The organism is Rhizobium sp. BK212 (assembly GCF_014197475.1).
Taxonomy (GTDB): Bacteria; Pseudomonadota; Alphaproteobacteria; order Rhizobiales; family Rhizobiaceae; genus Rhizobium; species Rhizobium anhuiense.
The window spans coordinates 113,444-227,347 of sequence record NZ_JACIFS010000008.1 but is presented as its reverse complement, the minus strand read 5'-3'; the positions used below and the strand labels follow the sequence as shown (position 1 = coordinate 227,347).

The following is a 113,904-nucleotide window of genomic DNA, read 5'->3' as shown; positions in this document are numbered from 1 at the left end:
TCAGCAGTTCATTCCGTAAGACCTAGGGATGACATTTCAACAATGGCGAGACGATGCGCCAGTATACGAGAAAATGGCATGTGGTAGCGGAGTCGCTCCACGCCGCCGTCTCACCAAAAGGAGATGAGTATGACCCATTCTGCAGCCCCCGAGAGGGACAATAGTACTGAACCACTGGCCAAAGGTCGGGCTCTGCGGCTGCACGCCTATGGCGGCGCTGACAGCTTGAAAGTTGATACGGTTCATGCTCCCGGGCCGGGGCCGGATCAGGTCCTGGTCCAGGTCAAAGCCGCTGGCATCAACGGAATGGATTGGAAAGTCCGCGAAGGCTATCTGCGTGAAAGGTTCAATTTAGTATTGCCCGCCACTCTTGGCATCGAAATGTCGGGCGTCGTGCTCAAGGTCGGATCGAACGTCAAAGACGTGAGTGTGGGAGAAAGGGTCATGGCTGCGCTCGGTGGCCTCGGCGCCTATGCCGACCATTTGATTATAAACGCCGAAAACCTCATAAAGACACCTCCAAACCTGCCAGACATTGACGCAGCAGCGCTGCCGGTGGCGGCGATGACGGCATGGCAAGTCCTCCAGGTCCCTGAATTCGAGCTTCAAGGAAAACGGGTGCTCATCCACGGCGCAGCCGGTGGGGTAGGCAGCTTTGCTGTTCAATTCGCCAAGGCGGCAGGAGCGACCGTCTATGCCACAGCCTCGACAAAGAGCGTGACCCATGTCCAGGCCCTCGGTGCTGATGAGGTGATCGATTACCAAAAGCAGAAGTTCGAGCTTGTTGCGAACAACATCGATTTCGTTGTCGATCTCGTCGGCGGTCCCGTCGTGGACAAGTCGTGGGCTATCCTATCGGACAATGGTATCCTGGTGAGTATCGCTGCAACCGACGTGGTTGCGCGGTCACCGGAAGGCCGTCGGGGCGTTTGGTTCTCGGTCAAGCCTGACACGGCTCGATTGGCCAGCATCGCCCAACAAGTCGCCGACGGCTTCCTACGATCGGTGATCGCCGAAGTCGTTGCCTTCGAGGACCTGATCGAGGCCATCGAGCGCAACCGTACCGGTCACGCGCCCGGAAAAACTGTTGCAGACTTCACGCGCTGATTATTCGGCTGAAAGCTGTCGGCCACGCCCCTTTCCTCCCATAAACGGCCATTGACCAATGGCCTGCGATGTGCGCCTCTCAATGCTTGCACAAGGAAAATCCCATGCTCAAGTTTCTGCTCGCCCTCTCGATGGGTGTTTTTTGCGTATCGCCGCTTCAGGCCGGCGACATCACTCCCGTCACCAAGAGCTGCGAGCCGGGGGCAAAACAAGCGCAATGCCAGCGATGGGTCACGGATATCAAGAAAGCCGTCGAGCTGGCCTATAAAGGCGACCACGGGGCGCAGGTCACCGTTGCCTTCTGCCTGTCCACCGGTTGCCATGGTGCTGTCGCCATCGACAAGGTCGCCTCCTGCAGCTGGCATCTGGTCATCGCCAATTCCGGTTCGACGACCGTGCTCGACAGTTCAAACACCAGGAACACCTGCCGGCCGATGACGGCGGCCCAGAAGGACGAAGCCCGGGCGCTGGCGAGCGATCTCGTCCAGAAGATCTACAAGCGGCCCCTGGTCAAGACCGACCAGATGTAATCTGCCCGGGGCCCGGCTCGCGGCGCAACGCCTGCGTGAAAATAAATCTCATTGCTCTCCCGGTTTTCGCCGCTATTCTCCAGCCAAAGAAAATCGGGAGGACCATGATGATCCTGCACTGCGTATTCCTGCGGCTGAAGACGGCGATGACGGCCGACGACAAACAATCGCTGTTCGACGCGATCGTCGCCCTGAAACAGGTCATTCCCGGCATATTGGATATCAAATACGGGCCGAACGTTTCGCCCGAGGGGCTGCATGGCGGCTTCGTCGACGGTTTTGCCGTGACCTTCGAAAGCGCCGAAGCCCGCGACGCTTATCTCATCCACCCCGAACATGTGGCTGTGGGCGAGCGCATCGTCTCCTCGACGGACGGAGGCCTTGCCGGCATCCTGGTCTTCGACCTCAATCAGTGAAGACTGCGGGGTCAAACCCCGCAGTGCCTCAACTGATCAGCTCGATTTCGCCATGGCGGCGGCGAGCTGGTCGACATTGTATTTGAACATCTTTTCATAGGTCGGCGCCGGTCCCTTGGCGTCGGAGAGCGATTCGACATAGAGCTCGCCGCCGGGCTCGGCGCCGGTTGCCTTGGCGACCTGCTTGACCAGGCGCGGATCGTTGGAATTCTCGAAGAAATAGGCCTTCACGCGCTCGCTCTTGATCTGCTCGATCAGCTTGGCGACGTCGGCGGCCGAGGCCTCGCTTTCCGTGGACAGACCGAGCGGGGCAAGGAAGCTGACATTGTATTCGCGGCCGAAGTAACCGAAGGCATCGTGGCTGGTCAGAACCTTGCGGCGGTCGGCGGCGACCTTGTCGAATTTCGCATGGGCGTAGGCGTTCAATCCATCCAGCGTCTTGGTGTAGTTCTCGGCATTGGCCTTGAAGGCGCTCGCATCGGCCGGATCGGCCGCCGACAGCACCTTTTCGATATTGGCGACCCAGATCTTGACGTTGACCGGGCTGTTCCAGACATGCGGATCGGTGATCTCCGCGCCGTCCTCTTCCATGGTGCGGGTGGCAATGCCTTCGGAGACGGTGACCGGCTTGCCCTTGTAGCCCGAGGCGGTGATCAGCCGGTCCATCCAGCCTTCCAGCCCCTCGCCGCTGACGAAGGTCACCTGAGCCGCGTTCAAATTCTTCGCATCGGCCGGCGACGGCTCGAATTCATGGGGGTCGCCGTTCGGCCCGACGAGGCTCGTCACCTTTACATGCTCGCCGCCGACCTGTTTGACGACGTCGGCAAGCACCGTGAAGGACGCCACAACCTTCAGTGTTTCGGCGGAGGCGGGCATGGCCGACAGCGCCATCAAAACGGGGATTGCTGCGGAGAGAAGCAGTCTTTTCGGGTTCATCGAAGTCTCCTTGGGATCAGCCCTTCAAATGCGGGCGGGGAAAGAAGCGCCGGGCCAGGCCGGAGGGCGCGAAAAAAATCGAAAAGCCGTAGAGGATCGCCGCCGTCATGATGATCGTCGGGCCGGAGGCGAGTTCGAGATGGTAGGAGGCGATCAGGCCGAGATAGCCGGATGCGGCGGCACTTCCGGCCGCAATCGCCATCATCACCGCCAGGCTGCGCGACCAGAGCTGGGCGATGGCTGCCGGCAGCATCATCAGGCCGACCGCCATCAGCGTGCCGAGCGCCTGGAAGCTGGCGACGAGGTTCAGCACCACGAGCAGCAGGAAGAGCACATGATAGACCGGCCCGCGCCCGCCGACGGCGCGCAGGAATCCCGGATCGAAGCATTCGGCCACCAGCGGCCGGTAGATGAAGGCGAGGATGATGAGGGTCAGCGAGGTGATCGCGCCGATCAGATAAAGGGCCGACGCATCGATCGCCAGGATGGTGCCGAAGAGCACATGCAGGAGATCGATATTCGAGCCGCGCAACGAGACGATCAGCACGCCGAGCGCCAGCGACGCGAGATAGAAGCTGGCAAAGCTCGCATCCTCCTGCAGCACGGTCATCCGACTGACGGCGCCGGACAGCAGCGCCACCGACAGGCCGGCGATCAGGCCGCCGAGGCCCATCGCCGTCAGCGACAAGGAGCCGGCAACGAGGTAACCGATCGCCGCTCCCGGCAGCACGGCATGGCTCATCGCGTCGCCCATCAGGCTCATGCGCCGCAGCATCAGGAAGACGCCGATCGGGCCGGAGCCGAGCCCGAGGCAGAGGCAGGCGACGAGGGCGCGGCGCATGAAGCCGAAATCGGCAAAGGGCGCGAGGAAGAGATCGTAAGCCGTCATGCCGCCGGCGCCTGTTCGGGATCGCAGGCAGCGGCATCCTCATCCCAGCGCTCGGCCATGGCGCGCGCCTTCAACAGATTGGCCGATGACATGACCTCAGTGGTCGGACCCCAGCCGACCAGCTCGCGGGCGAGCAGCAGGGTTTGCGGGAAATGCGTGCGGACGAGTTCGAAATCGTGCAACACGGCGATCACCGTGCGGCCCTCGCCATGCCAGCGGGTGACGATATCGACGAGGTCCCTGGTGGTGCGGGCATCGATTGCGGTAAACGGCTCGTCGAGCAGGATGATGCCGGCATCCTGCAGCAGCAGCCGGGCAAAGAGCACGCGCTGGAACTGGCCGGCCGAGAGCGACCCGACATGGCGCCGGCCGAAACCTTCGAGGCCAACGGCGGCGAGCGCCTCGCCTGCCCTTTTCATCTCGCCGGGCGCGATGCGGCCAAAGGCTCCCACCTTCTTCCAAGCGCCGAGCATGACGGTGTCGATCACCGAGATCGGAAAGCGCCGGTCGATCTCGGCCGCCTGCGGGAGATAACCGAATTCCGCCCGCCCCAACCGATGCTCGACCCTGCCCTCGGCCGGGCGAAGCTCACCCATGATCGCCTTCAGCAACGTCGACTTGCCCGCCCCGTTCGGCCCGGCGATCGCCGTCAGGCTGCCGGAGGCGAAGGCGCCGGAGACGTGGTGGACGGCGGGGTGTCTGTTGTAGGCGACGGTCAGATTCTCCAGACGGATCAGCGGCGTCATGGCAGCAGAACCGCCCAGTGGATCGCCAGCCAGAGCACGGCAAGGACCAGCGTGATGCCGATGACCCTAGAAAATGCCGACTGTCCCAGCAGGCTGATGGAGGGGCGGTCGGGGCTCGGGGGCATGGCGCATCCTACAATGTAATAACATTACGGTTATGTTATAACAATTGCGGCAGGATTTAGGCGGGGCCTGGAGGAGAATGATTTTAGGCCGGTCGATCGCAAGCGCCATACGCGACCGACGAAGTCTTTAGGTCAGATGAAGTATGGTTGACTTTCTCACGCCCGACCAGCGATCTGAGGTCATGTCGCGCATCAGAGGGGAGGACACTTCTCCTGAACGCGCGGTGCGCTTAGGGCGCATATAAAAGCATTGGCGCAGGCACAGCGTGCACTTACCGTCAACTGAGTTGCTGGGTGACGCATTGCGCCCTTCGGCCCGCTTGCGACCTGATTTGAACGTTACCTGCGAAAAATTGTTTGACCCCGACTTGATGGCGCATATTTCGTAGGAATTGGCGTAAAACATAAGACTAGCGCGGTTATGTGCTGCTTCTTGAACCGCGCTGTGAGCTGTTCAACGAAGTGAAAAGCACGACCCAGGAGGGTGTGAAAAGTTGACCAGATCGCCCCCTGACGTTTGCGATGCTTTGGGTTTTTGCTTCGTGCTCGATCGACACGGGTGGAGCGATCTTCTCATCTCTTGCAATGGCGGAATAGTGACGTGCCGCATCAGTGATGTGTTCTCCGATGCCGCATCAGAGCTTCTGAAACTGTGCCGTGGCGTCTTAGCCAACGAGGCCGTGTCTATTACGCTCTATGATGAACCCGGCGGCCATGCCCTGTCAGTAATCCCGGACGCTCAGCAACAACATACGATGCTACTTATGATCCAAGAACTCCCCTTGTGTCATGGAGTCTATGAATTCACTGGCGATGAGAAAACGATCCTTTCAATCCGAGTTAAGCGCAAACAATTGCTCGGGCTGCTTATAGCGGAGCTTTGGAAAGTTGATCGCTTCTTGCTTGAACCTTCGTTCCAAAAGGGTCGGCAGCAGGGATTTCCGGGAGAGACGCTTCAGGTACTGAACGAGGAATGGGATGCTCATGAAACCCTTGGACCCTCATTCCTCAAATGACGAACTGCACCTGCGCCCATAACATTTCCGTTCGTGAAACTCACGATGAAGGCAACATCCCAGATGCCGCCCACACAAATAAAAAGGGCGACCGAACGGCCGCCCCTTCATCCATCAGGAACGAGCGCTTACAGCTGTTCCAGCATCGCGGCAGCGCCGGAGACGGTTGCCTGGCCGGGGCTTTCCTCGACGTTGAGGGCTTTCACCACGCCGTCCTCGACCAGCATCGAATAACGCTTGGAGCGGAGGCCGAGGCCGCCGGCGGAGAGGTCGGCGTCGAGGCCGACGGCCTTGGTGAAGCCGGCATCCCAATCGGCGAGGAAATGGATCTTGCCCATACCGCCTGACGATTGCGCCCAGGCGCCCATCACGTGCCAGTCATTGACGGCAACGACGGCGATATCGTCGACGCCCTTGCCGAGGATGGTGTCGCGGTTTTCGAGATAACCCGGCAGGTGGTTCAGCGAGCAGGTGGGCGTGAAGGCGCCCGGCACGGCAAAAAGCACGACGCGCTTGCCGGCGAAGAGCTGATCGGTGGTGATTTCGACCGGACCGTCGGCCGTCTTTTCCTTGAAGGTGGCGGCAGGAAGCTTGTCGCCGATCGCGATGGTCATGGTCTTCTCCTTGGGTTTCGGTTTTGGGGGTTGTGGCTTTGGGGTTCTGCCTTGGCGGCGGCCGCCGCGGGGGTCCTGCGGCGACTATAAGACCCGGTCATTCAAAGGCAAGACCAGTCATTCAAAGGCAAGAGTCGTCTCCATCGCCCTTGCGCCATCGATCACCAGCACGCCCCAGCGCTTGCCCGATATGTCGTAATCCTTCGGCAGCTTGCCGATGGATACATCGACCTTGAAAGTGGCACCGTCGCGTTTGCCGCCGATCTGCTTGGTGAAGGCATAGCCGCTCGGGCCGGTGACGATGATATCGGGCGCGGCTTTCCCGTCGCTCGGCCCCTCACTCGGCAAAACCAGCGTCAGCGACAGCGTCTTCCTGTCCGGCGACATCGCATGCGCGGTCACGTCGAAATCCGCCGATGGCGGCTTCGGCAGGCTCGCATCGGCGGCCTGGAGGATCGCCTCCTCCTGCGGACGCGACTGCATGGCCGGGCCGAGCTTCAGCTGAAAATTCGCCTGGAAGGGAATGCAGATATCCTTGCAGATGCCGATGAAGGCACTGGCATCGATCTCGACCGGGCCTTTACCGGCCGCACTCAGCGAAAGCGGCAGCGTCACCGGCGCATCATAGGCAATATCCTCGACCGCGCCGTTGAAAAAATGTTTCGGAACGGGATAGGCGATGGCATCGAGCGTGACGCCGCTTTCCGCCGCGATGGTGAGCTGGGGCGGAATGCCGTTGCCGCCGGGCTCTTTCCAATAGGTGATCCAGCCGGGTTTCGGCTCGATCTGAAGCGCTGCGCGGATTTTGCCGCCGGCATCGGGCGCAAGCGCCACCAGGCGCATGCGGCCGCCTTCGTTCTCCGCCCAGCCGCTCATTTCCGCATGAACCGAAGAAAACGGCACAAGTGCTGCGACCGCCGAAACGACCGCAATCAAAAAACCGCGCGGGACTGAGGAAATAATCATCATGGAACAAAGGTTTACCGAAAGCGGTGTTTGACCGCCAGAAGTCGCGGCGATTTAAATCTTCATTTTCAGTTGATTGATGTGTGACATTGGCCCATGTTTCTCTTGTCGAGGCCTTGGTGCGGTCTGGCAGCAGGAGGAACGATGTCCTTATCGACGCTGAAGAACAGACGGGAACGTGGCTTCTTCGATGGCCAGTTCCTCATCGCCATGCCCGGCATGGAAGACCGCAATTTTGCGCGCACCGTGATTTACATCTGCGCGCATTCGGATGCCGGCGCCATGGGCTTCGTCATCAACCGTCCTCAGAGCCTCACCTTCACCGATGTGCTGCAGCATCTCGACATGATCAAGCAGGAAGATTCGATCGTGCTGCCGAAGCGCGCCCGCGACTTCCCGATCCAGACCGGCGGCCCGGTGGAGAGCGGCCGCGGCTTTGTGCTGCATTCGGACGATTATGCCAGCGACTCCTCGATCCCCGTCAGCGACGATATCTGCCTGACGGCGACGCTCGACATCGTGCGCGCCATCTCCAAGGGCAACGGGCCGACGCGGGCGACGATGCTGCTCGGCTATTCCTCCTGGGCAGCCGGCCAGCTGGAAAGCGAAGTCGTCAACAATGGCTGGCTCACCTGCCCGGCCAATGAGGAACTGATCTTCGACCGCAGTCTCGACGACAAATACGAGCGGGCGCTCGCCGGCATGGGCGTGACCGCCGCCATGCTTTCGGCTGAAGCCGGGCATGCCTGAAAAGCACTTGGCCTGAAAAGCAGTTGGCCTGAGAAGCAGTTGGCCTGAGAAGCAGCAGGCTCGAGAAACAGCCCGCCTGAGAAAATAGCTGGTTCGCGCCAGTGGGAACGAATAGCCGCAAGTGACGTTTCATTTCGGCAAGCATGGGCAAGAGGCCCATGCCGACCAAGGAGACATCACATATGGGTAGCACCAGCGACAAGATTTCCGGTAAGGCAAACGAAATTGCCGGCAAGACCAAGCAGGCCGTCGGCAAGGCCACGGACGATCGCGAAATGCAGGCCAAGGGCGCCGTCCAGGAAGCCAAGGGCAAGGGCCAGGTCGCAACCGGCAAGGTCAAGGACAAGCTCAAGGGCGCCGTCGACCGGCTCTGAGCCAGACGCTCATCCTTTATCACCATGCCTGCTGCGCCCTCGCGCGGCAGGCATTTTTAATCCCCTACGCCAATGCTTTGCAGAGATAGACACGATGAAGCTTTTTGCCTGCGACAATTGCGATCAGGTCGTCCACTTCGACAATCGTCACTGCGTGCGCTGCAATCATCGCCTCGGCTTTCTGCCCGGCGATCTCGCCATGCATGCGCTGGAGCCGCGCGACGAGATCCTCTGGCAGCTCGTTTCCGATCCCGAGCGTGAGGTCCGCTTCTGCGCCAATGCCGGCCTCGACATCTGCAACTGGCTGGTGGACGGCGATGGGAACAGCGAATTCTGCGTGGCCTGCCGCCATAACCGGCTGGTGCCGAACACCGACAGCCAGGACGGCATCGACCGCTGGCGGCGCATCAGCCAGGCGCAGCGCCATCTGTTTTATTCGCTCTTGCGCTGGAGGCTGCCGCATCCCGATCGGGCGCAAGACCCGCAGGGCGGCCTGGTCTTCGATTTCCTCGAGGATTCGATCGAGAGCAACGGCTATGTCGTGCCGGCTATGACCGGCCACGAGGAAGGCCTGATCACCATCCGCGCCGCAGAGGCCGACGATGCGACGCGCGAACAGGCGCGCAGCTCGATGAACGAACCCTATCGTACCCTGCTCGGCCATTTCCGCCATGAGGCCGGCCATTTCATCTGGAACAAGCTGGTGCGCGATCGGGGCGGCCTTGCCGATTTCCGCGCCGTCTTCGGCGACGAGCGGCAGGATTATGCCGCGGCCCTGCAGAGCCATTATGCCGGCGGCGCCCCCCTGGGATGGCAGGACAATTTCATCAGCGCCTATGCGGCGTCGCACCCTTGGGAAGATTTCGCCGAATGCTTCGCCCATTACCTCCATATCGTCGATACGCTGGAAACGGCCCGCGCCTTCGGCATCGCAATCGATCCGCGCGGCCATGAGGAAATATCAGGCGAGGTGGATTTCATCCCCTACCGGGCCAGAAGCGCCGAACAGCTGGTCAGCGCCTGGGTGCCGCTCAGCCTGGCGATCAACGCCATCCAGCGCAGCATGGGCCAGCCGGACTCCTACCCCTTCGTGCTGTCTTCGCCTGTCGTGGCCAAGCTTGAATATCTGCACCGGCTGATCCAGGGTGCGGGGACGGCGCAACAGGTTGTTTGAGGAGTTGGAAGGCCGTCGCATCGCTGCCGTGAGGTGCCGCGATATCCTCGCCGTCAGGTAAGTGTCCGCCCGATGGAACCCGATCTGCTATCCCGCCGACCGAGAGTTTGGCTGAAACAGGCCCCCACCCTCCGTCATCCTCGGCTCAAGGCCGAGGATGACGGAGGGTGGGGTGGGCGGAAGGCAATTCACGCCAGCGGACTTTTCCGGCCGCATGCGTGAGGCTACACCCTAAAACGAAACCGCCTTGCCCTTCTTGAACGGCTCCATGCCGCGGCGGGCGAGTTCGTCGGCGCGTTCGTTTTCGGGGTGGCCGGCGTGGCCCTTGACCCAGTGCAGCGTCACCTTGTGGCGGCTGCGGGCTTCCTCAAGCGCCTGCCAGAGCTCGGCATTCTTCACCGGCTTCTTGTCTGCGGTCTTCCAGCCGTTTTTCTTCCAGCCGAAAATCCACTTGGAGATGCCGTCCTTGACATAGGCGCTGTCGGTATAGAGATCGACCTCGCAAGGCGTCTTCAAGGCCGATAGCGCCGAAATTGCCGCCAGCAGCTCCATGCGGTTGTTGGTCGTATCCGCCTCGCCGCCGCAAAGCTCCTTTTCGACGTCGCCATAGCGCAGCACCGCACCCCAGCCGCCGGGGCCGGGATTGCCGGAGCATGCGCCGTCGGTGAAGATATCGACGTGTTTCATAGGCTCAATCCGTATTCGGCCGGCGAGCTGATCTGGCGGTGGAAGCGCAGCTTGCGGAGATATTCGAGCGGGTCCTTCTTGGTGACCATGGCGCCCTCCGGCGTCGTCAGCCAGTCATAGAGCCGGGTCAGGAAGAAGCGCAGCGCCGAGCCGCGCGACAGCACCGGCAAGGCAGCTATCTCGGCCTCGCTCAGCGGCCGGACGCTCTGGTAGCCCGCAAGCATCGCCGTGCCCTTGGTGATGTTATAGGCGCCATCCTTCTCGAAGCACCAGGCATTCAGGCAGATCGAGACGTCATAGGCGAGCAGGTCGTTGCAGGCGAAATAGAAATCGATCAGGCCGGAGAGCTCATCGCCGAGGAAGAAGACGTTATCGGGAAAGAGGTCGGCATGGATGACGCCGGCCGGCAGGCTCTGCGGCCAGTGTGCGGAGAGAAAGTCGAGTTCGCTGCGGATCTCAGTCTGCAGGCCGGGCTCGACCTCGTCGGCGCGCGCCTCGGATTTCTCCCAGAGCCCCCGCCAGCCGTCGATCGACAGCGCATTCGCCCGCTTCAGCTCGAAACCATCGCCCGCCACATGCATTTCGGCCAGCGCCCGGCCGACCTCGCGGCAGTGCTTGGCCTCCGGTTTTCTCAGCCACATGCCTTCGAGGAAGGAGATCAGCGCAGCCGGACGGCCGGACAGCGAGCCGAGCAGCGAGCCGTCGCGGCGCGGCAGCGGCAGCGGGCAGGACAGACCGCGGGCGGAGAGATGCTGCATCAGGCCGAGGAAGAAAGGCAGGTCGGTCTTTTCCACGCGCTTTTCATAGAGCGTCAGGATCAGCGGGTCCTCGGAAGTGTGAAGCAGGAAGTTGGAGTTTTCGACGCCTTCGGCGATGCCCTTGTAGGACAGCAGCGTGCCTGCGTCATATTCCGTCAGGAACCATTTCAGATCGTCTTCGGCGATATCGGTATAGACTGCCAAGTGAGGTCTCGTCTTTGCATTGTTGATATTGGATTGCCCGACCGACTGGCCGGGCTGCGACAAGGCTCGATCTAGCCGTTGACGAAGGCCATGTCGGCCGTCGTCAGCTCGATGTTGCGCAGTTCGCGGTTGACGAGGAAATGTTCATTTTCCTGCACCGTCTCGGCAAGTTCGACACGGGCGTCGAAGCGGGCGCGGAAGGCCTCGATGATCTCGTTGACGATGACCTCCGGGGCGGAGGCGCCGGCGGAAAGGCCGAGCGTCGAGATCGCGCCGATCTCATCCCAGTCGAGCTCGGCGGCGCGCTGCACGAGGATCGATTTCTTCGCCCCTGCCCTCAGCGCCACTTCGACGAGGCGTTTGGAATTGGACGAATTCGGAGCGCCGACGATGATGAAGAGATCGCAGCCGGGGGCCGCCTGCTTCACCACTTCCTGGCGGTTGGTCGTCGCATAACAGATCGAGTCCGCCGCCGGCGCCGTCAGGTTCGGGAAGCGCTCGTGCAGGCGGGTGATGACGCCGGCCGTATCGTCGACCGACAGCGTCGTCTGGGTGACATAGCCGAGATTGTCGGGATCGGCAGGCGTATAGGCGTCGGCATCCTCGATCGTCTCGATCAGCGACACCGAGCCCTCCGGCAGTTGCCCCATCGTGCCGATCACCTCGGGATGGCCGGCATGGCCGATCAGGACGACATGGCGGCCGAGGCGATTGTGGCGCATCGCCTGCTTGTGGACCTTGGAGACCAGCGGGCAGGTGGCGTCGAGATAGAAGAGGTTGCGGCTTGTCGCATCCTCGGGCACGGATTTCGGCACGCCATGGGCGGAGAAGACCACCGGCTGGGCGCGATCTTCGGCCGGGATTTCGTCCAGTTCCTCGACGAAGACGGCGCCCTTGGCCTCCAGCCCTTCGACCACATAACGATTGTGGACGATCTCGTGACGCACATAGACCGGCGCGCCATAGGATTTCAGCGCCAGCACGACGATCTGGATGGCGCGGTCGACGCCGGCGCAGAAGCCGCGCGGGCCGCAGAGCCTGATCGTCAAAGGAGGTTTCGCCGCAATATTCATGTCTGTCCCGTCAAGAATTCCGTCCCGCATGGGAATAAGGGACCTCTAGCCCAATATGGCCAGGAATTGAAGCGATACTATTGCGGGGGTGCCTTGCTCCCCCTGCGGAACCAGGAAATCGCCACCACGACGACGAGCACGGCGGCGAGCCCGTACCAGGTGAAGGCATATTGCAGGTGGTCGTTCGGCAGGTCGACCTGGGTGACGCCGCCGATCGGCAGGCCGGCCGGATTGGGGGTGGAATCGGCATCGACGAAAAAGGGAATGACGCGGGCCTTGTCCAGCCCGACGCTCTCCGCCATGACGTCGAGATCCTTCCAGTAGAAGATGTTCTTGGCGACGTCGTTGTCGGGCACCACCCAGGACGGTTTGCCGGGAAGCTTTTGGCGCGCCAGGCCGGTGACGGTCTGCTGGTCCGTCAGCTGGCCCTGCATGCGCATCTCCGGCTCCTTGTTCTCGAAGGGAACGAAGCCGCGATTGACGAAGAGCGCGCGCCCGTCGGCAAGCTCCAGCGGGGTATAGATGTAATAGCCGGTCTGGCCGCGCCAGGTGGCGAAGAAGTGCCGCTCCTTGTTGTTGATATAGCGGCCGGTGGCGGTGACCTTGCGGTATTCGATATCGCCACTTGCAGCCGCCATCGCCTCGATATCGGCCAGCGGCACGGGTGCTGCGACCTGCCGTTCGGCGATATCGGCAAGCAGGCCCTCCTTCCAGTGGAGGCGTTCCACCTGCCAGGTGCCGAGCGAAATCAGGATGGCAAGCGCGATCAGCACCAGGATGCCGGTTGCCACAGGCAGCCGGCGGCGCGGGGCGGCATGGTCGATATCAATCACTCAGGCGTCCTTCGCGGGCATTATGACGGTATTGCATGGCGATCAGGATGCCCTTGAACCAGCGCAGCGTCAGCAGCGACAGGATGATCGTCAGCGGGCCGAAGAGCATGATATGCACCCAGATCGGCGGCCCGTAATTCACCTGCAGCCACAGCACCATGCCGATGATGATGAAGCCGACGATGAGGATGACGAAGACGGCCGGGCCGTCACCGGAATCGGCGAAGGAATAATCGAGGCCGCAGGCGGCGCAGCGCGGCTTCAGGCCCAACAGGCCATCGAACAGCTTGCCCTCGCCGCAGCGCGGGCAGCAGCCCTTGATGCCGGTTTTTACCGGATCGACGGGGGGAAAATGGGCGCTGTCCTCGTTCATGCCATTCCTTTGCGTAACCTTGCGGCCGCGGCTTTTTCGACGCTGCCTTAACTCTCCCATAAATTATTCGCAGGACGAAGGGAAATGCCTGCGCTTTTTCGCCTCAGCGATTCGCGCCAAACAGAAGAAGACTGATGACTAACGATAGCCACTCCGCACAGATCATCATCCTAAACGGTGCGCCGCGAAGCGGAAAATCCAGCATTGCGCGCGCAGTCCAGGAACATTTCGAGGGGCCGTGGATCAACCTCGGCGTCGACGGCTACAATGCCATGACGCCGAAGCGCTATCTGCCCGGCATCGGCCTCAGGCCGGGCGGCGAACGGCCGGATCTTGAGGAACTGGTGCCGTTCCTCTATGCCGCCCTTTACGAGTCGATCGCCATCCATGCCGGGTTCGGCCTCAATGTCATCGCCGATCTCGGCCACCATGACAGCTATACCAAGCCGCTCGGCATTCTTGCCGATTGCGCCCGGCGACTGGAGGATTTTCCCGTGCTGTTCGTCGGCGTGCGCTGTCCGATCGAGACGATCATGCAGCGGCGCGAAACTGCCCAGGAAGGGCGCGAGACGCTTTATCTCAGGGCCACGGGGGAAGTGCCCATTCCAGAACCAGTGCAACGCTGGCAGGACGAGGTGCATCGGCCCGGCATCTACGATATGGAGGTCGATACGTCAGTGCTGACACCGCTCGAATGCGCCGAGGCGATCCGCCATCAGCTGGATCTCGGCATTCCCGAACCTTCGGCCTTCGAACGGATCGCCGGTATGCGCTGAGGCGATGGTGAGCGGGCGGGCGCCGATGGCAGCCCCTCATCCGCCTGCCGGCACCTTCTCCCCGTAAACGGGGCGAAGGGACCATGCCGCACCGACCTCCCTCAATCTCAACCCTGCGTTTGGCACGTCCCCTCGCCCCGTAAACGGGGCGAGGGTTAGGGTGAGGGGCAGCCACCCGCGCGAACCGAACAGCCGCGGCACGGGGCCAAGCAAAAACGAAGTCCACCAAAAAAAAGGCGGGCACCAGGCCCGCCTTTTCTCAAATATCGTTCCGATCAGCCGGCGACCGGTGCGCCCCAGCCGCCCCAGACGTAGATGCAGAAGAACAGGAACAGCCAGACGACGTCAACGAAATGCCAGTACCAGGCGGCTGCCTCGAAGCCGAAATGCTGCTTCGGAGTGAAGTCGCCGCGCAGCGCGCGGATCAGGCAGACAGCCAAGAAGATCGTGCCGACCAGAACGTGGAAACCGTGGAAGCCGGTCGCCATGAAGAAGGTCGCGCCGTAGATCGAATTCTTAAAGTCGAAGGGCGCGTGGGCATATTCGTAAGCCTGGACGCTGGAGAAGAAGATACCGAGCAGCACCGTCAGCGTCAGGCCCTGGACCAAGCCCTTGCGGTCGTTGTGCAGCAGCGCATGGTGCGCCCAGGTGACCGTCGTGCCCGAGAGCAGCAGAATGACGGTGTTGTAGATCGGCAGGTGCCAGGGATCGAGGACCTCGATGCCCTTCGGCGGCCAGACGCCACCGGTATAAAGCAGGCGCGAGGCCTGGATCGCTTCGTTCGGATAGAGGCTGGCGTCGAAATAGGCCCAGAACCAGGCAACGAAGAACATCACTTCCGAAGCGATGAACATGATCATGCCGTAGCGCAGATGCAGCGAGACGACGCGGGTGTGGGCGCCCTCATGGGCTTCCTTCACCGTATCGGCCCACCAGCCGTACATGACGTAGAGAACCAGCGCGAAGCCGATATAGAAGAGCCAGGGATTGGCGAGTTCTGCGCCGGCGACCTTGAACGAACCGCCGTTCAGGTAGCGCATGTAGCAGACGCCGCCGATCGCCATGATGAAGGCGCCGAGCGAGGCGAGAATCGGCCACGGGCTCGGATCGATGATGTGATAGTCGTGATTCTTCTGATGAGCATCGGCCATGTAGCTATCCCCGGATGTCTTCCTTCACTCCGCTCCCGGCATAGCCGGAAACGAGCCTTGATCAAAGTTTCTTTTCAATCTTCTCCGCTCCACCCTCATTCGAAGCCAGCGGCTTCGGACCCTCTTTCGGGTAGAACGTATATGACAGCGTCACCGTATGGATGTTCTTGGATTCCACCGCCTTGACGATGTCAGGATCGATGTAGAACACCACCGGCATGTCGAGCTTCTCGCCCGGCTTCAGGTCCGTTTCCGTAAAGCAGAAACATTGCACCTTGTTGAAATAGACGCCCGCCTCGCCCGGGGTGACGTTGAACACCGCCTGGCCGCGCTGGGTTTCGTTCGAGCGATTCTCGGCGGTGAAATTCACCTGAATGGTCTCGCCGATCTTCGGATTGACCTCACGCTCGACCGGTTTGAAGTCCCACTGCAGGCCGGGCGCGACATTGGCGTCGAAGGTGACGCGCATGGTGCGGTCGAGCACGACGCTCGACACCTGGTCGACGCGCTGGGTCGTGCCGTTATAACCGGTCACCTGGCAGAAGATGCGGTAGAGCGGTACGGCGGCATAGCTCATCGCCCCCATGCCGAAGACGAAGCTCAGGCACATCATCACGACGGCGCCGTTGTTGCGGCCCTGCTTCTTCGGTGTACCGGCGTTTTCGCTCATCCCGCCATTCCCCCGCCGATCTTCACGATGGTGATCGCGTAGAAGAGAATGACGAGGCCGGCAAGCACCAGCCCGAGGGCGACGTTGCGGTTGCGGCGCGACTTGCGCTGCGCTTCCGTCAGCTTGACCATTTCCATCAGAACCAACCTCCCGCATGCGAGACCAGCACCGAAGCCAGCCGGTCGATCATCAAGGCGGAGAACACGGCGAAGAGATAGAAGATCGAGAAGCCGAAGAGCTTCTTCGCCGGGATCATCTTCAGATCGCCGTCGGGCATGCGCCAGACGGCGATGGAACAGTATATGAAGATCGCGCCGAGCGCCGCAGCGACGAAGCCATAGCCGAGGCTCGCGAAACCGAGGACGGTCGGCAAGACTGCGCAGATGGCGGTCAGCACCGCATAGGCGACGATCTGATGCTTGGTCACCCGCTCGCCGGCGACATTCGGCAGCATCGGCACGCCGACGGCCTCGTAATCGCGCATCTTGAAGAGGGCAAGCGCCCAGAAATGCGCCGGCGTCCACAGGAAGATGATCATGAAGAGCACGGTGCTCTCGATCGTCACGCTGTTGGTCACGCAGGCCCAGCCGATCATCGGCGGAAAGGCGCCGGCGGCGCCGCCGATGACGATGTTCTGCGGCGTCGAGCGCTTCAGCCACATGGTGTAGATGACGGCGTAGAAGAAGATGGTGAAGGCAAGGATGCCGGCCGAGAGCCAGTTGACGGCCAGGCCGAGGATCACGACCGAAAAGCCCGAGAGCACTAGGCCGAAGGCGAGCGCCTCCGACGGCGCGATGCGGCCGGCCGGGATCGGACGGTTGGCGGTGCGGCTCATGACGGCGTCGATATCGGCGTCATACCACATGTTCAGCGCCCCGGAGGCGCCGGCGCCGACGGCGATACAGAGAATGGCGATCAGGCCGAGGACGGGATGGATATGACCCGGCGCCAGCACAAGACCGGCAAAGGCAGTGAAGACCACGAGCGACATCACCCGTGGCTTCAACAATTCGAAATAATCGCGCGCACTCGCTTCCGACAATTCGCCGTCCTTTGCAAGCGCCCCGTGATTGTCGATGACCGTCATCATTCCGTCCTGCATGTCTCAAGATCAGGACGCCGTATCGAATGCGGCGTCCTGATGTCCGCGCAAATTACTTGATGCGCGGAAGCTGTTCCCACTGGTGATAGGGCGGCGGCGAAGGCAGCTGCCATTCGAGCGTCGTCGCACCCTCACCCCACGGATTGTCGCCGGCGACGCGCTTCTTGGCGAAGGCTTCGAAGACGCCGTAGAGGAAGATCAGCACACCGAAGGCCGAGATGTAAGAGCCGATGGAGGACACATAGTTCCAGCCGGCAAAGGCATCCGGATAGTCGATGTAGCGGCGCGGCATGCCGGCGAGGCCGAGGAAGTGCTGCGGGAAGAACACCAGGTTGACGCCGATGAACATGATCCAGAAATGCAGCTTGCCGACGAACTCGTTGTACATGTAGCCGGTCATCTTCGGGAACCAGTAATACCAGCCGGCGAAGATCGCGAAGACGGCGCCGAGCGACAGAACGTAGTGGAAGTGGGCCACGACGTAATAGGTGTCATGCAGCGAGCGGTCGAGACCGGCATTGGCAAGCTGGACGCCGGTGACGCCGCCGACCGTGAACAGGAAGATGAAGCCGATCGCCCAGAGCATCGGCGTGCGGAACGAGATCGAGCCGCCCCACATCGTCGCGATCCAGGAGAAGATCTTCACGCCCGTCGGAACGGCGATGACCATCGTGGCGAAGACGAAGTAGCGCTGCGCGTCGAGCGACAGGCCGACCGTGTACATGTGGTGGGCCCAGACGACGAAGCCGACGGCGCCGATCGCGACCATGGCGTAGGCCATGCCGAGATAGCCGAAGATCGGCTTCTTCGAGAAGGTCGAGATGATGTGGCTGATCATGCCGAAGCCCGGCAAGATGAGGATGTAGACCTCGGGGTGACCGAAGAACCAGAACAGGTGCTGGTAAAGGATCGGGTCGCCGCCGCCTTCCGGAGAGAAGAAGGAGGTGCCGAAGTTGCGGTCGGTGAGCAGCATGGTAATGCCGCCGGCCAGAACCGGCAGCGACAGCAAGAGCAGGAAGGCGGTGATCAGCACGGACCAGGCAAACAGCGGCATCTTGTGCAGCGTCATGCCCGGAGCGCGCATGTTGAGGATCGTGGTGATGAAGTTGATCGCACCGAGGATCGACGAGGCGCCGGCAATGTGGAGCGCGAAGATCGCAAGGTCGACCGCCGGTCCCGGCGTGCCGCTTGTCGCCAGCGGCGGATACATCGTCCAACCGCCGCCCGTGCCATAGGCGCCTGTCGGGCCTTCGACGAACATTGACAGCAGCAGCAGCGCGAAGGCGGGAACGATCAGCCAGAAGGAGATGTTGTTCAGGCGCGGGAAGGCCATGTCGGGCGCGCCGATCATGATCGGCACCATCCAGTTGGCGAAACCACCGATCATCGCCGGCATGACCATGAAGAAGATCATGATCAGCGCGTGCGCTGTGGTGAACATGTTGAACATCTGCTTGGCGCCGTCGATCGCGGCATCGCCTTCATAGCCGTAGACCATCGAGGCCAGGCCGTGGAAGATCTGGATGCCCGGCTCCTGCAGCTCCATGCGCATGGCAACCGACAGCGCGCCGCCGATGATGCCGGCAATGATCGCGAAGATCAGGTAGAGCGTGCCGATGTCCTTGTGGTTGGTCGAGAACAGCCAGCGATTGGCAAAGCTCGGCTTGTGCCCGTGATCGTGGTGATCGTGATCGTCATGAGCGTGGTCGTGGTGGGCGTGATCATGAGAATGATCGTCGTGAGCGGAAGGTCCAGCCATTGTCCCGATCCCCTTTAATTACTGTGCTTCGGCAACGTCGAGGGTCTTTGCGGGACCATCGGTTGCGGCCATGAGTGTCTTGTAGGCGCCGGGCAGGTCGCTGGCGGCCGTGGTCAGCCACTGCTTGTACTTGTCCTCGGAGACGACGCGGATGGCGATCGGCATGAACGCATGGTCCTTGCCGCAGAGCTCGGAACACTGGCCATAGAACAGGCCTTCGCGCTCGGCCCTGAACCAGGTCTCGTTCAGACGGCCCGGCACGGCATCGATCTTGACGCCGAAGGACGGCATGGCGAAAGCGTGGATAACGTCGGTCGGCGCCGAGGTCACGAGAACGCGGACCGTCTTGTTGACCGGCAGGACCAGCTCGTTATCGACGGCGAGAAGCCTGGGATAGATCGACTTGTCTTCCTTGCCGGCGCTCGCGCGGTCCTGATCCTTCAGGAGGTAGGAATCGAAAGCGAGCGGGCTTTCGCCCGAGCCTTCATATTCATAGTTCCACTGCCACTGGGTGGCGGTCGCCTTGATGGTGACGTCGGGATTTTCAGGCAGCGTCAGCTGCGCCGTCAGCAGGTTGAACGAAGGAATGGCGAGAAGGAGCAGCACCAGGACTGGCCCCACGGTCCAGGCAACCTCGATCAGCGTATTGTGGCTCGTCTTCGAGGGAACCGGGTTCGCGCTGGCGCGGAACTTGACGCAGACGACGATGAGCAGGACCAGAACGAAAAGCGTGATCGGAACGATAAACCAAAGAGTATATTGTTCGAACCAGTGGATTTCCCGCATGATCGGCGTTGCCGCCGGCTGCAGCGTTGCCTGCCACGGCGTTGGCTGGTCGGCATATGTGCCGGAAGCAAAAAGCAGACAGACCAGCGTGGTCAGGGCTGCATAAGCCTTCTTCATCACCTTATTATCTCCCTCGAGCGCTTGACCTGCAAAATAGAACGCAGAATCCTTGCCATCTTCAGCGCTTCAAACCACAGTTTGGCATTTGCCGCAACAGGTCAGAGCAATTGTCTATGCGGCATTTTTGCTCAAAGTGTAGGCAGCCCTGAACGGCAAAACATCCCAAGCTTTTCATCAGCATATGAAAAATCGGCTTTCCGGCCAATCCGCGCGTCGCACATTATTTCGGAAAGGTCCAATTTCCGCCGCAGTCCCCCGGTTTTCACGGGGTGGGGCTTTTCATTTTTGGTGGGCAGCTTCAACAATAGCCGCAATGATTCGATATCCAGAGGTTTCCATGGGTTTCCGTTCCCTCGCGCAGTCGCTTCTCGTGACTGCCAGCATCGCGGCCGCAGCGACGACGCCCGTTTTCGCACAGCAACCCACGCCGTCACAGGCCAAGCCGCCCGCTGCCGCGCCGGCGCCTGCCCCCGCGCCGCAACAGCCGAATGCCGCCAAGCCGAATATCGAACAGGTGACGCCCGGCCAGACGCAGCCACAGGCGCCGGGCACGGTGAAGTCCAATCACGGCGCATGGTCTGTCGTCTGCGACAAGCCGGCCGGGGCTGCGACCGAACAATGCGCGCTGATGCAGAACGTCATCGCCGAGGATCGTCCGGAAGTCGGGCTTTCCGTCGTCGTCTTGAAGACGGCCGACCGCAAGTCGAAGATTCTCCGCGTGCTCGCGCCGCTCGGCGTGCTGCTGCCGAACGGCCTCGGGCTCAATGTCGACGGCAAGGATATCGGCCGCGCCTATTTCGTCCGCTGCTTCGCCGATGGCTGTTATGCCGAGGTCGTGCTCGAGGACGAACTGCTCAAGACCTTCCGCAGCGGCGCCCAGGCAACCTTCATCGTCTTCCAGACCCCGGAAGAAGGCATCGGCATCCCGGTCGACCTCAAGGGCTTCGCCGAAGGCTTCGACGCCCTGCCCTGAGGCCGGGGCTTGCTCGGACTATCCAACAGACCTACATCGGCTATGAGCACTCCTGCTCTTCAGCGGAGCACAAGACATGACCACCGATCTCCTGACGCTTTTCGATGCCGATGAAGCGACGATGCGCAAGCATGTGGCCGAGGCGCTGTCCGGCGCCGATGACGGCGAACTGTTCATTGAGCATGCGCAGGCGGAAGCGCTGACCTTCGACAATGGCCGGCTGAAGGGCGGCAGCTTCAACACCGAACAGGGTTTCGGCCTGCGCGCCGTTGCCGGCGAAGCTGTGGGTTACGCGCATGCCGGCGATCTGTCGGTGGCGGCGCTGAAGCGGGCGGCCGATGCGGTCGGCGCGGTGACGCGCGGCTATTCCGGCTCCTATGCGGCAGCGCCCCAGGGCACCAACAAGAAATTCTACAGCGACGAGAACCCGATCGGCCAGCCGAGCTTCGAGGAGAAGGTCAAGGTCCTGCAGGACATCGACGCCTATCTCAGGGGCAAGGACGACAAGGTGCGGCAGGTGACGGCCTCGGTCGCCGCCAGCTGGCAGGTCGTCGATATCCTGCGCGCTGACGGGCACCGCGTGCGCGACATCAGGCCGATGACGCGCATCAACATTTCGGTGATGGTCGGCGAAGGCGAGCGGCAGGAGAGCGGCTCCTACGGCCATGGCGGGCGCATCGGCTTCGGTGACTTCATCGCCGAGGGCAGCTGGCAATATGGCGCCGACGAGGCGCTGCGCCAGGCGCTCGTCAATCTCGAGGCGATCGATGCGCCGGCGGGCACGATGGACGTCGTGCTCGGCTCCGGCTGGCCGGGCGTCATGCTGCACGAGGCGGTCGGTCACGGGCTGGAAGGCGATTTCAACCGCAAGAAGACGTCGGCCTTTTCAGGCCTTCTCGGCCAGATGGTCGCCGCGCCCGGCGTCACCGTCGTCGACGACGGCACGATCGACAACCGCCGCGGCTCGATCACCATCGACGACGAGGGCACGCCGTCGGCCTACAACGTGCTGATCGAAAACGGCAAGCTCGTCGGCTACATGCAGGATCGGCAGAATGCCCGGCTGATGGGTATGGCGCCCACCGGCAACGGCCGCCGCCAGGGCTATGCGCATGTGCCGATGCCGCGCATGACCAACACCTATATGCTCGGCGGCGACAAGACGCCCGAGGAGATCATCGCCTCGGTGAAGAAGGGCATCTATGCCGTCTCCTTCGGCGGCGGCCAGGTGGACATCACCTCCGGCAAGTTCGTCTTCGGCTGCACCGAGGCCTATCTGATCGAGAACGGCAAGGTCGGCGCGCCGATCAAGGGCGCCATGCTGATCGGCAACGGACCGGATGCAATGAAACGGGTGTCGATGATCGGCAACGACATGAAGCTCGATACCGGTATCGGCAATTGCGGCAAGGCCGGCCAATGGGTTCCCGTCGGCGTCGGCCAGCCGCATCTGCGCATGGATCAGGTGACGGTCGGCGGCACGCAGACCTGAGGCGAAAGGATTCTCTGATGGCGGACATTGAAATCAGAACCTTCACATCAGATGACGCCGATGCCGTGCTTTCGGTGATCCTGCCGATCCAGCGTGAGGAATTCGGCATCGACATCACCGCGGATGCGCAGCCGGATCTCCGGGTCATCCCGGATTTCTACCAGTCCGGCAAGGGCCAGTTCTGGGTCGCCGTCAAGGACGGCGCCATCGTCGGCACGGTCGGGCTGAAGGATATCGGCAACAACCAGGCGGCGCTGCGCAAGATGTTCGTCTCAGCCGAGGTTCGCGGCCGCGAACACGGCGTGGCGGCGCTGCTCCTCGATCGCCTGATCGCTCACGCCAGGGATGCCGGCATCACCGATATGTTCCTCGGCACGACCGACAAGTTCGTCGCCGCGCATCGTTTTTACGAGAAGAACGGCTTTAGCGAGATTGCCAAGAGCGCCCTTCCCCGCGCCTTTCCGCTGATGGCGGTGGACAGCAAATTCTACCGATATAAGGTCGGCTGACTCGATTTCTGGAAGATGAGGCGCCCCGCCTCATCTTGACGCCAGCGCCGGCTGAAACCGCCACTTCCTTTCGATCGCCGCGGCAAGGTCGATATCGTTGCGGCGGGCAAAGAGCAGGATGTGGCCGAGCAGGTCGGCGGTTTCGTCGGCGAGATCGCGGTCGAGTTCTTCCGGCGTCCGGTCCCTGCGGCGACCGCGGCCGGTGACGCGGTTCCAGGCCTGGGTCAGTTCGCCCACCTCCTCCTGCAGCTTCAGCAAAAACCAGTCGGGGTCACGCTCGATGCCGTTGGCTGCGGCATAGGCCGCGGATGAGGTTTCGAACTGATCGGCGAGACGGCGCAGCATGGGCGTTCTCCTTTTGTTTATGGAGGAGACGCTGATTCCCGCCGATTGTCCAGACTGGGATGGTCCAGGCCGGAATTGCCTAAAGTGCTGGGCAGCGATCAGCTGTGGTCCGGCAGCAGCATGCAGTCATAGGAGCGCTGTCTCAGGGCATCGCAGGCCGAGACGGCGGCATCCTTGCTGGCGAAGCCGACGAAGCGGGCGCGATAGATCCTGTTGGCCCCCTGCCCGACCGCCTCGGTATAGGGCGAGGCGGAAACGAGCGGCGCGCCGCCTTCCGACTGCGCCTGGGCGAGAAGCGCACGCGCCGCATCGGCGCTGGGAGCAGCCGAGATCTGGATCTGCCAGTCGCCATCGGCCCTCTCTGCCGATGTCTTCGGCGTCTTGCCGGCGTTCAGGATCTCCTCCATCGCGACCGGACGCTCCAGCGGCACGACGGCGTCATCGGCATAAGCCAGGCTCTTGGCCCCGAGATCATCGGCCGGCCGCGGTGCGTTGAGCGGCACCGGAACGTCGGAATCGTCGGCGGCGGACGCGACTTCGACAGCCTCCTTGGCGCCGACGCTCGCCACCAGCTTGGCGCCGCCGGAAGAGGAGGCACGGCCGAGGTAACGGTCGAGCAAACCAGCCATCTTGGCGTCGCGGCTGCGGGCGGTGCGGCCGCCGAGCACGACGCCGACCACGCGGCGGTTGCCGTCCTTGACGGCGCTGACGAGGTTGAAGCCGGAGGCGTTGGTGTAGCCCGTCTTGATGCCGTCCATGCCCTGGTAGCGGTACATGAGATTGTTGTGGCCGCGCACGGTGCGGCCGCGGAAATTGAAGCTTGCCGCCGAAAACAGGCGGTATTCGTTCGGATAATTCTTCATCAGCGCGACGGCGAGCGTCGACATGTCGCGCGCCGTGGTGACCTGACGGCCGTCCGGCAGGCCGGAGGCGTTGACGAAGACGGTGCGGCTCATGCCGAGCTGGCGGGCCTTGGCCGTCATCATCCGGGCAAAAGCGCTTTCAGAGCCGGCGAGCTTCTCGCCCATGGCGGAGGCGGCATCATTGGCGGATTTGACGATCATGCCATAGACCGCCTCGCGCACGGTGATCGTGCCGCCGGCCTTGACGCCAAGCTTGGTCGGCGGCCGGGCGGCGGCGTATTTCGACATTGTGATCGGAGTATCCCAGGCGATCTTGCCGCGTTTCAGCGCCTCGAAGGTGAGATAGAGCGTCATCATCTTCGTCAGCGAGGCCGGATGGTTCAGCGTATCGGCGTTTTCAGCGGCGAGAACCTTGCCTGTGCGGGCATCGAGGATCAGCGAAGCGTTGCCGGCAAGGGCTGCAAGCGGCGCCGAAACGGCAAGCGTTACGGTCAAAACAGCCGCCAAAAGCTTTCTCATACACTTCCCCTCATCTGCTTGCCCCTGACGCTGGCCCCTGATGCGCTGGCCCTTCAAATGTTGATCCGCGACAGGACCGGCATTTGTGCCGTAATGTGACAGAAGCCGTAAGTTTGGCGCGACTTTGAGGCAACGCCTATCATTTTTCTAGTCTTTTCATCGCCTTGGTTAACAAGAAATCAAAGACCCGTGCCGAATCGGGATTCAGCAAGGCTTAAGTCGCCGCTGCTAGGTTCCGGCAAAGGCAAGGGACGGACGGCGCATGACGGGACAATTCAAGCGGTTGGCAAAACGCGCGGCGATCGGCGCCGGGCTCGAGCTTTCCTGGCTGCTCGCCGCTGCCGGACTGATGCGCGAAGCGCGCGGGCGTGGCGCCGTCTTCACGCTGCACCATGTCCGCCCGCATGTACCGCAAGCCTTCGCGCCGAATGCGCATCTCGAAATCACTCCGCGTTTTCTCGACGCGGCGCTCAGCCGGTTGCGGCGGAAGGGCTATCGCTTCGTGCCGCTCGATCAGGTGCCGGTGCTCTTGGCGGAACCCGAGGGCGGGCCGCCGTTCGCAGCCTTCACGCTCGACGACGGATACCGCAACAATCTGGAATATGCGCTGCCGGTGTTCGCGCGGCATCAGGCGCCGTTTACGGTATTCGTCGCCAAGGGTTTTGCCGAGGGCTCGCACAGCATCTGGTGGGAGACGCTCGCCATCCTCCTGCGCCGGGCACCGGAAATCCGCTTCGATTTCGGCCGCGGCAGCGAGCGGCTGGGGCTCGACACCCCGCAGCAGCAATGGCATGCCTTCGATCGCTTCGCCGCCTACATCCACGGCTCCAACGAGGCGCACGCCGTCGCCGCCATCGATATGCTGGCACGGGAAAACGGCATCGAGCCGACGGATATCGTCCGCGATCTGGTGATGGGTCCCGGCGAATTGCAATGGCTGGCGACACATCCGCTCGCATCCCTCGGCGCCCATACGATCAGCCATCGCGCGCTCGCCCGCCTGCCGGAAGCCGAAGCGCGAATCGAAATGCAGGTTTCGGCGGATTATGTCGAGGCGGTGGCCGGCATCCGTCCCGATACGATCGCCTATCCCTACGGCACGCCGGCGGCTGCGACCGCCCGCGAGGCGCGCATGGCGCGCAATCTCGGCTTTACCCTCGCGGTCACCACGCAACCCGGGCTGCCGGCAGCACAGCTGACCGGCTATCTCCCGCGCCTTTCGCTCAACGGCTTCTACCAGAAGCGGCGCTACGTCTCGGCGCTCGCCTCCGGCGTCCCGCTGAAGCTGATGGGCAGGTAGGCCTGTCAGGGATACATCCGCACCTTGTCCCATTCGCCTTCCGGTGAAGGCCGGCGGAATTCGACACGGTCATGCAGGCGGAATTTCTGGTCCTTCCAGAATTCGATCGAGGTCGGGCGGATGCGAAAGCCCGACCAGTGGGCCGGGCGCGGAATCTCGCCGATGGCATAACGGGCGGTATATTCGGCCACGGCTTTCTCCAGCGCGAATCGGCTCTCGAGCGGGCGGGATTGTTTGGACGCCCAGGCGCCGATGCGGCTGCCGCGCGCACGCGTCTTGAAATAGGCGTCGGCTTCGGCATCGGTGACGATCTCGACGGGGCCGCGCAGCCTCACCTGGCGGCGCAGGCTTTTCCAGTGAAAGCACATGGCGGCCTTTTTCTGGCCCAGAATTTCACGGCCTTTCTGACTCTCGAAATTGGTGTAGAAGACGAAACCGTCTTCATCGAATCCCTTCAGGAGAACCATGCGGACATTGGGAAGACCATCCTCATCGACCGTTGCCAGCGCCACCGCGTTCGGGTCATTGGGTTCGGAAGCCTCCGCTTCTTTCAGCCATTCGGCAAAGAGCTTGAAGGGTTCGCCACTTTCGGTAAAGTCACCGCTTGTTAACTCGTTTGCCGACATATTGGTTCAAATGCCCCGGATTATTCAAAACTCGCCCAGCTTTTGGTAACTGGACAGGACGCAGGGTGGAAGTCATAGCAAAGTCATATCGCCATACAAAGAGCCTGCGGCGACGCAGCAGCGCGTTCTTCGTCATCGGCGTCGCCATGCTTTCGCTTTCCGGCTGCGTTGGCAGCGGCATGGATTTCTTGAGCGAGGCCAAGGTCGACCGGTCGGTTGCCACCGGCACCGTGCCGCAGACGCCGCCGAGCACCGACACGCTTTCCGACGAGATGACCGTGCGCAATGCCGTGACCTCGGCCGACGTGCAGCGGCTCGAGGGCCAGCCGCTTCCCTGGGCGAATGCATCGACGGGCAGCGCCGGCGTCATCGAAACCATCGTCGAGAACAACGAGCAAGGCCAGGTCTGCCGCCAGTTCCGCACGACCCGGCATTCCTATGTCGGCATCGCCAAATTCTACGGCAAGACCTGCCTCGTCGGCGGCGGCAACTGGCAGCTTTTGAGCTTTCAGCCGGAAAGTTGATCCCGCGGGAAGTTAATCCCGCGGGAAAGCTGATCCGGCTCGCCGACAGGTTAACGCCCGACGCCTTTCCGCCGAATGCTTAGCAAAGAGCTAACCATTCGGGGCGAAACACCCCACATCTCTCCATAGAAATAAGAAGTGATTAGCAACTCCAACGCACGATCGGCGTTGAGAGTGGCTCTCCCTGCCTTTGCGGCGGGTGGCGCCGCGCACTTGATATTGGAGTTTCGGGGTGCCGGGCAAGGACGTGGCTTCCCGCATCGCAACACCGGCGGTTTTGACATGCGCGATCCTTACAAAATTCTGGGCGTCAAGCGCGACGCGGCAGCAGACGAGATCAAGGCGGCTTGGCGCAACATGGCCAAATCAGCCCATCCCGACCACAATCAGGGCGACCCGACGGCGACGGCCCGGTTCGCCGAGATCGGCCGCGCCTATGAAACGCTGAAGGACCCGCGTAAACGCAGCCTGTTCGACAATGCCGTGCGGATGGCGGAAGCCAAGAAACAAGAACAGACGATCATGCAGCAGCGCCAGGCCGCGCGCGAGGCTGCGATCCGCGCCAAGGCGGCGCAGGCCAATGCCGAGCGGGTGATGGAAGAGCTTGCACGCGCCGCCCAGAAGTCGGCCGCCGAAGGCGCCAGGCAACAGGCGGGAGCGGCTGAGCCTGCCGACGAGATGGTGGAGCGCATTTTCGGCGCCCAGGCGCGCGCTGCGGCCGGCGGCCAGGCGCAGGGCCGCGCCCAGCAGGCACAATACCAGCAGACCCAGAATCAGCAGACGGGCGAAACCGGCAGGCGCGCAGACGGCGACGCCGCCGAGGCCGAGGCCAAGGGCGACGAGGAGACCGGCGAGACTGCGGCCAATGCCGGCGCCAACCTGCCGCTGCCGCTCAGCATCCTGACAAACCTGGTGCGCCGTTTCACCGGCGCCAAGGATACCGGCCTGGAAAAGGCACCGGATGAGGTGACGACGGCGACGGTGACGATCGACGACGTCTTGAAGAGCGGCTGGATCACCGCGTCGCTGCCGGAGGGCCGCGAAATCGGCTTCGCGTTGCCGGCAGGCACGACGGACGGTCATGAGATCAGGCTCAAGGGTCAAGGCTTCAAGCTGCCGGGCATGCAGCGGGGCGACGCCGTCATCAACATCCGCATCGCAGCCGATCCGCGCTTCACCGTCGACGGTTTCGATCTGCACGCGGTGCTGCCGCTCAGCATCGAAAATGCCGTGCTCGGCACCGAGGCGCGCATCGAGGGGCCGAGCGGGCCGCTCAGCATTACCATTCCCGCTTGGTCGGGCTCGGACAAGACGATCAGAATCCCCGACCAGGGATTGCCCCGCGAAGAGGGTGGGAGAGGCGATCTCGTCGTCGAATTGCGCATTATCCTGTGGGAAAAGCCCGACGACAAAGTCACCGATCTCATGCGGAGCATGCGCGAAGGCCTGTTCCTGTGAAATTTTTATGACAATCGCACCCTTTGTTACGATACCTAACAGTTGATGATCCAGGCCAAGCTTGAACCGATTAACGGCCTATGCCATAGGCAGGATCGATCAGAATTCCTAGGGAGCGAAATATGGCTCAAGCATCCGGCCTCATGGCAGGCAAACGCGGCGTCATCATGGGTGTCGCCAACAATCGTTCGATTGCGTGGGGTATTGCCAAGGCCATTCATGCGCAGGGCGGAGAAGTCGCGCTCACCTATCAGGGCGATGCTCTGAAGAAGCGCGTCGAGCCGCTCGCCGCCGAAATCGGCGCGACGCTCGTCGGCCACTGCGACGTCGCCGACGAAGCCACCATCGATGAGGTTTTCGGCAACGTCGAAAAGCTCTGGGGCAAGATCGATTTCCTCGTGCATGCGATCGGCTTTTCCGACAAGGACGAGCTGACCGGCCGTTACGTCGACACCTCGGCCGATAATTTCGCCAAGACGATGCAGATCTCCGTCTATTCCTTCACCTCGGTCGCACGCCGCGCCGAGAAGCTGATGACGGATGGCGGCGCCATGCTGACGCTGACCTATTACGGCGCCGAAAAGGTGATGCCGAACTATAACGTCATGGGCGTCGCCAAGGCTGCGCTCGAAGCGAGCGTCAAGTACCTCGCTGTCGACCTCGGACCGCAGAACATCCGCGTCAACGCCGTCTCGGCCGGACCGATCAAGACGCTTGCCGCCTCGGGCATCGGCGATTTCCGCTACATTCTGAAGTGGAACGAATATAACGCGCCGCTGCGCCGCACCGTCACCATCGAGGAAGTCGGCGATGTCGGCCTCTATCTCCTGTCGGATCTGTCGCGCTCCGTCACCGGCGAAGTGCACCATGCCGATAGCGGTTATCATGTCATCGGTATGAAGGCGGTCGACGCGCCCGACATTTCCGTCGTCAAGGACTAGAGCATTTCGAGTGGGGCTGAGACCGTGCTTATCTACGTGATCAGACACGGCCAGACCGCCTGGAATGCCGAGCGCCGCCTGCAAGGTCAAAAAGATATCCCGATGAATGCCACGGGCCTGGAACAGGCCCGGCAGAACGGCGTGGCGCTGGCCGAGATTCTCGGCAACAGAGTCGACGAATTCGATTTTGTCGCAAGCCCGCTCGGACGCACGCGCGCGACGATGGAAATCATGCGCGCCGCCATGGGCCTGCCGCCGCTCGCCTATCGCACCGATCCGCGGCTGGTGGAGATTTCCTTCGGCGACTGGGAGGGCTCGACGCTCAAGGAGCTGAAGGCGACGCAGCGCGAGCGGGTGGCGGAACGCAACGCTTCCAAATGGGATTTCATCCCGCCCGGCGATGACGCGGAAAGCTATGAAATCCTCTCCTGGCGCACCGGCTCATGGCTGCAATCCGTCGATCGCCCGACGGTCTGCGTGACGCATGGCGGCGTCATCCGCACGCTTTTCCAGACGATTTCAGACCTGCCGAAGAGCAGTGCTGCGGAAGGCGCAATCCCGCAGGACCGGATCGCCAGGATCGACACCGCCGAGCGGACGATCGTCTGGCTGTAGGGCGCCGCAGGGCGCTCAGTTAGGTCGGAGGGGGATAGGAGCGACTTGTTTGGCCCGGGAGATTGCCGATATGAGCCCCCTCATCCGGCTGCCGCCACCAGCCGGGGTCGTGACCTCTCCGTCCCCATCTACGTCTCGCAGGGCACGTCCCCTCGCCCCGTTTTTACGGGGGTCCGAAGGACGGGTCGCGGCGAGTGGCTCGACCCCGATAAGGTAAGGTAAGGTTAGGGGCAGCCATCAGCGCGAACCTCACACGGTCACTCTCCAGAAGCCGCCTATTTGACGATATCGAGATCGTTGATGACGCGCTTGCCGTCGACCTCGGTATAGAAGACGATCACCTTCACGCCGGCTTCGAGGCCGTCGAAATTGAATTCCTCGGGCGCCTGATAGGTCTTGCCGTCATCGAGCGTCAGCACGAGGTTTGTTGTGTCGACCTTCTTGATCGTCGCCTCGACATCGGCGCTCTCGGCAAAACCGCTCATCGGCGACAGGAAACTTGCTGTTGCCAAAAGCGTGGCGACGACGAAACGCATGGCGACAATCCTTTTGAAACGCTGCACGAGAGGCTGCACGAAAAAATGACTGGCCACAGATAAGCTCCTGAATATGGCGAAAATTGCCCGTAAGAATGGCTTTTCCCGCCCAATTGATGAATAGGATTTTAAATATAATCAAGATGCCGCATTCACTGCGGTTTTTCCCTTCCCAGGATTTTTCGGCACTGCCTGCGGGCAATCGTAAATTAACCCGCGCGTCCTACAGTTGCTCGCCAACAGGGGAGTTTCATTTTGTTATCCAGGCTCAGCGACAGCAAGCAGTTGCGGCGCGTGTTGAAGAATACCCGCGTCTCGTTTCTGGTTTCGTCGCTCGTCGCCCTTGTCGTCATCATGGTCGGCTTCGGCCTCGACCGGGCCAATACTGCAGCTTATGAACGCGAACTTCATATCCGCACCGAAAGCGAGGCGAATCTCATCCGCGCCCGGGTCATGGCTGAGATCAGCATGGACCTCAGCATCGTCCGCGACCTTGCCAACCTGATCTCCGTCAGCGCGGCGAACCGGGACGAGATGGAGCGCCAGATCAACTGGCTGCTGATCCAGAATCCGCCTTTCCTTCATATCGCCGTCGCACCCGATTTCATCGTCAGCAACGTCTACCCGCCGCAATCGGGCACTGAGCGGGTCGGCCGCGACGTGCGCGAAGCCCTCTTCTTCCGCCAGGCGATAACGCCCGCCACCGGCGACCAGTCGGCGCGCTTCTACGGTCCGGTCAGCACCGATGGCCGGGGCGCCTTTGCCATATTCTTCCCTGTCTTCGTCAAGGAGAACGGCCAGCGGCGGATCTGGGGAGCGGTCGAACTCGTCATCGACCAGAAGATGTTCTACGAGGCGACCGGGCTGATGCCGGCGCGCGACCGCGAGAATCAGGAACGCTATCCGCATCTCGACCATCTCTCCATCGCCATCCGCGATATCGGCTTGCCGGCGGCGAGCGCAACGGCAGCCCCCTTCTTCGGGTCGTCCGATATCGACGCCAAGGATCCGATGCGCCAGAAGATCGGCTTTGCCGGCGGCAAGTGGGAGCTTTCCGTCGTGCCGAACAGCGGCTGGGACGCGATCCCGGAAAACCAGACCGAGCTGCGGCTGATCGTCGTTGCCGCCGGCTGCATCATCATCATCCCGATCTTCTTCGCGACCCTCCTGCTCGGCGAGCGCAATCGCAACATTACCGAACTGGAGACGCGCGAAACGAAATTGCTGGAACTGTCGCAGCGGCTCAATCTGGCGCTGGAATCTTCGAATATCGGCATCTGGGAGCTGCAGGATGATTCGAGCAGCCTGCTCTGGGACGCGCGCGCCGCCGCCCTGCACGGCAAGCCGGCGCAGGAAGGCAGCCGGGCGCTCGACGAATGGCTGGCGGCGGTCCTGCCCGAGGACCGTGAAACCGCCGAGGTGCATTTCTTCAGCTGCAGCGTCGCCGGCGTTGCCTGCACGGCGCAATACCGCATCCTGCTTGGCGACGGCGGCATCCGGCATCTGCGCTCGGTCGGCGCCTTCTATACGGATGCCGGCGGCGTCGGCAAGACGATCGGCATCGTCTGGGACGTGACCGCCGATGCGGTGACCACCGACACGCTGCGCAAGGCCAAGGATATGAGCGAGGTCAAGAATGCCGAGCTGGAGCTGGCGCTTGAAGAGCTGTCGAGTCGCGAGGGGCAGCTCGCCGAGCTTTCGAGCCGGCTCGACCTGGCGCTCAATTCCTATCAGTGCGGCATTTGGGAGGCGCGGCCCGGCCGAGGCGGCTCGATCTGGAACGAGCGCATGCACGAGCTCTATGGGCTTGCGCCGCGCAACGGCTTCATGACCGAGGAGACCTGGCTTGGCTGCATCCACCCCGAGGACCGGTATCTCGCACTCGAAAGCGCCCGCCACCTCAGGCAGAACGGAGATACGCACACACTCGTCTGCCGGGTGATCGTCGACGACGGCTCGGTGCGTTATGTGCGCTCGGTCGGCAAGGTCCACCAGACGGGGACCGGCGAGATGAAGATCATGGGCATCGCCTTCGACGCCACCGAAGACGTGCTGATGACGATCCGGCTGAAGGCCGCCAAGGACGAGGCGGTCGCCAAGAATATCGAGCTCGAGGCTGCCAAGAACAGGATCGAGCACAATTCGCTGCACGACCCGCTGACCGCGCTCGCCAACCGCCGCAAGCTCGACATCGCCCTGGAAAGCCTGACGAATGACGGCCGCCAACAGCGGCAGAAATTCTCGATCCTGCACATCGATCTCGACCGCTTCAAGGACATCAACGACACGCTCGGCCATGCCGCCGGCGATGCGATGCTGGTGCATGCCTCGAAGGTGCTCGCCAAGAATGTCCGCGGCAGCGACCTCGTCGCGCGCATCGGCGGCGACGAATTCGTCATCCTCGCGCTCGACGTCGGGGATAAGGAGATGGCGCAGCTATCGGCGCGGATCATCGAGGAGATGCGCCAGCCGATCGATTTCCAGGGTTTCTCCTGCCGCTGCGGCGTGTCGATCGGGGTGGCGCTTGCCAACGGCATCCATGTCGATGCACGCAAGGTGCTGATCAATGCCGATATCGCGCTCTACCGCGCCAAGAGCATGGGCCGCAACCGCTTCGAATTCTTCAATCACAATCTCCAGGCCGATATCATCAACACCAAGCGCACGGCCGACGAGATCCTCGCCGGCATCGACAATTGCGAATTCACCGCCTGGTACCAGCCGCAATTCTCGGCCCGGACGATGGAACTGACCGGCGTCGAGGCGCTGGTGCGCTGGAAGCATCCTTCCAAGGGGTTGCTGACGCCGGACAAGTTCCTGCGCATCGCCGACGAGATCAATGTCGTGCAGATGCTCGACCGGATCGTGTTGGAAACGGCGCTGCGCGACAAGATGCGCTGGGCGGCGCACGGCATCACGGTGCCCAAGGTCTCGGTCAATGTCTCGGCCCGGCGGCTGCATGACGGCAGCCTTCTGGAATCGCTCGCCGATCTGCATATCCGCCCCGGCGAACTCTCCTTCGAACTGGTGGAATCGATCTTTCTCGACGAGAGCGAAGATGTTGCCTCGCAGAATCTCGAACGCATCAAGGCGCTCGGCATCGATATCGAGATCGACGATTTTGGCACTGGCCATACCTCGATCGTCAGCCTGTTGAAGCTGAAGCCCAAGCGGCTGAAGATCGACCGCCAGCTGGTGAAGCCAATCGTCAACGCCTCGCAGGAGCGGGCGCTGGTCAGCTCGATCATCGAGATCGCCCGCTCGCTCGGCGTCGAGACGGTGGCCGAAGGGGTGGAGACGGCAGCGCATGCCGAACTGCTACGCGATCTCGGCTGCGATATCCTGCAGGGCTTTGCCTTCTCGCGGCCCCTCTCCTTCGACGATTTCTCTGCGGAAGCCACAGGAACGGGGTGGCGGCTGGCCTCATGACCGCCGCCCTGCCGATCGACCTCAGCCTGGCCCCTTCCCTGCCCGCGGAAAGAGGGTCGCGCCAGAAGACCGAAACAGCATTTCCGCACCTGCCGGTTTGACGCAAAGAAAGGCTTTTGCCTAGACGGTTTTTTGGCCTATGAGTGTCGCGCCTTTTCAAGCAATGGCGCAACCGGCTTTGGCGCGCCACCGTGGGAACACATGTCGCACAATACATTCGGTCACCTCTTCCGCGTAACCACCTGGGGCGAAAGCCATGGTCCGGCGCTCGGCTGCGTCGTCGACGGCTGCCCTCCGGGGCTGCGCTTCAAGCTCGAGGAGCTGCAGGTCTGGCTCGACAAGCGCAAGCCAGGGCAATCCCGTTTCGTGACGCAGCGGCGCGAGGACGATCTGGTGAAGGTGCTGTCCGGCGTCATGCTCGACGCCGATGGCGAGACGATGACGACCACCGGCACGCCGATCTCCATGCTGATCGAAAATACCGACCAGCGCTCCAAGGATTACGGCGAGATCGCCCGGCAGTACCGCCCCGGCCATGCCGACTATACCTACGACCTCAAATACGGCATTCGCGATTATCGCGGCGGCGGCCGCTCCTCGGCGCGCGAAACCGCCGCGCGTGTTGCCGCTGGCGGCATCGCCCGCCTCGTCGTGCCGGGTGTCACCGTGCGCGGCGCGCTGGTGCAGATCGGCAAGCATAAGATCGACCGCCGCAACTGGGATTGGGACCAGGTCGGGCAGAACCCGTTCTTTTCGCCGGATGCGGCGATCGTGCCGGTCTGGGAGGAATATCTCGACGGCATCCGCAAGACCGGCTCGTCAATCGGCGCGGTCATCGAAGTGATCGCCGAAGGCGTGCCTGCCGGTCTCGGTGCGCCGATCTATGCCAAGCTCGACCAGGATATCGCCTCGCTGCTGATGTCGATCAACGCCGTCAAGGGGGTGGAGATCGGCAATGGTTTTGCCGCCGCCGAAACCTCGGGCGAAGACAATGCCGACGAGATGCGCATGGGCAATGACGGCACGCCGATCTTCCTTTCCAACAATGCCGGCGGTATTCTCGGCGGTATCTCCACCGGGCAGCCGGTGGTGGCGCGTTTCGCCGTCAAGCCGACCTCATCGATCCTGACCGAACGCCAGTCGATCGATGCCGATGGCAAGAATGTCGACATCCGAACGAAGGGCCGGCACGACCCCTGCGTCGGCATCCGCGCCGTGCCGATCGGCGAGGCGATGGTCGCCTGCGCGATCGCCGACCATTATCTTCGCGACCGCGGCCAGACCGGCCGTTTGAAATAGGAGCGCTCGCCCATGTCTTATGACCAAAAGCGCGTCGTCGACGCCATAAGGGCCTTCGAAGCCGGCGAGATCGTCGTCGTCATGGACGACAATGACCGCGAAAACGAAGGCGACCTGATCGTCGCCGCCGTCCATACCACGCCGGAGAAGATGGCCTTCATCGTGCGCCACACCTCCGGCATCGTCTGCGCCCCGATGCCGAAGGAAGAGGCCAAGCGCCTCAACCTCAACGCCATGGTGGCGGAAAACGATTCGGCCCATACGACGGCCTTCACCGTGTCGGTCGATTTCAAGCATGGCACGACGACGGGCATCTCCGCCGACGACCGGACGCTGACGGTGCGCAACCTCGCCAATCCGAATGTCGGCGCCGCCGATTTCGTCCGCCCCGGCCACATCTTCCCGCTGGTGTCGCGCGAAGGCGGCGTACTGATGCGCTCCGGCCATACCGAAGCCGCTGTCGACCTCTGCAAGCTTGCCGGTCTGCCGCCGATCGGCGTCATCTCCGAACTCGTCAACGATGACGGCACCGTGACGCGCGGTCCGCAGGTGGTCGACTTCGCCGAACAGCACGGGCTGAAACTCGTCTCCGTCGCCGATCTCATCGCCTATCGCCAGCGCAAGGAAACGCTGATCGAGCTCGGCACCAGCTTCGACGTCGACACGCCGTTCGGCAAGGCCAAGGCTCATACCTATTCCCTGCCCTGGGATCCGATGCAGCATCTCGCCGTCGTCTTCGGTGACATCCGCGACGGCGTCGACATCCCGGTGCGCCTGCATCCGGAAAATGTCGCCGAGGATCTCTTCGGCAAGAACAGCCCGGTCGATTTCTACATGCGGAAGATTTCCGAGGAAGGCCGCGGCGTCATCGTCTATCTGCGCGAAGGCTCGGTCGGCGTCGGCCACCACGACAACGGCCGCAAGGCCCGCAACCAGGGCCGCGAAGCCCATGCCGAAGCCCAGACGCGCGACAGCGAATGGCTGGAAATCGGCCTCGGTGCCCAGATCCTCAAGGATCTCGGCGTCAGCTCGATCAAGCTGCTCACCAGCCGCGAGCGCCACTATGTCGGCCTGGAAGGTTTCGGGATCAAGATCAGCAAGACGGAGATCTGCTGAGCGGCTCCTCCTCTCCTCCCCAGCGGGGAGAAGATGTCCGAAGGACAGATGAGGGGTGAGCGATGTTAGGAGCGAGTGCACTGAGCGCGAGCGAAGGGCAATATTGAGCGGCGTGCCATGAAGCCCCCCTCATCCGGCTGCCGCCACCTTCTCCCCGAGGGGATAAGGGATTACCCTCTCCACCCGTCGAGCAACACCACCTTCTCCACACCGGCGAACCGCGCAACCCGATCCAACTCCGCCTCCAGCCGCTCCAATCGCCCGGCCGAAGGTTTCACGGCCGGTTCCAGCCAGAGCCGTTTGACGTCGAGCGTCGATTTTTTCCGATCCGCCTTCATGTCGATGCGTCCGATCAGCCTGTCGCCTTCGAGCAGCGGGAAGACGTAGTAGCCATATTCGCGCTTCGGCTCGGGCACGAAAATCTCGATGCGGTAGAAGAAGCCGAACAGGCGTTCGGTGCGGTTGCGGTCGCGGATCATCGGGTCGAAGGGGCTGAGCACGCGGATACGTGGCGGCGCGCCGGGGTAATCGTCGAGGGTCGAGAGGAAATCGGCAAAGGCCCAGGACGGGCGCGCCTTGCCGCCGAGCGCCGGTTCGATCAGCACTTCGATCAGTTCGTCGCGATGGGCTGAGACCCAGGCCTTGGCCTCATCGGGCGAGACCAGGTTCCAGAAGGCCGATATCTCGCCATGGGTGGCAAAGCCGAGCCGGGCAAGCGCGCTGCGGCAGGCCCAGTCGACGAATTCCTCGCGGCTCACCTCCGGTTCGCGGAACTCGGCCGGGACGACGCGCTCGGTGAGATCGTAGATCTTCTGGAAGTTCGAGCGGCCGGCGATGGCGAACTTGCCGGTGTGCCAGAAATATTCGAGCGCCGTCTTGTTCGGATGCCAGTTCCACCAGCCGCCGGAAACGTGACCGTCGGCCTTGATCTCGCGGGCGAGGATCGCGCCATCGCGCTCAACGCGCTCATAGGTCTCGGCGAACGCCGCCTCGAAGCCCTCGCCGCGCCATTTGCGCCAGCGCTCGATGATGACCTGCTCCTGATGACGGAACTTGTGTTTCCAATAGACGAAGAAGGCGCTCGGCAGAATGGAAGCGTCATGCGTCCAGTGCTCGAACAGCGCGCCATCCTTTTCGAGCAGTGCCGTGAGATGCTCGCGCCTGTAGGTCTGGTTGCGGGAAAACAGGATCTGGTGATGCGCCCGCTCCACCGTCTGGATGCTGTCCACCTGGACGAAACCCAGCTCATGGATGAGCTGCAGCAGGCCGTCCTTGGTCAAGGCGCGGTTCGGCGGAGCGCTGAGGCCCTGCTTGGCAAGAAAGACACGGCGGGCGTCGGAATTGGAAAGCAGATTCGTCATGACCGCATCATAATCCGGAAAATCTTCCTAGCGCATTCCGTTTTTCTTCGAGTCACGGAAATGCGCTCGCTTTGTTTTCCGCAATCCCGGACGCAAAACCGCTGCGCACTTTTGCTGGAGTTGCTCCGGCCACCCGATATCGAGCCAATATCAACATCGCGATTTGCGCTTTCATCATCCTCGATTCCCCGTGTAGAAGCACTGCTGTCAGGTTGGCGCAATGGCTGCGGCTGCCCCTCACCCTAACCCTCTCCCCGTAAACGGGGCGAGGCGACGTGCCAAACGCAATGTCGAGGGTAAAGGAAGCCGGCGCGGCATATCCCTTCTCCCCGCGAGCGGGGGTCCGAAGGACGGGTCGAGACACGTGGCTCGACCCAGGCAGAGGTGCCGGCAGGCGGATGAGGGGCCGGCATCGGCAATCTCCGCCGGCGAAAAATGCGAGGGATGGGTTTGGATATTCGTTTCGAAGGTGCGGGGGTCAGTTTCGGGGCGCGGGTGGCGCTGCAGCCGCTAACGCTTGGCATCAGTGGGAAACGCATCGGCGTCATCGGGCTGAACGGTTCGGGCAAGACCACGTTCGCGCGGCTGATCAACGGATTGACCAAGCCGTCGATCGGCCGCGTCACCGTCAATGGCCGCGACACCGGCGATGAGAAATCTGCGGTGGCCGATGTCGGCTTCATCTTCCAATCGCCGCAGAACCAGATCATCCTGCCGATCGTCAAAGACGACATCGCCTTCGGGCTGAAGCGGCGCGGCTTCACCAAGGCGGAGATCGAGGCGAAGGTCCAGGCGGTGCTGGCCCGCTTCGGCGCTGAGGCGCTGGCCGATCGCCGCGCGCACGAGCTTTCCGGCGGCGAGCTGCAGGTGGCCGCTCTCTGCTCGGTGCTGGCGACGGGGCCGGGCATTCTGATCCTCGATGAACCCACCAACCAGCTCGATCTCAAGAACCGGGCGCTGGTCGAAAGGATCATCGCCGGGCTCTCGGAAAGCGCCATCGTCATCACCCATGATCTCGACCTGATCGCCGATTTCGAGCGGGTGCTGCTGTTTCATGAGGGCCGGCTTGCCGCCGATGCGCCGGCTGCCGAGGCGATCGCTCGCTACAGGGAGATCGTCGCCTGATGCAATCGCTCTATGTCGAGGGCAACAGCGTGATGCACCGGCTTTCGCCGCGGCTGAAGCTGTTGTCGCTGACGGCCTTCGGCGTCCTGCTGTTTATCAGCGGGAATCTCGTCCTGCTTTCGATCTCCGTGCTGCTGACGGCGGTTCTCTATGGCATGGTCGGCCTGCCGTTTGCCGATGCCCTCAGGCGGCTGCGGCCGATCTTCCTGACGATTGCGGTCGTGGCGCTCTTCAACCTGATCTTCAATCCCTGGCAGCAGGCGCTGGTACCCCTGCTGCGGCTGACCGCACTGATGCTGCTCGCCGCCACGGTGACGGCGACGACGTCGATCACCGCCTTCATCGACGAGGTGACCGCCCTTGCCCGCCCGCTCGAACGCACCGGCTGGGTGCAGGCCGACGATATCGGCCTGGCGCTGGGGCTGGTGCTGCGTTTCGTGCCTGAGATCGTCGGCCGTTATCAGGCGATTTGCGAGGCGCACAGGGCGCGCGGGCTGAAAATCCGGCCGACAACGCTGCTTGCGCCGCTGATCATCCTGACGCTCAGGGATGCGGATAATATCGCCGCGGCGATTGACGCGCGCGGTATTCGGCGGCATGTGAGTTAAAGATTAATAAACACGGAATTCATGATGAGCACTCGCGACCTCGTTCTTACCGCCCTCTTTGCCGCGATCATCGTGGCGCTCGGCCTGCTGCCGCCGATCTCGCTCGGCTTCATTCCGGTGCCGATCACCGCCCAATCCCTCGGCGTCATGATGGCCGGCGTCGTGCTCGGAGCCCGGCGCGGGGCGATTGCCGTGCTGATCGTGCTGGTGCTGGTCGCCATCGGCCTGCCGGTGCTTTCCGGCGGCCGCGGCGGGCTTGCGATCTTCGCGTCACCAACGGCCGGCTTTCTGATCGGCTGGATCTTTGCCGCCTTCGTCACCGGCTATCTCAGCGAACGGCTGGTCAACCATCAGCAATCCGCTCTGGTGCAGACGGTGAGCTTCTTCCTCACCGCCATGGCCGGCGGCATCGTCGTGCTCTACGCCTTCGGCATCACCTATCTCGCCACCGTCGCCGGCCTCGGCTTCACGAAAGCCTTCGTCGGCTCGATGGCCTTCATTCCCGGCGATGTAATCAAGGCTTTCGTCGCAGCCCTGCTTGGCCGTGCCGTCATGGTCGGTTATCCCCTGCTGCCGTCGCGCGCCTGACGCACAAGCCGTTATTGTCTACGAATACCCGACGGCCCCTTCGGGGGCCGTTGGGCTTAAAGACGCAGATGGCCAAAAGCGAAAGCCTTCACCGGGCGCTCCGCCCGGTCCGCAGGAACGGGAACTTCCAAACCTTCCTTTGATTTTTCCGCAATGAACGTTCCTGAAGGAGAACCCATGCGAGGCGACCGGCAGGAGGAGATGGCTGCCTGGTTCCGCTCGCTGGATCCTGTCCAGCCGAAGGAGATGGTCGGCCTTTGGAGCGGCCGCGGTATTCCGTCGGATCATCCACTGGACGGCGTGCTCGAGAATCTCAACTGGTTTGGCAAGCGCTTCCATTCCGACATGCGGGCGGACGCCCTGCTCTTCACGTGGAGACCGGGCCGTCTCGTGCCGCTCGAGCCAAGTTTCTTACCGGTTAGGCTGGCGATCAAGTTGGCGCCCTTTGGCCGGACGTTCGTCGCCCGCAGCTGGTTCTCATACCTGCAGAAGATGCTTCGAGCGAGAGGCACGACCGCTTCGTTGCGGCTTCAGGCCCTCGACGGCATCGAAACGGCTGCGATGATCTACGACAAACAGCCGATCGTGGACTACTTCCGGAGGATTGACGATGACGAGATTGCCGGAATGATGTGCGTGCGCGACGACTCCCGGCGGTTCTTCTTCAAGCTCCGGAAAGTGATGGACTGAGCTGTGCAGCAAACGGCTGGCGGCTGGATAATCTTTCCTCAATCCAAAACAGCCCGAACATGCTACGAAAGCAGGGAAGAGGACGAAATGACCGTCATCGATCGAAATCATGTTCAAATCCGCGGCGATGGTCAGCGTGCGATGATCTTTTCGCATGGATTCGGATGCGACCAGAACATGTGGCGCTTCGTGGCGCCGGCTTTCGAAGGTGACTTCAAGACGGTGCTGTTCGATCACGTCGGCGCGGGACGATCCGATCTTGCGGCTTATGATGCCGGAAAATATTCTTCCCTATCCGGTTATGCCGATGACCTCGTGGAAATTTGCCGCGCGCTCGGCCTGACGCAAACGGTCTTCGTCGGGCACTCCGTCAGCGCGATGATCGGCGTCATCGCCTCGCTTGAGGCGCCGGACCTGTTTGAAAGCCTGGTCCTTGTCGGGCCGTCGCCGCGCTATATCAACGACGGTGACTATATCGGCGGTTTCAGCGCGGCTGATATAGACGACCTCCTGCAGTCGTTGGACGACAATCACATGGGCTGGTCTGCCGCCATGGCGCCTGTCATCATGGGCAATCCGGATCGACCGGAACTCGCCGAAGAGCTGACAAACAGTTTCTGCCGCACCGATCCCGAGATCGCCAAGGCCTTCGCACGGGTGACCTTCACGTCGGACAATCGCAGCGACCTCCAGCGCGTCACCGCCAGAACGCTGATCCTTCAATGCCGCGACGATATCATCGCCTCCGAAGAGATCGGCGAATTCGTCCATCAACAGATCCCCGATAGTCAATTGGTCGTGCTGAACGCCAGTGGCCACTGCCCCAACCTCAGCGCTCCCGGCGAGGTCATATCGGCAATCCGGCGGTTCGTCTGATGACCGGCGCCGGCACGCAAGGCTCCCCGCCGACCGAGGACCTCGAGGACCTCTACGAAAACGCACCCTGCGGCTATCTTTCGCTGCAGCCGGACGGGCGCATCGTCAAGGTGAACCGGACGCTTTCGGCCTGGATCGGCATCCCTGTCGATCAGCTTCTCGGCAAACGGCTCCATGATCTGCTCAACATGCCGGGCCGGATATTCTACGAAACCCATTTTGCGCCCTTGCTGCGCATGCAGGGGTTTTTCAACGAGGTTGCCCTCGATCTTGTGACATCAGATGGCAGAAAGCTGCCCGTGCTCGCCAATGCAATGGAAAGGCGTGCCGAAGACGGCGCCTTGCTTTTCACCCGTGTGACGATGTTTCAGGCCGCCGAGCGTCGCCGGTATGAACGGGAACTGGTCGACGCGCGCGCCGCCGCGGACGCGGCCAGTGCCATGGTCAAATCCCAGCTCGAGCTCGAACAGGAAACCGCCGAGCTGCGGGAACAGTTCATCGCCATCCTCGGCCATGACCTGCGCAACCCGCTTGCCTCGATTGCGGCCGCGGCGCGCATGCTGCGAAAGGAAGAGCAGACCGATCGCGCCACGAAAATTCTCGATTTGATGCAGGGCAGCGTCATCCGCATGTCCGGCCTGATCGACAACGTGCTCGACTTCGCGCGGGGACAATTGGGCGGCGGCATCACGCTCAAGAGGCAAGTGGAGGATCTCGAGCCGATCTTGCGGCAGGTCATCGATGAACTCCGCTCCAGCCATCCCGACCGCGCAATCGAGGTAAGCATCGAATTCGACGGACCGATAAATTGCGACAGCGGCCGGATCGGTCAGCTGGTCTCCAATCTTCTGGGAAATGCCCTGACCCATGGAACGCCGGATGAACCGGTGCGGTTTTCTGCGGCAAATGACGAGCAAAGGCTGGAGCTTTGGATCGCCAATGGCGGCGCCCCGATTTCCAGCGATGCGATGACAGGGCTCTTTCAACCTTTCTTCAAAGGCGAAGCCGGGACAAGTCAAAGAGGATTGGGGCTCGGTCTGCACATCGCCTCGGAAATCGCCCGCGCCCATCGCGGGACGATCATGGTAAGTTCCGATGACGAGGAGACACGCTTCACCTTTGTGATGCCGTTGGATTGACCAAGCTGGCGTGCGGCTCCTCGGCTCAGCTACACCCGAGACTCTTTCGCCTGCAAACCAGCACCGCGCTGCCCAAGCCTGTCGAAGACCGATCGTAAAATGCTGCGGATGGGAGGCTCTCCCCATTTGCACACAGCCAGCGACATTGCACAGATGATTGCAACGGACAAAGCCAGCGCCAGCAGCGGTGTCATCCCCAGACCGGTCAGCCAGTCGAGAAGTTGAACGCCGATCGCGAAATGCAGAAGATAAAGCGGGTAGGTCATCGCGCCGAGGGTTTTGACCGATTGCAGGAAGCCGGTCGGCAGACGACTGATCTGCCTGGCATAAGTCACGCCGGCGACGATCGATATCAGCCCCGCCACCCAGATTGCGATTGCGGGAAGCGGCGAGAAGGAATGACCGGCTGCGGCGAGAGTGCGGTCGCTGGTATTTTCGCCCGCCATATATATCTGGGCAGCCCCAGTCACCAAGGCGCAGGCAAAACCCACCCAGGAAATTCGGCTCATCCGAGTTTGAGACAAAAGCCATATGTAGATGTAGATGCCGATGGCAAATTGGCAGCCATAATAAAACGGGATGGCCCGCCAGGCCGTCTCCGTGAATATGGCCAGACTGTCTGAATCGGGAAAGGCGTTTAACAGGGCAACGAAAACGGTGCTGGCCAGCGACAGGCCGAGCGCCAGGGCAGGCATCCTCACCTTTAGACCGGTCGCGCAGAGGATGAAGACCAGGGCGTAGAAGCAGATCTCACATGCCAGGGTCCAATATTGACCATCGATCCATGGGCCGCCGGGATAGAGAGTGATCGATCTGAGGTAGTTCTTGATGACACGTCTGTTCACATCTTGCGTGGCGATGACAATCAGCGTCAGTGATGCGCAAATCCATACCGCCGGATACAACCGCAGAATTCGTCCCTTGAGAAATGACATCGGAGTGGCTGCAGCGGCAGAGTTGACGATGACGAGCCCCGATATGACGAAGAACAATTCGACGCCGACCCATCCGGGTTGGGCGACATTCTCAATCAGAGGCATTTTGTAGGGTCTCAGATATAAGGGCGAAGCCCAGGAAGCAAATCCAAGATGAAATACCGTCACCATCAATGCGCACACAAATCGTAGTGCGTCGACACCGTAAATATACGGACTGCCGGCTTGAAATTTTACCATAGCGATTCCCCCCAAACCCTGGCCAACTACTACCTGGACTTGGGCATTGGTGCAATATACTCGCATTTGGCGTGGGAATTATAATCGTGGCTCAGTATGGCCACTTGCCGGGGGATAGCGTCAGCAGCCCTGTCTCCGTTCCGGTCTATTGCCGTCACGGCCGGAATCCGGGCAACAAAAAACCGCCTTGAGGCGGTCGGGCATTCTATCGATTTCAGTTTGATTTAGTCTCCTCCTCCACCATCTCCCCCGCCATCACAGCCGCCGTCGCCTGAGGCGTCGAACCAGCCTCCCCCTCCATCGCCGGAGCCTTCCGAATTGCCCCACCTGCGCTTGGTGTTTGCGGTGGCCTGGGTGGCTCTTTCTGCCCTTGCGATCAGCGCAAAGATCAGTGCGAAGCCTCCAACGATTCCGGTAGCCACAAGAAATGTCTCCAATCAGTATCCTTTCGTTGTTTCAGGAAATCTCGTTTCCTGACTAAAATAGTAGATTACTTTCCCACTGCTGGAAATAGCCTGAATATGAAACTTTCATGACATTCAGGATCACGTCAAAACTCTGCGCTGCCTAAATTGCAGCGCAGAGCGTTTCGGGCTGGTTCCCCTTCAAGCCGTCGCTCTTCGAGGAAAGAACATTGTGATGCGGGGCAATCGAATTCGAGTGTCAGGCAAGCTCGGCATAATGGGCAAGCTTGTCTTGAAGCATGGTCAGAATGCGGTCTCGTCCGGGATCACGGACGCCCTTCAACCACGCGACCGAGAGGGGAAGCTTGTTCATGGCAGCCCTCCCCTCCATGTCCAGAGCGATGTAACGGACGCCGCTGACGGCGAGCCGGGATGTCCATTGGGGTACGATCGCCAGCCCGATCTGCGCGGCCACGAGGTTGACGATCGTCTGCTTTTCTTCCGCAAGCTGGGCCACCCGTGCCTGCAGTCCCGCCTCGATGAACAGCTTCATCGTCAGGTCGTGGCTATGCGGGCGCGACCGACGCTCCGGGACGATCAACGGTTCGTCGGCGAGGTCTTCGATTCTCACGCTGGCTCTCGACGCCAGCCGATGGTTCTCGGACATGGCGACGACCGCGGTCTCATGGAAAAGAAACATCGTCTTCAGCTTGGGGTCGACGATATCGGGGGCGCGGATGAATGCCAAATCCAATGAGCCCGACAGGAGTTTGGGGATCAGCCTGATTGTCTTGTCTTCCAACAACTGCGTCGAGACCTCGGGGCACTGCTGCCGGAAATCGTGCAGCAACATCGGTACGAGCCCTGCTGCAGCGCTATCGATCGCCCCGATCCGCAGAACATCCGCTCTTGCCTGGCGGGACGTGTGGAACCGTTGCTGAAGAGCTTCGGTCTTGGCCAGGATCTCCCGCGCGCCTTCCAGGAGGACGAGGCCGTCTTCCGTCAGCGATACGCTGCGCGTCGTTCGCGCCATCAGCCGCGTCCCAAGGGATTCCTCAAGCAGGCGTATGTGCCGCGACAGCGACGCCGGCATGAGGCCGAGCTTTTGAGCGGCCCGCCCGAAATGAAGCTCATCGGCCACCGACACGAAACATCGAAGCTGGTTCAGGTCCACGAACGTCTACTCCGGAATTCGATTATATCAAATTTTTATATATTCTTGTGTCGCTTGAGGATCAAGCCGGCGGTGGTCATAGATGTTCACAAGCGCAGGAGGTGCGCTCTGTTATCATCCATTCCGGGAGGAGACCGTCGTGACTCACGACTTGGAAACGCGTGTCTTGCGCAAAATCACATTCCGCATCGTACCGTTCATCATGCTGCTGTATTTCATCGCGTTCCTCGACCGCGTGAATATCGGCTTTGCCGCCCTGACGATGAATGAGGACCTCGGCTTCTCGTCCACCGTCTTCGGCATCGGTGCGGGCATCTTCTTCGTCGGTTATTTCCTCTTCGAGGTTCCCTCGAACCTCATTCTCAACAAGGTCGGCGCCCGCATCTGGATCGCCCGGGTGATGATCAGCTGGGGGATCGTCTCCGGCCTCATGGCGTTCGTGCAGGGGACCACCAGTTTCTACATCCTGCGCTTTCTTCTCGGCGTCGCCGAAGCGGGCTTTTTCCCCGGCATCATCCTCTATCTCAGCTTCTGGTTCCCGGCCCGCCGCCGCGCCGCGGTGACCGCGATCTTCATGGCCGCAGCACCGCTCTCCACGGTCCTGGGGTCGCCGGTCTCCGGTGCGCTGATGGAAATGCACGGTCTTCTCGGCCTTGCCGGCTGGCAGTGGATGTTCCTGATCGAAGCAGCCCCAGCCATCATCCTGGGTGTCATCGTCCTCTTCTATCTCACCGATCGCCCGGAAAAGGCGAAATGGCTGACCGACGAAGAGCGCAGCTGGCTCGTCAAAACAATGAATGCCGAACAGGCGGGCAAAAGCCAGGCCAGCCACAGCATTCTGGCAGGACTGGCCGACATCCGCGTCTTTGCCCTCGCCCTGGTTTATTTCGGCACCTCTGCCGGGCTTTACACCTTGGGCATCTGGGCTCCGCAGATCATCAAACAGTTCGGACTGTCGGCGTTCGAGGTCGGCTTCATCAATGCCGTTCCCGGCATTTTCGCCGTGGTTGCCATGGTTCTTTGGGCGCGTCATTCCGACAGGACGGGCGAACGGACATGGCACGTCGTCGGCGCCTGCCTGCTGGCGGCCGCAGGACTGGCCTTCGCAACCGGTGCGACCAGCGTATACACGGTCCTGATCGCTCTCACCCTCGTCAACATCGGCATCAGCTGCTCGAAGCCGCCGCTCTGGAGCATGCCGACCCTGTTCCTGTCCGGCCCGGCTGCGGCGGCCGGCATCGCCACCATCAACTCCATCGGCAATCTCGGCGGCTTCGTCGGTCCGTCGATGATCGGATGGATCAAGGACACGACCGGGAGTTTCGCCGGTGGCCTCTATTTCGTCGCCGGGCTCCTGGTGATCTCGGCAATCCTCACACTCGTCCTGGCGCGGTCCGGCCCCAAGGCGGCGGATAGCCGCGCCGCCAGTCAACACTGATCACCCCTGACACGATCGGAGAATACCCATGCGTGAATATGCAATCGCCACCATCCCCGCCGACGGCATCGGTCCTGAAGTCATCGCGGCCGGCACACGTGTCCTGGCTGCCATCGAGAAGCGCGAGGGCGGGATCAAGTTCAACGTCGAAAATTTCGACTGGGGATCCGACTACTACAAAAAACACGGCGTCATGATGCCGGCCGATGGCTTGAAGCAACTAAAGAAGTTCGACGCCATCTATTTCGGCGCCGTCGGCGCGCCGGATGTTCCCGACCACATCACGCTCTGGGGTTTGCGGCTGCCGATCTGCCAGGGCTTCGACCAGTATGCGAATGTTCGCCCGACGAAGATTTTGCCCGGGATCACGCCGCCGCTGCGCAATTGCGGCCCGGGCGATCTGGACTGGGTTATCGTCCGCGAAAACTCCGAAGGCGAATATTCCGGCCATGGCGGCCGTGCCCACAGGGGGCTGCCGGAAGAGGTCGGCACTGAGGTCGCCATCTTCACCCGTGTCGGCGTCACCCGCATCATGCGCTATGCCTTCAAGCTCGCCCAGTCCCGGCCGCGCAAGTTCCTGACCGTGGTCACCAAGTCCAATGCCCAGCGGCACGGCATGGTGATGTGGGATGAAATCGCGGCCGAAGTGGCCACGGAATTCCCCGATGTCACCTGGGACAAGATGCTCGTCGACGCCATGACCGTGCGGATGACCCTCAATCCCAGGAGCCTCGACACCATCGTCGCCACCAATCTCCATGCCGATATCCTCTCGGACCTCGCCGGCGCGCTCGCGGGCAGCCTCGGCGTCGCGCCGACCGCCAACATCGATCCGGAACGCCGCTTCCCGTCGATGTTCGAGCCGATCCATGGTTCTGCTTTCGACATCACCGGCAAGGGCATCGCAAACCCGGTGGCGACCTTCTGGACAGCGGCGCAGATGCTCGACCATCTGGGTGAAACAGATGCATCCGCACGCCTGATGCGGGCCGTCGAACGGGTGACGGGGGCAGGCATATTGACGCCTGATGTCGGGGGGACGGCCAACACCAAGGAAGTCACCGACGCGGTCGTCGATGCGATCCACGCATCGAACGTCTGAACGATCCGCCGATGGTCTGGAGCGATCAGAAAGCACGGGCAGTGCTGCATCAGATCTTTGACGCAGCGGTCGAAAGCGCCAATCCGCAGCGGGCGATTCTTAAGAACCTCCCGGACAAGCCGAGAGGCCGATGCATCGTCGTCGGCGCCGGAAAAGCGTCGGCGGCCATGGCCGCCGCTCTCGACAGCGCCTGGCCGGATGTCGATGTCTCCGGCGTCGTTGTCACACGCTATGGTCACGCGGTGCCTGCCGGTCGTATCCCTATCATCGAGGCATCGCACCCCGTTCCGGATGCGATGAGCCAAACGGCGGCTGCTGATCTATTGCAGGCCGTTCACGGATTGACACCGGACGATCTGGTGATTGCTCTCATCTCGGGCGGCGGGTCGGCGCTTCTGGTCGCTCCGGCGGGCGGCATGAGTTTGGCGGACAAGCAGAGCGTCAATCGTGCGCTTCTGGCGAGCGGCGCGACGATCACCGAGATGAACGCCGTTCGCAAACACCTCTCGCGGATCAAGGGAGGCCGTCTCGGCCTGGCCGCCCGGCCCGCGAAAGTCGTTACCCTTGTTATCTCCGATGTGCCGGGCGATGATCCCGCATCCATCGCATCCGGCCCGACGATCGCCGATCAAAGCACGATCGACGAGGTTCGCGGCATCCTATCCCGCTACAGGATCGTCCTGCCCGATACGGCACGCGCCGTCCTCGACAGCGGTGACGAGACACCGAAGCCCGCCGATCTCGAGAGCGATGTCCGCATCATCGCCGCCCCTTCGCTCGCCCTGGAGAGCGCAGCGAAAGCGGCCGCCAGCGCAGGCCTGCAACCACTTGTCCTCGGCGATGCCATCGAGGGAGAGGCGCGCGAGCTCGGCACTGTCATGGCGGGCATCGCCCTATCGGCAAAGATCAAGGGGCTTCCCGTTCGCGGACCTGCCGTTCTTTTGTCGGGCGGCGAAGGGACGGTGTCGATCGGCCGCGAAGCCGCGGGCCGCGGTGGCCGCAACACCGAATTCCTCCTCGGACTTGCGGTGACCCTCAAGGGACATGCCGGAATATGGGCGATTGCCGGCGATACCGACGGCATCGACGGCACCGAAGATGCGGCGGGTGCAGTGGTCACTCCCGACACGTTGGAGCGCGGCCTCAAGAAGGGACTCGATGCCCGGGCTCATCTCGCTTCGCACGACAGCTATTCCTTCTTTGACGAGATCGGTGATCTCGTCAAAACCGGGCCGACCCTGACCAATGTCAACGATATCCGCGCCATACTCATCGTCTGACACGGTGATCAAGCCTGAGGAGTGGGCGACCGTCAGGCCGGCAAGCGCGTCTGCCGACATGCGCCGTCACACCAGCCCGGGCACGACGAACACCAGCCAGGCGACGATCGGGCCGATGATGGCGATCAGCGCGCTGTAGATCAGCAACTGCCGCAGCACCTGTTCCCGCTGGTCGTCCGGCGCATTGGCGACGACAAGGGCGCCATTGGTCGAGAATGGGCTGGTATCGACGATCGTCGTCGAGATGGCGATCGCCGCGACCACGCCGATGGCGCTGACATGCCCTTGCAGGAGGAAGGGAACGGCGAGGGGGATGATCGCGCCGAGCAGCGCGGTCGAGGAGGCGAAGGCCGAGACGATAGCACCGGTAAAGCAAAGCAGCAGCGCCACCAGCAGCGGCATGCCGAGACTGGATATGCCGTTCGCCACGTAATCGACCGTCCCGGCCTTCTCCATGACGCCGACATAGGTGATGATGCCGGCAATCAGCAGCACGGTCGACCAGCTGACCTTGTCGATCGCCGCCTTCTGGGTCTTCGGCGACAACAGCGCCAGGGCGACCGCCACGGTCATGGCGACGAGGCCGACGTTGAACTTGAAGACCAGGGCGCCGATGCCGAGCGCCGTCAGGCCGATCAAGGTGGTAATTCTCTCATTGTTGAGGCGCAGCGTCGTCGCGGTATCGGCCGCCGTCCCATAGGCATGTTCCCTGATCGGTTTTGCCGGCGTGCCGCCGTGACCTCTGATCGACGCCGACACGCCCTCGGGATGGAGTTCGGGCAAGGGGCCAAGCGATGCGGCGTCCTGCTTCATCACCTTTGCGCCGCCGAAAATGAAGAAGACCAGCACCGCGATCGCCAGGTTGAAGAAGAAGCTGGAGAGAAACAACGAGGTCGGCGCGAAAGGCAGGCCGGCCTTGGCGACAATCTGATTGGTGATGCCGCCATAGATGCTGATCGGCGAAAAGCCGCCCGCCTGCGCGCCATGGATCACCATCAGGCCCATCATGACCGGGTGAATGCGGTACTGCACGGCAAAGCTCAAGGCGACGGGTGCGAGAATGGCGACCGCAGCCGGCCCAAGAGCCCCGAAACCGGTAATGACGGCGGCAACCAGGAACATCACCCAGGGAATCAAGCCGATCCGCCCGCGCACCAGGCGCACGGCGCATTCGACGAGCCAGTCGATCGTGCCGTTGATCTGCGCTATGGCGAAGAGGTAGGTGACGGCGACGAGCGTCAGGAACAGATCGCTCGGAAAACCGGCAAATATATCGTTGGTTTTCATGCCGAGGATCATCGAGCCGAGCACGAAGGCGCCGGCAAAGGCGAGCGCACCCATGTTGATCGGCTGGATCGTCGCAATGATGAACATGGCGACCAGCAGGCCTATGGCCAGTAATTCAATACCCATGATTCCCCTCCCTCCGACGCCTCCAGCGCCGTAGCTGTTGTGTTCAAGATCGATGCGGGATGCCGACGCACCCTCCTCCCAGAGGGCGCGGCCGCCTTAGAGCGGTTCAGCTTTTCATGGAAACGCAGAACCGCTCTAAGTTTTTGTTTTTACGCAATTCCCGGCGGAAAACCGCTTCACACTTTTCCTGGAATTGCTCTAGGTCCTTGTATAAAGATCGGCGTATTGCTGCCGCAGGATGTTCTTCTGAACCTTGCCCATCGTGTTGCGCGGCAGGTCCTCGGCGAAGATGATGCGCTTGGGTTGTTTATAGCGGGCGAGACGGTCCTGAAGGGCGCTGACGATGGTCTTTTCATCGAGCACGGCGCCGGGTTTGCGCACGACGACGGCAGTGACACCTTCTCCGAAATCGGGATGCGGCACGCCGATGACAGCGCTCTCGACCACACCCTCGATCTGGTCGATCTCACCCTCGACCTCCTTCGGGTAGATGTTGTATCCGCCCGAAATCACCAGGTCCTTGCCGCGGCCGACGATGTGGATATAGCCGTCCCGGTCGATCTTGCCGAGATCGCCGCTGATGAAGAAACCGTCTGATGTGAATTCGGCCGCGGTCTTTTCCGGCATACGCCAATAGCCCTTGAAGACGTTCGGCCCCTTGATCTCGATCATGCCGGTTTCATCAGGCGGCAGCTCGAGCCCGGTGGCGGGATCGGTGACGCGCACCGTCACGTCAGGCAGCGGGAAGCCGACCGTTCCGGCAATGCGTTTCCCCTCATAGGGGTTCGACGTGTTCATGTTGGTTTCGGTCATGCCGTAGCGCTCGAGAATGGCGTGACCGGTGCGGGCCTGGAACTCGGTATGGGTTTCGGCAAGCAGTGGCGCCGAACCGGAGATGAACAGGCGGATGTTGGCGACCGCCTGCTTGTCGAGGCGCGGGCTCTGCAGGAGGCGCACGTAAAAGGTCGGCACGCCCATCAGCATCGTTGCCTCAGGCATCAGCGAAACGACCTCGTCGGCGTCGAATTTCGACAGCAGGAACATCGAGGCGCCGGCGAGCAGCGTGACATTCGTGGCGACGAACAGCCCATGGGTGTGGAAGATCGGCAAGGCGTGGATCAGCCGGTCGTCTGATGTGACGCGCCAATAGTCCCGCAAGGTCAGGGCGTTCGAGAGCAGGTTCCCATGGGTGAGCATCGCCCCCTTGGAACGGCCCGTCGTTCCCGAAGTGTAGAGGATCGCCGCCAGATCGTCAGCAGTGCGCGAGGCATCGACAAAGTCGGCCGGCTCATCGCGGGCGAGATCCAGCAACGAGCCGCGGCCATCGGCATCGAGCGTTTCGACGATCGCGCCGTGGGACTTGGCGATCGCCGCCACGCCTTCCCGGGCAGCCGGCGCCACGACCACCAGACGCGGCTCCGCATCGCCAATGAAGTAATCGAGCTCGGCCAGCGTATAGGCGGTGTTGAGCGGCAGGTAGACCGCGCCGGTTCGAAGGCAGGCGAGATAGAGGATCAATGCCTCGGCGCTTTTTTCGACTTGCACCGCCACCCGGTCGCCCGGGCGAATGCCGAGCGTATCCATCGCGCCGGCAAGCCGGCCGGAAAGAGCGAAGGCGTCGTCATAGGTCCATGTGCGGGTGTCATCGATCCGGATGAACGGTGCGTCACCGGGCGCAGCCGCCCGCATGGCGTCGAAAAGATGGTTGCTCACTTTCGCCCTCCTCCAAGCGTGGTGTTCATTATCTGTGCGAATGGCCGGGAGCCTTGCTGGCCATTGCCGCTGCGGCGGCTTTCGTCGGTCTGGCTGAGCAGGCTTTTGACGGCAAGCGAGGCAATCACCTCGCCGCGCTGCGCTAAGGCCTCGTGGTTGGCCACGATGTCGTCGAGCTTGTAGAGATAGTTGACCATCAGGCCGTGGGCCTGCTGCATCGCCTTGGCCGAGCGGTCTCCGAGAAAATTCAGTCTTTCCAGTCGAGCGCCGTTGCCGAGATGGAAGCGGGCGACGGGATCGACGGGGCGGCCCTCCGGCGTCCGTTCGGTCAGGAAATAGCGCGCCGCAAGCGGCAGCAGCACGCGCTCCACTTCGGCCGCCGTCTTCTCGTTGTCCGGCCATTTCGGGTCGTCGAGCGCCGTTAGCGTTTCCGGGCGCGCCTTGGCGAGCCAACGGGCAAAGCCCGGCACCGGCGACAGCGTGACGAAATTCTTCAGGCCGGGCAGATCTCTGCGCAGGTCTTCCACGACCTGCTTGATCAGGAAGTTGCCGAACGAGATGCCGCGCAAGCCGTCCTGGCAGTTGGAGATCGAATAGAAGACGGCCGTCGTCGCCTCGTCAGCATTGATCTGTTCCCTGCCCTCGACGAGCACATCGCCGATCGCGCTCGGCACCGATCGTGTCAGCGCCACCTCGACGAACACCAGCGGCTCGTCGGCCAGCCGGGGGTGGAAGAAGGCAAAGCATCGACGGTCGGCCGGCGCCAGACGGCGGCGCAGTTCCTCCCAGCCGGCGATCTCATGCACGGCCTCGTATTTGATGATCTTTTCAAGGATGTAAGCCGGCGTCGTCCAGTCGATCGGACGCAGCGTCAGGAAACCGCGATTGAACCAGGAGCCGAACAGATGGGTGAAGTCGGCGTCAAGCGCGTGATAACCTTCGGATTGGTCTTTGGACGCAAGCAGCTGCTGGCGCATCCGGACGAGCTTGGCCGTGCCGTTCGGGGCATGGTTCAATCGGCGCAGAAGCTCCTGTCGACGCGGCTCGGCTGCCTGGTGGAGGGCAATGATTGCGGCAGAGCTTTTGTCGGTGCGGTAGTTTTCAATCGCCTGGTCGAGCCTCACCGTGTCGGGCCCGAACTTTTCATGCAGCATATCGAGAAATGCCTGCGCGCCCTCACTGTCGAGCGCCTCCCAGCGATCGAGAATCTCGGCGGCTAGCGCCATGCCCGAGGCTTCGCCCCGGCTCGACAGCAGCATTTCACAGAGCGCCTGGAGATCGGCCTTGGCTGCGGCCTGCGTGGCGCGCGCGCCGGAAAACAGAAGCTGGCGTCCGCGATCGGTGATGCTCTGCAGCATGTCGGTGAAGAAGGAAGCCTCAGACATGCCATTCTCCTCTCTTCCGCTGGTTTCTTCTGCCGGCCGCGGGTGCACGGATCGTTTTGACGGCTGCTTCCCATCGTCGGGTTTCACCGGTAGTATGTAGAATGCCACTCTTCGTACACGAGGTCAACAATCGTGTATACAAGAATCGTGTTTATGTATGATGGAAGTGAAACGTATGTCCGAAAATGTCGGCCGATGGCTTCGGGATGAAATTGAAAATTCAATTCTTTCCAACGAGTTCTCCCCCGGTGAGCGGCTCGACGAAATGGTGCTTGCGACGCGTTTCGGGGTTTCCCGCACACCGGTGCGCGAGGCGCTGATGCAGCTCGATGCGATCGGCCTCATCGAAATCCGGCCGCGCAGAGGCGCCATTGTCATCGATCCGGGGCCGCACCGCGTCTATGAAATGTTCGAGGTGATGGCCGAGCTGGAGGGCCTGGCCGGGTCGCTCGCCGCCCGACGGCTGGACAAGGCCTCCCGGGAAGCGATCACCGCCACCCACAGCCGCTGCGAACAATCGGCCGCGGCCGGTGACAGCGACGCCTATTATTACGACAATGAGGAATTCCATAAGGCCATCTACGCAGCCGGCCGCAGCGAGTTCCTCGAGGAGCAATGCCTGCAATTGCACCGCCGCCTGCGGCCCTACCGCCGCCTCCAGCTGCGCGTGCGCAACCGCCTGTCGACCTCCTTCTCCGAACATTGCGCCATCGTCGAGGCGATCTTTGCCGGAGACGGCGACGAAGCCCGCCGCCTGCTGCGGACGCATGTCGGCATTCAGGGAGAGAGGTTCAGCGATCTGGTCGCAAGCATGGCGGCCAGGTGATTGGACTCCAGCTTGAAAACGGAAGCGTATCCCGCCGTCCCCACGGCACCCTAATCCAAAAACCGATAAAGCCAGTCGCGCGTTTCCTCCGGCAGCGAGGCCGGCGACTGGTCCTCGCGGGTGCGGGCCTGCCAGATGATCTCGACCTCGGCGGCACGCTCCTCCCCGGTGTCGATCGAAACGAGGAAGCCGATGGAATGCATGCCGATCTTGTCGACGGTGGTGGTGAAGGTGACCGGCTCGTCGTAGTGCAGTGGGCGGTGGAGCATGCAGGAAACTTTGCTGGGGCTATAGACCGGTTCGTCATCGACATCGGGCCGCGACGACCAGAAGCTTGCAAGTACGGATTCGGCATAGGAAATATAGGAGGCCAGAAACATTCGGCCGTTCATATCGACATCGCGAAACGGCACGCGTATGTCCGTCACATCAGGACGTTTCGACTGACTCATCAACGCAACTGCCTTACAAAATTCCCCGTCGACGACAGTACTGCATAATTTCTTAAACTGAAACCGGTTTAGGGATGAAATTATACAACAGTTCAAAGTGTTACAGCGCCTCCGAGGTAACCGCCGCAATGCCGCAATGATACAGCGGACGGTCGGACGGCGCGGCAACGGTGCTTGTTGAAATCGTCGGGCGATGCCCCATCTGCTGTGGCACATGACATAAGCGACCGATAGAGTGTCTCCATGAGCACCCGTCTTTATGAACACCCGATCTTCCTGGAACACGTGACCCCCGCCGGCCATCCGGAGCGATCGGACAGGATCCGCGCCATCAATGTCGCGCTGGAACATCCGAATTTCGAGCGGCTGGAGCGCCGGCAGGCGCCGCAGGCGAGCGAGGATGCGGTGCTGCTGGCCCATCCCGAAGAACATCTGATCGCCGTGATGCGGGAGATCCCCGAGGAAGAGGATGAGATCAACCAGATCGAAGCCGATACTTATGCTAGCCCAAAGAGCCTGCAGGCGGCGCTGACCGGCATCGGCGGGGCGATGGCCGCAGTCGACGACGTCTTTACCGGCCGGGCTGACAATGTCTTCGTCGCCGCCCGCCCGCCGGGGCACCATGCCGAGAAGATGACGGCGATGGGCTTCTGCTTCTTCAACAATGCGGCGATCGCCGCCCGGCATGCGCAGAAGATGCATGGCGCCGAGCGCGTCGCGATCGTCGACTGGGACGTGCACCACGGCAACGGCACGCAGGATATCTTCTGGGACGATGCCTCGGTGCTGTTCTGCTCGACGCATCAGATGCCGCTCTATCCCGGCACCGGCGCCAAGGACGAGAAGGGCAAGCACAATACCATCGTCAATGCGCCGCTTTCGCCGAATGTCGGCAGCGATCATTTCCGCGAGGCGTTCAAATCGCGCGTGCTGCCGGCTCTTGACGATTTCCGGCCGGATCTGATCATCATCTCCGCCGGCTTCGACGCCCATCACCGCGATCCCCTGGCGCAGATCAACCTGACCGGCGAGGATTTCGACTGGGCGACCGGGCGCGTGCTCGAAATGGCCGACCGGCACGCCAAGAACCGGGTCGTCAGCCTGCTCGAAGGCGGTTATGATCTGGAGGGACTCGCCGAATCGGCGGGCATGCATATTCTGAGAATGATGAAGGGTTGAGAATGACTGACAGCGCCAAGCCCGAGGTATCAGGCCTTTCCTTCGAAAAGGCGGTTGCCGAACTCGAAAGCATCGTCGCCCGGCTGGAACGCGGCGATGTGGCGCTGGACGAATCCATCGAGATCTATGAGCGCGGCGAAGCGCTGAAGAAACATTGCGAGACCCTGCTTTCGGCAGCGGAAAACCGCATCGAGAAGATCCGGCTCGACCGCGCCGGCAAGCCGCAGGCCGTCGAGCCGCTCGACGGCGCCTGAGGCGTACCGGAACTCTCTTGAAGGCGCTTGGCGATCGGCTTCAGACCGATCTATGATCCCCTTGCAAACGATGAGGGGACGGAAAAATGTCGGACAGATTGAAGGGCAAGGTCGCCATTATCTCGGGCGGCGCGACCGGCATGGGCGGTGCCGCCTCGAAGCTTTTTGCAGCCGAAGGCGCGCGCGTTGCGATCATCGACCGCAATGGCGATGCAGCCGCCGAGACCGTCAAAGCGATCCGTGATGCCGGCGGCGAGGCCGAATGCTGGACGGCTGACGTTTCCGACGAAGCCGCCGTCAATGCCGCCGTCGCCGGTGTCGAGGCGCGTTATGGCGCCGTCACCGTGCTCTTCAACCATGCCGGCACGATCGTCATCAAACCTTTCCTGGAAACGACCGTCGAGGAATGGGACTGGCTGCACGCCGTCAATGTGCGCTCGATGTTCCTGATGACCAAGGCGGTGCTGCCGAAGATGATTGAAAGCGGCGGCGGATCGATCGTCTGCACCTCGTCGATCTCGGCGGTCGCCGCCACGCCGATGGAAGTGCTCTACGACACGACCAAAGGGGCGGTGCATATGTTTGCCCGCGCCATCGCCGTGGAATTCCGCGATCGCAACATCCGCTGCAACGCCGTCTGCCCCGGCTTCATCCGCACGCCGCACGGCCTGCGCGAGGTGGCCGACCTGCAGGCGCTCGGCGTCGATGTTTCCGACGCCGCCATTGCCGCCCAGCAGGGACGGATCGGCGAGCCGGAGGATGTGGCGCGCGCCGCCCTTTATCTCGCCAGCGACGAGTCGAGCTTCGTCAACGGCGCGCATCTCTTCGTCGATAACGGCTTCACGGCGATCTGAGCCATGCAGCGTCCGATTGGACGCGCGGCGCACTTTCACGTCTGGAGCGTCCTTAGCGCGTCGGATTGGACGCGCGGCGCGCTTTCAGGTGCTGGAGCGTCCTTAGCGCGTCCGATTGGACGTGCGGCGCTCCAGGCACTATCTGTGCCTGAAGCCTTTGCGATCGGAGATCCCTGATGTCCTTCTTTCCCGGTAAAGATCCCCTGCCCGGCGATGCCTTCGCCTGCGACGCAATCGAGAACCTGATCATCCCGCGCACCAGCGATATCGGCGGGTTTCAGGTGCGCCGCGCGCTGCCAACGAGACAGCGGCGGCTGGTCGGCCCGTTCATCTTCTTCGACCGCATGGGTCCGGCGATCCTGAAGCCGGATGAGGCGCTCGACGTCAAGCCGCACCCGCATATCGGCCTGTCCACTGTCACCTATCTCTTCGACGGCGAGATCCGCCATCGCGACAGCCTCGGCACCGAAAAGGTCATCCGCCCCGGCGATATCAACCTGATGACGGCAGGCCGCGGCATCGTGCATTCCGAGCGCACGCCCGACAATCTGCGCGGCCATCCGCTGCTGATGTCGGGGTTGCAGACCTGGCTGGCGCTGCCCGACGACAAGGAGGAGATCGATCCCTCCTTCGCCCATACGGAAAAGACCGAGATGCCGCTGATCGAGACAACAGGCGTGCGCGGGCGTGTGGTCATCGGCTCGTTCGAAGGCATGACATCGCCGGTCGGCGTTTTCTCCGACACGCTCTATGTCGATCTCGACCTGCAGCCCGGCGCCAAATTTCCCTTCGGCGCGGCCCATGAAGAGCGCGCCGTCTACGTGCTCTCGGGCGAAGTCGTCATATCGGGCGACCGTTTTGCCGCCGACCAGCTGCTGGTCTTCCGGCCGGGCGATGCAATCACGCTGGAAGCCGGCCGCGATGGCTGTCACCTGATGCTCTTCGGCGGTGCCAGCCTGAATTCGAAACGTTATATCTGGTGGAATTTCGTGTCGTCTTCGAAGGAGCGGATCGAAAAGGCCAAGGAGGAATGGCGCTCCGGCCGCTTCGACATCGTGCCCGGCGACGAAGAGGAATTCGTGCCTTTGCCGGAGGGCTGACGGCAGCAGCGGAGCGCGGCTGTCGACCTCTCCGGACCTTCAACCCTTGGCGAAATATCGCGTCAGCGCACCCTTCGTGCGGTTGACGTAGCCGTCCTGCCAACTGTCGTCGACATTGAGAAAGCCCGACCAGCCCTTCTTGCCCTGGCGCTTCAACTCGGCCTCGACGGCGCGGAACCGATAGTGGTCATAGACATCGAGAATATGCACCGCATAGGCCTCGGCAAGCGCACGGTCGCCTTTGACGATCAGCATGTTTTCGTCATTGCCGTAAGAGGCCTTGAAGCCGAGATTGTGGCTGCCGAGCACGACGACGCAATCCTCCGACAGGGGATCGATCACCAGCACCTTGTCGTGGATGATGGCGCCCACCTTCTTGGCCGTCAGTTCCTCCGCACCGAAATCCGCCAACAGCTGGCGGTCGTCGATGCGCGACGCCCGGACGATCGAGACATTGGCCTCCTCGAATGTGTGGGGCGAGACGGCGTCGACATCGTCGTCCTCATCGTCGGGATCGTTCTTCTTGCCGGCGACGTAGTTGGGCATGGCCTGGGCGCTGGAAACCGCGCCGGTGACGATCAGCTTTTGGTCCTTCAGGCCGATATCGATCGCCTCGCCGACAATGCAATCCCTGCCCGACTGACCGGGATAGAAGGCCAGAAACAGCACCGCATGTTCGGCACGGCGCATCAGCCGGTAGACTTCGCGAAGATCGGGCGGCGTTGCCTTGCCCTTTCTGCGGCTCTGCATGTTGGGTGAAAACCACGTTTCGACCGAAGGCCCCAAGGCCTCATCGCCGATCGGGACAAGAGAAGGCGTCTCATTGAAGCGTCGGAACTTCTTGCTCTGCTGGTTGTCGGGCATGCCGTCATCAAATTCGATGGGCGCTTCCAGCGTCGCATTGTCTTCCAGCATCCGCTCCCAATAGGTGACATAGGCGGCGGCAACCGCATCGTTGCGAACGATCAACGCGTTGTTGGACTGGCCGGCAAGCCCGGTCGCCGTCCAGTTGGTGCTGCCGGTGAAGACGCTGCGCGCAGCGCCATCGGACGGAATATGCACGACGAATTTGTTGTGGCCGATCTGGCTCGAATTGTTGAACATCCGGTGGTGAATCTCGACGCCGGCATCGACCAGCGCCTGGCGTGCATGCGCATTGCGCACATCCCAGGCGTCGCCGACCTTTCCGGTGTTGGCGAGGATGATGCGCAACTTGTCCTTGTTGGCAAGCAGCAGCTCCAGCAGTTCCTCGTCCTCCAGTTCGTAGAGGGCGACAAGGAAGCGGCCGGGCGCATTGATGAAGCCCTTGAGCATCGGAATTACATCGCCGGCAAGATATTTACGGATGCCGTTCGACGGGTTGGAAATCATCTCGATCAGCTCGTTCGGCTGCTTCACGCCGTCCTCCAGCAGGACGTTTCTCAGCCACTGCGCGGCGAGAATGCCGTTGGTAAAGGTGGACTCGAAGGCGCCACGCTTGCGCGTCACATGGACGGGATTGCTGGCGACAGCCGGCCCGAGATAACCGAGCGGCCGCGGCGGGCCCTCATAGGCCTTGACCGCGATCTTCTCATAGCTGCCGTCAGCCTTCTTGATCGGCCTGCCGTTTCCGTCCCGCTTGTTGATTTCGACGAGCTGCGGCGTCGGATCCGATGCCGCCTGCATGCCCGGTTTTAAGTCGCCGAGCGGACGGATTTCGTAGCGCAGGTGGACCTCGTCCGGCCGCCGTCTCATTTCGTTGCGCCGCTTGCGCAGCGTGAGATCGCGCCAGGACAGCTTCTGCACCGGCCAGAGCGACGTCGTTTGCGGCAGCCAGTGAGGATTGCGCTGACCCTTGAAGGCGACCCACGCGGCACAGGTTACGCGGTCATCCGCACCGTCGGGTCTTTTCGCGACCTTACCCTGCTCGTCGAGATAGACGCGGACGACTTCAAACCCGAGACATCCATCGATCCTGGCGTCTATGTCCCAGGCCACATAGGCGACCTCGTTATTCACATAGGCGTGCGCCGCAACAATCGTTCCCATGCCCCGTCCCCCCAGCCAGTGCGGCGACTTTGCTACCATTCCGTGTCATACTCAAGCGCCTCTCCTTCGGTTGCCACCGCGACAGCAGGGAGAAGCGGCACACGCCCCGGCGAAGATCGGGCTTCCCCACCTCATGGCGATTTCGCCGACCCGGCTTCGATTAACCACAGAAATAGAGCGTGATATCGTGCAAAACTGCTCACACTTTTCAGCGTCATGCTCTAGGGTGAAAACCTTCGGTTCCTGAAATGCACTTGTTTTGCCGCAATCTAATCGAATAAAGCGGAACAAGGAAAAGCAAGAAAGAGCGCCCGCCCGTGACACAACTGCCGAAGACCCCCCTGCTCGACCAGGTCATCTATCCCGCCGACCTGCGCAAGCTCGAGGATCGCGACCTGCCGCAGCTCGCCCGCGAAGTCCGGGACGAGATGATCGATGCGGTGTCGCGTACCGGCGGTCATCTCGGGGCCGGTCTTGGCGTCGTCGAACTGACGATCGCCATCCACAGCGTCTTCGACACGCCTGACGACCGGCTGATCTTCGATGTCGGCCATCAATGTTATCCGCACAAGATCCTCACCGGCCGGCGCGACCGCATCCGCACGCTGCGTCAGGAAGACGGGCTGTCCGGCTTCACCCGCCGGGCCGAGAGCGAATATGATCCCTTCGGGGCGGCGCATTCCTCGACCTCGATCTCGGCCGGCCTCGGCATGGCGATTGCCGCCGATCTCGACAAGACCGATCGCCGGGTCATCGCCGTCATCGGCGACGGGGCGATGTCGGCCGGCATGGCCTATGAGGCGCTGAACAATGCCGGCGCGCTCGATGCCCGGCTGATCGTCATCCTCAACGACAACGACATGTCGATCGCGCCGCCGACCGGCGCGATGAGCGCCTATCTCGCCCGCCTCGCCTCGGGCCGCACCTATATGGGCTTCCGCGATCTCGGCAAGAAGCTGACGGCCTATCTCGGCAAGAACATCGACCGGGCGATCACCCGCGCCGTCGAGCATGCGCGCGGCTATGTCACCGGCGGCACGATGTTCGAAGAGATGGGCTTCTACCATATCGGCCCGATCGACGGGCATTCCTTCGACCACCTGCTGCCCGTGTTGCGCAATGTGCGCGACAATGGCCGCGGACCGGTGCTGATCCACGTCGTCACCCAGAAGGGCAAGGGCTATCCGCCGGCGGAAGCAGCTGCCGACAAATATCACGGCGTCAACAAGTTCGACGTCATCACCGGCGCCCAGGCCAGGGTCAAGCCGAATGCGCCGAGCTATACCAGCGTCTTTGCCGAAGCGCTGGTGCAGGAGGCTGCGCTCGACGACAAGATCGTCGGCATCACCGCCGCCATGCCGAATGGTACCGGCCTCGACAAGCTCGCCGAGCTCTTTCCGTCTCGCTGCTTCGATGTCGGCATCGCCGAACAGCATGCCGTGACCTTCGCCGCCGGCCTTGCGGCGGAAGGCTACAAGCCCTTCGCCGCCCTCTACTCCACCTTCCTGCAGCGCGCCTACGACCAGGTCGTGCACGACGTGGCGATCCAGGGACTGCCGGTGCGTTTTCCGATCGACCGCGCCGGCTTCGTCGGCGCCGACGGGCCGACGCATGCCGGCTCTTTCGACACCGCCTTCCTCACCACCCTGCCCGGCTTCGTGGTGATGGCGGCCGCCGATGAGGCCGAACTCAAGCACATGGTGCGCACGGCTGTCGCCTATGATGCCGGGCCGATCTCGTTCCGCTATCCGCGCGGCGAAGGCGTCGGCGTCGACATGCCGGCGCGCGGCGAAATCCTGCAGATCGGCAAGGGCCGCATCGTCAAGGAAGGCACCAAGGTAGCGCTGCTCTCCTTCGGCACAAGGCTGGCCGATTGTCTGCTCGCCGCCGAGGATCTCGATGCCGCGGGGCTGTCGACGACGGTCGCCGATGCGCGCTTCGCCAAGCCGCTCGATCACGAGCTGATCCGCCAGCTTGCCCGCCACCACGAGATCGTCATCACCGTCGAAGAAGGCTCGATCGGCGGCTTCGGCAGCCATGTGATGCACTTCCTCGCCAACGAAGGCCTGCTCGACAACGGCCTGAAACTGCGCTCGCTCGTCATGCCCGACATCTGGATGGAGCAGGCCAAGCCCGAAGCGATGAACGCACATGCGGGCCTCGACCGCGCCGGCATCGTCTCGACGGTGTTCAAGGCGCTGGGGCGCGGTGTCGCGGTTGGGGTTGCTGGGTAGCCGAGGCTACGTGAGGGCGTGCCGTGTGGCCCCCTCATCCGCCCTACGGGCACCTTCTCCCCGAGGGGAGAAGAGGGAATCGAAACGTCGCCGCAAAACTCTTCTCCCCTCGGGGAGAAGGTGCCGGCAGGCGGATGAGGGTGCCACCAAGCAGGTCATCTCAATAGAAAAAGGCGGCGCATCACTGCACCGCCCCTTTGTTCAACGTGCCTTTCCGAAGAAAGCGCTTCTCAGAACTCCGTCCACTCTTCCTGAACGGCAGCCGCGGCGCTCGCCTGCCTGCCGCCGAAGGCCTTGGCGACGGTGCGGGTGAGAGCGTGGGCCGGAGAGGCGACCGGGCGGGCGTTTGCGCCGGCAACGGTTGCCCGCGGCGCCGGGGCTGCCTCGCCGAGCTTGAACTGGCGCAGCAGTTCGTCGAGGGCGTTTGCCTCCTGGGCGAGCGCATGGCTTGCCGCGGTCTGCTCCTCGACCATGGCGGCATTCTGCTGCGTGCCCTGGTCCATGTTGTTGACGGCGGTGTTGATCTCCTGCAGGCCGATCGACTGTTCGCGGGTGGCGGTGACGATGGCGTTGACGTGGTGGTTGATCTCCTGCACCTCGGAAACGATCGCTTGCAGCGCCTTGCCGGTCTCGCCGACGAGCGAGACGCCGGCGACGACCTGTTCGCCCGAGGTGGTGATCAAAGCCTTGATCTCCTTGGCGGCCTTGGCCGAACGCTGGGCGAGTTCGCGCACTTCCTGGGCGACGACGGCAAAGCCCTTGCCGGCATCGCCGGCGCGCGCTGCCTCGACGCCTGCGTTCAGAGCCAAGAGGTTGGTCTGGAAGGCGATGTCGTCGATGACGCCGATGATGTTGGAGATTTCGCCCGAGGACTTCTCGATCTGCTGCATGGCGGAGACCGCCTTGCGGACGACTTCACCTGATTTTTCGGCGCCGAGGCGGGTGCGCTCGACGAGATTGCCGACATCCTCGGCGCGCTTGGCGCTGTCGCGCACGGTCGTCGTCACTTCCTCGAGCGCTGCGGCAGTCTCTTCGACGGCGGCAGCCTGCTGCTCGGTGCGGTGGGCGAGATCGTCGGCGGCCGAGCGGATTTCGCCGGCGCCGGCATTGATCGCCGAGGCGTTGCGGCCGACCGACTGCAGAGCGGCCTGCAGCTTTTCGACGGCCTGGTTGAAGTCATTGCGCAGGCTGTCATATTGCGCGGCGAACGGCGTCTGGATACGACCGGCCATATCGCCATTGGCAAGCTCGGCAAGGCCGCCCGCCAGAGCGTCGATGGCATGGCGGAGCTCGCCTTCCTCGCGCGCCTTCTGCTCGTCGTTTGCCCGGCGCTGGCGCTCGGCGTCATCGCGCATGCGGTCGGTCTCGCCGGCAAGGCGCAGCTTCTCGATCGCAGCCTGCTTGAAGACCAGCACCGACTGGGCCATGCGGCCGATTTCGTCGCCGCGCTCGACCGCCGGAACCTCGATGTCGTTCTGACCGCCGGCAAGGCGATCCATGGCTGCGGTCATGCCGACGACCGGGCGGACGATGGTGCGCGACATCAGCCAGGCGAGCACGGCAGCGGCCAGCGAGGCGAGGATGCCGCCGGCAAGCAGCGTCGTCTTCAGATCGCGGTTGGCATCGGCGCGGACCGCGGCGAGCGCATTCGACTTTTCACGGGCGCTGGCCTTGATCTTGGCGGAGGCCTGGCGGAAGCCGTCGAGCTGGCCCTTGGCGGCGTTGACGCCGATCTTGACGACCTCTTCGATCGGCATGTCGGTTTCCTTGCGCGCCTTGGTCTGCGGCTCGGCGAGTTCATGGAAATAGAGGTCGGCGGCCTTCTGCATGCCGTCGATCATCTCGACCAGCTGCGGCTCGCCAGCGGCCGTCTGCTTGGCGGCGGCAATCGCCTTCAGCATGCGCTCGCGATTGGCGAAGACATCGCCATAGGTGCTGTCACTGCGGAAAAGGATGAAGCCGCGCAGATTGACGGCCTGTTCGAGCATCGCCTGCAGCGCATCGTCGATCTGGTTGACGAGCAGCTCGGACTTTTCCTGCTCGGCGGAAGCGGCCGCCGACGCCATCGCCTTGGAATAAACGAAAGCGGAAACGGCGACAAAAATGAGGATGAGGGCTGCGAACGTGGCCGCAAGCTTACCGTTCAAGGATATGTTTTTGGCGGACATCGGTGATTTCTCCTGACGACAGTCGACGCAGCGAAAGGCGGGTGGCGCGAAAGGCGCAACCGCAGGGACTTCTGAACCTGAGAACATGATTGGCGATAGGACGCCGGCGCCGTCATGGCACGAAACAGTTCGGACGAACCGCTGCAATCAAGCCAAACCTATGCGGACGGGCTTTAAATTTGTTTAAATTTGTGCGCTGCGGCGGTCAGGGCCGCTGATTATTGTGCCGCCTCCGGCGGATTGAGGATCAGGATGTCGAAATCCTTCGAGGGATCGAAATCCTCAGCCGTCATCCGGAAGGTCGTCGGACCGATCTTCTGCACGTTGCTGCCGCAGAAGCTGATGAGGCTGGCGGGCTTGCCCTTGTCGATCGTCAGCTGGAAGCGCCGGATCGGCCCCGCCCAGTTGGCGCCGGTCGACAGCACATAGGAGATCCAGCTTTCGGTATAGTTCGCCCCTCCGGCCTCGGCTTCCCTGGCCCGCTGCTGGGCAACCCTGACGAAATCTCCGTCCAGACAGTATTTGCGGGAATATTCCTCGAAGCGTTCACCCTTCGGCTCGCCATTTTCGAGAAAGCTGATGGCGACGGTGCCGCCGACGGCCGGCTTGTAACGATGCTCGACGCTGACCTTCTTCTTCGCCGGAAAGGTGGTGCGCCACCAATAGGTCGAGCGCAGCGTCCAGAGCGGCACGAGATCGCCCCCGGCATCACCCGAACCCATGGAATAGATCAGGCCACGGGCGATCCAGTCCTTGCGGACGGTTTCGGGAAGCTTGGCGAGCGCCTCGGCGGTCTTCTGGCTGTAGGGCAGGACGGGAATGCCGTGTTTGGCGAACTCGTCGGTGACGTCGATGCCGAGCGAGACGACGCGCTGCTGCAGCTTGGCACTGATCGGCTTGCCATCCTGCACGGTGGAGAAATGCAGGAAATTATCGCTGTCATAATCCGAGATGGCGGAGATGTTGTCGATCTGGCCCGTGATGTCAGGCATCGGGAAGGCGACCAGGCTTTCGACATCCTTGTCGGAGCTGTTCTCGAAGACATAGTCGACCCGCACTTCCGAAGCGGAGATGAAAAGATCCTCTTGCGCCATGCTGACATCGTCGGATTGGGCGAAGATCAGCCCGCCGGTCTTGACCTCGGCCATCGTATCGTTCGCAAATGCGGGCGATGCTATCCCCGCCGCGACAAGCCCCGCAGCGATAGGCCCCACCGCGACAGGCCCCACGACAGGCAGAGTGAAGAGCTTCAGCATAAAACACCCCCGTGTCTGCGGCCCGCCCCGCGATCGCCGCGGCAGGATTATCGCCGAAAGCTTTTGAGGGTCAATGACGCTCTTGGGAACAAAATGCTTGCAACCGGCGGCTTTGCCGGTCATTCACAGCCGATGTCCGATCAAAACAGTCAACGTCTCGACCAGCTTCTCGTCTCCCGCGGCCTTTTCGCCAGCCGCTCGCGCGCCCGCGACGCCGTCCAGCGCGGCACCGTCAGGATCGGCGGCCAGGTGGTAACCAAAGCCGGCGCGCTGTTCGGCGAGCATGCCGTCATCGAGATCGACGATCCGGCGCAGGACTATGTCTCGCGCGCCGCGCTGAAGCTTGCCGCCGCGCTCGAGCATTTCCGGCTCGATCCCGCCGGTCATCACTGTCTCGATATCGGCGCTTCCACCGGCGGCTTCACCGAGGTGCTGCTGCAACGGGGCGCCGTCCATGTCACCGCGATCGATGTCGGCCATGGGCAGATGCATCCGCGCATATCAGGCGACCCGCGCGTGACCAGCAAGGAAGGCCTCAACGCCCGCAACCTGACGGCAGATGATATCGGCCATCCCGCCACCTTCATCGTTTCCGACGTCTCCTTCATCTCACTGAAGCTGGCGCTGGCGCCGGCGCTGGAGATCGCCGAGCCGGGTGCTATCGCCGTGCTGCTCGTCAAGCCGCAGTTCGAGGCCGGGCGCGAGGCGATCGGCAAGGGCGGACTGCTGAAGGATCCCGCCTCGGCGCCCGCCGTCGCGGCCGAACTGCAGCGCTGGTTCATCGAGGACATGGGCTGGAACAGCCTCGGCCTCATCCCCTCCCCGATTTCCGGCGGCGACGGCAATCAGGAATTCCTTCTGGCAGGATTGAAACCGTGAGCACCGAAACCGTCACGATCGAAAAACTCGGCGCCCAGGGCGACGGCATCGCCAGCAATGCCGGCGGACCTGTCTATGTGCCCTTCTCCCTGCCCGGGGAAACGGTGGCGATCGCCCGCGTCAAGAGCCAGGGCACGATCATGTCGATCACCACGCCCTCGCCCGACCGGCAGGAGCCGCCCTGCCGGCATTTCGGCCCGGACGGCCTGAACGGCACCTGCGGCGGCTGCACGCTACAGCACCTGGCAGATGACCCTTACCGCGCCTTCAAGCGCCAGCTGGTCATCGACGCGCTGAAATCGAAAGGGCTGACACCCGCGGTCGGCGAGATCGTTCCGGCCCGCCCTGGCGAACGGCGGCGCGTGGTGTTTGCGGCACGCAAGACCGAGAAGGACATGCTGATCGGCTTCAACCAGGCCGAAAGCCATCATATCGTCGCGATCGAGGAGTGTCCGATCTCGTCGGCAGGGATCATCGCCCGGCTGCCGGCGATCAGGGCGATTGCCGCATCGCTGGCGACCAATGCCGAGCCCTTCCGGATCTCCGTGCTCGAAACGCTTTCCGGCCTCGATATCTCGGTCGACGAGGTGAAGAAACTTTCCGACCCGCAGCGGCGCAAGGCGGTCGAGACCGTGCTCAGCCTGCGCGGCATCGCCCGCGTTTCGCTGAATGGCGAAATCCTCATCGAGCCGTCGAAGCCGCTGGTCGATTTCGGCGGCATCCAGGTTGCGCCGCCGCCGGGCGGCTTCACCCAGGCAACGAAGCCGGCGGAACAGGCGATGGCGGAGCTGGTGCTCGCTCATGTCGGCAAGGCGAAACGGATCGCCGATCTGTTTGCCGGCGCCGGCACGTTTTCGCTGCAGCTGGCGCGGATCGGCCGCGTGCATGCCGTCGAAGCCGAGGCAAAGGCGCTCGCAGCCCTCGATCACGCCGCCCGCAATACGCAGGGGCTGAAGCCGGTCAGCGTCGAAAAGCGCGATCTCTTCCGCCGTCCCCTGATGACGCAGGAGTTCAAGCCCTTTGACGCCGTCGTCTTCGATCCGCCGCGCGCCGGCGCCGAGTTCCAGTGCAAGGAGCTTGCCCGCTCAGGCGTGAAGAAGATCGCGGCCGTCAGCTGCAATCCGCTGACGCTGGCGCGCGACCTCGCGATCCTCGTCGAGGGCGGCTACCGGATCACTGGCGTAACGCCGATCGACCAGTTCCTCTGGACCTCGCATGTCGAGGTGGTGGCGACACTGGAGAAATAGGCGTGCCTGTCGGAAAGACCAAAAGGCGCAACCCCTACTATAACGGCCCGGTGTCCGATCATTTCGACGGCGCGCATTTCTTCAATCCCGACGGCATCGAGCCCCTTGGTTTCCGCGATCTGCTGCGCTGGCAATTCGGCGGTGGCCGTCAGCGTTGGCCGCAATCGGTCCCAAGTCCGTACCCGGCGGCCAAGCCGGGTCCATGCGTGGACGGCGAGGATCTAAGGGTGACCATGGTTGGTCATGCAACACTGCTCGTGCAGGTCGCCGGGCTCAATATCCTCACCGACCCGGTGTGGTCGGAACGCGCAAGTCCCTTCGCTTTTGCTGGGCCCAAGCGCGTCGTCCCACCAGGCATCGCGTTCGATGATTTGCCGCCAATCGATCTCGTGCTGGTATCGCACAATCACTATGATCATCTCGATATCGCAACGCTCAGGCGGTTGGGTGCGAAGCATCGGCCGCGTGTCGTGACGCCACTCGGCAATGACACGATCATTCGCCGTGCCGTGCCCGATATACAGACGACATCGATGGACTGGGGCGAGCGCATTTCCCACGCCGGAATAAGCATTGATGCAGAGCCGGCACACCATTGGTCCGCGCGCGGAACCGCCGATCGCCGGATGGCACTCTGGGCGTCGTTCGTTTTGTCGACTCCAGCCGGAAAAATTTATCACGTCGGAGATACGGGCTTTCACCACGGCATCAATTACAAAGCGGCGCAGCGGAAACATGGCGGCTTTCGCTTGGCCATTCTACCCTTCGGCGCATATGAGCCGCGCTGGTTCATGAAAGGGCAGCACCAGAATCCGCAGGAGGCGGTGATGGGGATGAAGTTGGCAAATGCGGCCTATGTGGCCGGGCATCACTTCGCCACGTTCCAACTGACAAATGAATCGGTCGACGCGCCGGCAAGAGCGTTGCAAGACGCAATGAGCGAGCATGATATTCCCCCGGAACGGTTTCGGCCGCTCAGGGCCGGCGAAGTATTCAATGTGCCGGCTGCCTGAAAAACGATGTCAGGCGACGCTTAGCGGCGCATGAAGGCTTCGAAGGCCGCCCGGGCCTCGGCGCTTTTCAGCCGCGCGGAGAAATAGCGGGCCTCCTCGTCTATCCGGGCGATGATCTCGCCACGATCGCCGCGAATAAGATCGCGGGCGATGCGCAGCGCCTCCGGCGGCTTGGCCGCGAGCTTTGCAGCCAGGCCAAGCGTCAGTGAATCGACCTCGCCTGGCTCGACAACCTTCCAGACCAGACCGGCTTGCCTTGCCTCCTCGGCCGAAAATGCTTCGCCGGCGCCCAGCATGGCGAAGGCGCGCTGATGGCCCATCAGCCGCGGCGCGACGAGGCTGGAACCGGCCTCCGGCACCAGCGCCAGATCGACGAAGGGCGTGCGGAACTGGCTGCGGCTGGAGGCGACGGTCAGGTCGCAATGGAGATGGATCGTCGTGCCGATGCCGACCGCCAGACCGTCGACGCCAGAGACGACGGGTTTTTCGGCATTCACCAGTGCATAGAGGAAATCGAGGATCTCCTGCTCCAGGCCGCGGCCGCCCATTGCGGCAGCGAGAAAATCGTTCAGGTCGTTGCCGGCCGAGAAGCAGCCCTCGGTGCCGAGCAGGGCGGTGGCGCGGATGCCGGGATCGGCATTGGCCGCATTCAAAGCATCGGCCATGATGCGGTACATGGGGCGGGTGATGGCGTTCTTCTTTTCCGGCCGGTTGAAGCGGATGGACTGGACGCCGGGATAGGCGGAAGGCTGCTCGACGATGATGTGGTCGGTCATGGGGTCTCCTCAGGCAAGCAGGATGCGGGCAGCGGCAAGGCTTGCCGCGCCATTGACGACCCGGTCGCGAAGGGCTGCGGTCTCGGCGAGCAGGTTTTCGGCGGCGAAGCGGCAGAGCGCGATGCGGCCCTCACCTGCACCATCGGCGGCCTCGGCGAGAGCGCCCTTGGCGAGGTAACAGCCGGTCAGCACGAGGCCGAAGAGGCGCTGATAGGGCGTCGCGCCCGAGAGCGCCTCGGCGGCCCTCTCCTCGGCAAGCGCCTTCATCAGCCAGGCGGTCGTCTGTTCGAGATCGACGATCGCGGCATCGAGCCTTACGGCAGTCTCGCCGAAACCATCGAGATTGGAGCCGCGGACGGTATCGGCGATCTGCTGAAGTTCGGCGACGAAGCCCTTCACCTGCTCGCCGCCGGAGAGCGGCAGCTTGCGGGTGACGAGGTCGATCGCCTGGATGCCGTTGGTGCCCTCATAGATCGGGGCGATGCGGGCATCGCGGAGATACCGCGCCGCGCCTGTCTCCTCGATGAAGCCCATGCCGCCATGCACCTGAATGCCGAGCGAGGCGACGTCGACGCCGGCATCGGTCGAAAAGGATTTGGCGATCGGCGTCAGCAAAGCGGCGCGCTCCTGCCAGTGGCGACGATCGTCACCGGCGCGATGGGACATGTCGATCGCGTGAGCGCAGGCATAGGAGATGGCGCGTGCCCCTTGGGTCAGCGCCTTCATGGTCAGAAGCATGCGGGCGACATCGGGATGGTCGACGATCGGGCTCATGCCGGCGCTGGTTGAACCCGGCGCCCTGCCCTGGGTGCGTTCCCTGGCATAGGCGACTGCTTTCTGGGTGGCGGCCTCCGAGATCGCCACGCCCTGCATGCCGACGGCAAGGCGGGCGTTGTTCATCATCGTGAACATGCAGGCCAGTCCCTTGTTCTCCTCGCCGACCAGCCATCCGACAGCGCCTTTTTCACTGCCGAATTTTCCGTCGCCGTAGATCATCGTGCAGGTCGGCGAACCATGGATGCCGAGCTTGTGCTCCAGCGAATGGCAGAAGAGATCGTTGCGGGGCCCAAGCGATCCGTCGTCGTTGACCAGGAATTTCGGCACCAGGAAGAGCGAGATGCCGCGCGTGCCGGCCGGCGCGTCCGGCAACCGGGCCAGCACCAGATGGATGATGTTGTCGGCCGCGTCATGTTCGCCCCAGGTGATGAAGATCTTCTGGCCGAACAGACGGTAGCTGCCGTCATCGCGGCGCTCGGCGCGGGCCTTCAGCACGCCGAGATCGGAGCCGGCATGCGGCTCGGTCAGGTTCATGGTGCCGGTCCATTCGCCTGACACCATCTTCTCCAGATATTTGTCTTTCAGCGCAGCGCTGCCATGGGTGCTGACCGCCTCGATGGCGCCCATCGTCAGCGTCGGGGCGAGCGCAAAGGCCATGGAGCCGGAGTTCCACATTTCCAGCGCCGCGACATTCAGCATATGCGGCAGCGCCTGGCCGCCAAACGCCTCGGGGGCGGTCAGTCCGTTCCAGCCGCCGGCGATCCAATTGCGATAGAGATCGCGCCAGCCATCCGGCAGCCGGACTTCGCCGCCCTCCAGACGGGCGCCCTGGCGGTCTCCGATGTCGGCGAGAGGCGCCACTTCCTCTGTGGCAAAACGTCCCGCCTCGGCCAGGATGGCGTCGACGAGATCCTCGCCGAGATCACCGAGCAGCCCTTGTGACATCGCCTCGCCCATGCCCGCTACGTGCTTCAACGTGAACGCGATTTCCTCGACGGGCGCCTTGTACATGCTCTTTTCCTCCGCAGACGGCCTCGCACCCCAGCAAAGCCCCTCCGAGGCAAGGGCTAATTGATTTTTACGTAAACGTCAATTTCGATTTCTTTGGCTGCCATGTGATAGTTTGCCTGAACATGGCGCTTGGCTCTTGCACCCTTGCGCAAATGAACGTCATGAAGACACTTTAAAGAACGATATCGCCTTCGCAAAGGATCGGCGACCAATGGATACATTGCCCGTCACCATACCCGGTTTCGTCTGGGCCTATCGTTTCTCGCCCGACGAAAAGACCGCGGTGCGACTAAACAATAGTGCGACGGTGGCGGAACTGACCGCCGACAACTGTTTCTACTGGCTGCACCTCAACCTCGTCGACGCCCGGGTGCCGGCCTTGCTCGAAACCCTGGACGGGTTGACGGAGGATGCGAAATCGGCGCTGACGACGCGGGATACGCATGCGGCCATCACCGTCGACGAGCAGATGCTCTATGGCACGCTCGTCGATTGCCAGCGCGATTTCGCCCAGGACACCAACAATCTCGGCTGGCTGCATTTCGCCATGTCCGATCGCTTCATCATCACCACGCGGCTGCAGCCGCTGCGCAGCGTCGAACGGGCGCGGGCGCTGATCGAGAAGAACCCGGGCAAATTTTCGCGGCCGGTCGATCTGTTCGAACTGCTGGTGATCGAATTCCAGCGCACGCTGATTACGATCGTCATCGAACTCACCGAAGAGCTGAACCAGATCGAGGATATCGTCTACGACAACGCGCCGCGCGACGAACGCCGGCGCTTAGCGCCTGTGCGGCGAACCGTGGTCAGGCTGCATCGGCATCTGCGCACGGTGCTGGCGCTGATGCGCCGTGCGGCGGCGGCCGACGACGACGAGATGCCCTTCGGCTTCGACGATGTGGCGCGGCGCCTGACCAGCCGGCTGGAAACGGTCGACCACGATATCTATGCGCTGCAGGACCGGGCGCGCCTGCTGCACGAAGAAATCGATTCGAAACAATCCTCCGAAACCAATCGCCACCTCTATCTGCTGTCGATCATGACGGCCTTCCTGCTGCCGCCGACCCTGGTGACCGGTTTCTTCGGCATGAACACCGCCAACCTGCCCTTCGCCGTCGGCGACTACGGCACCGAATACGCCGTCGCCCTGATCGTCGCGTCCATTGCGTTTGCCTGGTGGCTGCTGCGGCGGGTGGATATTCTTTGAGGCGGAAGCGTTTGGCGTGACTGGCGGGGGAAGCTTGGGTTCGCTATCCATCACACGTCGCGGAACTTGCCACAGAGCTCGCCCCACCCTCCGTCATCCTCGGGCCTCACCCGAGGATCCATGTGGGCCTCCATCAGCAGCGGGCACGGATCCTCGGCTCAAGGCCGAGGATGACGGAGGGTGGGGGAACGCTCCAGCCAAACTCGCCGCCGATGCAGCGAATGGCGCGGTGTTACGACTACCACATCACACCGCATTGACACGGAGCGATCGAAAGCGCGGCGCGCTTCCTGCCTCAATACGGCGAATAGCACTGCTGGCGCGGGCCGTTATAGGGCTGGAACGTATTGTCGTAGGCGCGATAGGACCTATAGCGGTTGGCGCACCAGGCGACGTGGCTTGAACCCATGCGGGGCGCGGGCTCGACGTAACGCGGCTGGGCGACGATGGCGCCGCCGATGACTGCGCCGGCGCCGAAGGCGGCGAGCGGATACCAGTAGCCGTTATAATGGCGATAGCCCGGGCGATAATAGGAATATCCGCGATAGCCGCCGTAGTAGCCGGGCCGGTAATAGGCGCCGGGGCGATAGCCGGGCCGGTAATAATCGCGGCGATAATAACGGCGGTACTGGACGTCCTCGACCGCCGAGGATTTTTCCACCTGCGGAGCGGTCGGCATCTGGATGGCCTGCGACGGCGCAAAGCCCGTCAGAACGACGGCGGCGGCCAGAACTGCGGTTGCAATCTTGTTTCTCAGCCCGATCATTGTTTTCTCCCATTCAACAGCGAGCACCGCCTGCCTAGCAACGCTTTTGCCCCTGAATGGTTCCAAAAGCCGCCGGGACCGGCAGCTTCCTTTTAGAGAATCCGAACTGAACCGGACATTAACCGCCCGGCTCAGCCAGTGTGCGTCAGGCAACGGCCGAGATTTTCGCCTGGTCGCCCTGCAGACGGTTCACCATGAAGTTCGAATACCATTCGAGGAACTGCATGACGCCGCCTTCATGCAGCGACGAATAGGGGCCGGGCTCATAGGCGGGCGAGTGAATGCCGAAGGCGTTTTCCTCGACGATCCGGCGATCCTGGTCGTTGGTCTCGGTCCAGACGTGGGTCAGTTCCTCGAGATTATAATCCACGCCTTCGACGGCGTCCTTGTGGACGAGCCACTTGGTCGTCACCGCCGTCTCGTTGGCGCTGAGCGGCAGCACGCGGAAGGAGATGGCGTGGTCACCGAGCAGGTGGTTCCAGGTCGTCGGGTAGTGGAAGAGCAGCATGGTGCCGATATGGCTTATCGAGATATCGTCGGCGAGCGGGCGCTTGACGGCGCGCTTGCCCGACATGGTGTAGCTTTCGGCATCTTCGATCAGCGGCATGCGGGCGGTGCGGAACTGGCCGTCCGGCGAAATCTGGAACTTGCTCGGCAGGCCGGCAGCCTCGCAGCGCGCCCAATGGCCGGCGATCTCCGGATCGTCGGCGCCGCCATCCGTGCCGGTGACACTCGGGGCTTCGGGATAGGTGCGGCAGAGTTCGGGATGATTGGCGGCGCAGTGATAGCACTCGCGGTTGTTTTCCCAGACGAGCTTCCAATTGCCCTTCTCGATGATCGTGCTCTGGAAGGCGACCTTGCTCTCGCTGATCCGGTGCGGCGCGACATAGGGTTCGATCTTGTCGCGCACCGGCTGGAAATCCGGGGCGGTGTTGGCAAGGCAGATGAAGACATAGCCTGCGACGACTTCGCAATGGACGGGTTTCAGATTGAAGCCGGTCTTGTCGAAATCATCGCCCATGTGGCGGGCGAAGGCGAGCTTGCCTTCGAGATCATAGGTCCACTGATGGTAGGGGCAGACGAGCCGCACGGAGGAGCCGTGCTCCTTGGTGCAGACGCGCGAGCCGCGATGGCGACAGCTGTTGTGGAAGGCGCGGATGACATTGTCTTTGCCGCGGACGATGACGACGGGATAGCTGCCGATCTGGACGGTGAAATAGGCGCCCGGCTTCGGCAGTTCGCAATCATGGCCGATGAACAGCCAGTCGCGATAATAGATCATCTCCATGTCGAGCTGGAAATAATCCTCGTCTATGTAGAACGGCTGTTCGAGGCTGAAGCCCTCACGGCGGCTCTTGAGCTGACGCAAAACGTTGCTGCGAATATCCATCTTCATGTCCTCGTGCACCCGGTTGCCACCCTCGAACAGAGGGCTGGCGGAAGCGCGCCCGCTTCCTTCTCCTTCGGGAGAATTGTTCATGGCGCCATTTAATCACCGAGCATGGTTGCCGCTTGGTTGTAATGCGACATCGGCTTCGAAATTGACGACAGGATGCGGCAAGGCTTGAAGCGGCTCATCCCGGTCGATCACATCGCCCGACTCTCATCGCCCGACTCTCATCGTCCGACTCTCCGGGCAATTATCCTCAATTGCGACATGGCGTAAAGAGCCGTCACGCAAGAGGTCGGCTGCCTGACATCGATCGCCGTCGCGTTTGCGACATCTGCCGGCGCCTGCCGGTCAGCCGGCCGGCCACCGGCTCATTTTTAACATCGCCTTAAGCATACCGTCTTATCCTTCTAACGATTACCGACCGACCGAAGAACGCGAACCATGGCCAAACTCCGTTATTTCGACGCGAAAGATGCGAGCAGATCGCAGGAGCCGCAGCTGATTGCCGCGCATTCCGAATTCCTGCGCACCGGCCGCATCCCCCGCGACCGGCGCCACTGGCTGGCAGAGGAAAAGCGCTATCTCACCCACGATGAGGTCGCCGCAAAGACCGCGCGCAAGCTGCAGGTTGCCGGCGAGAAGACGCATCAGCACATCAACGGCTTTCACCACTCGATCCAGTTTCCGAAGATGATCTTCCACCGGACGCTGGAGGACAGCCCGCATCTCGGCTATTGCCACGTCACCGCCTCGCGGACAAAATTCGCCCATTACGAGGACGTGAGCTGGGCTTTCTACATCGCCAATTTCTATTCCGACATCGGTGAGAACGACAATTTCTTCGAGCGCATCGATGTCGGCTATTCCCGCATGTATTTCGCCGTCGCCATCAAACCGGGCGAGAACTCCACGGAAAAGATGACCATCGACCGGTCGGTGCGCGGCAACGGCTTGCTCTTCCGCACCCATGATCCGCAGGCAGCGATCCGCAACATCCTCCTGCTCGGCGCCCGCAACGAACAGCTGCGCGAAATCATCCGGCAGCTATAAGGCGATTGATCGCCGCCGACGGAAAGCCTAATGACTGCCGGGGCTAATTTATCGGGCAGGACATGGCGCGCATAATCGACATAAAGGCAGACAGGCAGGCAGCGATCGAAGCGGCCTCAGCCGCTCTTGCCGACGGCTTTGCCATCGCCATCCCGACCGAGACCGTCTACGGCCTTGCAGCCGACGCCACCAATCCTGTCGCCATCACCCGCATCTACGAGACAAAGGGACGGCCGCGTTTCAACCCGCTGATCTGCCATATGGCCGATCTGGCGATGGCCGAAAAACATGCCGAATTCGACCCGCTCTCGCGGGCGCTCGCTGCGGCCTTCTGGCCCGGGCCGCTGACGCTGGTGCTGCCCCTGAAGCCTGATAGTCCGATCCATTCGCTGGCGACCGCCGGGCTCGACAGCGTCGGCGTCCGTGTGCCGGAAGGGTTTGCCGGTGCGTTGATCGCCGCCTTCGGACGGCCGCTCGCAGCCCCCAGCGCCAATACGTCGGGCAGGATCAGCGCCACGAGTGCGGCCCATGTCGACGCCGATCTCGGCGCGCGGATCCCGTTGATCCTCGATGCGGGCCCAAGTGCCGTCGGCGTCGAATCGACGATCGTCAAGGCAGAGGGCGGCCGGCTGCGGCTGCTTCGCCCGGGTGGACTGGCGGCGCGCGAGATCGAGCGCGTCGCGGGCCAGCCGCTGCTGCGTGCGAAAGCGGCCTCGGCGGCGATCGAGGCGCCGGGCATGCTCGCCTCGCATTACGCGCCGGGCGCTTCCGTGCGCCTCAATGCGACGGCGGTGGAACCCGGCGAAGCGCTGATCGCCTTCGGCAGCGCGGCGGTCTCCGGCGCCAACGGCGCGCGGATCGTGCTTGACCTCAGCCCGCGCGGCGATCTCGCCGAGGCGGCGGCCAATCTTTTCGACTACATGAAGCGGGCCGATGCCAGCGGGGCATCGAGCATCGCCTTTTCGCCGATTCCCGAAGAGGGGCTCGGCGAAGCGATCAACGACCGCCTGCAGCGGGCAGCCGCACCCCGCGACTGAAAGACCTGGATTGGCCGGGACGACCGCTTTGCGGTCGCCTTGAGAATGGAGGATCGAGCCCGATGAGCAGCCCCAGCATTTCCACCGAACTGCTCGACCGCTTCGTCGCCATCGTCGGCGAAAAATACGCGCTTCGCGGCGAGGCCGACCTGGCGCCGCATCTGATCGAAAATCGCGGGCTCTATCGCGGCTCCTCCCCTCTCCTCCTGAAGCCCGGCTCGGTCGAGGAAGTCTCTGATATCATGAAGCTTGCGACCGCGACCGGAACGGCGATCGTGCCGCAGACCGGCAATACCGGTCTCGTCGGCGGCCAGACGCCGCGTGCCGGCAAGTGCGATATCATCCTGTCGCTCGATCGCATGAACAGGATCCGCGATGTCGATCCGGTGGCGAACGTGCTGGTGGCCGATGGCGGCGCCATCCTGGCCGAGGTGCAGAAGGCAGCCGAGGCGCATGGGCGGCTGTTTCCGCTGTCGCTCGGCTCCGAGGGCTCCTGCCGCATCGGCGGCAATCTATCCACCAATGCTGGCGGCACGGCCGTGCTTGCCTATGGCAATATGCGCCAGCTCTGCCTCGGCCTCGAAGTGGTGCTGCCGACCGGCGAAATCTGGGACGGCTTGCGCCGCCTGAAGAAGGACAATACCGGCTACGATCTGCGCGATCTCTTCATCGGCGCCGAAGGCACGCTCGGCATCATCACCGGCGCCGTGCTGAAGCTCTTCCCGCAGCCGCTCGGCCATCAGGTGGCATTTGCCGGCCTGAATTCGGTCGAGGATGCGCTTGCCCTCTTCAACCTGGCCTCCGGCCTCTGCGGCACCTCGCTCACCGGTTTCGAGCTGATGCCGCGTTTCGGCGTCGAGATCACCACGCGCCATATCGACGGCGTGCGCGATCCGCTGGATGCCGCCTATCCCTGGTACGTGCTGATCGACATTTCGACCTCGGGCTCGGCCGAGACGGCGGAGCGGATGATGAACGGCGTGCTGGAACAGGGGTTTGGGGCCGGGCTGGTGCTGGATGCCGCAATCGCCGCCTCCGTGGCGCAGCAGAAGGCGATCTGGCACATGCGCGAGAGCATGTCGGATGCCCAGAAGCCGGAAGGCGGGTCGATCAAGCACGATGTCTCCGTGCCGGTGTCGAGGATCCCGCATTTCATGGCCGAGGCCGCAGAAGCGGTGATGGCGGCGATGCCGGGCGCCCGCATCTGCGCCTTCGGCCATATGGGCGACGGCAATATCCATTACAATATTTCCCAGCCGGTCGGCGCCGACAAGGCCGCCTTCATCGCCCGCTGGCGCGAAATGAACCATATCGTGCATGGGCTGGTGCTTGCCCATGGCGGCTCGATCTCGGCCGAGCACGGCATCGGTCAGCTGAAGCGCGACGAACTGGCGGCAATCCGCCCAGTGATCGAAATCGAGCTGATGCGCCGCATCAAGCGCGCCTTCGACCCCGCCAATATCATGAACCCGGACAAGGTCGTCAGCCTCGAGCCGTGAGGTCGGCGAGACCGGCCCTCATCCGGCTGCCGCCACCGACCGGGGTCGACCCCGGTAAGGTTAGGGTGAGGGGCAGCCATTTGCGCCACTGCCCGCTTTCCTGAAATTACCTTAGATTTACTGCGTGCCGCCGCCGGTCAGGATCTGCAGTGCCGGCGACTGCTGGGTGGCGTTCTGGACGTCGTACATCGCGGTGAACCGCCGCAGCAGCTTGTCGACCTTCTTCGGATCCTGGAGATCCTCGAGCTTGACGAAGCGGTTGATGAGATCGGCCTGCTTGGTGACGTCCATGCCCGAAATCTGCGACGGCAGGCTGTAGGCCGTGGTGATGACCTGATAGAGCGCCTTGTCGCCGAGGATCGAATAGATCGAGGTGATGCTCGGGGCCTTGCGGCTGAAATAGAGCGCCAGGCGAACGCCGTCGTTGGATTCGCCCTCCTGGGTTTCCATCGTCTGCTGGACATAGAGCTCCTGGGTGTGCTCCTCGGCCGCCTTGTTCTGGATGGTGCCCATCTTGGCACGGGTCAGATTGCCGTCCTTGTCGAAGTTGAAGGCGGCGACGATGTCCTTGAAACGAGCATCGGCGGTGGCGTTGAGATAGCTCTTCTTGTCGTCGGGATCGGAGGTGAAGATCTTCTTCAGCGTCGCCTTGTCGTAATCCTTCGGGTCAAGATTGTTCGCTTTCAGCACCAGGTCGGTCAGGCGGCTGTCGTCGAGGAAATCGTCGAGCGACTTCACCTTCGCCATGCCCTTGGCGAAATAGTCGACCTCAGCCGTCGCGTCCTTCGCCGCCTTGTCCTTCACCGGACCGTCCTTCATCAGCATGGTGATATGCGATCTGTAGTCGGTGGCGTATTTGGCCATGGTCGCGTCGGGCAGTGCCTGGAAGGGTGATGCCGCCTTGCCGTCGGGGCCAAAATTGAAGGCGCGGGCAAGGTTGGTGATGCGTTCATCCTTGAGCGAGGCGACATAGCCATTCGGGTCGTAGGCATCGCTCGTCAGGATCTTGCGCATCATCGAGCGCGAGACCTCCTGGTCGGTCAGACCGAAGGCCTGCAGCGCCACGTGGAAGAGATCCGGCAGGTTGTCGTTGCCCTTGCTGAAATCGGCCGACGAATTGCTGCGCAGGAAATCATTGACGCTGGTGACGTCGGAGAAATTCAGCAGGCTGCTGCTGTCGGCCATAAGCTTCTGGTAGTTGGATAGGACCTCGTCGATCGCCTCGTCGCGTTCGTCGTCGTAGCGCGCCGCATAATTGTCGTTGGTGGTCTGTGCCTGATCGGCCGTCTGGGCCGAGGTGGCGACAGGAAGCGAGCCGTCGGCAGCGAAATTGAAGTCGGCATTGAGATCGGCATGGCCGGCTGCGGCAGCGGCCGTCGCATCGGTCAGGATGCTCTTCAGATCGGCGTCCGAAATATTGAACGGCAGATTGTAGGTGCTCTTCAGGAAATTGGTAATGGCGCTGTCGGCAAGCAACTCATCGACATTGCTGATCGTCGACATCCTGGCGGAATAATCATCCGTGCGCGCCGAGGCGGCAAATTTCGTGCTGCTGATCTGGGACGCCGTCTGCGCAGCCATGCCGTCCTCGAGCGTGCCGTCCGCCTTGAAATTGAAGGCGGCGGCAACGTCGGCATAGGTGCCGGTGCCGCTCTGATCGGTCAGGATAGCGCGAAGAGCGACATCGTTGACCGTCGACGGGATGCCGTAGGCGTTGCGCACGAAATTGTTCAGCTTCTGGTCGGTCAGCAACTGGTCGACGTTCGAGATGCCGGCGATGGTCGACTGGTAGTAGACTGCCGCATTGTCGGCCTTGCTGGTGGTGCTGGCGCTTTGCGTCGCCGTCTGCGAGGCGTAAAGGGTCGCGATCGAACCGTCCGATTTGAAATTGAAGAGGTCGTGAACGTCGCTGTAGCCCTGGGCGCTGGCAGCCGTGCGGTCGACGAGGAAAGTCCTCAACGTCGCGTCGGAGACGCTGTCTGCGATCTGCATGCTGTTTCTGAGATAGCTGACCGAAACCGCATCCGACATGATGTCGTCGACATTGGTGACGCTGCCGATCATGCTGTTGAAGTGCGCTGCATTCGCCGCCGACTTGTCGGTGGTCGATTTCCGCTGCGCCGCAGTCTGGATCACGGAACCGTTGATTGAGCCGTCCGCCTGGAAGTTGAAGTCGGCATTGAGATCGGCATGGCCCTGGGCCGCGGCATAGGTGGAATCGGTCAGGATGTTCTTCAGGTCGGCATTGCTGAAACTCGTGCCGAGACCGTAGGCATCCTTGATGTAGCGCGCCAGCACACTATCGGCCAGCAGGGCGTCGACATTGGTGATGCTGCTCGACTGCGATGTGACGGAATAATAGTTGGTCGTGCTCGATGCGGCCGCCTTCAGATTGTTTGACTGATCGACCGACTGGACGCGCGCCGTGCTCGAGGCCGACCCGTCAGCCTTGAAGTTGAAAGCATTGTAGACATTGGTAAAGCCCATCAGCTGTGCATAACTGGGATCGGTCAGCACCGTGCGCAGCGCGGCCGCGGTGAAGTCGGCGCCCATGCTGTAGGCCGTCGTGATGTAGGAAGTCAGGCGCTTGTCGGCGACCAGATCGTCGACATTGGTGATCGTGCCGATCTTCGCCGTGTAATATGCCTTGTTGTAGTCCGCCGCCGTCTGACCGACGTAATAGACGTCCGAGCCGACCGAATTGTCGATGATGACGGATTGGGAATTCAGGGTGTAGGACTCGATGACCGAGGCCTTTTGCGCGGCGGTCTGCGCCGTGCCGTTGACGGTGCCGTCGGCATTGAAGCTGAACTGGGCGGCAAGCGCCTTGTACTTGTCGCCGCCTTGGGTGTTGACGACGCTCGTGGGGTCGCTGAGATCGCTCGTCAGCACCTGCCGCAGAAAAGTCGTCGACGCGTAGGTCGGATCGATGTTGAAGGTCTTCAGCACATAGGTGCGCAGCCGGGTGTTGTTAACAAGGTCGTCGACGCTCTGCACGCTATCGATATTGTTGCTGTAATAGGTGCTCTCGGCGGCCGCGGCCCTGTCGGCATCGATGAAGGACTGCTTGTAGAGGCCGATCAGGTCGTCTTCCTGTGCGTCCGTCTGCACATCCTTGGCCGGCGCGTTGAAATTGAAGGCGGCGGCGAACTCGCGGTAACGCGTATCGGAAAGCTTGTTGGCGTAGCTGTCGGGGTCGGTGAGATCGCTTTCGAGCACCTTCTTCATGAAGGCCTTGGCATAGGTCATGTCCTCGAGACCATAGGCCTTCATCGCATAGCTGTAGAGCTTGTAGTCGCCGAGGAAGTCGTCGACGTTTTCGACCTTGTTGATATGGTCGGCGTAGTACTGAGCATCCTTCTTGACCGTCGCCTGCGACGCAACCTTGTTGAGGCTGGACGTCATATCCCGCGACAGGATCGTATATGCGAGGGAAGCCGAGATCATGAAAAGCGCCCTTTTCACCCAAAATTTCTAAAAGAACGACGAACTGCTGGTGAGCACATTTTGCCATGGAAAGCTTACCTGAGGCTTACCTCTGGATGCATCGTTTCAGGACATCGCACCGTTCACCTTCCGGAAACCTTGCCGGATTCGGTTTTGATAACCATCAGAGGAGGCAAAGTTTTCTTAACCGCAATTTTTAAGCTGTACGGAAGGGCGGGTGCCTATTGTCGGCCATAGAGGACGAAAAGTCCCAAGGAGAAGACCGGAAATCGGCTCTCAGGTAAGACAAGGGTAGAATGAAATGAACAATCCCGTTATGAAGCCCGCTTGGGCTGGCACGACGTTACGCCTCGATCCGTCCCGCTTTCCCCAGCAGGTCAGCTATGCCATCCATGATTGTTCGGATGACGTCAGTATCACGATAGACGAACGCGGCGCGGTCCTGCGCAAGGTCCTGCCCTCCAGCGGCCTGCCGCTCTCGATTGCGCTGCCAAAGCGCGTCTTCCAAGGTGTCGCCGCCCGCGCCATCGACCATGGCGACGGCGAAGTCACCGTGACGCTCGAGCTTCACCACGCCGATCCGGAGCTCTGCATTCCGCTGCTCGTCGCCCATGATCTCAGCGACATCGCCGCCGACTGGCGCAACTGGTCCGAAGCCTTCCGCATCCCGATGCTGATGGTCGAAGCCGACGGCGTCGCGCGTCCGCTCGAAGAGCATATCGGCGCCTTGCGCACCAGCGACATCAAGCCCCGCCGCCGTCATTCCTACTTCGCCAATCGCCGCCCGCGCTTCCTCGTGCGCCGCACCACCGGCCGGCTGGGTGTCGCGATGAAGATCGAAGGTAAGGAAATCATCGCCCGCAACTGAACAAAAACGCGACAATTCCATTCGGGAACGTCGCTTCGGAACCATTTTGAAACCCGGCGCCCGCGCCGGGTTTATCGTTTCATGCATCGTCCCATTCAGGGAATGGCGAAGAGCAGCGAGACGAAGAGGCCGAAGAAGATGATCAGGCCGACGCGGTTGTTCGATTTGAAGAGCGCCAGGCATTGGGCGGCATCGTCGATATCGAGCCGGACGATCTGCCAGGCGAACATGCCGGCGGCGCCGAGCAAAGCCAGAAACGCGATGAGATTGGCGTCGGCGAGCAGAAAAGCGATGAACATCAGCACCAGCGTCAGCCCATAAAGGCCGATCAGCCATTGCCGCGTCCTGTCGCCGAACAGCCGCGCGGTGGAGCGGACGCCGATCAGCTCGTCATCCTCCTTATCCTGATGCGCATAGATCGTGTCGTAACCGATCGTCCAGGCGACGGAGGCGGCATAAAGCAGGACGGCAGCGAAGGAGAGACCGCCGAAAATGCCGGCCCAGCCCATCAATGCGCCCCAGGAAAAGGCAAGTCCCAGGTAGAATTGCGGCCAGTCGGTGAAACGTTTGGCGAAGGGATAAAGCGCCACGATGCCGAGCGAGAGCACGCCGAGAAAAACGGTAAACCAGTTGAACTGCAAGAGCACGAAGAGGCCGACCAGCGCCTGCAGGCCGATGAAGATCTTCGCCCGGCGGCGGGTGACGCGGCCGGAGGGGAGCGGACGCGACCGCGTGCGCGCCACTTCCATGTCGATCTCGTGGTCGACGAGATCATTATAGGTGCAGCCGGCGCCGCGCATGGCGACCGCGCCGATGAAATAGAGAAACAGGTGAGACACCAGCACGCTGCCGGAGTAGATCCCCTCGCCGATCGCCGCATTGGCGGCAAGGGTCGCCGACCAGAAGCACGGCCACATCAAGAGCTGCCAGCCGATCGGGCGATCCCAGCGCGCAAGCTGCGCATAGGGCCAGAGCCATGCCGGCAGGATCCGGTAGACCCAGTTATCGGAAGGTGCGTCGGAAACGCGGTCGTGGAAGTCGCCAGTATCGTGCATGCCGCTCATCTAGCGGCGGGCCGCCGATCCGGTCAAGAAGCGATCATTGCGCTGCTGCTCGCCATTCCCTCGACCGGAATCGATCCGGGGGTGAAATTATGCGGCGATTCAAAGCGTTACGGCGTCGTTGCGCGCCTGAACGACGCGCAGTGCCGTCCCTCACTGCAGAGAGAAATTGAACTTGTAGGTCGCTGAAACGCCGATCAGCAGCTGGTTCTTCGAGCCGCGTTCGCGCACGAGGCTGCTGTCGGCGGCGGGACCGGCCAGCCGCTTGTATTCGAGGAAGGAACTTGCCTGGAGGTTTTCCGTCGCCTTCCAGGTGAGCGCCGTGCCGGCGCCATAGGACTGGATGCCCGACGAGGGCTTATAGGGATCAAGCCCGCTTGCCGCCGCCTGCCTGGCGTTGACGCCGTAATAGGCGTCGTAATAGCCGCTGGTGGCGAAGGTCGCGCGCGGGCCGCCTGATAGCTGCAGGTCGGGCGCGATATCGGTGAAGGCATCGACGGCGAGATCGGCGACGACGCCGTCATGCGCGCGGATGCCCTGACGGACTTCGGCACGGGCGCGCAGGAAATCGGTCGGGTAGACTTCGACAAAACCACCGGCTTCGGCGCCCCATTTGACCTTCTTCATGCCCTTCAGCTCGTTGCCGTCGCCGTCATCGCGCGACGGGACGAACCTGCCGACGATACCGGCGCGGAAGGCGCCCTTGTCGATGAGGGCGAAGGAAGGATTGTCGTTGCGCGAGGAAAAGCGCGGCCCGGCGCCCTGGCGGCCGACCGAGATCAGCGGGCTGAATTTGAATTCATTATGCGACGAGCCTTCGAATTTCGGCGCGGAGAAGCCGGCAACGCCGACGCTCAGATACCAGTCGCCGGACCAGAAGTGCTGGCCGCTTTCCTGCGCGGCTGCCGAACCATAAGAAAAAAGGGCAATGGCCAAAGAGATCGATACGACTGATCGATGAAACACGTCCGCACTCCAGAAAACGCAAAACAAAAGCCGCGGAGGCGGCGCTCACTCCATTTATCCGGGTCTCGTTACCCCAATGTTAACCACGGCAACGAGGGAGGCGATCGTACACTAGCGCTGGTTCCAGCGGCGGATGACCGGTTCCGTCAGGTCGTGCTCATAGCCGAGCACGCTGATGCTGGTCGTATCGAGAGAGAAATACGCCCCGCCTTCCGGCGGCAGGCCGAGCCAGCGTGCGGCGAGCACGCGCAGGAAATGCGAGCTCGAGAAGATCAGGATGGTGCTTGCCGCTTCGCGAAGCGCATGGATGACGGCGTCTGCGCGGGCGCCGACATCGGCGGCGAATTCGCCATTCGGGCAACCGTCGCGAAACAGTTGCCAGCCGGGGCGGTCGGCAAGGATCGCCTTGGTCGTGATGCCTTCATAGGCGCCGTAGTCCCATTCGGCGAGTTCCTCCTTGATCACCGCGCCCGAGCCGAATCCGGCGAGCATGCAGGTCTTGCGGGCCCGCGCGGACGGGCTCGACCAGACGGCGGAGAAGGAGAGGCCCGCCAGCCGGCCGGCGAGTTTGCGGGCAGCCTCCTCGCCATTCGCCGTCAGGGGAATATCGCTGCGTCCGGTATGGCGCCCGGACAGGCTCCATTCGGTTTCACCGTGGCGGACCAGGTAGATCTCGGGAAACGCACTGCTCATCCGCACGTCCTTTCATGATAGCCGGTCCCTCGACGAAGGTCCTGCGGGCCACGGCACTTCGGGATCAGAACGCCACCTTCTCAAGCGGCGCACGCCTCGCCTCGAATTCCTTCAGCTTGGCCTCGTTGCGCGCGATGTAACTGCGGTTGTCGGGAACGGCGAACTGGTTCTTGGCGAGCTGGATCTGCAGAATGAAGAGCTCGTCCCAGCGGAAACCCATTTCGGAACCCGCCAGGTAGAATTCCCACATGCGGAAGAACTGCTCGTCGTAAAGCGCCACCGCTTCGGCCTTGCGCGCCACGAAACGCTCGCGCCAATGGCGCAGCGTATAGGCATAATGCATCGGCAGGATTTCGATATCCTTGACCAGCAGCCCGGCCTTTTCGAGCGGCGGCACCACCTCGCCGACCGAAGGGATGTAGCCGCCCGGGAAGATATATTTCTCGATGAAGGCATTGGTGCCGAAGCTCGGCTTCGGGCGGGCGATCGAATGCAGCACCATGACGCCGTTATCGTCGAGGAGATCTGATACCTTGCGGAAGAAATTGCCGTAATTGCCGATGCCGACATGTTCGAACATGCCGACCGAGACGATGCGGTCGAACTTCCTGCCCGTCATGGTGCGGTAGTCCTGCAGCTCGAAACGCACGCGATCGGAAAGACCGCGCTTTTCGGCGCGGGCGCGCGAGACCTTGAGCTGTTCTTCGCTCAGCGTAATGCCGGTGAAATCGGCGCCTTCGGTCGCCTCCGTCAGATACATGCCCATGCCGCCCCAGCCGGAGCCGATCTCCAGGATGCGCTGGTTCGGTTCAAGCAGAAGCTTGGCGGCGATATGGCGTTTCTTGGCGAGTTGCGCCTCGTCGAGACCGATGCCGGGCGGTTCGAAATAGGCGCAGGAATATTGCCAGTCCTCGTCGAGGAAAAGATCGAAGAGCTTGGCCGACAGGTCGTAGTGATGGGCGACGTTGTGCTTGTTGCGATTGACCGGCACGCGGCTCTTCAGCTGCTGCCAGGCGATGCGGCCGAGGAGCAGTGCCGCCATCTTGAAATCGAAGATTTCGTTGGTGGTGTTCTGTTTCACCAGCGACAGGAAATCGTAGATGTTGCCCTGTTCGAGAATGAACCGGCCTTGCATGTACATTTCGCCGAGCTTCATGGTCGGGTCGCGCCGGATGGCGTCCTCGGCCTCCTGATCGGCAAGACGGGCGACAACGGTTTCACCCGTGCCGTCGCCGATAGTGTGGGTCTCGCCATTGGCAAGGGTAAGCTTCAATGAACCCTTGCGGATGATTTGCTGGACGATCGAAAGGAAAGCCGACGCCATGGACGCCTCGCAAATGTGACAGGATGGTCACATCAACTTAGTAGCTCTCTTTCGCCTTACAAGCGCCGGATTTAGCACTCCGTTCACAACGCTGCCAAACTGTTGCATTTTTGCCGAAACACCGGCTAAACCCTTATTTTCTCTTCATGGCTTCGGCAAGCGCCGCGCCGAAGGCGCCCTGGCTCTCCGGCTTGGCAGGCGCCGGCCGGCGCTCGTTCTGCGGCCGGGAGCCCTGGTTGCCGCGAGAATCACCACGCGGCGGCGGTGCGGCAGAACCGTCATCGCGTTTCATCGACAGAGCGATGCGCTTGCGCTTCGCGTCGACTTCGACGACCCGCACCTTGACGACATCGCCCGCCTTGACGACCTCGTGGGGATCCTTGACGAAGCGATCGGCAAGCTGGGACACATGCACCAGACCATCCTGGTGCACGCCGATATCGACGAAGGCGCCGAAGGCGGCGACATTGGTCACCGTGCCTTCCAGCACCATGCCGGGCTTCAGGTCGGAAATTTCGTTGACGCCCTCGGCAAAGGTCGCGGTCTTGAAGCTCGGACGAGGGTCGCGGCCGGGTTTTTCCAGCTCGGCGATGATGTCTTTGACCGTCGGCAGACCGAATTTCTCATCGATGAACTGGCGCGGATCGACCGATTTCAACACGGCGCTGTCGCCCATCAGCGCACGCAGGTCGCGGCCACAGGCGGCGACGATCTTCTTGGCGACGCCATAGGCCTCCGGGTGCACCGAGGAGGAATCAAGCGGCTCCTTGCCGTTGGGAATGCGCAGGAAACCGGCGCATTGCTCGAAGGTGCGGCCGCCGAGGCGGGCGACCTTCAGGAGATCCTTTCGCGTCTCGAAACGGCCTTCGCTGTCGCGGTGGCGAACGATGGCATCGGCGATCGACGGGCCGAGGCCGGAAACGCGCGACAGCAGCGGTGCAGACGCGGTGTTGAGATCGACACCGACGGCGTTCACCGCATCTTCCACCACGGCATCGAGCGAACGTGACAGCTTCTGCTGGTCGACGTCGTGCTGATACTGGCCGACGCCGATCGACTTCGGCTCGATCTTGACGAGTTCGGCCAGCGGATCCTGCAGGCGCCGCGCGATGGAGACGGCGCCGCGCAGCGACACGTCGAGATCGGGAAACTCGGCCGCTGCGGTCGCCGAGGCGGAATAGACCGAGGCGCCGGCTTCCGAGACTATGACCTTGGTCGGCTTCGGCGCCGGCAACTCGGCCAGCATATCGGCCACCAGCTTTTCCGTTTCGCGGCTGCCGGTGCCGTTGCCGATCGAGATCAGTTCGACATTGTGCTTGCGGATCAGCGATGCGAGCTCGACCTGAGCGCCGCGCACGTCGTTCCTCGGCTGGAAGGGATAGACGGTCGATGTCGCCACCACCTTGCCGGTGCCGTCGACGACGGCGACCTTGACGCCGGTGCGGATGCCGGGATCGAGGCCCATGGTCGCGCGCGAGCCGGCGGGTGCTGCCAAAAGCAGATCCTTGAGATTGCGGGCGAAGACATGGATCGCCTCCTCTTCGGCCCTTTCGCGCAATTCGCGCATCAGGTCGAGCGACAGCGACATGGAGAGCTTGACGCGCCAGGTCCAGCTTGCGACCTCCATCAGCCAGCGATCGCCGGGGCGGCTCGCACCGATCTCATAGGCGGCCGCGATCATGCGTTCGACCGGCTTGTTCGGAGAAGCGGTCTCGGCGTCGGCCTCGATCGTCAGCGTCAGCACCTCCTCGTTCCAGCCGCGCAGCATGGCGAGCGCGCGGTGTCCCGGCGCGGTCGCCCAGCGTTCGGAATGGTCGAAATAATCGGAAAACTTCTCGCCGGACGCCTGCTTGCCGTCGACGACCCTGGCCTTCAGCAGCGAGGCCTGGCGCATGTGGGCACGCAATCTGCCGAGCAGGTCGGCATTTTCGGCAATGCCTTCGGCGATGATGTCGCGCGCGCCTTCAAGCGCCGTCTTCACATCCGCCACGTCTGCTGTGAGGAAGCCTTCGGCCAGGACCGCCGGTTCCCTGGTGCGCTCAGTGAGGATTGCCTCGGCAAGCGGGCCGAGGCCGCGTTCGCGGGCGATTTCGGCGCGAGTACGGCGCTTCGGCTTATAGGGCAGATAGAGATCCTCGAGCTCGGCCTTGGTTACGGCGCCTGAGACCTTGGCCATCAGCTCGTCGGTCATCTTGCCCTGGCCGGTGATCGATTCGACGATCGCGTCGCGCCGGGCTTCGAGTTCGCGCAGATAGACCAGCCGCTCGGCGAGATTGCGCAGCTGCGTATCGTCGAGCCCGCCCGTCACTTCCTTGCGGTAGCGGGCGATGAAGGGCACGGTGGCGCCTTCGTCGAGCAGCTCGATGGCGGCTTTGGCCTGGTCGGGCCGGGCGTTGATTTCGGCGGAGATGCGGGCTGCGAGGAAACGGAGGTCTGCGGCCATGGGGTTCCTGGGATTTCCTGTTTCGACTGAGGTGGCGGGACCATAGCGGCGAAAAGCGGCAAGGCAATGTTGGAGTTATCAGGCAGACGCCGATCCACAGGATAAGCATGCCGGAAAGACGGCGATTTTGCGGTTGTGCAGATGCGCCATTCTTTGCTAGCAGAAGCAACGTTTTGACCCGGCGCCCACGCCATCCCTCCCCGGTCGCGGGAGGCAAGGAAATTCGACATGCCAAACCTTCTTCTCGAACTCCGCTCCGAAGAGATTCCGGCCCGCATGCAGCGCAAGGCTGCCGGCGACCTGAAGAAGCTCGTCACCGATGCGCTTGTCGAAGCGGGCCTGTCCTATGAGGGCGCGCGCGAATACTGGACGCCGCGGCGACTGGCGCTCGACATTCACGGCCTGACGGCGCGCTCGGCCGATGTGCGCGAGGAGCGCAAGGGACCGCGCACCGACGCCAACGAGAAGGCGATCGAAGGTTTTCTGCGCGGCGCCGGCCTTTCCTCGGTCTCCGAGGCGCAGGTGGTGAGCGATCCGAAGAAGGGCGATTTCTACGTCGCGGTCATCTCCAGGCCCGGCCGCGCGACCGAAGAGATCGTCACCGATATCATGCCCGGCATCATCCGCGATTTTCCCTGGCCGAAATCGATGCGCTGGGGCAAGGCTTCCTCCAAGCCCGGCGCGCTGCGCTGGGTGCGGCCGCTGCAATCGATCGTCTGCACCTTCGGCCCGGAGCATGAAGAAACCACCGTCATCCCCTTCGAGATCGACGGCATCACCGCTTCCAACATCACCTATGGCCATCGTTTCCATGCGCCCGAGGCGATCACCGTCCGGCGCTTCGACGATTATGCGGCGCACCTGGAAAAGGCCAAGGTCATCCTCGATGCCGAACGCCGCAAGGACATCATCCTGCACGACGCCCGCGACATCGCCTTTGCCAACGGGCTGGAGCTGGTGGAAGACGAAGGCCTGCTGGAGGAAGTCTCCGGCCTCGTCGAATGGCCGCAGGTGCTGATGGGCAGCTTCGAGGAGGATTATCTCTCGATCCCCTCGGAAATCATCCGGCTGACGATCAAGACCAACCAGAAGTGTTTTGTCACCCGCAAACAGGGTGAAGAGACGCTTTCTAACAAGTTCATCCTCGTCTCCAATATCCAGGCAAGCGACGGCGGCAAGGAAATCGTCCACGGCAACGGCAAGGTCGTGCGGGCCCGGCTTTCGGATGCGCTGCATTTCTGGAAACGCGATCAGGGCAACCTGCCGGATCTCGAGACGCTCACAGCTTCGGCGGCAAAGTTCGGCCTCGACATCAAGAAGCCGCTCGACCAGCGCATGGCCAAGCTCGATGCGCTTGACGTGACCTTCCATGCCAAGCTCGGCACACAGGGCGCGCGTGTCGCCCGCATCCGTGCGCTCGCCAAGCAATTGGCCGACATCACCGGCGCCGACCCGGCTCTCGTCGATCGCGCCGCCGTGCTGGCCAAGGCCGATCTGCGCACCGAAGCCGTCGGCGAATTCCCGGAACTGCAGGGCTTGATGGGCCGCAAATATGCGGCGCTGCAGGGCGAGGATGCCTCCGTTGCCGCAGCGATCGAGGACCATTACAAGCCGCAGGGTCCGTCGGACCGCTTGCCGGAGGACAGAGTGGCGATCACGGTCGCGCTTGCCGACAAGCTCGATACGCTGATCGGCTTCTGGGCGATCGATGAAAAGCCGACCGGTTCGAAGGACCCGTTCGCGCTGCGGCGGGCGGCCCTCGGCGTCGTCAGGATCCTCTTGGAGCGAAGGATCCGCCTGCCGCTGCTGGCGACGACGAAGGATATCGATCTCCTCTCCTTCTTCCACGACCGTCTCAAGGTCTATCTGCGCGATCAGGGCGCCCGTCACGATCTCATCGATGCCGTGCTGACTTCAGATGCCGACGACCTGTTGATGGTTGCGCGCCGCGTCGAAGCGCTGACGGCCTTCATCACCTCGGAAGACGGCAAGAACCTGCTTGCCGGCACCAAGCGCGCGACGCAGTTGCTCGCCGCCGAGGAAAAGAAGGGCACTGTGATTGCCGATGGCGTGTCGCCGGCGCTTCTGACGCTCGATGCCGAGAAAGAGCTGTTCGCCGCAATATCAGGCGCCTCGAAGGATGCCTCGGACGCGGTCGCCCGGGAAGATTTCCGCTCGGCGATGGAAGCGCTTTCCAAGCTGCGTGGCCCGGTCGACCGCTTCTTCGAAGACGTGCTCGTCAACGACGAGGACGCCGCCATCCGCGCCAACCGTCTCGCCCTGCTGCGGTTGATCCGCGAGGCGACCGGAACGGTTGCGGATTTCTCGAAGATTTCGGGGTGATGTTCTGCTTCGGCCGGATGGCGTTGCCGCCATTACGGCGCTATTCAAGCAGACATGCAAAGCAAGATTCTCGTCAGCGCCTGTCTCATGGGGCACGCCGTCCGCTATGACGGGCGGGCGAAGCCGTTGCTTCATCCGGTGATCGAGACATGGCGGGCCGAGGGCCGGCTGGTGACGATCTGTCCGGAGATCTCGGCGGGCATGACGGTGCCGCGGTCGCCGGCGGAGATCGCAGAGGCCGCAACCGGCGAAGAGGTGCTGGCCGGCAAGGCGCGGGTTGTCGAACTGACGGGCGCCGATGTGACGGAAGAGTTCCTGCTGGCGGCAGAAAATGCCGTGGCGCTCGCCAGGCAGGCCGGCTGCCGTTATGCGCTGCTCATCGACGGCAGTCCGTCCTGCGGATCCGGTTTCATCTATGACGGCACCTTTTCCGGCCGCAAGCAGGCCGGCAACGGCGTGACGGCGGCAGCGCTGAAAGCTGAAGGGATCGAGGTGTTTTCCGATCGGGAGATCGAACGGCTGATCGAACGTATCGCGCAATGAGCTTCAAACGGCACGGCCGCCGGAGAACCGACGGCCGCTAAGAATTTGGCGATGAAAAGGCCTGTTGCCTCCGCGCCGTTTAAGCGGCGCGGCGACCTTGATGCATGGCCGGTGCAGCGCTTTCGACACTGACGCGGAAGCCGCGGATGAGGTCGATCAGCTCGTCGGTGTCGCTGGCGAGCGTCTCGGCCGATGCCGTGGTCTCTTCGGCCATGGCGGCATTCTGTTGGGTGGCGGCATCGAGTTGGTTCATCGACGACGAGATCGAGCGCAGCGTCGTGTCCTGTTCGGAAGCGCTGTGGGCGATCTTGGCGACGATCTCGTTGGCGGCCTTGATCTGGTCTGAGATGCGCTTTAGCGCCTCGCCGGCCTCGCCGACCAGACGGACGCCATGGTCGACCTGGCTGGAGGAGCGGGCGATCTGGTCCTTGATCTCTTTGGCGGCCGCGGCGGAACGCTGGGCAAGTTCGCGCACTTCCTGGGCGACGACCGCAAAACCCTTGCCGGATTCACCGGCACGCGCGGCCTCGACGCCGGCATTAAGCGCCAAGAGGTTGGTCTGGAAGGCGATCTCGTCGATGACGCCGATGATCTTGGTAATCTCCGACGACGACTTCTCGATGCCGCTCATCGCTTCGATCGCCTGGGTGACGATCGCATCGCTATGGTTGGCTTCGGTGCTGACCGAGTGGACCCGCTTGCTCGCCTCATGGGCGCCATCGGCCGTCTGACGGACGGCAACGGTGAGTTCGTCGAGGGCCGCGGAGGTTTCTTCCAGGCTGGCCGCCTGGCGCTCGGTGCGCTGCGACAGCTCGTTGGAGGCGCGGCGGATCTCTTCCTTGCTGGTGCCGATATCGGTGCCCTTGGCGCTGACCTTGGCCATGGCGGCTTCGAGATGCGACAACGCATCGTTGAAGTTGTCGCGCAGAGCGGCGTATTTCTGGCCGAGATCGGCGCAGCGCACGGTGAGGTCGCCACGGGCGATCATCTCCAGCGCCTGGCCGATGGTCGCCACCACACGCGCCTGGAGCGCTGCCTCATCCTGCTGCTGGCGCTGATTGTTCTCGCGCTCGCTTTCCAGCGCCAGCTGCTGGGCCGCCTCGCGATCCGACATCGCATGGCGCTCCCTGATCTTTTCCTGCAGCGACTGCGTCGCCTTGGCCATCATGCCGACTTCATTGTTCATGCCGATATGCGGGATGGCGATGGAAACGTCCTCTTCGGCGACGGCCTTCAGGGCGGCATGGACGTTGTTGAGAGGTCCCGATATGCCGCGGATGACGAGGTAGGCGGCCGCCATGGCGAGGAAGAACAGAACGATGCTGCCGGAGAGCGCGGTCAGGATCGTGCTGTTTATCTGCGCATCGAGATCGTCCATGTAGACGCCGGTGACGACGACGATCTTCCAGGGTTCGAAGGCCTGTCCATAGGCGGTCTTGCGATAATCGCCGACGGGTTGGCCCGGTTTGACCGTGGAATAATATTCGACGAGACCGCCGCCCTGCTGCCCGAGCTTGACCAGCTCATCGCGATAGAGCTTGCCCTTGCTGTCCGGCTGGCCCTTGTTGATCTGCCCGACTTTCGACGCATCGTAGTGGAACACCATCTGGACGTCGTAGCTATAACCGAAAAAATAGCCGTCCGGATCGTATTTCATCCCGTTGACGGTGGCATAGGCCTGCTTCTGGGCCTCCTCCAGCGTCATTTCGCCCGCGGTTACCTTGGCCTGGTAAAGCTTGAGAACGGAGACCGCCGACTGAACCTCGGCGCGGAGCATGTCATAGCGCTCCTTGTAGATCGCATCGACCGAAGAGCGGATCTGCAGGGAGGTGGCGATCGCAAAGGCGATCATCAGGCCGACGACCAGCAATATGAGCTGCTTCGATATCTTCAAATTTTTCATGACGCCTCGCAACGGGAATGAATGGCTGCATTCCGGTGCGGTTTTCTACCGCCTGTGCGAGCGCGCCGAAAAAGAGAGCGCGTCTACCGCTGCTAAAACAAACATGCTGCGACCGGGTAAGTAACAATTGATGCTTACCCTATAAAAAAGCTTTAATTTTATTGGACGCGGCGCGAACTTCCCTCAAAATCAGGGGGTAGAGTTACAAGGTAGACGCCGGATTTTCATCCGCCGGCCTAATATCATGTCGAACTCTCAGCTTGCCCGGCGCATCAAAACAGGAATGCACCCCCGCTGCTCATCGAGGGTGCATTCGGTCCACCAGTGGTGGACCCCCAAACGATCGAAACCTTGATCAGGTGGGGGCAGGGAAGTTTTTGCCTTTACGCAATTCCGGACTGAAAACCGCTTCGCACTTTTGCTGGAAGTTGCTCTAAAAGCGCAGTTCGAATTCGGAAACGTTGAGGGCTGCCGGTTGTTCCGCCATGCCGGCGGCAACAGGCTTGGCGTCGCCGCCGATGACGGCTGCGGTCGTTGCGCTCATGTCGATGCCGTCGGCCGGCTGGGCGGACGGTGCTGCGGCAAGCATCGCTTCCGGGGCCGCCTTACTGACGAAGACGACGGGCGAGCCGCCCATCCAGCCTTCGGTGCGATAGATCTTTTTTTCGCCGCCGACGTCGCGGATTTCACTCGCCTGGAGGACGCCGGGCTTCAGCTCCGGCACCGTGTAGTCCTTCTTGCTCACTTCGGCCTGGAGCGGCGGACAATTGGCACAGCTTTCGGTGACGATGCTGCCGTCAGCGCGCGGCGCGGTCTTGCCGACCACCTCTATCGAGGACGCCATCGCAGAACCTGCCATCAGCAGGATTGCCGCACCGAGGAAAATCTGACGCATCAACGCACCTCCGTCTCACTATGGGAGCGGTATAGCGCAGCTTTGTTTCCATCCCGTCAGGGGAAAGGGTAAAAATTTAAAGAATGCGGTCGTTTACACCGTATCTCAGGCTTTTTCGCGCTCGATCGCCCGCCAGCCGATGTCGCGCCGGCAGAAGCCGTTTTCCCAGGTCACCCTGTCGAGCAGCGCATAGGCGCGGTCCTTGGCCTCGGCAACCGTGCCGCCGGTGGCGGTCACGTTCAGCACGCGGCCGCCGGTCGCAACCAGCGCGCCGTCCTTCAGAGCCGTGCCGGCATGAAACACCTTCTCGCCCTTACCTGCATCCGGCAGGGAGAGGATCGGCGTGTTCTTCTCGTAAGCGGCCGGATAACCCTTGGAGGCCATGACCACCGTCAGCGCCGGATCGTCGCTCCATTCGGCCTTGACCTGGTCGAGCGTGCCGTTGGCGGTGGCAAGCAGCAGCGGCAGCAGATCGCTCTTCAGCCGCATCATCATCACCTGGCATTCGGGATCGCCGAAGCGGACATTGTATTCGATCAGCTCCGGTCCCTTCCGGGTGATCATTAGCCCGGCGAAAAACACGCCCGAGAAGGGATGACCGCTCTCGGCCATGCCGCGCATCGTCGGCTCGATGATCTCCTTCATGGTGCGCTCGACCATCTCGGCGGTCATCACAGGCGCCGGCGAATAGGCGCCCATGCCGCCGGTATTGACGCCGGTATCGCCCTCGCCCACCCGTTTGTGATCCTGGGCGGTTGCAAGTGGCAGCGCATGTTTGCCATCGCAGAGGCAGAAGAAGCTCGCCTCCTCGCCGTCGAGATAGGCTTCGACGACCACTTCGGCGCCGGCAGCGCCGAAGGCGCCTTCGAAACAGTCGTCGACCGCGGCCAGGGCTTCATCCAGCGTCATCGCGACCGTCACGCCCTTGCCGGCGGCAAGGCCATCGGCCTTGACGACGATCGGCGCCCCCTGGGCGCGGATATAGGCTTTGGCCTTCGGCGCATTGTTGAAACGCTGATAGGCGCCTGTGGGAATGTCGTAGCGGGCGCAGATATCCTTGGTGAAGCCCTTGGAGCCCTCGAGCTGGGCCGCAGCGGCGGACGGACCGAAAACCACAAGGCCATCGGCACGCAAGCGGTCGGCGATGCCGGCAACCAGCGGCGCCTCCGGGCCGACGACGACGAAATCGATCGCCTTGTCCTTGCAGAAGGCCGCGACCGCTTCATGATCCGCGATGTCGATGGGCACGAGGACGGCGTGTTCGCCGATGCCGGGATTGCCGGGTGCGGCGTAGAATTCGGTCATCAACGGCGATTGCGCCAGCTTCCAGGCGAGCGCATGCTCGCGTCCGCCCGATCCGATCAACAGAACCTTCATGCGCGACCCTTTCCTTTTGCCCCTGGCGGTTAAGGGCCAAGGGCCCAAAGGTCAAGCGGGAAAGCTACCAGCCCCCGCCTCCACCGCCTCCTCCGCCGCCGCCCGACGAACCGCCGCCGGAAAAACCGGAGGATGAGCTGGATGGCGGCGGTGCCGGAATCGTCGAAGCGATGGTCGAGGCCATCGACGAGGAAAAGCCGCCGATACGATCGGAAAAGCTGCCGCTGTTGAAATTGCCGGAATACCAGGCGGGCGCATAGGTGGCAGCCGCGCCGGCAGCGGCTGCCGCAAGCCAGGTTTCGAAGGTGCGCGACCAGGGCTTTTCGACGCCGAGCGCCACCGCATAGGGCAGCAGCGTCTCGAAATGCTGCGGCGACATTTCCGGCGCGCCTGCCGTGTTCATCCGGTCTTTCTCGGCCAGCGTCAGATATTGGCGCAAGCCGTCTATGCCATCCATCATCTTGGCGCCGAGCGGGGTCGGCGCGCCCATGATGAAGAAATAGAGGATGTTGAGCAGTACTATGCCGCCGACGGCAAACAGCATCGGCGTTTCATGCAGTTCCACCAGCGACGAGGCAAGCGCCAGGACCACGGTCGCCAGGATGCTGATGCCGACGAAAACGCCGATCGCCGTGGCAATGATGGCGATGATCTTGCCGAACAGCGACCTGCCGCGATGCAGCGACCGCATGAAGCCGGCGACGAACACCGCGACAAAGACCGAGATGGCGATCGGGATCAGCATCAGCGCGATGGTATCGGGCTGCAGCGACCCAAAGACGAACAGCGCCACCAGGGCGGCGGCGCTGAGCGCAATGCCGCCCGTGGTATAACCGAGGTTGGAATTGTAATATTTGCCGCGGTGCTCTTTCTCGATCGCCGAGCGGAAAGCCTGGCCGACGGACTTCACCCGCTCGCCATTGGCCTTGTCGATCGTCAGCGTCTTGCCGGCGCCGCCAGCGGCCTTCAGCAGTTCGATCTCGCCAGCCTGGAATTTCTCTTTGCCGAGCGCCTTGCCGGTGCCGCGGATGACAATCGAATTCTTCAGATCTTCGAGCTTGACGTAACCGCGAACCGCAAGATTGAGGGCGGTGGCGGAAAGGGCGGTCCAGCCCTCGCCGGAAAAGCCCTTATTGTCGATGTAGTTGACCAGTGCCGGCGAGATACCATCAGGCGCGTCCCAGCGGGGCACGACGACGCCGCGGGCAGGATCGCGACCGACCTTCAGCCATGATCTGAGATAATAGGCGAAAACCAGGATCAGGCCGCCGAAGCCGATGAAATAATCACGGTTGTCCTTCAGCCACCATGTGCTTTCCATATCCGTGCTCGGCGGATCGATCGAGCCCTTCGGCATGCGGATGGCGAAGGTCAGACCTTCGCTGGGACCGAGAGGCGCGGTGGTGGAAAAAACGATGCCGGCGCCGGTTTCGCTGGCGCGGGCGTTCTTTCCAGTTGCGCCCTGCCGGCCGGTGAAGAAGGTCGTCTGGGTGGCAGTGACACCCGGCGGCAGCGTCACCGTCGCCGTCGCCGAGCGGATCGGGAAGATCCAGCCATTGCCGGTGACGTTCCAATAGAGTTCGTCATGATCGTCGAAATAACGGATCTGCCGGTTGGTCCTGTAGGTAAAGGCATATCGATGACGTCCCGGTGTCACGGTCACATCGGCAGAACCGGCATAGATGCGGATGCCGCCCGATATCGATTCAGTGTGCCAGGGCTCATCCGCGCCATCGCGCTGGACCGACACCATATCGAAATCGACGCTGCGGCGACGGCCCGAGGCATCGGTGAAATAGAGCGGAAAATCGCGGAAGATGCCGTGATTGATCCGGTCGCCCTCGGCATTGACGGTGACCGTTTCCGTCACCGTCAGCGCGCCGCTCTTTTCCAGCACGATGTCGGAGTCAAAATTGTCGATCACCTCGGCGGCAAAGGCGACCGGGGCGGCGAGCATCAACAGCAGTGCAAAACAAAATCCGAAAAACCGACGCCCCATCCCTGTCTCTCCGTCGGCAGCCTCGGCTGCGTTTTCGTCAATCCTTGTCCCGATATGTCACGCCGAGTGCCGCCAGTGTCCGCCAATAGGCAGGGAAAGTCTTGCCGACGCAATCGGGATCGAGAATGGTGATGCCGTCGATCTTCAGCCCGGCGAGCGCGAAACTCATGGCGATACGGTGATCGGCAAAGGTATCGATCTCGGCCGGCAGCGTTTGACCGGCGAGAGCAGGATCGGAATGAACGATCAGATCGTCGCCCTCCTCGACAGCCAGACCTTCGCGGATATTGTTGAGCCCCGTGGACAGTGCGCGAATGCGGTCGCATTCCTTGACGCGCAGATTGGCGATGCCGACGAAGCGAACCGGCGTCTCGTTGAAGGCGGCAAGCACGGCAAGCGTCGGAACGGCATCCTGCATCTGCGAGCCGTCGATCTCTGCCGGCAGGTGCGGGAATGTGGCGATGACGTCATAGGCGCGGGCATCCGGCTGCGAGAAGGTATCGGAGGGTACACCGAGATCGATCGCGCCGCCGGTGAGAACCTCGGCGGCCCAGAGATAGGTCGCAGCCGAGGCATCGGGCTCGACGATGAAGTCGGCGGCGCGGTAGCCGGTCGGCTCGACGCGCCAGGTCACCGGACTGGTCTTGTCGACCTTGGCGCCGAAGGCCTTCATCGCCGCGGTGGTCAGATCGATATAGCCGAGCGCGCCGATATCCTCGCCGACGAGTTCGATGTCGACGGGGCGGTCGCCGCCGGCCGCCATCATCAGCAGCGCCGAGACATACTGGCTGGACAGGCCGCCGTCGATGCGGATGCGGTCGGCCTGGAAGCGGCCGGTGCCCTTGACGGTGACCGGCGGGCAGCCGGTTTCGGCAGTGACGTCGATGCCGAGCGTGCGCATCGCCTCGACTAGCGGGCCGATCGGGCGCTTGCGCATATGTTCGTCGCCATCGACGATGACGGTGCCGTCGACCAGGGCGGCGGCGGCCGTCAGGAAGCGTGTCGCGGTGCCGGCATTGCCGAGGAAGAGCGGCGCCTTCGGCGGCTGCAGCCTGCCGCTGCCGGTGACGACGAAGGTGGTGTCATCGGGCTCGTCGATCGAAACCCCCATGGCCCGCAGCGCTTCGGCCATATAGCGCGTATCGTCGCTCTTCAGCGCGCCCGTCAGCCGGCTGTTGCCCTTGGCAAGGCCGGCGAGCAGAAGCGCGCGGTTGGTGATCGACTTGGAGCCCGGCGGCATGGCGCGGCCCGAAAGCGGCTTGCCCGGCGGGGTGATCGTGAGTTTGGCTGTGCGTGTCATGCTGTTCTTCCGTCCATAAGGCGACCATTACCGGCCGCAATCCGCCCTTGCTCTTAATCGCTTTCTGGCAAAGGCAAAATGCCGGATCGTCAGAATTTCACGGTGGGGACGGCGCGGTCGGCCTCGTTGGTGATTTCGAAATAGTCCCGCTTGGCAAAACCGAACTGGCCGGCGACCAGATTGGACGGGAAGCTTTCGACCTTGACGTTCAGGTCGCGGGCCGCGCCATTGTAATAACGGCGCGCCATCTGCAACTCGCCTTCCATGGTTTCCAGCGAAGCCTGCAGCTCGGCAAAGTTCTGGTTGGCCTTGAGATCGGGATAGGCTTCGGCGAGCGCGATGAGCCGACCGAGCGCCTGGCCGAGCAGCCCTTCCGCCTGGGCCCTGCCCGCGACATCGCCCGATGGCACGGCCTGCGCCTTGTTGCGGAGCTCAACCACCTCTTCGAGTGTCGACTTTTCATGGGCGGCATAACCCTTGACCGTCTCGATCAGGTTCGGGATCAGGTCGGCGCGACGCTTGAGCTGGACGTCGATGCCCGACCAGGCCTCTTCCGCCATCTGCCGCGCACGAACCAGGCCGTTGTAGATGAAGACGAGATAGAGCGCGACCAGAACGATGACGCCAAGCGCAATATACATCGCGAATCCCCCCGCAGCGAAGTAATGTCGGGGCGGAGACTACGCGGGTTTGCCGGCTGCCGTCAAACGCCGATATCGGCGAGGATCCGGGCCGTCGTCTGCTCCGGTGAAAAGCCCGTCGTGTCGATTTCGACGGTGCGTTCAGCCAGCCCACGCAGCAGTTTATGGTTTGCCCGCAGCCGTTGTAACGTCGCCGTATCCGTCAGCTTGAGCGCCTCAGCCCGGCCGGGAGCAACAAGACGCCTGGCATTCTCCTCCGGGGCGCAATCGAACAGGATCGCCACGAGATCGGCGCCTCTCGCGGCGGCCGGATCGCTGTACCAGGAGAAGGTCGCAGCGTCATCTGCGTCGTCCGATAGAGCATCGGTAAAGACGAAGCTTTCGGCAGGGTCCGCGCGCGCGGCATGGTCGAAAAACGCGTGGCGAATCTGCCCTCTCAGCGAGGCGTGCAGCGGATCGCTGCGGGAGAACAGAGCCTCGGCAGGATTGAGCAGTGTATGGTTGTCGATGAGCCGCGCGCCGAGCCTTTTTGCCAGCAAGCGACCGACAGTCAGCTTTCCAGTGCCCGGCCAGCCGTTGATATGGATGATACGGCCGACAGGGTTTTGCGTCACGCCGCCTCTTTGGCCAGATTGACGCCGCCGGCGTCGGTCAGCAGGAAGGCTTCGCCGCAGGCCTTGGCAAGGGTGCGCACCCGCAGGATGTAGCTCTGACGCTCGGTGACCGAGATGACGCCGCGGGCGTCGAGCAGGTTGAAGACGTGGCTGGCCTTGATGCACTGGTCATAGGCCGGGAAGACGCATTTGTGCAGGCGCTGGTTGGCGTTATCCCCCGGCGCGCCGGCATCGAGCAGCGCCCGGCATTCCTTCTCGGCGTCGACGAAGTGGCGATGCAGCATCTCGGTATTGGCGAATTCGAAATTATGGCGCGAATATTCCTGCTCGGCCTGCAGGAAGACATCGCCATAGCTGATCTTTTCGTCGCCTTCGCGGCCGTTGAAGTTCAGGTCGTAGACATTGTCGACGCCCTGGACATACATGGCGAGGCGTTCGAGACCATAGGTCAGTTCGCCTGCGACCGGCGAGCATTCGATGCCGCAGACCTGCTGGAAATAGGTAAACTGCGAGACTTCCATGCCATCGCACCAGCATTCCCAGCCGAGGCCCCAGGCGCCGAGCGTCGGGCTTTCCCAGTCGTCCTCGACAAAACGGATGTCATGCAGCAGCGGATCGAGGCCGATCGCCGCCAGCGAGCCGAGATAGAGCTCCTGCAGATTGGGCGGGTTCGGCTTCAGGATGACCTGGTACTGGTAATAATGCTGCAGCCGGTTCGGGTTCTCGCCATAGCGCCCGTCGGACGGGCGCCGCGACGGCTGCACGTAAGCCGCCTTCCACGGCTTGGGGCCGAGGGCGCGCAACGTTGTGGCAGGGTGGAAGGTGCCGGCGCCGACTTCCATGTCGTAGGGCTGCAGCACCGCGCAACCCTTGTCCGCCCAGTAGCTATGCAGGGTCAGGATCAGCGCCTGGAAGGAGCGCTTCGGGTTCATATGGTCTGGGATAGCTGACATCGAACGGCACCGATTGCTTGGGAATTATCGGCGCGACAGGTGCCATGGAGGGCGACGGGGGTCAAGACTTTTACAGCGGTGGAGAGACGGCTGCGGCGATATGGAAGAGGAATTCGGTTACCGCTCACCCTAACCCTCTCCCCGCTCGCGGATCGAGGGGACGTGCCAAACGCTGCGGCGAGATTGAGGCTGCCGGTGCGGCATATTTCCCTTCTCCTCGCGAGCGGGGCGAAGGTGCCGACAGGCGGATGAGGGGCAAGCGCCGGGTGAGAGGCCGGTACAGTCGGGCCCCTTATTCTCCCTCGCGCTTCAGCCGGTATTCGCCCGTCGCCGGGTCCTTGACCAGCGTGCCGATCGCGCCGGTCTGACGCTCCTTTTCAGCTTGGCGCGATTTTTCGGCGAGCTTGCGGGCATCGGAGACGAAGCGGCGGTAGAGCCACCAGGCTGAGAAAACCAGGATGAGGATGGTAATTAACTGCGGCATGCCCCTCTCTTGCTCCCTTCAAAGCCCGAAACGGCTCCACAATGCTCTCTCTTCCGCCGCTTCGACAAGCCCTGTTGCGAGACCGGATGCAGCCCCTTCGAGCGAGACGGGCGATACGCCGGGAATCCGGCGGCCGAACAGGCCGCGGCCGGCGGTGACGAGCTCCAGCTTGGTCTTCTGGCCGTAGCGCCGCTTCAATTCCTGGCGCATGTCGCCGAGGCCATCGATGAGGCCGAGTTCGAGGCCGCGCGTGCCGCTCCAGAACAGGCCCGAGAAGACCGCCGCATCGTCCTGCAGCTTGCCGGCGCGACGCTCGCGCACCATCGAGATGAAGACCTGGTGGATTTCGAGCTGCAGGCTCTTCAGATACTCGATATCCTTTTCCTTTTCCGGCTGGAACGGATCGAGGATCACCTTGTTTTCGCCCGCCGTATAGACGCGGCGCTCGACGCCGATCTTCTTCAACAGTTCGGGAAAGCCGAAACCGCCGGAGACGACGCCGATCGAGCCGACGATGGAGGTGGCATCGGCAATGATCTCGTCGCCGGCCAGTGCGATCATGTAACCGCCGGAGGCGGCGACATCCTCGACGAAGACCAGAACCTTCTTCTGCTTCTCGCGGGCGAGCTCGCGAATGCGGGTGAAGATCAGCCGCGACTGCACGGGCGAGCCGCCCGGCGAATTGATCGAGATGGCGACTGCCGGCGCGTCCTTCATGGCGAAGGCCTTTTCCAGGACCGGGGAGACATTGGCGAGATTGAGGGTTGGCCGGAACTGGCCGCCGCCGCTGATGATCGCCCCCTGCAGCCGGACGACCGGGATGGTGATGCCGTCCTTGCGGAACCGTTTCGGCAGCAGCTTTCTCAAGAATCCGGCCATTTCCCATCCTTTGCTTCAGGTCGCACGCTCGCAATTTGCGATCGGCATCCATGTATGCGCTGGAACGCCAAACGCAATGGCCGCGTTCCTGAAAACATCGGCCCGAGGCATCGGGATTGATTTTCTTGTTGCGAATGAATTGCATTATCATTCTAATCCGTCATAGTGCACCGACGCTAAAACAGGTGGAAATCGCATGGACGTCCTCAATCCGAATGCAAAGAGCGGCTGGCGGCACGAACGCGGCGAGGCGTCGCTGTCCGATGTCTACCGCACCGTCGGAACCGGGCGTCACAGCTCGATGTGGCGAAGGGCGGCAGCCTTTGCCGGGCCCGGCTATATGGTCGCCGTCGGCTACATGGACCCCGGCAACTGGGCGACCTCGCTCGCCGGCGGCTCGAAATTCGGCTATGCGCTGCTCACCGTCGCGCTGCTTTCCAACCTGATGGCGATCGTGCTGCAATCGCTCTGCGCCCGCCTGGCGATCGCCTCCGGCCGCGATCTTGCGCAGGCTTGCCGCGACGCTTTTCCGAAATATGTCTCGGTGCCGCTGTGGGCCTTTGCCGAAATCGCCATCATCGCCACCGATATCGCCGAGGTGATCGGCACGGCGATCGGCCTCAACCTGTTGATGGGCATCCCGCTCGAACTCGGCGTGCTGATCACCGCGCTCGACGTCTTCGTGATCCTCTTCCTGCAGAAGCTCGGCTTCCGCTGGGTGGAAGCCTTCATCATCGCGCTGCTCGGCGTCATCGCGATCTGCTTCGGCGTGCAGATATTGCTTGCCGACCCGCAATGGGGCGCCGTCCTCACCGGCTTCTTCCCGACAACGGAGATCGTCACCAATCCCGAGATGCTCTACCTGGCGCTCGGCATTCTCGGCGCCACCGTCATGCCGCACAATCTCTACCTCCACTCCGGCATCGTGCAGACGCGGGCCTATGGCCATACTATCCCTGAGAAGAAGGAGGCGCTGACCTTTGCGACGATCGACTCGACGGTCGCATTGTGCTTCGCGTTGCTGATCAACGCCTCGATCCTGATCCTGGCGGCTGCCGCCTTCAACGCGCATGGGAAGACCGACGTCGTCGAACTCGGCGAGGCGCATTCGCTGTTGTCGCCGCTGCTCGGCCTCGCCATCGCGCCGACGCTGTTCGGCATCGCGCTTCTCTGCTGCGGCCTCAATTCGACGGTGACGGCAACGCTTGCCGGTCAGATCGTCATGGAAGGCTTCCTGAAGATCCGGCTGAAGCCATGGGTGCGCCGGCTGATCACCCGGGCCATCGCCATCGTGCCGGCGGCAATCGTCACCATCTGGTATGGCGATCAAGGCACGGCCGAGCTTTTGATCCTGACGCAGGTGGTGCTCAGCCTGCAGCTTTCCTTCGCCGTCTTCCCGCTTGTGATGTTCACCGCCAGCAAGGCCAAGATGGGCGAGTTGGTGGCGCCGCGCTGGCTGAGCGGCATCGCCTATGTGATCGCGGTCGTCATCGCCGGATTGAACGTCAAGCTGCTCTTCGACTTCGTCACCGGCTAAATTCTGGTGTAAGCCGCCCGGCCATTGTTGAAATCATCGACGAGAGGGGAGAACTTGTGGCTCCCCTCTTCGTGCATGATCAGAGGCGCGCGCAGCGACAGCCGCGCCCGCGATCCCTTGATTGCGGTCACCAGGATACGGACGGCGTTTTCACCCGGACGCGGGTGGATGGCTGTCATTTCGAGGCCGCCGAAGCGACGGCCGCAGGCGAGGATGATTTCGGCGATCGACTGGGGCCTGGCAATCAGCGACAATTGGCCGCCGGGGATCATGATGGCGCCGGCCGTGCGGATCCAGCTTTCGAACAGGCCATCGGTCATCGCATGGGCTTCGGCCTTCAGCGCATCCGGCGTGCGCCGGTCGCCGGCATCATTGAAGGGGGGGTTCATGATGACGTGGTGGAAGCTCTCATCGGTAAGGCCGGCATCGTTGCGCGCCTTGGCGGTCAGGGTCACATCGGCCTCGACGACGCTGACGCGGCCTGCGACATGGGCATTGCCGGGCAAGAGGATGCTGCGGCGGGCATAATCGGCCATCTCGGCCGAGCGCTCGAAGAGCACCACCTCTGCATCGGCAAGCCGCGAGGCGACGGCAAGGCCGGCGGCACCGGCGCCGGCGCCGAGATCGGCAACCCTGACTGGGCGATCGTCGGCGACGAGAGCCGCAAGCAGCATCGCATCCATGCCGGCGCGATGGCCCCTGCCCTTTGGCTGCACCACATGGAAGGCGCCGCGGTGGAAGGCATCGATGGTGTCAGTGGTTTCGCCTGCCATCGGAGCTCACTTCCGCTCGCGCAGCTCGCCGCCGAGACCGGCATCGATGAGGATGCGGCGCGCCTGATCGGCCATCTCCTCGTCCACCAGCAGGCGGCGCGACAGCATGCCGAGCGAGCCCTCCAGCACGCTCATGCCCTGATCGGCGATGAAGCAGTGAATTCCGGCATCCTTCATCAAACTCTCGGCATAGGAGAGAAGAACGGGGTCGTTGGCGCGGATAAGCTCATGCATTTGCCGTCGTTTTCCTTCCAATTTCGCTCAGCGCGACAATTCACCCCTTGCCGCGTCCATCGCCCCTTTCTATTGTCAGGTGCAATGAATGAATAGGAGTCCGGGTCGTTGGGCGTGGTCATACCGCTTGAAGAAAGCAAAAACAAACTGGCATCCATAAAGCCACTGGTCGATCTCACCAGGGCGGATATGGAGCGAGTAAACCAGCTCATTCTGTCCAAGGCCGGCTCCGACGTGCAGATGATCCCCGAAGTGGCGAACCATCTGATCTCATCCGGCGGCAAGCGGCTGCGGCCGATGCTGACGCTGGCTTCCGCCTCGCTGTTCGACTACAGGGGCGAAAACCACGTCAAGCTCGCCACATCGGTCGAGTTCATGCACACGGCGACGCTGCTGCATGACGACGTCGTCGACGAGAGCGATCTGCGCCGCGGCAAATCGACGGCACGGATGATCTGGGGCAACCAGGCAAGCGTGCTGGTCGGCGACTTCCTGCTCGGCCAAGCCTTCCGCATGATGGTCGATGTCGGCTCGCTCGATGCGCTCGACGTCCTGTCCTCGGCCGCCTGCGTGATCGCCGAAGGTGAAGTGCTGCAGCTTTCCGTCGCCAAGAACATGGAGACGACGGAAGACGATTATCTCTCCGTCATCCGCGCCAAGACGGCCGCTCTCTTTGCCGCCGCCGCCGAAGTCGGGCCGATCGTCGCCGAGGCCGGCCGGTCCGGCCGCAACGCCCTGAAATCCTATGGCATGAATCTCGGGCTCGCCTTCCAGCTCGTCGACGACGCGCTCGACTATGGCGGCAAGGCTGCCGATCTCGGCAAGAATGTCGGCGACGATTTCCGCGAGGGCAAGATCACTCTGCCGGTCATTCTCGCCTATCGCCGCGGCACCGAGGACGAGCGCGCGTTCTGGCGCGATGCGATCGAAGCCGGCAACAGCACCGACGCCAACCTCGAAAAAGCGCTGGGGCTGATCACCAAATATGGCACGCTCAGCGACACGATCGGCCGCGCGATCCATTACGGCACGATCGCACGGGATGCGCTTGCGCCGCTTCCCGATACCGTCTGGAAATCCTCCCTGATGGAAGTGATCGACTTCTGCATCGAGCGCGTCAATTGATCAATCGTCCTTGATCGCAGGCTGATTTTCTTGCAGCGCCGCTTCAAAAAAGCCATCCTGTTATGAATCAGTGATCGCAACTTGTTTTGCGGCCGGCCCCATTGCCGGGACGCTGTCGAAGAAAGGTTTCCTAATGCGGCAGAGATTTGCCATCCGTCTTCTTACGAGCGCAGCGCTGGCCGCTGTCCTTTCGCTGGGCGGCGTCGGCGGCGTCAACGCCGAGGATGCGGCCAAGACGGGCGATGCCGCAAAGACCGACAGTTTCTTCGATGCCGATAGCGTCACCAGTTTCTCCGGCGCCTTCCTCGCCGCCCGCACGGCCGATGTCGATCATGACTACGAAACCGCGATCGAACTCTACAAGAAGGCGCTGCAGATCGAACCCGGCAATCCCGAGATTCGCCAGCGGCTGATGATCTCGCTGCTGCTCAATGGCGACATCAAGGAGGGCGTCAAATATGCCAACGACCTGAAGGGCGATCCTTCCGTCGAGCGCATCACCACGATCGTGCGCGGCATGGATGCCGTGCGCCGCGACGACTACAAGACCGCCGAGGCCATCCTGAAATATAAGGGGCCGAACGATCTCGACCGGATGATGAACGACCTGCTGCTTGCCTGGGCCCGCGTCGGCGCCGGCCGCGGCAAGGAAGCGCTCACCATGGTCGAGAAGATGAAGGGACCGGACTGGTTCCGAATCTTCCAGAATTACAATGCCGGGGCGATCGCCATCGCCACCGGCGATGTGAAGTCCGCCCGCAAGCATCTGAACGATGCCGTGCTCGACAAGGAAGGCGGTGCGACGGCGCCCGACACCTTCATGCGCGCAGTGATGGCGCTTGCCCGCCTCGAAGCAACACAGGGCAATAAGCAGAAGGCGCTCGACGCCGTTTCCGTCGGTGACAACCTGCTGCCGAATTATGCGCCGCTGAACGCGTTGCGCGACAGCATCGAAAAGGACGAGAAGCAGGAACAGCAGGTCAAGACAGCCGAAGAAGGGGCTGCCGGCGTGCTGTTTTCGGTCGGCGGCGCACTGAACCGCGACGGCGCCGAGGACATCGTTTCGCTTTACCTGCAGACGGCCAATGCGCTCGATCCGAACAGCGCCGATACGCTGGTGCTGCTCGGCGGCATCGCCGAGAAGCAGAACCAGATGGACCGCGCCATCGCGCTCTACAAGAAGGTGCCGGAGAATTCGCCGATGCGGCGCATCTCCGAGCTACAGCTCGGCCTTGCCCTTGCCCAGGGCGGCAAGGTGGACGAGGCGCGCAAGCATCTGCAGGCGCTGATCACCTCCGACCCGAAGGACATCCGCAGCTACCTCGCCTATGGCAGCGTGCTCTCCGATGCCAAGGACTACGAGGCGATGGCCGCCAATTACGACAAGGCCGTCGAAGCGATCGGCCCCATTCCCGGCCGCGCCAACTGGAGCGTCTTCTTCCAGCGCGGCATCGCCTATGAACGGCTGAAGAAGTGGGACCAGGCGGAGCCGAATTTCCGCAAGGCGTTGGAGCTCAACCCCGACCAGCCGCAGGTGCTGAACTATCTCGGCTATTCCTGGATCGACATGAACCGCAACCTCGACGAAGGTCTCGGGATGATCAAGAAGGCCGTCGATCTTCGCCCTGACGACGGTTACATCATCGATTCGCTCGGCTGGGCCTATTTCCGCCTCAACCGCTTCGACGATGCCGTCGACGAGCTGGAGCGGGCTGCCCAGATCAAGGCCGGCGACGCGACGATCAACGACCATCTCGGCGATGCCTATTGGCGCGTCGGGCGCAAGCTCGAAGCCGTCTACCAGTGGAACCGGGCGCTCAGCTCCGAGCCTGAGGCTGCCGAGATCCCGAAGATCAAGGATAAGGTCGCCAACGGCCTGCCTCCCGTCAGCGACGATGCCAAGGCGGCCGACAAGAAGCAGCCGGATCCGGCCCCCGTCACGCCGCCGCCGGTCGACAAGAAATCCTGACGGGCGGGACGCATGCCTGAAGAGGGCCTGGCCGACGCTTTCGGCGTCACCGAAGAGGCGCGCGCGAAGATCAACCTGGCCCTGCATGTGACGGGCCAGCGGCCGGACGGTTATCATCTGCTCGATATGCTGGTGACCTTCGCAGAGCATGGCGACCGGCTGGGTTTCCTGCCCGCACAGGCCGACGCCTTCACCCTGTCAGGCCGTTTCGGCGGCGCGCTTGCCGAAGATGGCGGCACCAACCTCGTGCTGAGGGCGCGTGATCTCCTACGCGAGGCGGTCGGAGCCCTCGCCTTCCCTGTGCATATCCACCTCCAGAAGAATTTGCCGATCGCCTCCGGCATCGGCGGCGGCTCGGCCGACGCAGCTGCGACCTTGCGGGGGCTGATGCGCCTCTGGGGCACGAGGTTGCCCGAGGACGCGCTTGCTATGCTGGCGCTGAAGCTCGGCGCCGACGTGCCGATGTGCATGGAAAGCCGGCCGCTGATTGCCCGCGGCATCGGCGAGAAGATCGAACCGGTGCCCGATCTGCCGGCCTTTGCCATGGTGCTCGCCAATCCGCTGAAGGGCGTGTCGACGCCCGAAGTTTTCCGCCGGTTGGCGACAAAGGACAATCCGGCCTTGAGCCTGGCTCCGCGCGTGCCCAACACTGCCGACTGGCTCGCGGCGATCGGTGCCGCCCGCAACGATCTGGAACCGCCGGCGCGTGAGCTTGTGGCGGAGATATCGGCGATCTCGGCGATGCTGCAGGCCAGCGGCGCGCTGTTGACCCGCATGTCCGGTTCCGGCGCCACCTGCTTCGGCATCTTTGCCACCATGACCGCCGCCGAAGATGCGGCGGCGGCTCTTCACGACGCGCGGCCCGACTGGTATTTCCAGGCGACGGAAACGGTTTCGGGAGGCATGTGATGGCAGCTCTGGACGAAAAGCGGCCCTTCATCGCGGTCGGTATTGCGGTTCTCACGATCTCGGACACGCGCACGCCGGAGACGGACAAGTCAGGCGACACGCTGGCGGCGCGGATCACCGAAGCGGGCCACCGGCTGGTCGACCGTGGCATCGTGCCCGATGATCGCACGGAGATTGCCTCCCGGGTAAAGGCCTGGATTGACAGCAAAGACATAGACGTCGTCATCACCACGGGTGGTACCGGCTTTACCGGCCGCGACGTGACGCCCGAGGCGCTGGAGCCTTTGTTCGAAAAGCGGATGGACGGCTTTTCCGCCATCTTCCACCGGATCTCCTACGAGAAGATCGGCACGGCGACGATCCAATCGCGCGCCACGGCAGGCGTTGCCAATGCCACCTTCATCTTCGCGCTGCCGGGTTCGCCCGGCGCCTGCCGGGATGCCTGGGACGGCATTCTGAAAGGCCAACTCGACTACCGCAGCGTGCCGTGCAATTTCGTCGAGATCATGCCGCGGCTGGACGAGCACCTGAAACGCGGCGCGACGAAGTAGACTGCCTGCAAGAGCGGCATTCCTATGTGGCCAGGCCCGGCAGGACGGGCATGGTATCCCAGCTATCACCCGACAGCAGAATGCAGCTTACGCCGTGAACATCCGTGACGATGAGGGTCCAGGTGCCGCTTTCGGCGGCATAGACCTCAAGAATGGCGTTCTGGTTGACCAGTCCGACTGCCGTGAGCTTTTCGGCGAAGTTCTTGTCCAGGAAATTGACGATTTCGGGTCGGCCTGCGCAACTGCGCATCATCTGCGATGCTGCCGAATGCGGATGCGCGATCACCAATATCGGCAATATGACGGCCAGCAGGCCGTAGATCATACCGCGTGTCATGACGCACCTCCTTTCGCCGGGTACCCGGCAGAAGAGGAGATTGTCGCTGACCTGTTCTGCCGTTCACCGGCATTCCATGGCCATTCCGTTGCGAAGCGCGGCGCTTCGACGGCGCCATGTTTGAATTATAGCGCGAAATCCTATTGGGCGCCATCTTTTGCGCGAGCGGTGGGAGGGGATCGCGGCAGCTACCGTGCGGCGCGGGCGACCCAGGACGGAATGAGCTCGCTCGCCAGCCGCCGCGGTTTCTGGCCCTTGATGAATTCGGCAAGCCGCATGCCGCTTTTGGCGGTGGCGAGTGCCAGCTTTTTCGGTACCAGGAAACCGAGTTCCAGCGGCGGTACGGCCCGGCCGACACGCTGGAAGAACGGGCGGCGATAGCCCCTCGACGCAGTGAAGCGCGCCGGCAGCTTGTTCAGCGCCACATATTCGGCGATCTCATCGATCCAGCCCGCCTGCGGTCTGGCGCCCGGCTCGACGAAGAGCAGCCATTCGCCGCGCGCCGAGCGGACGATGTCCTTGATATCCCATTGCGAATGGAAGCGGCAGCCGGCAGCGTCGGCCACCCGTGAGGTGCCGTCGCGAGAGCCGTGATCGAGCACGATCACATCGCTCACCAGCCCCTCCACTGCGCCTGCCACCAAGACCGATAAAGTCTGCGCCAGTTCAGATTCCTGATCCTGACATTCGAGAACAACCGTCAACATTGACTGTTTATAATGCGCCGCACAAATTTTTGCCAGCGCCGTTTTCCTCATTTTGTTCTTGCATTGTTCTCATTTTGCCGATAGGAATTTAATCAGCAAAACGGGCGGAGGCGATGGCTTTCCGCCACGGGAGAATCCGATGAGAGACCAGTCCCTGGCAGGGCAGGCCGCATTCGCGCCTGCCAATACGGCAGATATTGCCGATGCGATGATCGTTTCCTCGGGTCTAAGGGTCGAGGTCGATCGGCGGCGCGGGCGTGGGGCGGGATTGAACCCGACGGGGCGGTTCGAAGCGCTGCAGCGGGAGACCTTCGACGATGGCTGGCAGACATGGGAAGAACTGCCGCCGTTCAAGACGGAGGTGCAGGTCGAGAAGCCGCGCACGGCCATCACCCGCAACGAATCGCCGGATATTTCCTTCGACCGTTCGATCAATCCCTATCGCGGCTGCGAACATGGCTGCATCTATTGTTTCGCCCGGCCGACGCACGCCTATATGGGGCTTTCCGCAGGGCTCGATTTCGAGACGAAGCTGTTTGCCAAGCCCGATGCGGCAAAGTTGCTGGAGCGGGAGCTCGCCAAACCCGGCTACAAGGTGCGGGTGATCGCCATCGGCACCAATACCGACCCCTATCAGCCGATCGAAAAGGAATGGCGCATCATGCGCGGCATCCTCGAGGTCTTGAACAAGGCGAACCATCCAGTCTCGATCGTCACCAAATCGGCGATGATCCTGCGTGATCTCGACATTCTGCGGGAGATGGCAAGCAAGAATCTGGTGCGCGTCGGCATCTCCGTGACCACGCTGGATCGCAAGCTTGCCCGGACGATGGAGCCGCGGGCCGCAACACCGCCGCGGCGGCTGGAGACGATCCACACCCTTGCCGAAGCCGGCATCCAGACGGCTGTGATGGCCGCCCCGCTGATCCCGGCGCTGAACGATCACGCGTTGGAGCGCATTCTCGAATCGGCCAAGGCTGCCGGCGCCGCCGAGGCGAGCTATGTCATCCTCAGGCTGCCGCTCGAGGTCAGCCCGCTGTTTCGTGATTGGCTGCTGCAACATTACCCCGATCGTTACCGGCATGTGATGTCGCTGGTGCGCTCGATGCGCGGCGGCAAGGATTACGATGCCGAATTCGGCAAGCGCATGAAGGGCGCCGGTCCTTATGCCTGGCAGATCGCCAGGCGATTTGAGATGGCAGCCCGGCGTTTCGGCCTGACGCGACGCAGCGTGCCGCTGCGCGACGACCTGTTCGTGCCGCCCGACGGCAGCGGCGTCCAGCTGTCGCTTCTTTGACCTTTTGTTTTACGCAGTTCAGGCAAACCGCTTCGCGCTTTGCCGGGAACTGCTCTCTGGCCTTTACGCAATTCCGAACGGAAAACCGCTTCGCACTTTTCCTGGAATTGCTTGTAGCTTGCGCATCGGCTTCTCGATAGAACCGCCCTGTCTTCGAGCCCCGAGCGCAATTCCCGCGGATGGCCTTGACCGCCACCATCCGCCGGACCGGTCCCCGGCCGCCGCCCTGATCCGGGGACTTGCGGGAAATCGGGTTGGCGTGCGAGGTTCAGCCGCATGAAACCTCGCACGCCACCCGATTCTCCCCTGCTTTTCGACACGGTTCCGCTCGTGCCGGATTTCAAACTCGAGCTCAAAGCCCGCAGGGCCGGCCACTGGCCGGTTGCCGGCGCCGACGAGGCAGGCCGCGGGCCGCTGGCCGGGCCTGTGGTCGCCGCTGCCGTCATCCTCGATCCCAAACGCATCCCCGAGGGTCTGAACGATTCCAAGCAGCTTTCGGCGCAACGGCGCGAGGAACTGTTCGCGCAGATTCTGGCGACCGCGACCGTCTCCATCGCCTCTTCCAGCTCGACGCGCATCGACGAGACCGATATCCGCAAGGCTAGCCTCGACGCCATGCGCCGCGCCATCTGCAGTCTCGCCATTCCGGCAAGCTACGTGCTGACCGACGGGCTCGACGTGCCGCCCGGCCTCGATTGCCCCGGACAGGCGGTGGTCAAGGGCGATGCCCGCTCGGTCTCGATCGCCGCGGCCTCGATCGTCGCCAAGGTGACGC

Annotated in this window: 108 protein-coding genes (2 of these 108 only partly in view); 52 read left to right on the top strand and 56 right to left on the bottom strand. The window is 62.5% G+C overall.

Annotated elements, in window-relative coordinates:
* From FHT79_RS24085 to FHT79_RS24070, 4 genes are all read left to right on the top strand, one after another.
* Positions 1-19, top strand: the final stretch of a protein-coding gene (locus FHT79_RS24085) for an SDR family oxidoreductase (protein WP_097595237.1). The gene continues 941 nt to the left of window position 1, outside the view; only the last 19 of its 960 coding nucleotides appear in the window; its start codon lies beyond the left edge, outside the window; its stop codon occupies positions 17-19.
* Positions 20-129: 110 nt separating this feature from the next.
* Positions 130-1,107, top strand: coding sequence for an NADP-dependent oxidoreductase (locus FHT79_RS24080; RefSeq protein WP_097595238.1), 978 nt, complete (start codon positions 130-132; stop codon positions 1,105-1,107).
* A gap of 104 nt (positions 1,108-1,211) precedes the next feature.
* Positions 1,212-1,637, top strand: coding sequence for a hypothetical protein (locus FHT79_RS24075; RefSeq protein ID WP_246714045.1), 426 nt, complete (start codon positions 1,212-1,214; stop codon positions 1,635-1,637).
* Positions 1,638-1,744: 107 nt separating this feature from the next.
* The gene (locus FHT79_RS24070; protein ID WP_028755746.1) at positions 1,745-2,053 is read left to right on the top strand and encodes a Dabb family protein; all 309 of its coding nucleotides are present in this window, start codon (positions 1,745-1,747) and stop codon (positions 2,051-2,053) included.
* A gap of 36 nt (positions 2,054-2,089) precedes the next feature.
* On the opposite strand, the gene FHT79_RS24065 is transcribed toward FHT79_RS24070, so the two are convergent.
* The 4 genes from FHT79_RS24065 to FHT79_RS32430 are packed head-to-tail and all read right to left on the bottom strand — an operon-like array spanning position 2,090 to position 4,749.
* Entirely contained in the window at positions 2,090-2,989 is a 900-nt protein-coding gene (locus tag FHT79_RS24065) for a zinc ABC transporter substrate-binding protein (RefSeq protein ID WP_183904268.1), read from the bottom strand.
* Between the two features lie 16 nt (positions 2,990-3,005).
* Positions 3,006-3,878 (bottom strand): metal ABC transporter permease, encoded by an 873-nt coding sequence (locus tag FHT79_RS24060; protein WP_097595241.1) that lies wholly within the window; start codon positions 3,876-3,878, stop codon positions 3,006-3,008.
* The gene (locus FHT79_RS24055) at positions 3,875-4,624 is read right to left on the bottom strand and encodes a metal ABC transporter ATP-binding protein (protein ID WP_029867854.1); all 750 of its coding nucleotides are present in this window, start codon (positions 4,622-4,624) and stop codon (positions 3,875-3,877) included. Before FHT79_RS24055 ends, FHT79_RS24060 begins: the two co-directional genes overlap by 4 nt.
* Positions 4,621-4,749: a hypothetical protein gene (locus FHT79_RS32430; RefSeq protein WP_280952210.1), complete on the bottom strand. Its 129-nt coding sequence runs from the start codon at positions 4,747-4,749 to the stop codon at positions 4,621-4,623. Before FHT79_RS32430 ends, FHT79_RS24055 begins: the two co-directional genes overlap by 4 nt.
* Before the next feature lie 494 nt (positions 4,750-5,243).
* Here FHT79_RS32430 and FHT79_RS24045 point away from each other — a divergent pair, with 494 nt between their 5' ends.
* A complete protein-coding gene (locus FHT79_RS24045; RefSeq protein WP_097595242.1) occupies positions 5,244-5,765 on the top strand; it encodes a hypothetical protein in 522 nt (173 codons plus the stop codon).
* 128 nt (positions 5,766-5,893) lie between these two features.
* Here the strand turns inward: FHT79_RS24045 and FHT79_RS24040 are convergent, their stop codons facing one another.
* Both FHT79_RS24040 and FHT79_RS24035 read right to left on the bottom strand, forming a co-directional pair.
* On the bottom strand, positions 5,894-6,379 hold the full coding sequence (locus FHT79_RS24040) for a peroxiredoxin (RefSeq protein ID WP_011650769.1): 486 nt from the start codon (positions 6,377-6,379) through the stop codon (positions 5,894-5,896).
* A gap of 117 nt (positions 6,380-6,496) precedes the next feature.
* Complete coding sequence (locus tag FHT79_RS24035; RefSeq protein WP_097595243.1) at positions 6,497-7,348, bottom strand: protein-disulfide reductase DsbD domain-containing protein; 852 nt, start codon at positions 7,346-7,348, stop codon at positions 6,497-6,499.
* A gap of 141 nt (positions 7,349-7,489) precedes the next feature.
* Between FHT79_RS24035 and FHT79_RS24030 the strand changes: the two genes are divergently transcribed.
* From FHT79_RS24030 to FHT79_RS24020, 3 genes are all read left to right on the top strand, one after another.
* Positions 7,490-8,095 carry a YqgE/AlgH family protein gene (locus FHT79_RS24030; protein WP_028755755.1) on the top strand — a complete coding sequence of 202 codons (606 nt, stop codon included), beginning with the start codon at positions 7,490-7,492 and terminating at the stop codon, positions 8,093-8,095.
* 182 nt (positions 8,096-8,277) lie between these two features.
* Positions 8,278-8,469, top strand: coding sequence for a CsbD family protein (locus FHT79_RS24025; protein ID WP_003546001.1), 192 nt, complete (start codon positions 8,278-8,280; stop codon positions 8,467-8,469).
* A gap of 94 nt (positions 8,470-8,563) precedes the next feature.
* Positions 8,564-9,643, top strand: coding sequence for a putative zinc-binding metallopeptidase (locus FHT79_RS24020; RefSeq protein ID WP_097595244.1), 1,080 nt, complete (start codon positions 8,564-8,566; stop codon positions 9,641-9,643).
* Positions 9,644-9,874: 231 nt separating this feature from the next.
* Here FHT79_RS24020 and rnhA read toward each other — a convergent pair whose 3' ends face one another.
* The 5 genes from rnhA to FHT79_RS23995 form a co-directional block, all read right to left on the bottom strand.
* On the bottom strand, positions 9,875-10,330 hold the full coding sequence (rnhA, locus tag FHT79_RS24015; RefSeq protein WP_028755757.1) for a ribonuclease HI: 456 nt from the start codon (positions 10,328-10,330) through the stop codon (positions 9,875-9,877).
* A complete protein-coding gene (locus FHT79_RS24010) occupies positions 10,327-11,292 on the bottom strand; it encodes a homoserine kinase (RefSeq protein ID WP_183904267.1) in 966 nt (321 codons plus the stop codon). The genes rnhA and FHT79_RS24010 overlap by 4 nt, the downstream gene beginning before the upstream one ends.
* Before the next feature lie 71 nt (positions 11,293-11,363).
* Positions 11,364-12,365, bottom strand: a complete 1,002-nt coding sequence (gene ispH / locus FHT79_RS24005) for a 4-hydroxy-3-methylbut-2-enyl diphosphate reductase (RefSeq protein WP_183904266.1) — start codon at positions 12,363-12,365, stop codon at positions 11,364-11,366.
* A 77-nt stretch (positions 12,366-12,442) separates the two neighbouring features.
* On the bottom strand, positions 12,443-13,198 hold the full coding sequence (locus FHT79_RS24000; protein WP_097595246.1) for an SURF1 family protein: 756 nt from the start codon (positions 13,196-13,198) through the stop codon (positions 12,443-12,445).
* Positions 13,191-13,571, bottom strand: coding sequence for a DUF983 domain-containing protein (locus FHT79_RS23995; RefSeq protein WP_097595247.1), 381 nt, complete (start codon positions 13,569-13,571; stop codon positions 13,191-13,193). The genes FHT79_RS24000 and FHT79_RS23995 overlap by 8 nt, the downstream gene beginning before the upstream one ends.
* A gap of 134 nt (positions 13,572-13,705) precedes the next feature.
* On the opposite strand from FHT79_RS23995, the gene FHT79_RS23990 reads away from it, so the two are divergent.
* The gene (locus FHT79_RS23990) at positions 13,706-14,347 is read left to right on the top strand and encodes a chloramphenicol phosphotransferase (protein ID WP_097595248.1); all 642 of its coding nucleotides are present in this window, start codon (positions 13,706-13,708) and stop codon (positions 14,345-14,347) included.
* 275 nt (positions 14,348-14,622) lie between these two features.
* Here the strand turns inward: FHT79_RS23990 and FHT79_RS23985 are convergent, their stop codons facing one another.
* The 6 genes from FHT79_RS23985 to coxB form a co-directional block, all read right to left on the bottom strand.
* Entirely contained in the window at positions 14,623-15,498 is an 876-nt protein-coding gene (locus tag FHT79_RS23985) for a cytochrome c oxidase subunit 3 (RefSeq protein WP_097595249.1), read from the bottom strand.
* 61 nt (positions 15,499-15,559) lie between these two features.
* Entirely contained in the window at positions 15,560-16,168 is a 609-nt protein-coding gene (locus tag FHT79_RS23980; RefSeq protein WP_028755764.1) for a cytochrome c oxidase assembly protein, read from the bottom strand.
* Positions 16,165-16,305, bottom strand: coding sequence for a hypothetical protein (locus FHT79_RS23975; protein WP_028755765.1), 141 nt, complete (start codon positions 16,303-16,305; stop codon positions 16,165-16,167). Before FHT79_RS23975 ends, FHT79_RS23980 begins: the two co-directional genes overlap by 4 nt.
* Positions 16,305-17,255 (bottom strand): heme o synthase, encoded by a 951-nt coding sequence (locus tag FHT79_RS23970; protein WP_028757357.1) that lies wholly within the window; start codon positions 17,253-17,255, stop codon positions 16,305-16,307. Before FHT79_RS23970 ends, FHT79_RS23975 begins: the two co-directional genes overlap by 1 nt.
* A gap of 67 nt (positions 17,256-17,322) precedes the next feature.
* Entirely contained in the window at positions 17,323-19,029 is a 1,707-nt protein-coding gene (gene ctaD, locus FHT79_RS23965) for a cytochrome c oxidase subunit I (RefSeq protein ID WP_183904265.1), read from the bottom strand.
* Between the two features lie 18 nt (positions 19,030-19,047).
* A complete protein-coding gene (coxB, locus tag FHT79_RS23960) occupies positions 19,048-19,932 on the bottom strand; it encodes a cytochrome c oxidase subunit II (RefSeq protein WP_029867860.1) in 885 nt (294 codons plus the stop codon).
* Positions 19,933-20,248: 316 nt separating this feature from the next.
* On the opposite strand from coxB, the gene FHT79_RS23955 reads away from it, so the two are divergent.
* From FHT79_RS23955 to FHT79_RS23945, 3 genes are all read left to right on the top strand, one after another.
* Complete coding sequence (locus FHT79_RS23955; protein WP_029867861.1) at positions 20,249-20,908, top strand: invasion associated locus B family protein; 660 nt, start codon at positions 20,249-20,251, stop codon at positions 20,906-20,908.
* 76 nt (positions 20,909-20,984) lie between these two features.
* On the top strand, positions 20,985-22,400 hold the full coding sequence (gene tldD, locus FHT79_RS23950; protein ID WP_029867862.1) for a metalloprotease TldD: 1,416 nt from the start codon (positions 20,985-20,987) through the stop codon (positions 22,398-22,400).
* Positions 22,401-22,417: 17 nt separating this feature from the next.
* Positions 22,418-22,909 (top strand): GNAT family N-acetyltransferase, encoded by a 492-nt coding sequence (locus tag FHT79_RS23945; RefSeq protein WP_183904264.1) that lies wholly within the window; start codon positions 22,418-22,420, stop codon positions 22,907-22,909.
* A gap of 30 nt (positions 22,910-22,939) precedes the next feature.
* On the opposite strand, the gene FHT79_RS23940 is transcribed toward FHT79_RS23945, so the two are convergent.
* Both FHT79_RS23940 and FHT79_RS23935 read right to left on the bottom strand, forming a co-directional pair.
* Positions 22,940-23,254, bottom strand: a complete 315-nt coding sequence (locus tag FHT79_RS23940; protein WP_097630561.1) for a MazG nucleotide pyrophosphohydrolase domain-containing protein — start codon at positions 23,252-23,254, stop codon at positions 22,940-22,942.
* A 98-nt stretch (positions 23,255-23,352) separates the two neighbouring features.
* The gene (locus FHT79_RS23935) at positions 23,353-24,636 is read right to left on the bottom strand and encodes a D-alanyl-D-alanine carboxypeptidase family protein (RefSeq protein WP_028756244.1); all 1,284 of its coding nucleotides are present in this window, start codon (positions 24,634-24,636) and stop codon (positions 23,353-23,355) included.
* 262 nt (positions 24,637-24,898) lie between these two features.
* Between FHT79_RS23935 and FHT79_RS23930 the strand changes: the two genes are divergently transcribed.
* Entirely contained in the window at positions 24,899-25,936 is a 1,038-nt protein-coding gene (locus FHT79_RS23930; RefSeq protein WP_183904263.1) for a polysaccharide deacetylase family protein, read from the top strand.
* A gap of 5 nt (positions 25,937-25,941) precedes the next feature.
* Here the strand turns inward: FHT79_RS23930 and pdxH are convergent, their stop codons facing one another.
* Entirely contained in the window at positions 25,942-26,562 is a 621-nt protein-coding gene (gene pdxH / locus FHT79_RS23925; RefSeq protein WP_017963103.1) for a pyridoxamine 5'-phosphate oxidase, read from the bottom strand.
* Positions 26,563-26,627: 65 nt separating this feature from the next.
* On the opposite strand from pdxH, the gene FHT79_RS23920 reads away from it, so the two are divergent.
* From FHT79_RS23920 to FHT79_RS23905, 4 genes are all read left to right on the top strand, one after another.
* Positions 26,628-27,086 (top strand): RT0821/Lpp0805 family surface protein, encoded by a 459-nt coding sequence (locus FHT79_RS23920; protein ID WP_029867866.1) that lies wholly within the window; start codon positions 26,628-26,630, stop codon positions 27,084-27,086.
* A 282-nt stretch (positions 27,087-27,368) separates the two neighbouring features.
* Positions 27,369-28,544, top strand: a complete 1,176-nt coding sequence (locus FHT79_RS23915; RefSeq protein ID WP_097630557.1) for a DnaJ C-terminal domain-containing protein — start codon at positions 27,369-27,371, stop codon at positions 28,542-28,544.
* Positions 28,545-28,666: 122 nt separating this feature from the next.
* Positions 28,667-29,485, top strand: a complete 819-nt coding sequence (gene fabI, locus FHT79_RS23910) for an enoyl-ACP reductase FabI (RefSeq protein ID WP_003588115.1) — start codon at positions 28,667-28,669, stop codon at positions 29,483-29,485.
* A gap of 24 nt (positions 29,486-29,509) precedes the next feature.
* Positions 29,510-30,100: a histidine phosphatase family protein gene (locus FHT79_RS23905; RefSeq protein WP_097595254.1), complete on the top strand. Its 591-nt coding sequence runs from the start codon at positions 29,510-29,512 to the stop codon at positions 30,098-30,100.
* 275 nt (positions 30,101-30,375) lie between these two features.
* Here the strand turns inward: FHT79_RS23905 and FHT79_RS23900 are convergent, their stop codons facing one another.
* Positions 30,376-30,636, bottom strand: a complete 261-nt coding sequence (locus FHT79_RS23900; RefSeq protein WP_018449305.1) for a DUF1344 domain-containing protein — start codon at positions 30,634-30,636, stop codon at positions 30,376-30,378.
* 255 nt (positions 30,637-30,891) lie between these two features.
* Between FHT79_RS23900 and FHT79_RS23895 the strand changes: the two genes are divergently transcribed.
* The 3 genes from FHT79_RS23895 to ribB all read left to right on the top strand — a co-directional run bounded on the left by FHT79_RS23895 (position 30,892) and on the right by ribB (position 36,480).
* Positions 30,892-34,065 (top strand): EAL domain-containing protein, encoded by a 3,174-nt coding sequence (locus FHT79_RS23895; RefSeq protein ID WP_183904262.1) that lies wholly within the window; start codon positions 30,892-30,894, stop codon positions 34,063-34,065.
* Positions 34,066-34,266: 201 nt separating this feature from the next.
* A complete protein-coding gene (gene aroC / locus FHT79_RS23890; RefSeq protein WP_029867869.1) occupies positions 34,267-35,364 on the top strand; it encodes a chorismate synthase in 1,098 nt (365 codons plus the stop codon).
* A 12-nt stretch (positions 35,365-35,376) separates the two neighbouring features.
* Positions 35,377-36,480, top strand: coding sequence for a 3,4-dihydroxy-2-butanone-4-phosphate synthase (gene ribB / locus FHT79_RS23885; RefSeq protein ID WP_029867871.1), 1,104 nt, complete (start codon positions 35,377-35,379; stop codon positions 36,478-36,480).
* 170 nt (positions 36,481-36,650) lie between these two features.
* Here the strand turns inward: ribB and FHT79_RS23880 are convergent, their stop codons facing one another.
* Both FHT79_RS23880 and FHT79_RS32420 read right to left on the bottom strand, forming a co-directional pair.
* Positions 36,651-37,841, bottom strand: a complete 1,191-nt coding sequence (locus FHT79_RS23880) for a winged helix-turn-helix domain-containing protein (RefSeq protein ID WP_183904261.1) — start codon at positions 37,839-37,841, stop codon at positions 36,651-36,653.
* Between the two features lie 52 nt (positions 37,842-37,893).
* Positions 37,894-38,019: a hypothetical protein gene (locus FHT79_RS32420; RefSeq protein ID WP_281414616.1), complete on the bottom strand. Its 126-nt coding sequence runs from the start codon at positions 38,017-38,019 to the stop codon at positions 37,894-37,896.
* Between the two features lie 272 nt (positions 38,020-38,291).
* Here FHT79_RS32420 and FHT79_RS23875 point away from each other — a divergent pair, with 272 nt between their 5' ends.
* From FHT79_RS23875 to FHT79_RS23850, 6 genes are all read left to right on the top strand, one after another.
* Entirely contained in the window at positions 38,292-38,966 is a 675-nt protein-coding gene (locus FHT79_RS23875) for an ABC transporter ATP-binding protein (protein WP_063476692.1), read from the top strand.
* Positions 38,966-39,574: an energy-coupling factor transporter transmembrane protein EcfT gene (locus FHT79_RS23870; RefSeq protein ID WP_183904260.1), complete on the top strand. Its 609-nt coding sequence runs from the start codon at positions 38,966-38,968 to the stop codon at positions 39,572-39,574. The genes FHT79_RS23875 and FHT79_RS23870 overlap by 1 nt, the downstream gene beginning before the upstream one ends.
* A gap of 24 nt (positions 39,575-39,598) precedes the next feature.
* Positions 39,599-40,162, top strand: a complete 564-nt coding sequence (locus FHT79_RS23865; protein ID WP_047614436.1) for a biotin transporter BioY — start codon at positions 39,599-39,601, stop codon at positions 40,160-40,162.
* Between the two features lie 153 nt (positions 40,163-40,315).
* A complete protein-coding gene (locus tag FHT79_RS23860; RefSeq protein ID WP_183904259.1) occupies positions 40,316-40,852 on the top strand; it encodes a GXWXG domain-containing protein in 537 nt (178 codons plus the stop codon).
* 87 nt (positions 40,853-40,939) lie between these two features.
* Positions 40,940-41,728 (top strand): alpha/beta hydrolase, encoded by a 789-nt coding sequence (locus FHT79_RS23855; protein WP_063476460.1) that lies wholly within the window; start codon positions 40,940-40,942, stop codon positions 41,726-41,728.
* Positions 41,728-42,867, top strand: a complete 1,140-nt coding sequence (locus tag FHT79_RS23850) for a PAS domain-containing sensor histidine kinase (RefSeq protein WP_183904258.1) — start codon at positions 41,728-41,730, stop codon at positions 42,865-42,867. Before FHT79_RS23855 ends, FHT79_RS23850 begins: the two co-directional genes overlap by 1 nt.
* A gap of 29 nt (positions 42,868-42,896) precedes the next feature.
* Here the strand turns inward: FHT79_RS23850 and FHT79_RS23845 are convergent, their stop codons facing one another.
* On the bottom strand, positions 42,897-44,042 hold the full coding sequence (locus tag FHT79_RS23845) for an acyltransferase (RefSeq protein ID WP_183904257.1): 1,146 nt from the start codon (positions 44,040-44,042) through the stop codon (positions 42,897-42,899).
* Between the two features lie 663 nt (positions 44,043-44,705).
* Positions 44,706-45,620, bottom strand: coding sequence for a LysR family transcriptional regulator (locus FHT79_RS23840; protein ID WP_183904256.1), 915 nt, complete (start codon positions 45,618-45,620; stop codon positions 44,706-44,708).
* A gap of 139 nt (positions 45,621-45,759) precedes the next feature.
* Here FHT79_RS23840 and FHT79_RS23835 point away from each other — a divergent pair, with 139 nt between their 5' ends.
* The 3 genes from FHT79_RS23835 to FHT79_RS23825 are packed head-to-tail and all read left to right on the top strand — an operon-like array spanning position 45,760 to position 49,440.
* The gene (locus FHT79_RS23835; protein WP_183904255.1) at positions 45,760-47,058 is read left to right on the top strand and encodes an MFS transporter; all 1,299 of its coding nucleotides are present in this window, start codon (positions 45,760-45,762) and stop codon (positions 47,056-47,058) included.
* A 28-nt stretch (positions 47,059-47,086) separates the two neighbouring features.
* The gene (locus FHT79_RS23830) at positions 47,087-48,160 is read left to right on the top strand and encodes a tartrate dehydrogenase (protein WP_047613913.1); all 1,074 of its coding nucleotides are present in this window, start codon (positions 47,087-47,089) and stop codon (positions 48,158-48,160) included.
* An 11-nt stretch (positions 48,161-48,171) separates the two neighbouring features.
* Complete coding sequence (locus tag FHT79_RS23825) at positions 48,172-49,440, top strand: glycerate kinase (protein ID WP_183904254.1); 1,269 nt, start codon at positions 48,172-48,174, stop codon at positions 49,438-49,440.
* A 66-nt stretch (positions 49,441-49,506) separates the two neighbouring features.
* Here the strand turns inward: FHT79_RS23825 and FHT79_RS23820 are convergent, their stop codons facing one another.
* The 3 genes from FHT79_RS23820 to FHT79_RS23810 form a co-directional block, all read right to left on the bottom strand.
* Complete coding sequence (locus FHT79_RS23820; protein ID WP_097542837.1) at positions 49,507-50,853, bottom strand: SLC13 family permease; 1,347 nt, start codon at positions 50,851-50,853, stop codon at positions 49,507-49,509.
* 198 nt (positions 50,854-51,051) lie between these two features.
* Positions 51,052-52,566, bottom strand: coding sequence for a malonyl-CoA synthase (locus tag FHT79_RS23815; protein WP_183904253.1), 1,515 nt, complete (start codon positions 52,564-52,566; stop codon positions 51,052-51,054).
* On the bottom strand, positions 52,563-53,951 hold the full coding sequence (locus FHT79_RS23810; protein ID WP_183904252.1) for a malonyl-CoA decarboxylase: 1,389 nt from the start codon (positions 53,949-53,951) through the stop codon (positions 52,563-52,565). Before FHT79_RS23810 ends, FHT79_RS23815 begins: the two co-directional genes overlap by 4 nt.
* A gap of 175 nt (positions 53,952-54,126) precedes the next feature.
* Between FHT79_RS23810 and FHT79_RS23805 the strand changes: the two genes are divergently transcribed.
* Entirely contained in the window at positions 54,127-54,777 is a 651-nt protein-coding gene (locus FHT79_RS23805) for a GntR family transcriptional regulator (RefSeq protein WP_047614433.1), read from the top strand.
* 50 nt (positions 54,778-54,827) lie between these two features.
* Here the strand turns inward: FHT79_RS23805 and FHT79_RS23800 are convergent, their stop codons facing one another.
* On the bottom strand, positions 54,828-55,229 hold the full coding sequence (locus tag FHT79_RS23800) for a thioesterase (RefSeq protein ID WP_047615391.1): 402 nt from the start codon (positions 55,227-55,229) through the stop codon (positions 54,828-54,830).
* 243 nt (positions 55,230-55,472) lie between these two features.
* Here FHT79_RS23800 and FHT79_RS23795 point away from each other — a divergent pair, with 243 nt between their 5' ends.
* The 4 genes from FHT79_RS23795 to FHT79_RS23780 all read left to right on the top strand — a co-directional run bounded on the left by FHT79_RS23795 (position 55,473) and on the right by FHT79_RS23780 (position 58,616).
* Entirely contained in the window at positions 55,473-56,408 is a 936-nt protein-coding gene (locus tag FHT79_RS23795; protein ID WP_183904251.1) for a histone deacetylase family protein, read from the top strand.
* Between the two features lie 2 nt (positions 56,409-56,410).
* Entirely contained in the window at positions 56,411-56,662 is a 252-nt protein-coding gene (locus FHT79_RS23790) for an exodeoxyribonuclease VII small subunit (protein WP_047613900.1), read from the top strand.
* Between the two features lie 86 nt (positions 56,663-56,748).
* Positions 56,749-57,516, top strand: coding sequence for an SDR family oxidoreductase (locus tag FHT79_RS23785; RefSeq protein ID WP_097595268.1), 768 nt, complete (start codon positions 56,749-56,751; stop codon positions 57,514-57,516).
* A gap of 176 nt (positions 57,517-57,692) precedes the next feature.
* Complete coding sequence (locus FHT79_RS23780; protein ID WP_047613896.1) at positions 57,693-58,616, top strand: pirin family protein; 924 nt, start codon at positions 57,693-57,695, stop codon at positions 58,614-58,616.
* A gap of 39 nt (positions 58,617-58,655) precedes the next feature.
* Here FHT79_RS23780 and FHT79_RS23775 read toward each other — a convergent pair whose 3' ends face one another.
* Positions 58,656-60,644 (bottom strand): phospholipase D-like domain-containing protein, encoded by a 1,989-nt coding sequence (locus tag FHT79_RS23775; RefSeq protein ID WP_183904250.1) that lies wholly within the window; start codon positions 60,642-60,644, stop codon positions 58,656-58,658.
* Between the two features lie 317 nt (positions 60,645-60,961).
* Here FHT79_RS23775 and dxs point away from each other — a divergent pair, with 317 nt between their 5' ends.
* Positions 60,962-62,878 (top strand): 1-deoxy-D-xylulose-5-phosphate synthase, encoded by a 1,917-nt coding sequence (gene dxs / locus FHT79_RS23770; RefSeq protein ID WP_097542842.1) that lies wholly within the window; start codon positions 60,962-60,964, stop codon positions 62,876-62,878.
* A gap of 230 nt (positions 62,879-63,108) precedes the next feature.
* Here dxs and FHT79_RS23765 read toward each other — a convergent pair whose 3' ends face one another.
* Complete coding sequence (locus FHT79_RS23765) at positions 63,109-65,046, bottom strand: methyl-accepting chemotaxis protein (RefSeq protein WP_132574137.1); 1,938 nt, start codon at positions 65,044-65,046, stop codon at positions 63,109-63,111.
* A gap of 218 nt (positions 65,047-65,264) precedes the next feature.
* Positions 65,265-66,302 carry a DUF4424 domain-containing protein gene (locus FHT79_RS23760; protein ID WP_245433278.1) on the bottom strand — a complete coding sequence of 346 codons (1,038 nt, stop codon included), beginning with the start codon at positions 66,300-66,302 and terminating at the stop codon, positions 65,265-65,267.
* Positions 66,303-66,395: 93 nt separating this feature from the next.
* On the opposite strand from FHT79_RS23760, the gene FHT79_RS23755 reads away from it, so the two are divergent.
* The 3 genes from FHT79_RS23755 to FHT79_RS23745 are packed head-to-tail and all read left to right on the top strand — an operon-like array spanning position 66,396 to position 69,441.
* Positions 66,396-67,181: a TlyA family RNA methyltransferase gene (locus tag FHT79_RS23755; RefSeq protein ID WP_244604797.1), complete on the top strand. Its 786-nt coding sequence runs from the start codon at positions 66,396-66,398 to the stop codon at positions 67,179-67,181.
* Entirely contained in the window at positions 67,178-68,428 is a 1,251-nt protein-coding gene (locus tag FHT79_RS23750; RefSeq protein ID WP_183904249.1) for a class I SAM-dependent RNA methyltransferase, read from the top strand. The genes FHT79_RS23755 and FHT79_RS23750 overlap by 4 nt, the downstream gene beginning before the upstream one ends.
* Positions 68,429-68,430: 2 nt before the next feature.
* A complete protein-coding gene (locus FHT79_RS23745; protein ID WP_183904248.1) occupies positions 68,431-69,441 on the top strand; it encodes an MBL fold metallo-hydrolase in 1,011 nt (336 codons plus the stop codon).
* Positions 69,442-69,461: 20 nt separating this feature from the next.
* Here FHT79_RS23745 and FHT79_RS23740 read toward each other — a convergent pair whose 3' ends face one another.
* Positions 69,462-70,217 carry a crotonase/enoyl-CoA hydratase family protein gene (locus FHT79_RS23740; protein WP_183904247.1) on the bottom strand — a complete coding sequence of 252 codons (756 nt, stop codon included), beginning with the start codon at positions 70,215-70,217 and terminating at the stop codon, positions 69,462-69,464.
* Between the two features lie 9 nt (positions 70,218-70,226).
* Positions 70,227-72,005, bottom strand: a complete 1,779-nt coding sequence (locus tag FHT79_RS23735) for an acyl-CoA dehydrogenase (protein WP_063476441.1) — start codon at positions 72,003-72,005, stop codon at positions 70,227-70,229.
* A gap of 211 nt (positions 72,006-72,216) precedes the next feature.
* Here FHT79_RS23735 and FHT79_RS23730 point away from each other — a divergent pair, with 211 nt between their 5' ends.
* Positions 72,217-73,212, top strand: coding sequence for a transporter (locus FHT79_RS23730; protein ID WP_028757705.1), 996 nt, complete (start codon positions 72,217-72,219; stop codon positions 73,210-73,212).
* A 295-nt stretch (positions 73,213-73,507) separates the two neighbouring features.
* Here the strand turns inward: FHT79_RS23730 and FHT79_RS23725 are convergent, their stop codons facing one another.
* Positions 73,508-73,978 (bottom strand): BA14K family protein, encoded by a 471-nt coding sequence (locus FHT79_RS23725; RefSeq protein ID WP_028757704.1) that lies wholly within the window; start codon positions 73,976-73,978, stop codon positions 73,508-73,510.
* A 145-nt stretch (positions 73,979-74,123) separates the two neighbouring features.
* Positions 74,124-75,368: an aromatic ring-hydroxylating dioxygenase subunit alpha gene (locus FHT79_RS23720; RefSeq protein ID WP_028756678.1), complete on the bottom strand. Its 1,245-nt coding sequence runs from the start codon at positions 75,366-75,368 to the stop codon at positions 74,124-74,126.
* 444 nt (positions 75,369-75,812) lie between these two features.
* On the opposite strand from FHT79_RS23720, the gene FHT79_RS23715 reads away from it, so the two are divergent.
* From FHT79_RS23715 to FHT79_RS23705, 3 genes are all read left to right on the top strand, one after another.
* Positions 75,813-76,421: a DUF6656 family protein gene (locus FHT79_RS23715; RefSeq protein WP_028756679.1), complete on the top strand. Its 609-nt coding sequence runs from the start codon at positions 75,813-75,815 to the stop codon at positions 76,419-76,421.
* Between the two features lie 62 nt (positions 76,422-76,483).
* A complete protein-coding gene (locus tag FHT79_RS23710; protein ID WP_183904246.1) occupies positions 76,484-77,458 on the top strand; it encodes an L-threonylcarbamoyladenylate synthase in 975 nt (324 codons plus the stop codon).
* 62 nt (positions 77,459-77,520) lie between these two features.
* The gene (locus tag FHT79_RS23705; RefSeq protein ID WP_183904245.1) at positions 77,521-78,957 is read left to right on the top strand and encodes an FAD-binding oxidoreductase; all 1,437 of its coding nucleotides are present in this window, start codon (positions 77,521-77,523) and stop codon (positions 78,955-78,957) included.
* 117 nt (positions 78,958-79,074) lie between these two features.
* On the opposite strand, the gene FHT79_RS23700 is transcribed toward FHT79_RS23705, so the two are convergent.
* On the bottom strand, positions 79,075-82,404 hold the full coding sequence (locus FHT79_RS23700; protein WP_183904244.1) for a DUF1217 domain-containing protein: 3,330 nt from the start codon (positions 82,402-82,404) through the stop codon (positions 79,075-79,077).
* Between the two features lie 301 nt (positions 82,405-82,705).
* On the opposite strand from FHT79_RS23700, the gene FHT79_RS23695 reads away from it, so the two are divergent.
* Positions 82,706-83,272, top strand: coding sequence for a DUF6101 family protein (locus tag FHT79_RS23695; protein ID WP_028756683.1), 567 nt, complete (start codon positions 82,706-82,708; stop codon positions 83,270-83,272).
* A gap of 95 nt (positions 83,273-83,367) precedes the next feature.
* On the opposite strand, the gene ubiA is transcribed toward FHT79_RS23695, so the two are convergent.
* From ubiA to FHT79_RS23670, 5 genes are all read right to left on the bottom strand, one after another.
* Positions 83,368-84,327, bottom strand: coding sequence for a 4-hydroxybenzoate octaprenyltransferase (gene ubiA / locus FHT79_RS23690; RefSeq protein ID WP_028756697.1), 960 nt, complete (start codon positions 84,325-84,327; stop codon positions 83,368-83,370).
* A 159-nt stretch (positions 84,328-84,486) separates the two neighbouring features.
* Positions 84,487-85,299, bottom strand: a complete 813-nt coding sequence (locus FHT79_RS23685; protein WP_097595278.1) for a MipA/OmpV family protein — start codon at positions 85,297-85,299, stop codon at positions 84,487-84,489.
* A gap of 111 nt (positions 85,300-85,410) precedes the next feature.
* The gene (locus FHT79_RS23680; protein WP_028756695.1) at positions 85,411-85,992 is read right to left on the bottom strand and encodes a histidine phosphatase family protein; all 582 of its coding nucleotides are present in this window, start codon (positions 85,990-85,992) and stop codon (positions 85,411-85,413) included.
* 64 nt (positions 85,993-86,056) lie between these two features.
* A complete protein-coding gene (locus FHT79_RS23675) occupies positions 86,057-87,316 on the bottom strand; it encodes a cyclopropane-fatty-acyl-phospholipid synthase family protein (RefSeq protein ID WP_028756694.1) in 1,260 nt (419 codons plus the stop codon).
* Positions 87,317-87,449: 133 nt separating this feature from the next.
* The gene (locus FHT79_RS23670) at positions 87,450-89,759 is read right to left on the bottom strand and encodes a Tex family protein (protein WP_183904243.1); all 2,310 of its coding nucleotides are present in this window, start codon (positions 89,757-89,759) and stop codon (positions 87,450-87,452) included.
* Between the two features lie 228 nt (positions 89,760-89,987).
* On the opposite strand from FHT79_RS23670, the gene glyS reads away from it, so the two are divergent.
* Together glyS and FHT79_RS23660 are read left to right on the top strand one after the other, a co-directional pair.
* A complete protein-coding gene (glyS, locus tag FHT79_RS23665; RefSeq protein WP_183904242.1) occupies positions 89,988-92,102 on the top strand; it encodes a glycine--tRNA ligase subunit beta in 2,115 nt (704 codons plus the stop codon).
* A gap of 54 nt (positions 92,103-92,156) precedes the next feature.
* Positions 92,157-92,645, top strand: a complete 489-nt coding sequence (locus tag FHT79_RS23660; RefSeq protein ID WP_183904241.1) for a DUF523 domain-containing protein — start codon at positions 92,157-92,159, stop codon at positions 92,643-92,645.
* 79 nt (positions 92,646-92,724) lie between these two features.
* Here the strand turns inward: FHT79_RS23660 and FHT79_RS23655 are convergent, their stop codons facing one another.
* From FHT79_RS23655 to FHT79_RS23610, 10 genes are all read right to left on the bottom strand, one after another.
* The gene (locus FHT79_RS23655) at positions 92,725-94,548 is read right to left on the bottom strand and encodes a methyl-accepting chemotaxis protein (protein WP_028756690.1); all 1,824 of its coding nucleotides are present in this window, start codon (positions 94,546-94,548) and stop codon (positions 92,725-92,727) included.
* 433 nt (positions 94,549-94,981) lie between these two features.
* Complete coding sequence (locus tag FHT79_RS23650) at positions 94,982-95,443, bottom strand: plant virulence effector HPE1-like domain-containing protein (protein ID WP_183904240.1); 462 nt, start codon at positions 95,441-95,443, stop codon at positions 94,982-94,984.
* Positions 95,444-95,548: 105 nt separating this feature from the next.
* Entirely contained in the window at positions 95,549-96,820 is a 1,272-nt protein-coding gene (gene purD, locus FHT79_RS23645) for a phosphoribosylamine--glycine ligase (RefSeq protein ID WP_047613856.1), read from the bottom strand.
* A 64-nt stretch (positions 96,821-96,884) separates the two neighbouring features.
* A complete protein-coding gene (locus FHT79_RS23640; RefSeq protein WP_183904239.1) occupies positions 96,885-98,819 on the bottom strand; it encodes a DUF2207 domain-containing protein in 1,935 nt (644 codons plus the stop codon).
* A gap of 37 nt (positions 98,820-98,856) precedes the next feature.
* On the bottom strand, positions 98,857-100,119 hold the full coding sequence (locus tag FHT79_RS23635) for a 3-phosphoshikimate 1-carboxyvinyltransferase (protein ID WP_183904238.1): 1,263 nt from the start codon (positions 100,117-100,119) through the stop codon (positions 98,857-98,859).
* 89 nt (positions 100,120-100,208) lie between these two features.
* Positions 100,209-100,760: a LemA family protein gene (locus FHT79_RS23630; RefSeq protein WP_097542856.1), complete on the bottom strand. Its 552-nt coding sequence runs from the start codon at positions 100,758-100,760 to the stop codon at positions 100,209-100,211.
* 62 nt (positions 100,761-100,822) lie between these two features.
* Entirely contained in the window at positions 100,823-101,374 is a 552-nt protein-coding gene (locus FHT79_RS23625) for an AAA family ATPase (protein ID WP_097622963.1), read from the bottom strand.
* Positions 101,371-102,327, bottom strand: a complete 957-nt coding sequence (locus tag FHT79_RS23620) for a glycine--tRNA ligase subunit alpha (RefSeq protein WP_028756701.1) — start codon at positions 102,325-102,327, stop codon at positions 101,371-101,373. The genes FHT79_RS23625 and FHT79_RS23620 overlap by 4 nt, the downstream gene beginning before the upstream one ends.
* 292 nt (positions 102,328-102,619) lie before the next feature.
* The gene (locus FHT79_RS23615; RefSeq protein WP_047613848.1) at positions 102,620-102,811 is read right to left on the bottom strand and encodes a membrane protein; all 192 of its coding nucleotides are present in this window, start codon (positions 102,809-102,811) and stop codon (positions 102,620-102,622) included.
* Positions 102,812-102,829: 18 nt separating this feature from the next.
* Positions 102,830-103,690: a S49 family peptidase gene (locus tag FHT79_RS23610; protein ID WP_047615364.1), complete on the bottom strand. Its 861-nt coding sequence runs from the start codon at positions 103,688-103,690 to the stop codon at positions 102,830-102,832.
* A gap of 196 nt (positions 103,691-103,886) precedes the next feature.
* On the opposite strand from FHT79_RS23610, the gene FHT79_RS23605 reads away from it, so the two are divergent.
* A complete protein-coding gene (locus FHT79_RS23605; protein ID WP_047613846.1) occupies positions 103,887-105,227 on the top strand; it encodes an Nramp family divalent metal transporter in 1,341 nt (446 codons plus the stop codon).
* Here the strand turns inward: FHT79_RS23605 and FHT79_RS23600 are convergent.
* Positions 105,224-106,000, bottom strand: a complete 777-nt coding sequence (locus tag FHT79_RS23600) for a methyltransferase (RefSeq protein ID WP_183904237.1) — start codon at positions 105,998-106,000, stop codon at positions 105,224-105,226. The two genes, FHT79_RS23605 and FHT79_RS23600, sit on opposite strands and share 4 nt — an antisense overlap.
* 6 nt (positions 106,001-106,006) lie before the next feature.
* Positions 106,007-106,234 carry a DUF2007 domain-containing protein gene (locus FHT79_RS23595; RefSeq protein WP_024321294.1) on the bottom strand — a complete coding sequence of 76 codons (228 nt, stop codon included), beginning with the start codon at positions 106,232-106,234 and terminating at the stop codon, positions 106,007-106,009.
* A gap of 108 nt (positions 106,235-106,342) precedes the next feature.
* Here FHT79_RS23595 and FHT79_RS23590 point away from each other — a divergent pair, with 108 nt between their 5' ends.
* From FHT79_RS23590 to moaB, 4 genes are all read left to right on the top strand, one after another.
* Positions 106,343-107,359: a polyprenyl synthetase family protein gene (locus tag FHT79_RS23590; RefSeq protein ID WP_028756705.1), complete on the top strand. Its 1,017-nt coding sequence runs from the start codon at positions 106,343-106,345 to the stop codon at positions 107,357-107,359.
* 133 nt (positions 107,360-107,492) lie between these two features.
* Positions 107,493-109,328, top strand: coding sequence for a tetratricopeptide repeat protein (locus FHT79_RS23585; RefSeq protein ID WP_028756706.1), 1,836 nt, complete (start codon positions 107,493-107,495; stop codon positions 109,326-109,328).
* Between the two features lie 12 nt (positions 109,329-109,340).
* Complete coding sequence (locus FHT79_RS23580; protein ID WP_183904236.1) at positions 109,341-110,237, top strand: 4-(cytidine 5'-diphospho)-2-C-methyl-D-erythritol kinase; 897 nt, start codon at positions 109,341-109,343, stop codon at positions 110,235-110,237.
* The gene (gene moaB, locus FHT79_RS23575) at positions 110,237-110,788 is read left to right on the top strand and encodes a molybdenum cofactor biosynthesis protein B (protein ID WP_028756708.1); all 552 of its coding nucleotides are present in this window, start codon (positions 110,237-110,239) and stop codon (positions 110,786-110,788) included. Before FHT79_RS23580 ends, moaB begins: the two co-directional genes overlap by 1 nt.
* Positions 110,789-110,810: 22 nt before the next feature.
* On the opposite strand, the gene FHT79_RS23570 is transcribed toward moaB, so the two are convergent.
* Positions 110,811-111,125: a hypothetical protein gene (locus tag FHT79_RS23570; protein ID WP_183904235.1), complete on the bottom strand. Its 315-nt coding sequence runs from the start codon at positions 111,123-111,125 to the stop codon at positions 110,811-110,813.
* A gap of 188 nt (positions 111,126-111,313) precedes the next feature.
* A complete protein-coding gene (locus FHT79_RS23565) occupies positions 111,314-111,832 on the bottom strand; it encodes a glycosyltransferase family A protein (protein ID WP_183904234.1) in 519 nt (172 codons plus the stop codon).
* Positions 111,833-111,971: 139 nt separating this feature from the next.
* Here FHT79_RS23565 and FHT79_RS23560 point away from each other — a divergent pair, with 139 nt between their 5' ends.
* Positions 111,972-113,129, top strand: a complete 1,158-nt coding sequence (locus FHT79_RS23560; protein ID WP_183904233.1) for a PA0069 family radical SAM protein — start codon at positions 111,972-111,974, stop codon at positions 113,127-113,129.
* A gap of 276 nt (positions 113,130-113,405) precedes the next feature.
* Positions 113,406-113,904 carry the 5' portion of a ribonuclease HII gene (locus FHT79_RS23555; protein WP_028756712.1) on the top strand. 191 nt of this gene lie beyond the right edge of the window, so only the first 499 of its 690 coding nucleotides appear in the window; the start codon lies at positions 113,406-113,408; its stop codon lies beyond the right edge, outside the window.

Excerpts from the sequence above, each read along its gene's own strand:
- FHT79_RS23765 (WP_132574137.1), bottom strand. The coding sequence starts at position 65,046 with ATGTCCGCCAAAAACATATCCTTGAACGGTAAGCTTGCGGCCACGTTC.
- FHT79_RS23860 (WP_183904259.1), top strand. The coding sequence starts at position 40,316 with ATGAACGTTCCTGAAGGAGAACCCATGCGAGGCGACCGGCAGGAGGAG.
- FHT79_RS23970 (WP_028757357.1), bottom strand. The coding sequence starts at position 17,255 with ATGACGGTCATCGACAATCACGGGGCGCTTGCAAAGGACGGCGAATTG.
- FHT79_RS23670 (WP_183904243.1), bottom strand. The coding sequence starts at position 89,759 with ATGGCCGCAGACCTCCGTTTCCTCGCAGCCCGCATCTCCGCCGAAATC.
- FHT79_RS24040 (WP_011650769.1), bottom strand. The coding sequence starts at position 6,379 with ATGACCATCGCGATCGGCGACAAGCTTCCTGCCGCCACCTTCAAGGAA.
- FHT79_RS23655 (WP_028756690.1), bottom strand. The coding sequence starts at position 94,548 with ATGAAAAATTTGAAGATATCGAAGCAGCTCATATTGCTGGTCGTCGGC.
- ispH (WP_183904266.1), bottom strand. The coding sequence starts at position 12,365 with ATGAATATTGCGGCGAAACCTCCTTTGACGATCAGGCTCTGCGGCCCG.
- glyS (WP_183904242.1), top strand. The coding sequence starts at position 89,988 with ATGCCAAACCTTCTTCTCGAACTCCGCTCCGAAGAGATTCCGGCCCGC.
- FHT79_RS23720 (WP_028756678.1), bottom strand. The coding sequence starts at position 75,368 with ATGGATATTCGCAGCAACGTTTTGCGTCAGCTCAAGAGCCGCCGTGAG.
- FHT79_RS23790 (WP_047613900.1), top strand. The coding sequence starts at position 56,411 with ATGACTGACAGCGCCAAGCCCGAGGTATCAGGCCTTTCCTTCGAAAAG.
- FHT79_RS23930 (WP_183904263.1), top strand. The coding sequence starts at position 24,899 with ATGACGGGACAATTCAAGCGGTTGGCAAAACGCGCGGCGATCGGCGCC.
- FHT79_RS23865 (WP_047614436.1), top strand. The coding sequence starts at position 39,599 with ATGAGCACTCGCGACCTCGTTCTTACCGCCCTCTTTGCCGCGATCATC.
- FHT79_RS23560 (WP_183904233.1), top strand. The coding sequence starts at position 111,972 with ATGAGAGACCAGTCCCTGGCAGGGCAGGCCGCATTCGCGCCTGCCAAT.
- FHT79_RS23850 (WP_183904258.1), top strand. The coding sequence starts at position 41,728 with ATGACCGGCGCCGGCACGCAAGGCTCCCCGCCGACCGAGGACCTCGAG.
- FHT79_RS23585 (WP_028756706.1), top strand. The coding sequence starts at position 107,493 with ATGCGGCAGAGATTTGCCATCCGTCTTCTTACGAGCGCAGCGCTGGCC.
- FHT79_RS23975 (WP_028755765.1), bottom strand. The coding sequence starts at position 16,305 with ATGGAAATGGTCAAGCTGACGGAAGCGCAGCGCAAGTCGCGCCGCAAC.
- tldD (WP_029867862.1), top strand. The coding sequence starts at position 20,985 with ATGACCACCGATCTCCTGACGCTTTTCGATGCCGATGAAGCGACGATG.
- FHT79_RS23615 (WP_047613848.1), bottom strand. The coding sequence starts at position 102,811 with ATGCCGCAGTTAATTACCATCCTCATCCTGGTTTTCTCAGCCTGGTGG.
- FHT79_RS23730 (WP_028757705.1), top strand. The coding sequence starts at position 72,217 with ATGGATACATTGCCCGTCACCATACCCGGTTTCGTCTGGGCCTATCGT.
- FHT79_RS23940 (WP_097630561.1), bottom strand. The coding sequence starts at position 23,254 with ATGCTGCGCCGTCTCGCCGATCAGTTCGAAACCTCATCCGCGGCCTAT.
- FHT79_RS23675 (WP_028756694.1), bottom strand. The coding sequence starts at position 87,316 with ATGGCGTCGGCTTTCCTTTCGATCGTCCAGCAAATCATCCGCAAGGGT.
- fabI (WP_003588115.1), top strand. The coding sequence starts at position 28,667 with ATGGCTCAAGCATCCGGCCTCATGGCAGGCAAACGCGGCGTCATCATG.
- FHT79_RS23640 (WP_183904239.1), bottom strand. The coding sequence starts at position 98,819 with ATGGGGCGTCGGTTTTTCGGATTTTGTTTTGCACTGCTGTTGATGCTC.
- FHT79_RS23775 (WP_183904250.1), bottom strand. The coding sequence starts at position 60,644 with ATGGGAACGATTGTTGCGGCGCACGCCTATGTGAATAACGAGGTCGCC.
- FHT79_RS23825 (WP_183904254.1), top strand. The coding sequence starts at position 48,172 with ATGGTCTGGAGCGATCAGAAAGCACGGGCAGTGCTGCATCAGATCTTT.
- FHT79_RS23740 (WP_183904247.1), bottom strand. The coding sequence starts at position 70,217 with ATGACCGACCACATCATCGTCGAGCAGCCTTCCGCCTATCCCGGCGTC.
- FHT79_RS24035 (WP_097595243.1), bottom strand. The coding sequence starts at position 7,348 with ATGATGATTATTTCCTCAGTCCCGCGCGGTTTTTTGATTGCGGTCGTT.
- FHT79_RS23805 (WP_047614433.1), top strand. The coding sequence starts at position 54,127 with ATGTCCGAAAATGTCGGCCGATGGCTTCGGGATGAAATTGAAAATTCA.
- FHT79_RS23780 (WP_047613896.1), top strand. The coding sequence starts at position 57,693 with ATGTCCTTCTTTCCCGGTAAAGATCCCCTGCCCGGCGATGCCTTCGCC.
- FHT79_RS23735 (WP_063476441.1), bottom strand. The coding sequence starts at position 72,005 with ATGTACAAGGCGCCCGTCGAGGAAATCGCGTTCACGTTGAAGCACGTA.
- FHT79_RS23880 (WP_183904261.1), bottom strand. The coding sequence starts at position 37,841 with ATGACGAATCTGCTTTCCAATTCCGACGCCCGCCGTGTCTTTCTTGCC.
- FHT79_RS23600 (WP_183904237.1), bottom strand. The coding sequence starts at position 106,000 with ATGGCAGGCGAAACCACTGACACCATCGATGCCTTCCACCGCGGCGCC.
- FHT79_RS32430 (WP_280952210.1), bottom strand. The coding sequence starts at position 4,749 with ATGCCCCCGAGCCCCGACCGCCCCTCCATCAGCCTGCTGGGACAGTCG.
- FHT79_RS23980 (WP_028755764.1), bottom strand. The coding sequence starts at position 16,168 with ATGAGCGAAAACGCCGGTACACCGAAGAAGCAGGGCCGCAACAACGGC.
- FHT79_RS24070 (WP_028755746.1), top strand. The coding sequence starts at position 1,745 with ATGATCCTGCACTGCGTATTCCTGCGGCTGAAGACGGCGATGACGGCC.
- FHT79_RS23955 (WP_029867861.1), top strand. The coding sequence starts at position 20,249 with ATGATTCGATATCCAGAGGTTTCCATGGGTTTCCGTTCCCTCGCGCAG.
- FHT79_RS23985 (WP_097595249.1), bottom strand. The coding sequence starts at position 15,498 with ATGGCCGATGCTCATCAGAAGAATCACGACTATCACATCATCGATCCG.
- FHT79_RS23630 (WP_097542856.1), bottom strand. The coding sequence starts at position 100,760 with ATGTATATTGCGCTTGGCGTCATCGTTCTGGTCGCGCTCTATCTCGTC.
- FHT79_RS24055 (WP_029867854.1), bottom strand. The coding sequence starts at position 4,624 with ATGACGCCGCTGATCCGTCTGGAGAATCTGACCGTCGCCTACAACAGA.
- FHT79_RS23945 (WP_183904264.1), top strand. The coding sequence starts at position 22,418 with ATGGCGGACATTGAAATCAGAACCTTCACATCAGATGACGCCGATGCC.
- ctaD (WP_183904265.1), bottom strand. The coding sequence starts at position 19,029 with ATGGCTGGACCTTCCGCTCACGACGATCATTCTCATGATCACGCCCAC.
- FHT79_RS24065 (WP_183904268.1), bottom strand. The coding sequence starts at position 2,989 with ATGAACCCGAAAAGACTGCTTCTCTCCGCAGCAATCCCCGTTTTGATG.
- FHT79_RS24025 (WP_003546001.1), top strand. The coding sequence starts at position 8,278 with ATGGGTAGCACCAGCGACAAGATTTCCGGTAAGGCAAACGAAATTGCC.
- FHT79_RS23820 (WP_097542837.1), bottom strand. The coding sequence starts at position 50,853 with ATGGGTATTGAATTACTGGCCATAGGCCTGCTGGTCGCCATGTTCATC.
- FHT79_RS23915 (WP_097630557.1), top strand. The coding sequence starts at position 27,369 with ATGCGCGATCCTTACAAAATTCTGGGCGTCAAGCGCGACGCGGCAGCA.
- FHT79_RS23680 (WP_028756695.1), bottom strand. The coding sequence starts at position 85,992 with ATGAGCAGTGCGTTTCCCGAGATCTACCTGGTCCGCCACGGTGAAACC.
- FHT79_RS23650 (WP_183904240.1), bottom strand. The coding sequence starts at position 95,443 with ATGCGTCAGATTTTCCTCGGTGCGGCAATCCTGCTGATGGCAGGTTCT.
- coxB (WP_029867860.1), bottom strand. The coding sequence starts at position 19,932 with ATGAAGAAGGCTTATGCAGCCCTGACCACGCTGGTCTGTCTGCTTTTT.
- FHT79_RS23565 (WP_183904234.1), bottom strand. The coding sequence starts at position 111,832 with ATGTTGACGGTTGTTCTCGAATGTCAGGATCAGGAATCTGAACTGGCG.
- FHT79_RS23795 (WP_183904251.1), top strand. The coding sequence starts at position 55,473 with ATGAGCACCCGTCTTTATGAACACCCGATCTTCCTGGAACACGTGACC.
- FHT79_RS23595 (WP_024321294.1), bottom strand. The coding sequence starts at position 106,234 with ATGCATGAGCTTATCCGCGCCAACGACCCCGTTCTTCTCTCCTATGCC.
- FHT79_RS24030 (WP_028755755.1), top strand. The coding sequence starts at position 7,490 with ATGTCCTTATCGACGCTGAAGAACAGACGGGAACGTGGCTTCTTCGAT.
- FHT79_RS23990 (WP_097595248.1), top strand. The coding sequence starts at position 13,706 with ATGACTAACGATAGCCACTCCGCACAGATCATCATCCTAAACGGTGCG.
- FHT79_RS23995 (WP_097595247.1), bottom strand. The coding sequence starts at position 13,571 with ATGAACGAGGACAGCGCCCATTTTCCCCCCGTCGATCCGGTAAAAACC.
- FHT79_RS24020 (WP_097595244.1), top strand. The coding sequence starts at position 8,564 with ATGAAGCTTTTTGCCTGCGACAATTGCGATCAGGTCGTCCACTTCGAC.
- rnhA (WP_028755757.1), bottom strand. The coding sequence starts at position 10,330 with ATGAAACACGTCGATATCTTCACCGACGGCGCATGCTCCGGCAATCCC.
- FHT79_RS23935 (WP_028756244.1), bottom strand. The coding sequence starts at position 24,636 with ATGAGAAAGCTTTTGGCGGCTGTTTTGACCGTAACGCTTGCCGTTTCG.
- FHT79_RS24060 (WP_097595241.1), bottom strand. The coding sequence starts at position 3,878 with ATGACGGCTTACGATCTCTTCCTCGCGCCCTTTGCCGATTTCGGCTTC.
- pdxH (WP_017963103.1), bottom strand. The coding sequence starts at position 26,562 with ATGTCGGCAAACGAGTTAACAAGCGGTGACTTTACCGAAAGTGGCGAA.
- FHT79_RS23710 (WP_183904246.1), top strand. The coding sequence starts at position 76,484 with ATGGCGCGCATAATCGACATAAAGGCAGACAGGCAGGCAGCGATCGAA.
- FHT79_RS23695 (WP_028756683.1), top strand. The coding sequence starts at position 82,706 with ATGAACAATCCCGTTATGAAGCCCGCTTGGGCTGGCACGACGTTACGC.
- FHT79_RS23660 (WP_183904241.1), top strand. The coding sequence starts at position 92,157 with ATGCAAAGCAAGATTCTCGTCAGCGCCTGTCTCATGGGGCACGCCGTC.
- FHT79_RS23900 (WP_018449305.1), bottom strand. The coding sequence starts at position 30,636 with ATGCGTTTCGTCGTCGCCACGCTTTTGGCAACAGCAAGTTTCCTGTCG.
- ribB (WP_029867871.1), top strand. The coding sequence starts at position 35,377 with ATGTCTTATGACCAAAAGCGCGTCGTCGACGCCATAAGGGCCTTCGAA.
- FHT79_RS23700 (WP_183904244.1), bottom strand. The coding sequence starts at position 82,404 with ATGATCTCGGCTTCCCTCGCATATACGATCCTGTCGCGGGATATGACG.
- FHT79_RS23635 (WP_183904238.1), bottom strand. The coding sequence starts at position 100,119 with ATGACACGCACAGCCAAACTCACGATCACCCCGCCGGGCAAGCCGCTT.
- FHT79_RS23755 (WP_244604797.1), top strand. The coding sequence starts at position 66,396 with ATGCTTGCAACCGGCGGCTTTGCCGGTCATTCACAGCCGATGTCCGAT.
- FHT79_RS23870 (WP_183904260.1), top strand. The coding sequence starts at position 38,966 with ATGCAATCGCTCTATGTCGAGGGCAACAGCGTGATGCACCGGCTTTCG.
- FHT79_RS23605 (WP_047613846.1), top strand. The coding sequence starts at position 103,887 with ATGGACGTCCTCAATCCGAATGCAAAGAGCGGCTGGCGGCACGAACGC.
- FHT79_RS32420 (WP_281414616.1), bottom strand. The coding sequence starts at position 38,019 with ATGATGAAAGCGCAAATCGCGATGTTGATATTGGCTCGATATCGGGTG.
- purD (WP_047613856.1), bottom strand. The coding sequence starts at position 96,820 with ATGAAGGTTCTGTTGATCGGATCGGGCGGACGCGAGCATGCGCTCGCC.
- FHT79_RS23845 (WP_183904257.1), bottom strand. The coding sequence starts at position 44,042 with ATGGTAAAATTTCAAGCCGGCAGTCCGTATATTTACGGTGTCGACGCA.
- FHT79_RS23610 (WP_047615364.1), bottom strand. The coding sequence starts at position 103,690 with ATGGCCGGATTCTTGAGAAAGCTGCTGCCGAAACGGTTCCGCAAGGAC.
- FHT79_RS23855 (WP_063476460.1), top strand. The coding sequence starts at position 40,940 with ATGACCGTCATCGATCGAAATCATGTTCAAATCCGCGGCGATGGTCAG.
- FHT79_RS23705 (WP_183904245.1), top strand. The coding sequence starts at position 77,521 with ATGAGCAGCCCCAGCATTTCCACCGAACTGCTCGACCGCTTCGTCGCC.
- FHT79_RS24075 (WP_246714045.1), top strand. The coding sequence starts at position 1,212 with ATGCTCAAGTTTCTGCTCGCCCTCTCGATGGGTGTTTTTTGCGTATCG.
- FHT79_RS23570 (WP_183904235.1), bottom strand. The coding sequence starts at position 111,125 with ATGACACGCGGTATGATCTACGGCCTGCTGGCCGTCATATTGCCGATA.
- FHT79_RS23810 (WP_183904252.1), bottom strand. The coding sequence starts at position 53,951 with ATGTCTGAGGCTTCCTTCTTCACCGACATGCTGCAGAGCATCACCGAT.
- FHT79_RS23830 (WP_047613913.1), top strand. The coding sequence starts at position 47,087 with ATGCGTGAATATGCAATCGCCACCATCCCCGCCGACGGCATCGGTCCT.
- FHT79_RS23715 (WP_028756679.1), top strand. The coding sequence starts at position 75,813 with ATGGCCAAACTCCGTTATTTCGACGCGAAAGATGCGAGCAGATCGCAG.
- FHT79_RS23580 (WP_183904236.1), top strand. The coding sequence starts at position 109,341 with ATGCCTGAAGAGGGCCTGGCCGACGCTTTCGGCGTCACCGAAGAGGCG.
- FHT79_RS23725 (WP_028757704.1), bottom strand. The coding sequence starts at position 73,978 with ATGATCGGGCTGAGAAACAAGATTGCAACCGCAGTTCTGGCCGCCGCC.
- FHT79_RS23760 (WP_245433278.1), bottom strand. The coding sequence starts at position 66,302 with ATGCTGAAGCTCTTCACTCTGCCTGTCGTGGGGCCTGTCGCGGTGGGG.
- ubiA (WP_028756697.1), bottom strand. The coding sequence starts at position 84,327 with ATGCACGATACTGGCGACTTCCACGACCGCGTTTCCGACGCACCTTCC.
- FHT79_RS23620 (WP_028756701.1), bottom strand. The coding sequence starts at position 102,327 with ATGTCAGCTATCCCAGACCATATGAACCCGAAGCGCTCCTTCCAGGCG.
- FHT79_RS24080 (WP_097595238.1), top strand. The coding sequence starts at position 130 with ATGACCCATTCTGCAGCCCCCGAGAGGGACAATAGTACTGAACCACTG.
- moaB (WP_028756708.1), top strand. The coding sequence starts at position 110,237 with ATGGCAGCTCTGGACGAAAAGCGGCCCTTCATCGCGGTCGGTATTGCG.
- FHT79_RS23800 (WP_047615391.1), bottom strand. The coding sequence starts at position 55,229 with ATGAGTCAGTCGAAACGTCCTGATGTGACGGACATACGCGTGCCGTTT.
- aroC (WP_029867869.1), top strand. The coding sequence starts at position 34,267 with ATGTCGCACAATACATTCGGTCACCTCTTCCGCGTAACCACCTGGGGC.
- FHT79_RS23785 (WP_097595268.1), top strand. The coding sequence starts at position 56,749 with ATGTCGGACAGATTGAAGGGCAAGGTCGCCATTATCTCGGGCGGCGCG.